This is a genomic window from Anaerobium acetethylicum (genome assembly GCF_900096945.1).
Lineage (GTDB): Bacteria > Bacillota > Clostridia > Lachnospirales > Lachnospiraceae > Anaerobium > Anaerobium acetethylicum.
In genome coordinates this window covers 57,672-155,081 of sequence record NZ_FMKA01000006.1, presented here as the reverse complement: position 1 = coordinate 155,081, position 97,410 = coordinate 57,672, and the positions used below count along the sequence as shown (strand labels likewise).

93 protein-coding genes and 7 pseudogenes (1 of these 100 cut by a window edge) are annotated in these 97,410 nt (G+C 38.3%); 4 read left to right on the top strand and 96 right to left on the bottom strand.

What is annotated here, in order from left to right; genetic code table 11:
• Positions 1–2: 2 nt before the first annotated feature.
• From BJR36_RS07805 to BJR36_RS07755, 10 genes are all read right to left on the bottom strand, one after another.
• The gene (locus BJR36_RS07805; protein WP_091232368.1) at positions 3–1,562 is read right to left on the bottom strand and encodes an IS1096 element passenger TnpR family protein; all 1,560 of its coding nucleotides are present in this window, start codon (positions 1,560–1,562) and stop codon (positions 3–5) included.
• Between the two features lie 359 nt (positions 1,563–1,921).
• Positions 1,922–2,701 (bottom strand): ATP-binding protein, encoded by a 780-nt coding sequence (locus tag BJR36_RS07800; protein WP_091232365.1) that lies wholly within the window; start codon positions 2,699–2,701, stop codon positions 1,922–1,924.
• A gap of 12 nt (positions 2,702–2,713) precedes the next feature.
• A complete protein-coding gene (gene istA, locus BJR36_RS07795) occupies positions 2,714–4,273 on the bottom strand; it encodes an IS21 family transposase (RefSeq protein WP_091232364.1) in 1,560 nt (519 codons plus the stop codon).
• Between the two features lie 90 nt (positions 4,274–4,363).
• Positions 4,364–5,230 carry a DUF2326 domain-containing protein gene (locus tag BJR36_RS07790; RefSeq protein ID WP_139133527.1) on the bottom strand — a complete coding sequence of 289 codons (867 nt, stop codon included), beginning with the start codon at positions 5,228–5,230 and terminating at the stop codon, positions 4,364–4,366.
• Positions 5,231–5,312: 82 nt separating this feature from the next.
• Positions 5,313–5,561: a hypothetical protein gene (locus tag BJR36_RS20695; RefSeq protein WP_139133526.1), complete on the bottom strand. Its 249-nt coding sequence runs from the start codon at positions 5,559–5,561 to the stop codon at positions 5,313–5,315.
• On the bottom strand, positions 5,558–6,919 hold the full coding sequence (gene pglX / locus BJR36_RS07780; RefSeq protein WP_242875498.1) for a BREX-1 system adenine-specific DNA-methyltransferase PglX: 1,362 nt from the start codon (positions 6,917–6,919) through the stop codon (positions 5,558–5,560). Before pglX ends, BJR36_RS20695 begins: the two co-directional genes overlap by 4 nt.
• A gap of 203 nt (positions 6,920–7,122) precedes the next feature.
• On the bottom strand, positions 7,123–8,340 hold the full coding sequence (locus BJR36_RS07775; RefSeq protein WP_001291561.1) for a tyrosine-type recombinase/integrase: 1,218 nt from the start codon (positions 8,338–8,340) through the stop codon (positions 7,123–7,125).
• 81 nt (positions 8,341–8,421) lie between these two features.
• Positions 8,422–8,625, bottom strand: coding sequence for an excisionase (locus tag BJR36_RS07770; protein ID WP_000814511.1), 204 nt, complete (start codon positions 8,623–8,625; stop codon positions 8,422–8,424).
• A 460-nt stretch (positions 8,626–9,085) separates the two neighbouring features.
• A complete protein-coding gene (locus BJR36_RS07760) occupies positions 9,086–9,316 on the bottom strand; it encodes a helix-turn-helix domain-containing protein (protein ID WP_000857133.1) in 231 nt (76 codons plus the stop codon).
• Positions 9,313–9,735 carry a sigma-70 family RNA polymerase sigma factor gene (locus tag BJR36_RS07755; RefSeq protein ID WP_000804885.1) on the bottom strand — a complete coding sequence of 141 codons (423 nt, stop codon included), beginning with the start codon at positions 9,733–9,735 and terminating at the stop codon, positions 9,313–9,315. Before BJR36_RS07755 ends, BJR36_RS07760 begins: the two co-directional genes overlap by 4 nt.
• A 504-nt stretch (positions 9,736–10,239) precedes the next feature.
• Here BJR36_RS07755 and BJR36_RS07750 point away from each other — a divergent pair.
• Positions 10,240–10,593, top strand: a complete 354-nt coding sequence (locus BJR36_RS07750) for a helix-turn-helix transcriptional regulator (RefSeq protein ID WP_001227347.1) — start codon at positions 10,240–10,242, stop codon at positions 10,591–10,593.
• Between the two features lie 59 nt (positions 10,594–10,652).
• Here BJR36_RS07750 and BJR36_RS07745 read toward each other — a convergent pair whose 3' ends face one another.
• The 3 genes from BJR36_RS07745 to BJR36_RS07735 form a co-directional block, all read right to left on the bottom strand.
• Positions 10,653–10,841 (bottom strand): cysteine-rich KTR domain-containing protein, encoded by a 189-nt coding sequence (locus BJR36_RS07745; RefSeq protein WP_012962334.1) that lies wholly within the window; start codon positions 10,839–10,841, stop codon positions 10,653–10,655.
• Between the two features lie 97 nt (positions 10,842–10,938).
• A complete protein-coding gene (gene tet(M), locus BJR36_RS07740; RefSeq protein ID WP_026389858.1) occupies positions 10,939–12,858 on the bottom strand; it encodes a tetracycline resistance ribosomal protection protein Tet(M) in 1,920 nt (639 codons plus the stop codon).
• Between the two features lie 15 nt (positions 12,859–12,873).
• Complete coding sequence (locus tag BJR36_RS07735) at positions 12,874–12,951, bottom strand: tetracycline resistance determinant leader peptide (protein ID WP_078372222.1); 78 nt, start codon at positions 12,949–12,951, stop codon at positions 12,874–12,876.
• A 720-nt stretch (positions 12,952–13,671) separates the two neighbouring features.
• On the opposite strand from BJR36_RS07735, the gene BJR36_RS07725 reads away from it, so the two are divergent.
• Positions 13,672–14,979: an IS91 family transposase gene (locus tag BJR36_RS07725; RefSeq protein ID WP_091232359.1), complete on the top strand. Its 1,308-nt coding sequence runs from the start codon at positions 13,672–13,674 to the stop codon at positions 14,977–14,979.
• Positions 14,980–15,253: 274 nt separating this feature from the next.
• On the opposite strand, the pseudogene BJR36_RS07720 reads toward BJR36_RS07725, so the two are convergent.
• From BJR36_RS07720 to BJR36_RS07670, 10 genes and pseudogenes are all read right to left on the bottom strand, one after another.
• Positions 15,254–15,592 (bottom strand): annotated as a pseudogene (locus BJR36_RS07720) (GTP-binding protein); the annotation flags it as partial.
• Positions 15,576–16,835, bottom strand: coding sequence for a tetracycline efflux MFS transporter TetA(P) (gene tetA(P), locus BJR36_RS07715; protein ID WP_091232356.1), 1,260 nt, complete (start codon positions 16,833–16,835; stop codon positions 15,576–15,578). The pseudogene BJR36_RS07720 and the gene tetA(P), both read right to left, overlap by 17 nt.
• 35 nt (positions 16,836–16,870) lie before the next feature.
• Positions 16,871–18,643 (bottom strand): annotated as a pseudogene (tet, locus tag BJR36_RS07710) (TetM/TetW/TetO/TetS family tetracycline resistance ribosomal protection protein); the annotation flags it as partial.
• 15 nt (positions 18,644–18,658) lie between these two features.
• A complete protein-coding gene (locus BJR36_RS07705; RefSeq protein ID WP_078372222.1) occupies positions 18,659–18,736 on the bottom strand; it encodes a tetracycline resistance determinant leader peptide in 78 nt (25 codons plus the stop codon).
• 283 nt (positions 18,737–19,019) lie between these two features.
• The gene (locus BJR36_RS07700; protein WP_002345006.1) at positions 19,020–19,934 is read right to left on the bottom strand and encodes a conjugal transfer protein; all 915 of its coding nucleotides are present in this window, start codon (positions 19,932–19,934) and stop codon (positions 19,020–19,022) included.
• Between the two features lie 14 nt (positions 19,935–19,948).
• Complete coding sequence (locus BJR36_RS07695; protein WP_020224359.1) at positions 19,949–20,950, bottom strand: bifunctional lytic transglycosylase/C40 family peptidase; 1,002 nt, start codon at positions 20,948–20,950, stop codon at positions 19,949–19,951.
• Between the two features lie 222 nt (positions 20,951–21,172).
• Positions 21,173–21,727 (bottom strand): annotated as a pseudogene (locus tag BJR36_RS07685) (ATP-binding protein); the annotation flags it as partial.
• Positions 21,728–21,766: 39 nt separating this feature from the next.
• Entirely contained in the window at positions 21,767–22,150 is a 384-nt protein-coding gene (locus BJR36_RS07680; protein ID WP_001234287.1) for a YdcP family protein, read from the bottom strand.
• A gap of 18 nt (positions 22,151–22,168) precedes the next feature.
• Complete coding sequence (locus BJR36_RS07675) at positions 22,169–22,483, bottom strand: YdcP family protein (RefSeq protein WP_000420680.1); 315 nt, start codon at positions 22,481–22,483, stop codon at positions 22,169–22,171.
• A 496-nt stretch (positions 22,484–22,979) separates the two neighbouring features.
• Positions 22,980–23,372 (bottom strand): pyridoxamine 5'-phosphate oxidase family protein, encoded by a 393-nt coding sequence (locus BJR36_RS07670; protein WP_000084746.1) that lies wholly within the window; start codon positions 23,370–23,372, stop codon positions 22,980–22,982.
• 122 nt (positions 23,373–23,494) lie between these two features.
• Here BJR36_RS07670 and BJR36_RS07665 point away from each other — a divergent pair, with 122 nt between their 5' ends.
• Positions 23,495–23,833 carry a winged helix-turn-helix transcriptional regulator gene (locus BJR36_RS07665; protein ID WP_091232354.1) on the top strand — a complete coding sequence of 113 codons (339 nt, stop codon included), beginning with the start codon at positions 23,495–23,497 and terminating at the stop codon, positions 23,831–23,833.
• A 74-nt stretch (positions 23,834–23,907) separates the two neighbouring features.
• Here BJR36_RS07665 and BJR36_RS07660 read toward each other — a convergent pair.
• The 15 genes and pseudogenes from BJR36_RS07660 to BJR36_RS07590 form a co-directional block, all read right to left on the bottom strand.
• Positions 23,908–24,066, bottom strand: a pseudogene (locus tag BJR36_RS07660) (serine dehydratase subunit alpha family protein); the annotation flags it as partial.
• An 18-nt stretch (positions 24,067–24,084) separates the two neighbouring features.
• Positions 24,085–24,300, bottom strand: a pseudogene (locus BJR36_RS21025) (transaldolase family protein); the annotation flags it as partial.
• A gap of 185 nt (positions 24,301–24,485) precedes the next feature.
• A complete protein-coding gene (locus BJR36_RS07650) occupies positions 24,486–25,748 on the bottom strand; it encodes an IS1380-like element ISEnca1 family transposase (RefSeq protein WP_031587700.1) in 1,263 nt (420 codons plus the stop codon).
• Between the two features lie 523 nt (positions 25,749–26,271).
• Positions 26,272–27,174: an Eco57I restriction-modification methylase domain-containing protein gene (locus tag BJR36_RS07645; RefSeq protein WP_242875492.1), complete on the bottom strand. Its 903-nt coding sequence runs from the start codon at positions 27,172–27,174 to the stop codon at positions 26,272–26,274.
• 465 nt (positions 27,175–27,639) lie between these two features.
• A complete protein-coding gene (locus BJR36_RS07640) occupies positions 27,640–28,449 on the bottom strand; it encodes an ANT(9) family aminoglycoside nucleotidyltransferase Spw (RefSeq protein ID WP_002294509.1) in 810 nt (269 codons plus the stop codon).
• A gap of 131 nt (positions 28,450–28,580) precedes the next feature.
• Positions 28,581–29,108, bottom strand: a complete 528-nt coding sequence (locus tag BJR36_RS07635; RefSeq protein ID WP_002294507.1) for a phosphoribosyltransferase family protein — start codon at positions 29,106–29,108, stop codon at positions 28,581–28,583.
• Between the two features lie 43 nt (positions 29,109–29,151).
• Complete coding sequence (locus BJR36_RS07630) at positions 29,152–30,015, bottom strand: aminoglycoside nucleotidyltransferase ANT(6)-Ia (protein WP_002294505.1); 864 nt, start codon at positions 30,013–30,015, stop codon at positions 29,152–29,154.
• Positions 30,016–30,047: 32 nt separating this feature from the next.
• On the bottom strand, positions 30,048–30,782 hold the full coding sequence (locus tag BJR36_RS07625) for a class I SAM-dependent methyltransferase (RefSeq protein WP_000662263.1): 735 nt from the start codon (positions 30,780–30,782) through the stop codon (positions 30,048–30,050).
• The gene (locus BJR36_RS07620) at positions 30,763–31,632 is read right to left on the bottom strand and encodes a nucleotidyltransferase domain-containing protein (protein WP_000228166.1); all 870 of its coding nucleotides are present in this window, start codon (positions 31,630–31,632) and stop codon (positions 30,763–30,765) included. The genes BJR36_RS07625 and BJR36_RS07620 overlap by 20 nt, the downstream gene beginning before the upstream one ends.
• Positions 31,633–31,734: 102 nt before the next feature.
• On the bottom strand, positions 31,735–31,980 hold the full coding sequence (locus BJR36_RS07615; protein WP_000567889.1) for a single-stranded DNA-binding protein: 246 nt from the start codon (positions 31,978–31,980) through the stop codon (positions 31,735–31,737).
• A gap of 72 nt (positions 31,981–32,052) precedes the next feature.
• Positions 32,053–32,976 carry a restriction endonuclease subunit S gene (locus tag BJR36_RS07610; protein ID WP_091232349.1) on the bottom strand — a complete coding sequence of 308 codons (924 nt, stop codon included), beginning with the start codon at positions 32,974–32,976 and terminating at the stop codon, positions 32,053–32,055.
• A 98-nt stretch (positions 32,977–33,074) separates the two neighbouring features.
• Positions 33,075–33,617 carry a hypothetical protein gene (locus tag BJR36_RS20250; protein ID WP_169823624.1) on the bottom strand — a complete coding sequence of 181 codons (543 nt, stop codon included), beginning with the start codon at positions 33,615–33,617 and terminating at the stop codon, positions 33,075–33,077.
• A 624-nt stretch (positions 33,618–34,241) separates the two neighbouring features.
• A complete protein-coding gene (lnu(B), locus tag BJR36_RS07600) occupies positions 34,242–35,045 on the bottom strand; it encodes a lincosamide nucleotidyltransferase Lnu(B) (RefSeq protein ID WP_073285199.1) in 804 nt (267 codons plus the stop codon).
• Between the two features lie 53 nt (positions 35,046–35,098).
• Positions 35,099–36,583 (bottom strand): ABC-F type ribosomal protection protein Lsa(E), encoded by a 1,485-nt coding sequence (lsa(E), locus tag BJR36_RS07595; RefSeq protein ID WP_002294513.1) that lies wholly within the window; start codon positions 36,581–36,583, stop codon positions 35,099–35,101.
• A 442-nt stretch (positions 36,584–37,025) separates the two neighbouring features.
• Positions 37,026–37,610: a recombinase zinc beta ribbon domain-containing protein gene (locus BJR36_RS07590; protein ID WP_002294511.1), complete on the bottom strand. Its 585-nt coding sequence runs from the start codon at positions 37,608–37,610 to the stop codon at positions 37,026–37,028.
• Positions 37,611–37,671: 61 nt separating this feature from the next.
• On the opposite strand from BJR36_RS07590, the gene BJR36_RS07585 reads away from it, so the two are divergent.
• On the top strand, positions 37,672–38,130 hold the full coding sequence (locus BJR36_RS07585; RefSeq protein WP_002325145.1) for a hypothetical protein: 459 nt from the start codon (positions 37,672–37,674) through the stop codon (positions 38,128–38,130).
• A gap of 50 nt (positions 38,131–38,180) precedes the next feature.
• Here the strand turns inward: BJR36_RS07585 and BJR36_RS07580 are convergent.
• The 58 genes and pseudogenes from BJR36_RS07580 to BJR36_RS07310 all read right to left on the bottom strand — a co-directional run.
• Positions 38,181–38,399 (bottom strand): annotated as a pseudogene (locus tag BJR36_RS07580) (hypothetical protein); the annotation flags it as partial.
• Positions 38,400–39,197: 798 nt separating this feature from the next.
• Positions 39,198–39,857, bottom strand: a complete 660-nt coding sequence (catA, locus tag BJR36_RS07575; protein ID WP_073285202.1) for a type A chloramphenicol O-acetyltransferase — start codon at positions 39,855–39,857, stop codon at positions 39,198–39,200.
• Between the two features lie 291 nt (positions 39,858–40,148).
• On the bottom strand, positions 40,149–40,667 hold the full coding sequence (locus tag BJR36_RS07570; protein WP_073285207.1) for a GrpB family protein: 519 nt from the start codon (positions 40,665–40,667) through the stop codon (positions 40,149–40,151).
• A 22-nt stretch (positions 40,668–40,689) separates the two neighbouring features.
• Complete coding sequence (locus BJR36_RS07565) at positions 40,690–41,271, bottom strand: nitroreductase family protein (protein WP_073285210.1); 582 nt, start codon at positions 41,269–41,271, stop codon at positions 40,690–40,692.
• A gap of 48 nt (positions 41,272–41,319) precedes the next feature.
• Positions 41,320–41,844, bottom strand: coding sequence for a DinB family protein (locus BJR36_RS07560; RefSeq protein ID WP_031577803.1), 525 nt, complete (start codon positions 41,842–41,844; stop codon positions 41,320–41,322).
• Between the two features lie 131 nt (positions 41,845–41,975).
• Entirely contained in the window at positions 41,976–43,439 is a 1,464-nt protein-coding gene (gene msr(D), locus BJR36_RS07555; RefSeq protein WP_073285213.1) for an ABC-F type ribosomal protection protein Msr(D), read from the bottom strand.
• Between the two features lie 120 nt (positions 43,440–43,559).
• A complete protein-coding gene (gene mef(A), locus BJR36_RS07550) occupies positions 43,560–44,777 on the bottom strand; it encodes a macrolide efflux MFS transporter Mef(A) (protein WP_091232347.1) in 1,218 nt (405 codons plus the stop codon).
• A 425-nt stretch (positions 44,778–45,202) separates the two neighbouring features.
• Complete coding sequence (locus BJR36_RS07545; RefSeq protein WP_091232344.1) at positions 45,203–46,783, bottom strand: recombinase family protein; 1,581 nt, start codon at positions 46,781–46,783, stop codon at positions 45,203–45,205.
• Complete coding sequence (locus tag BJR36_RS07540) at positions 46,780–47,199, bottom strand: serine integrase family protein (protein WP_014271468.1); 420 nt, start codon at positions 47,197–47,199, stop codon at positions 46,780–46,782. Before BJR36_RS07540 ends, BJR36_RS07545 begins: the two co-directional genes overlap by 4 nt.
• A gap of 4 nt (positions 47,200–47,203) precedes the next feature.
• A complete protein-coding gene (locus BJR36_RS07535) occupies positions 47,204–48,415 on the bottom strand; it encodes a recombinase family protein (protein WP_091232341.1) in 1,212 nt (403 codons plus the stop codon).
• A complete protein-coding gene (locus BJR36_RS07530; protein WP_091232338.1) occupies positions 48,408–48,851 on the bottom strand; it encodes a competence protein CoiA family protein in 444 nt (147 codons plus the stop codon). The genes BJR36_RS07535 and BJR36_RS07530 overlap by 8 nt, the downstream gene beginning before the upstream one ends.
• A gap of 28 nt (positions 48,852–48,879) precedes the next feature.
• Positions 48,880–49,086, bottom strand: a complete 207-nt coding sequence (locus BJR36_RS07525) for a YdbC family protein (RefSeq protein ID WP_091232335.1) — start codon at positions 49,084–49,086, stop codon at positions 48,880–48,882.
• Between the two features lie 11 nt (positions 49,087–49,097).
• The gene (locus tag BJR36_RS07520; protein ID WP_169823623.1) at positions 49,098–50,522 is read right to left on the bottom strand and encodes a type I restriction endonuclease subunit R; all 1,425 of its coding nucleotides are present in this window, start codon (positions 50,520–50,522) and stop codon (positions 49,098–49,100) included.
• A 137-nt stretch (positions 50,523–50,659) separates the two neighbouring features.
• Positions 50,660–51,346, bottom strand: coding sequence for a SpoVG family protein (locus tag BJR36_RS07515; RefSeq protein ID WP_091232329.1), 687 nt, complete (start codon positions 51,344–51,346; stop codon positions 50,660–50,662).
• A gap of 43 nt (positions 51,347–51,389) precedes the next feature.
• On the bottom strand, positions 51,390–51,770 hold the full coding sequence (locus BJR36_RS07510; protein WP_091232327.1) for a hypothetical protein: 381 nt from the start codon (positions 51,768–51,770) through the stop codon (positions 51,390–51,392).
• An 8-nt stretch (positions 51,771–51,778) separates the two neighbouring features.
• Entirely contained in the window at positions 51,779–52,348 is a 570-nt protein-coding gene (locus tag BJR36_RS07505; protein ID WP_242875491.1) for a class D sortase, read from the bottom strand.
• Between the two features lie 92 nt (positions 52,349–52,440).
• Positions 52,441–59,886, bottom strand: coding sequence for a helicase-related protein (locus BJR36_RS21235; RefSeq protein WP_091232321.1), 7,446 nt, complete (start codon positions 59,884–59,886; stop codon positions 52,441–52,443).
• Positions 59,887–59,905: 19 nt separating this feature from the next.
• Positions 59,906–60,268, bottom strand: coding sequence for a hypothetical protein (locus tag BJR36_RS07495; RefSeq protein WP_091232317.1), 363 nt, complete (start codon positions 60,266–60,268; stop codon positions 59,906–59,908).
• A 15-nt stretch (positions 60,269–60,283) separates the two neighbouring features.
• The gene (locus tag BJR36_RS07490) at positions 60,284–60,478 is read right to left on the bottom strand and encodes a DpnD/PcfM family protein (RefSeq protein ID WP_091232313.1); all 195 of its coding nucleotides are present in this window, start codon (positions 60,476–60,478) and stop codon (positions 60,284–60,286) included.
• Complete coding sequence (locus BJR36_RS07485) at positions 60,479–61,393, bottom strand: hypothetical protein (RefSeq protein ID WP_091232310.1); 915 nt, start codon at positions 61,391–61,393, stop codon at positions 60,479–60,481.
• A gap of 60 nt (positions 61,394–61,453) precedes the next feature.
• Positions 61,454–63,325: a C40 family peptidase gene (locus BJR36_RS07480; RefSeq protein WP_091232390.1), complete on the bottom strand. Its 1,872-nt coding sequence runs from the start codon at positions 63,323–63,325 to the stop codon at positions 61,454–61,456.
• Between the two features lie 92 nt (positions 63,326–63,417).
• Entirely contained in the window at positions 63,418–65,814 is a 2,397-nt protein-coding gene (locus BJR36_RS07475) for a VirB4-like conjugal transfer ATPase, CD1110 family (protein ID WP_091232307.1), read from the bottom strand.
• Between the two features lie 103 nt (positions 65,815–65,917).
• The gene (locus BJR36_RS07470; RefSeq protein ID WP_091232303.1) at positions 65,918–66,457 is read right to left on the bottom strand and encodes a PrgI family protein; all 540 of its coding nucleotides are present in this window, start codon (positions 66,455–66,457) and stop codon (positions 65,918–65,920) included.
• Between the two features lie 6 nt (positions 66,458–66,463).
• Positions 66,464–66,859, bottom strand: coding sequence for a DUF4313 domain-containing protein (locus BJR36_RS07465; RefSeq protein ID WP_091232301.1), 396 nt, complete (start codon positions 66,857–66,859; stop codon positions 66,464–66,466).
• 12 nt (positions 66,860–66,871) lie between these two features.
• Entirely contained in the window at positions 66,872–67,714 is an 843-nt protein-coding gene (locus tag BJR36_RS07460; protein WP_091232298.1) for a VirB6/TrbL-like conjugal transfer protein, CD1112 family, read from the bottom strand.
• A 70-nt stretch (positions 67,715–67,784) separates the two neighbouring features.
• On the bottom strand, positions 67,785–68,171 hold the full coding sequence (locus BJR36_RS07455; RefSeq protein ID WP_330387851.1) for a hypothetical protein: 387 nt from the start codon (positions 68,169–68,171) through the stop codon (positions 67,785–67,787).
• A gap of 208 nt (positions 68,172–68,379) precedes the next feature.
• On the bottom strand, positions 68,380–70,542 hold the full coding sequence (locus BJR36_RS07450; RefSeq protein ID WP_091232295.1) for a VirD4-like conjugal transfer protein, CD1115 family: 2,163 nt from the start codon (positions 70,540–70,542) through the stop codon (positions 68,380–68,382).
• 5 nt (positions 70,543–70,547) lie between these two features.
• A complete protein-coding gene (locus BJR36_RS07445) occupies positions 70,548–71,705 on the bottom strand; it encodes a PcfB family protein (protein WP_091232292.1) in 1,158 nt (385 codons plus the stop codon).
• 12 nt (positions 71,706–71,717) lie between these two features.
• The gene (locus tag BJR36_RS07440) at positions 71,718–72,200 is read right to left on the bottom strand and encodes a hypothetical protein (protein WP_242875490.1); all 483 of its coding nucleotides are present in this window, start codon (positions 72,198–72,200) and stop codon (positions 71,718–71,720) included.
• Between the two features lie 9 nt (positions 72,201–72,209).
• On the bottom strand, positions 72,210–73,394 hold the full coding sequence (locus BJR36_RS07435; protein WP_091232288.1) for a hypothetical protein: 1,185 nt from the start codon (positions 73,392–73,394) through the stop codon (positions 72,210–72,212).
• 30 nt (positions 73,395–73,424) lie between these two features.
• Positions 73,425–74,876 carry a relaxase/mobilization nuclease domain-containing protein gene (locus BJR36_RS07430; protein ID WP_330387850.1) on the bottom strand — a complete coding sequence of 484 codons (1,452 nt, stop codon included), beginning with the start codon at positions 74,874–74,876 and terminating at the stop codon, positions 73,425–73,427.
• The gene (locus BJR36_RS07425; RefSeq protein ID WP_091232285.1) at positions 74,866–75,195 is read right to left on the bottom strand and encodes a plasmid mobilization protein; all 330 of its coding nucleotides are present in this window, start codon (positions 75,193–75,195) and stop codon (positions 74,866–74,868) included. Before BJR36_RS07425 ends, BJR36_RS07430 begins: the two co-directional genes overlap by 11 nt.
• Before the next feature lie 4 nt (positions 75,196–75,199).
• Positions 75,200–75,745, bottom strand: a complete 546-nt coding sequence (locus tag BJR36_RS07420) for a hypothetical protein (protein WP_091232283.1) — start codon at positions 75,743–75,745, stop codon at positions 75,200–75,202.
• Positions 75,746–76,085: 340 nt separating this feature from the next.
• Positions 76,086–77,057, bottom strand: a complete 972-nt coding sequence (locus BJR36_RS07415; protein WP_091232280.1) for a DUF3991 and TOPRIM domain-containing protein — start codon at positions 77,055–77,057, stop codon at positions 76,086–76,088.
• A gap of 5 nt (positions 77,058–77,062) precedes the next feature.
• Entirely contained in the window at positions 77,063–77,614 is a 552-nt protein-coding gene (locus BJR36_RS07410) for a JAB domain-containing protein (RefSeq protein WP_091232277.1), read from the bottom strand.
• Complete coding sequence (locus BJR36_RS20870) at positions 77,586–77,714, bottom strand: hypothetical protein (protein ID WP_278276582.1); 129 nt, start codon at positions 77,712–77,714, stop codon at positions 77,586–77,588. Before BJR36_RS20870 ends, BJR36_RS07410 begins: the two co-directional genes overlap by 29 nt.
• Before the next feature lie 10 nt (positions 77,715–77,724).
• The gene (locus BJR36_RS07405; RefSeq protein WP_091232274.1) at positions 77,725–78,720 is read right to left on the bottom strand and encodes a DUF5688 family protein; all 996 of its coding nucleotides are present in this window, start codon (positions 78,718–78,720) and stop codon (positions 77,725–77,727) included.
• A 12-nt stretch (positions 78,721–78,732) separates the two neighbouring features.
• Positions 78,733–78,915: a hypothetical protein gene (locus BJR36_RS07400; protein ID WP_091232271.1), complete on the bottom strand. Its 183-nt coding sequence runs from the start codon at positions 78,913–78,915 to the stop codon at positions 78,733–78,735.
• A gap of 78 nt (positions 78,916–78,993) precedes the next feature.
• Positions 78,994–84,369, bottom strand: coding sequence for a SpaA isopeptide-forming pilin-related protein (locus tag BJR36_RS07395; RefSeq protein ID WP_091232268.1), 5,376 nt, complete (start codon positions 84,367–84,369; stop codon positions 78,994–78,996).
• Between the two features lie 89 nt (positions 84,370–84,458).
• Positions 84,459–85,178 carry a hypothetical protein gene (locus BJR36_RS07390; protein WP_091232382.1) on the bottom strand — a complete coding sequence of 240 codons (720 nt, stop codon included), beginning with the start codon at positions 85,176–85,178 and terminating at the stop codon, positions 84,459–84,461.
• 239 nt (positions 85,179–85,417) lie between these two features.
• The gene (locus BJR36_RS20245; RefSeq protein WP_169823622.1) at positions 85,418–85,594 is read right to left on the bottom strand and encodes a hypothetical protein; all 177 of its coding nucleotides are present in this window, start codon (positions 85,592–85,594) and stop codon (positions 85,418–85,420) included.
• Between the two features lie 12 nt (positions 85,595–85,606).
• Entirely contained in the window at positions 85,607–86,044 is a 438-nt protein-coding gene (locus BJR36_RS07385; RefSeq protein ID WP_091232265.1) for a hypothetical protein, read from the bottom strand.
• Positions 86,045–86,055: 11 nt separating this feature from the next.
• Positions 86,056–87,030, bottom strand: a complete 975-nt coding sequence (locus BJR36_RS07380; protein ID WP_330387848.1) for a ParM/StbA family protein — start codon at positions 87,028–87,030, stop codon at positions 86,056–86,058.
• Positions 86,996–87,280 (bottom strand): hypothetical protein, encoded by a 285-nt coding sequence (locus tag BJR36_RS07375; protein ID WP_091232262.1) that lies wholly within the window; start codon positions 87,278–87,280, stop codon positions 86,996–86,998. The genes BJR36_RS07380 and BJR36_RS07375 overlap by 35 nt, the downstream gene beginning before the upstream one ends.
• A complete protein-coding gene (locus BJR36_RS20240) occupies positions 87,258–87,413 on the bottom strand; it encodes a hypothetical protein (RefSeq protein WP_169823621.1) in 156 nt (51 codons plus the stop codon). The genes BJR36_RS07375 and BJR36_RS20240 overlap by 23 nt, the downstream gene beginning before the upstream one ends.
• Before the next feature lie 488 nt (positions 87,414–87,901).
• Positions 87,902–88,183, bottom strand: a complete 282-nt coding sequence (locus BJR36_RS07370; RefSeq protein WP_169823620.1) for a DUF6462 family protein — start codon at positions 88,181–88,183, stop codon at positions 87,902–87,904.
• Positions 88,184–88,185: 2 nt separating this feature from the next.
• Positions 88,186–88,650, bottom strand: coding sequence for a DUF6462 family protein (locus BJR36_RS07365; protein ID WP_091232260.1), 465 nt, complete (start codon positions 88,648–88,650; stop codon positions 88,186–88,188).
• Positions 88,640–88,879: a DUF6462 family protein gene (locus BJR36_RS07360; RefSeq protein WP_091232258.1), complete on the bottom strand. Its 240-nt coding sequence runs from the start codon at positions 88,877–88,879 to the stop codon at positions 88,640–88,642. The genes BJR36_RS07365 and BJR36_RS07360 overlap by 11 nt, the downstream gene beginning before the upstream one ends.
• 237 nt (positions 88,880–89,116) lie before the next feature.
• Positions 89,117–90,616: pseudogene (gene lysS / locus BJR36_RS07355) on the bottom strand (lysine--tRNA ligase); the annotation flags it as partial.
• A 14-nt stretch (positions 90,617–90,630) separates the two neighbouring features.
• A complete protein-coding gene (gene greA, locus BJR36_RS07350; RefSeq protein WP_091232253.1) occupies positions 90,631–91,113 on the bottom strand; it encodes a transcription elongation factor GreA in 483 nt (160 codons plus the stop codon).
• A 100-nt stretch (positions 91,114–91,213) separates the two neighbouring features.
• On the bottom strand, positions 91,214–92,185 hold the full coding sequence (dusB, locus tag BJR36_RS07345) for a tRNA dihydrouridine synthase DusB (protein ID WP_091232251.1): 972 nt from the start codon (positions 92,183–92,185) through the stop codon (positions 91,214–91,216).
• A 100-nt stretch (positions 92,186–92,285) separates the two neighbouring features.
• Positions 92,286–93,059: a type III pantothenate kinase gene (locus BJR36_RS07340; protein WP_091232249.1), complete on the bottom strand. Its 774-nt coding sequence runs from the start codon at positions 93,057–93,059 to the stop codon at positions 92,286–92,288.
• Between the two features lie 2 nt (positions 93,060–93,061).
• Positions 93,062–93,412 carry a DUF6145 family protein gene (locus BJR36_RS07335; protein WP_091232375.1) on the bottom strand — a complete coding sequence of 117 codons (351 nt, stop codon included), beginning with the start codon at positions 93,410–93,412 and terminating at the stop codon, positions 93,062–93,064.
• A 182-nt stretch (positions 93,413–93,594) separates the two neighbouring features.
• The gene (locus tag BJR36_RS07330; protein WP_091232247.1) at positions 93,595–94,650 is read right to left on the bottom strand and encodes a biotin--[acetyl-CoA-carboxylase] ligase; all 1,056 of its coding nucleotides are present in this window, start codon (positions 94,648–94,650) and stop codon (positions 93,595–93,597) included.
• A 13-nt stretch (positions 94,651–94,663) separates the two neighbouring features.
• Positions 94,664–95,005: a DUF6637 family protein gene (locus BJR36_RS07325; RefSeq protein WP_091232244.1), complete on the bottom strand. Its 342-nt coding sequence runs from the start codon at positions 95,003–95,005 to the stop codon at positions 94,664–94,666.
• Positions 94,995–95,951 carry an ornithine carbamoyltransferase gene (argF, locus tag BJR36_RS07320; protein ID WP_091232242.1) on the bottom strand — a complete coding sequence of 319 codons (957 nt, stop codon included), beginning with the start codon at positions 95,949–95,951 and terminating at the stop codon, positions 94,995–94,997. Before argF ends, BJR36_RS07325 begins: the two co-directional genes overlap by 11 nt.
• 151 nt (positions 95,952–96,102) lie before the next feature.
• Positions 96,103–96,987 (bottom strand): SPFH domain-containing protein, encoded by an 885-nt coding sequence (locus BJR36_RS07315; protein WP_408605713.1) that lies wholly within the window; start codon positions 96,985–96,987, stop codon positions 96,103–96,105.
• 59 nt (positions 96,988–97,046) lie between these two features.
• A protein-coding gene (locus BJR36_RS07310; RefSeq protein WP_091232239.1) for an NfeD family protein crosses the window boundary here: on the bottom strand, positions 97,047–97,410 show its 3' portion. Its footprint extends 83 nt past the window's final position; only the last 364 of its 447 coding nucleotides appear in the window; its start codon lies off the right edge, out of view; it ends in the stop codon at positions 97,047–97,049.

Here is a 97,410-nt window from a genome sequence, read left to right as displayed (position 1 = left end):
TTCTATAAAATATTTGGAGGATTTGTCTTTCTTCCAGTCCAACCCATACCTCTAGCCCATTCTTTCATAGATTCTTTTTCTTCTAAATCTTCTCCGTGAAGAACTTCAAGCATATTACAATATCCATAAATTCCACCAATATCATCGCATACTGGCAGTGCATCTGCATCCACGCATACTGGTCGGTGTTCTTCCATTGGTTCTATTGGGTTTCCAGATGCTTTATACTTCTCCTTTGTCTCATAACATGCCGTCGCAGTTATTTTTACATTCCAATCGTCACCATAATCGTACCAGTAACGGATTGCATTTAGAATAGGTGATGTGACTGGAGCAAGACATATCTCTTCCTTTTCTGAATTTTTCAGTATTAGTCTATTAGAAAAATCCCAAGAATCAAAGTTTTGTATCATTCCTGGCATAAGTAAAATGTCATAGATTGGAAGTCTTTCTATTAGTTCATCAAAGCCACCTTCAAAAGTAATGCTGTCTGCAAGCTCTGTAATTGTCACCTCTGTAATTGGCGCAATGCGTTTTATCATATTTGCTTTTGCGTCCTTATCTCCTGTTTTTTCAGTAAGCTCTCTGCATTCATCCATCCATTCTCCGAATGATTTTCTTATTTCTAAGGTAGGCTGCCACTCATATAACTCTTTTACATCCTTCTGACACCTATAGAAATATTCTCTAGTTCCTCCATAATAATATGGTCCGGTATATTTTTTCCTCATCCAGTTTTTCACACTAATCCCAGCTTTATAATCATCATCCCAATAAATATCTTCATAATCTTCACATGGAAAACGGAAATACATGCCTGCAAGTTTAGCCCAATCTGTAAGTTTCCCTGATTTAATCATCATATTATAATCATCTTCATATGGATGAAAACTGTGCAAATGACTATTCTGCCATCCGAAAGCTCTGTTTATTGCATAATGAAGTGCATGTAGAGTAATATCTCCCGGAACAATGATATCTCTTGATATATTGTTCGTCATTTTTCCATATTGTACAAGTATGCCTAATTCATTTGTTCCCAATGCCTTGTCTTCCATGTCCAATTCTAAATGAAGTCTTATGGCATAAGGGATAGGACGATCTTCTGCCAACTGTCTGGTACGTTCCTTTAATATATCTAATTTATCCATTCGATTATTCTCCATTTCTTTATCTGGATTCATATGTTGATTAGTATTTTGATTAAGCTTCTTTATTTGTGAACTTTCAGCTACATGCATTCGTTCACGATACACTTCACTTCGCACAGCTTCATCACTTCGATTGTCTCCGCCATATTGTCCTCTGCTATATGGAAGATACGATTGAACATTCTTTTCAGATATAAAAAGCTGTTTTGCAATCTCAGCAACAGATAATCCCCTTGCATATAGAGAACCTATCTGAACACTTGTATTGCTGTTCCATAAACCTTCAGTAATAAGGACACGACGTACCTTGATAGGATATGTGCCTAACTTCTTTGCTGTTTCTTTTACAGAAGAAGTTTCTTGATATAATTGAATAATCTTATGATATAGATTGTCATTTATCTCTTCCATGTGCAACGTCCTTTCATTAATATTGAGTAAATTATATATTTTATAACTTTTCGTGTCAACCTTACCTTTTCAAATTAAAAACAGAGGGAACTTTACTTAAGCATTACTATATTAAGAAGTTCCCACTTTTTTACTCTATCTCATAATCTTTGCCATCATCGGCATCTCGTGTTGAATAATTGAGGCACATTTACAACTTTCCATATAAATCATTAATACTTACAGCCAAAGAAACGGTGCTCATCTCCATGCTCTCTATCAAATTCAGCTACAATTGCATATTCCGCGAAATCTGCGCATCCGTTCCAAAGGAACGGAGCGCTATTCCGCTTGAAACTGAGCGGAGCTCAGCTGATTGATTAGTTACTGTTGTTTACACGTCTGTCACGACCTGGAAAATCAAGTCGATATGCCTTTGATGTCATCCTGCTTAGGCAGGCATCTGCATATGTATTTTCACCGAAGAGCATGTACCAATTCGCTACAGGTATTTGCGAAATAATTACTGTTGATTTTCTACAATCTCTTGATTCAATAATCTCAAAGAGATCACGACATTTAGACATATCAAGATCCATAAGTCCAAAGTCATCGATTACTAGTAGGTCATATGCTGCCATCTTATTGGAATACTCATAATAAGCGCTTTCCAAACGAGCATGCTCAGCTTCCTGCAGAAGATAATTCGCACGGATATATTTCACAGTCCGCATTTGATGCAATGCAGTAATGCATAAGGCACAGGCAAGATATGTTTTACCAGCACCGGCTCCGCCAGTCATCAATAGATTATTTGGTTCATCAATCCAATTACAATCAGCTAGAAGTTCAATAACACGCGTGTTAAGCTGTCTCTCTGGTTCGTATAACGATTGATCCAGATCTGCTGAAGGATATTTCAGTGTTGCTTGTTTTAATAATCGGTTGAACTTCTTATTTTCACGCTGTGACCATTCAAAGTTTACGATATCCGAGAACCTTGTTTCAAATGATTCAAGACCAGTGTTTGGATTCAGCAGTTGGTTTTCAAGTTCCTCAGCCATACCGGACATACGAAGCTTGTATAGTTTATCCAGTAGCAGATTTTGATCTTTAGTGAGTTTATCATTGTAACTGTATTCTTTTAGTCTATATGCCATTATTTTTCACCTTTACTTGTAGTAGTCCTTTCCTCGTATGTTTTCATGTGTAGGAAGTGTTCCGGAGGATTTCTCCGGAAGCTCTTTTGCATCCATCTTTTTCAAGATCTGCTTAAAGGTATAATACCTACATGAATTCATTTCAATACACTTTCTTGCGGCTTCTTCTGCAATGCCCTGTGGCAAGGATTTTAGACGATGTAAAATACCAGCACATGCATTGTAAGCCTGTTCTTCGTGCTTGGAAGATTTGAGGACTCGTTCTATCAACTCTGACATAGATGGACCGATTGCTGATGCCCAGCGGCGGTAATAATTCCCGTCTTTAGAGTTAACTTCTTTATAGTAAAGGTGCTCTGGACGCATATGTTCGTCCGCTGTAATGTACAGCGGAAACTCACGATAAGTTCGTTTATGAGTACAGATTAATCGATTGTATTGATCGCAGATTCTGATTTCCGATGGTCTTGCTTTCAGAATTGCGGGCTTTCCACAATAAGAGTACAATACGGAGTAGTAGTGGCCGTCATACTCGATGTGGTAATTATTAGGAACTTTTGCAACAGCTTTATAGTCACAAGTTGTGTAGCATCCGCCTGGCAGTGGTTTCATACACGGTTTGTCATATTTCTCGAAGGCATCTTGTCTGGTAAGAAAAGCTTGTTTTTGAAAAGGTCTTACATTGAGGGCTGCTACTATTTTTTTAATTGTAGCATTCAATTCATCATACGATGTATAGATGTTTTCTTTTAACTTTTCTACCAGATGCGTTTCAAGGTACCGTACATGATTTTCAACTGTAGGTTTCCCTTTGGGTTTTCTTGCAGGCGGTGGAAGTATAATCGTTCCATAAAAATCTTCCAAATCTGAAAAACTGGATTGTAGAATTAACTCATCCTTGGTGTGCTTTGTTACAGCAGTCCGGAGATTATCTGGAACAAAATATTTTGTAACACCACCATAGAAAGATACGGCATGTGTACAGCCTTCAATGAATGAAGGAAGCTTTTCATTAGGAAATGCTTCGGCATACATAAGGCTACTTACACCAAGTGTAGTTAAAAACAAATGGACTTTTTGAATCTCACCTGTTTCTACATCGGTAATAAGTTCAGGTTGGTCGCCAACCCAGTCAATATACATCTTTTCACCGGGCCTGCGATTCACAGGCATAGAAGCGTGTTCACCACTATAATTCGCATCTATAAATTTGTTGTAATACTCATAAAACTGTGACTTTTCGTATCCGTCTGGATTCTTTTCCTTGTAATCCAACCAACAGAAAGAGATATTCACTTTACTGCTTGGGGAATGAATACGGTCATAATAATACTGACAATCCGGTAAAGGAATATCCTTTCGCTGCAGATTCGTCTGCGGATAGAATAAGGACTCAACCTCTTTTGGTGGCATCATCCGCAGATCTTCAATAGAAAACCCACCGGATTCATAGCGGCTCATAATCAGTGCTACTGTACCTGAGCCAATCTTGTAACGATCCATTACGGATCTTGTTGGGCACTTATTCAGACGCATCTGAATGGTGCCAATGATAGTGTTGTAGTCTTGCATAAATAAGTCTCCTTTCGCAATTAATTATTAACTACGAAATGACTATAACACTTTGTTATATTTATTGTTCAGACTGAACCGGAAACATGTTCAGAAACAATCGGAATCAATGTTCAGCTGATAGCGGAATACGCGTTCAGTTGAAGCGGAATTTGCAGCTACAATCATCTTCTTCTTTCGAAAATCTTCTAAATCCGTTTCTTCCACTTCGGACTTATTTATTGTGATAAAATACTGCCCCTTCTCAGCGTCTTTCAAATAGTTATCTACATAATTAACAACTTTAGCCTTTGCCCCTGGATTAGGCTTACAATAAGAACCATCGTGAATTAACAAATCACACCCTGTATTATTATCAATTCGATTAAGAAACAGGGCTAGGTCAAACATGTTTATTTTCATATATAAACGACCATGTGAATTCTCATCAGCAATTTGGCAGCAAATTTTTATACGTCCAGTACTTGATCTCTTCTTTACGTCATTCTCGTAGCTGTAATTTAGAACTCCATCTTCACCATATGCAGCTTGAACAAGGTTTTGGAAATGCGTTTCAATATTTTCAATATTTTCACTATACTGATTATATTCGGCTTCATACTCAATAGTCTTTTCAAGAATTTCTTTACCTTTTTCATTTGATTGTTTGGTCAAATCATTAATTTCATTATATTTTTCAATTTTCATTTTCACATCAGCTAATCTCAAATATTCTATATTAAGTTGTTCGTTAATATTATGTATATCGTCAACAATCTGAGTATTCTGGAAGATCCTTGTACTAAGTGTTATTATTTCTTTAATTTCTTGTTTTTGCATCTGTAAATGCTCTGCTTCTTTCTCTAGTTCTTTGATACGTTCCTTAAAATAATCCCCTCTATTTTCAAGCATAAAGCCAAAAAAGCTTTCCATCTGTTCATAATTTTGCGATAAATCTTCCGGAAAATAATTAAGCAATGCTTTTTTATGATGATAGATTTCGTATCAAGCAATAATGCAATTCTTGATAATACAACTTTCTTTTCCATTTCATCACCCCCTATATCTTCCCAAGAATATCAAGTTTCTTTCCGTCCTGTCCCGTCTGTACTTTCTCATAGTTTACTTTTACACCATCATCTAAATCAATGTCAATCCGGCTAAGTGCGAGATGGGCTATTTTTTCATCATATTCTTTTGTTTCTTTTAATTGCTTAACTAGCTTTTCTTTTCTCTTCTCTGCTTGAGCAACTTCTTTAGAATTAGATGAATTATCAACCATTTCCTGCATTCGTTCTATTTCATTCATATAAATTTTTTGCATTTTATGCAAATAATCAACACAACAATTCCTGTTGTATCCTCAGTATAGCGGTGCATATAAACAAGCGCCTTAAAACCATCATTTTTACCACTATCATAAAGCCAATAAATCGGACGCTTTTGATATGTTTTCAAATGATCCTTGTAGAAGTCCTTCAGAAAGTAATTTCGGATAATTTCTCTTGAGGTATTTCCTTTATTGCCAAGAGCACTTGCAATAAAAGCAAGATTATCTTCCAAGGTTTCTTTTCCATAGACCATCTTTACAAATTCAACAAATAATCCCAGTATGTCATCCTCAAAGTACTCTTCGTCAGAAATAGGAATAACATTATCTTTATCTGGAACAAAATCACCATATTTGCCATCGTCCCATTCACCTCCTGCATATATGAGTCCTTCAACATTAAGTGAATATCGCCCAAACATACAACCTACTGCATAAGATATAAAACTCTTTATATCCTTTTGTAAGTCAGCTTGATAAATTGTTATATCTTTATCTTCTACTTCTGGACCTAATTCGTTCTGCAAGCCATAAATATCAATAAATATACGATTTATTTCTTCTTCGTTTTTTTTGAGTTGACAAAAGCGTTTTTCACATTCTCTTTTCCACTTTTCAAATGCATTTTTTAAATTTGATGAATCTATAAATGGGTGTTTTGTAAATTCCCAGGATGATTCGAAAGCATTCCAATCCATTTTAGAAATCACTTCACTATTAGCAACTAAATCAATTGTGTCAGAAATATATTTCTCTGATAATATGATCGGAAGCTTGGATATATCTCCTTGATTATAATTCAACCCTTCGTTAAAAAAACCTAAGTATTTTTGTGCAAGCTTAGAATTTAAGAACCCAACTATATAATATAAAACTGCTCTTTCTGCAAAAATAGCCATTCCAGCATTCGAAAACAAAAAACCTTTTGGAAATAATCTGACAGAAAATGAACTACTTGATATTGCAGACCAAGTAGCACCATTTCTAAAATAGTAATCTCTATTTTGTGGCCTGGCTCCCTTTTTTCCAGCCTTATTAATATGGTTAATCACGTAAATCCCATCATCCTTCCAGTTAACTACCTCGTCATTGTTCCCGTACCATTTTCTAAATTCTCCACCATTATTATATGGAAACCATACACTTTTTTCTTTCATAATCACATTATTTAAACATAAGTTTTCAGTTGAACATTCAAACCATTTTCTTACAAATAAATCTACATCACCTGTTTGTAATCCAACTTTAGGGCTACACATGTCAGCTAGAGATTTACCATCTTGAAATGAATTTACAGCAGCTTTGCTTGCCCAAAAGGAAAGTGGACTTCCTGTAATAAAACAAAATTCTTCTATATTTTTTAGATAAACAAAGTATAAATTTCTAATTATCTTTTTATATTTTCTTAAATGCTCGTAAAGCCTTATTCTATGTGCTTTCGAGTATTTTTACTGTAGGAAGATACTTCACGTTTCTTTGCATATTTCCTCATGTCTTAGCTGTCAGAAGTGGTAAATAAGTAGTAAATTCATTTGTACTACTAAGCAACAAGACGCTCCTGTTGCTTCTCTTTATTCAAGCGTTTCATTTCTGCCATTGCAGAATCGAATGTTGCATGTGCGTAATAGTTCAGCGTCATGGCTATATTAGCATGTCCCATAATGTACTGTAATGCCTTTGGATTCATTCCTGCATTTGCATAGTTGGTACAGAATGTATGTCGCAAACTATGTGGAGTGATGTGTGGCAATTTATCCTCGTTATACTTATTGTATTTCTTAACAAGACCTTTCATCATGCCGTTGTAATCACTTGCCACTTTTGGATAGTTCTTTCTATTAAGAAAGAGGAAATCACTATATCCATCAATCTCAACACGCTTATCATTCTTTCGATTCGCTAACACTCGCTTAAATGCTTGATAGGCTTCTTCAACCATAGGAACTTGACGTTCGCCACTTTTGGTCTTTGGTGTTTCAATGTAGTACCCAATTTCAGTATCTCTCAATAGCTGATGGTCTATATTGACAAGACGATTCTCAAAATCTAAATCTGGAAGTGTCAAACCACCAAACTCTGAAATACGAAGACCTGTTTTTAAGAGTATCAGAATTTCATCATAATTTTTGCTGTAGGTTTTATCAGCTTTTGCAAAGGCTAACAGTTTTTCTTCCTGTTCTTCTGTTAGTACGGTCTTAGGGACAGTATCATCATCAAGAACTGCTTTCAGTTGAAAGTCAAATGGATTCTTCCGAACACAATCATCTTGTATAGCAATATAGAATGAAGCCTTTAAAGAACGTTTGTAGTTATTGATGGTTTGATAAGCATAACCATTTTCACTCATTCTAATAGCCCATTCTTTAGCGTCTGATGGCTTAATACTGTCAATACTTCTTACACCTAACTTGTCTTTCTTCAAAATATCCATAAGATATTTGCGTCCAGTTTCAGTGTTTTTTCTAACCTTTGGTCTTTGAGCGTTCTGTTTTGCGTAAAGCTGGCAGAGTGTCATTTTCTTTCCTACAACATCAATACCATCATGAATGTCTTTCTGTAACTCTGCGATTTTCTCTCTAAGTGAGATACAATCACGCTTTCCTGCTGGTACTCGGTCTGTAGCCACAAGTTTCCACGAGTAAACAAATTGCGGTTCTCCAAATGAATCTATATATTTGTATAAGTATCTTCCGTCTTTTCGTTGGCTCTCTCCAGTCTTTAAGATTCGACCTTTATTGTCACGTCTTTTTTCTGACATGGCATTTGCTCCTTTCCTTTATGGAAAGAGCCTTGATACGACTTAATACTATTTTATCATATACAAGACCCTTTGGCGACGCTAGATTGCGTCCAATGTATCTATAATTTTTTCAAATTGTTTTCGTTTAATCTGAATACGATTGCCATTCATAATCAGCCAATTTGCATTTTTATTTTCCTCTGCCAAGCGTCGTAGCTTGTTTTCGCCAATACGAAAATATTTTGACGCTTCTTCAATGGTTAGGGTATAACGTTCCCAAATAGGAATGTCAGTCTGCTTCATAAAATCCTCCTTTCCAAATCACTTATTTGGATTTCATAAAAGTTGTTTTACCAGCAATCGAACAGCTTTAGCAAAGCTCACGGGAGTTCCACCCCTGCATGGTTCTCATGTAGCCATACTCATTGCCTGCGACGGTTTTATCACGCTCGGACTATTGACTGTATGGGAGTATCATTATCACGATAAGAATGTCGTTGCAGGCAATCCTGCTAAAGATTGCTTCTCGGATCACTAACATGAATCGCTCGCTATCTTTATAAGATAGGTCATGGCGGTTAGTTCCGTTGGCTCTTTTCTTATCGAAACGTATTCGATTACTTTTATTCAGTTTTCAAAGAACAATGGCTCGTTAGCCTATCAAAACACATTGAAAGCTCAATATGCTTTGGTGGAATAACAAACCTCCCTGTTCGGGAAGCGTGGAATGGTTTAGCACGCTTCCACGAAAGGAGAGAGGATATTACTTAATTTCAAATGACAAAATCTTTGTAATCAGTCTGGTTTCCATTCTTCCACGTAAGACTTCATCAACGACCATACTTTGATTGCCATATTCATCTTTCATAAGTCGTAGGGAACGCTTCGTTATGTACCCTCTGTAATGATGTAGAATCTGGTTAATCGCTTCGGTATCGCCATCTGTTGCCTTTACAATGAGAGGAAAGGGAATCATAGGATATTGTGTTTTCATTCTTCAAATTCCTCCATAAACTTTTTAATTAAGGCTAGTCCACTGGTTCTATGCCGATAGACAGTAGAACGGTTCAATTTCAACAGGTCTGCAATTTCTGAATCGCTCATGTCCATAAAGTAAAACAGCAGTAGAATTTCACGTTTCTTGTCTGGCAACTCACGTAATGCTTCACTCAACAAATCATTTTCAACGCCTACTGATAACCCATTGAGTGTAAAAATCTGAAAGTCAGTTGAATAGTTATCTGTTGTCGCAAACTGGCTAACAAGATAATCGCCAACATCCGAAAAGGACACCTCACGCTTTGCAATCCTTGAAAGATAAAGCATATAATTCTTTCGCTCGTCTTCCATAGCACGTTTACAGATATAGTCAAACTGATTTTCTATTGTGGTCTGAAAAGAAGATGGTTTCATGTTTCTCACCCCCTTTCTGTCTAGGAAAGGAAGTGAGCCTTGCTCGTTTATCTCCTTTCACTCTTAGTCCCAATGTGAAAGGGGGATTTGTTGCATTACTGATAAATAAACTTTGTAAAAAAGTTCTGAATAGCCAAAAAAGCATATAAACAGATTTATTTCTCTGTTTACATGCTTCTGTTATTCTATCTATATGATTTATAAAACCACATTGGTGGACGTACTTATCTATTGCAGATAGACGACTTTTTTTGACAAGAACCCAATGTAAGGAAATTTATTGTATATGATGTACTTCATGGCGACGTTGACCTCCAACAAACCGCCATTTGGAAGTAATATACAATATTTTAACAGCGTAAATAGCACTACCATATAACGGTTTTTTTTATTGGCGTTTAGTAGTGCTTTTTATTAAATATAAACCTATAAACCATATAACACGTTTTTCTATACCTGTTTTTAATTCAGTAGGAACAATAAAATGTATAGAGGTGGTCTACTATGCGTAAAAAAGAAGATAAATATGATTTTAGAGCCTTTGGTTTAGCCATTAAAGAAGCTCGATTGAAACGAGGTTTAACTCGTGAACAAGTGGGAGCATTGATTGAAATTGACCCACGGTACTTAACTAATATTGAAAATAAAGGGCAACACCCCAGCATACAAGTTCTTTATGACCTTGTATCGTTACTTCATGTTTCCGTTGATGAATTTTTCTTACCTGCTAATAACTTGGTAAAAAGCACCCGACGATTACAGATAGAGAAATACATGGATAGCTTTACAGACAAAGAACTATCCTTAATGGAATCTTTAGCCAGCGGTATCAACGAAGCAAGAAACATCGAAGACTAATTAAAAGAATCCATACATAACGGAAAGAGCCGATAAAATGAGATTGTATTAATCTCATTTTATCGGCTCTGCGTCTTTGCGTCTGGCTCTGTAATCACAGTTACTTTGAACTGCTTTATTTCAATTAAATTTTCTTGTCTGCATTTCGGACAATAGAGGGGGAATTTTTTTAATTCAGTATCTTCCCTTATCTTTAATCGTGTTTTATTTCCACATACAGGACACAATATCCACTTGTAGTTTATAATAACTATCTCCTCCTTTACACTTTAATTCAAATCTTTATTAAAAAATATTTCATCTTATTTAACAAGAAACCATATTTATATAACAACATAAAATACACTAAGTTATTTTATTGAACATATATCGTACTTTATCTATCCGACTATTTGGACGACGGGGCTGGCAAACAGGTTCACCGGTAGTAACATGGTACCCTTTTAACTCTGTTAAACAAACACTACGTCCATTTGTAAAGAAAGTTAAATCACTACGATATTCTTGAATACACCGAGCAGGGATTTCTCCACTAAGAATGACCTCATTATTTTTCAATTGAGTGTCTACGATGTTCGCACAATATTTAGGAGCATCGTTGTATGCTCGTGAAAGATATTCCTGTGGCGCATAAATTTTAAAACTAAGATATGGCTCTAACAATTCTGTTCCAGCTTTTTTTAAGACTTGTTCCAATACAATAGGAGCAAGCATCCGAAAATCTGCTGGGGTACTAACAGGGCTATAGTATAAGCCATACTTAAAACAGATTTTACAGTCCGTCACATTCCAACCATACAATCCTTGTTCACAGCCATAGCGTATCCCCTCCATAACTGCATTTTGAAACGATTGATTTAAGTATCCAAGAGAAACCGAGCTCTCATACTGTACTCCGCTCCCTAATGGAAGCTGTGCTACAGATAGACCAATGGAAGCCCAGAAAGGATTCGGTGGAACTTCGATGTGAATGGTATACTCTGCTTTTTTTAACGGTCTTTCCATATAAATGACTGTAGGCTCTTTTATTTCTATCTCCACATGATACTTTTCTTGCAGCAGAGCACAAGTCACTTCCATTTGTACTTTCCCTAAGAAAGAAAGTATGATTTCATGTGTCGCAGAATCCACATAATATCGCAGAAGCGGGTCACTGTCGGAGATTTCTAAAAGTGCATCAAGTAACATTTCCCTTTGTTGAGGTTTGCTCGGTTCAACAGTCGTTTGCAGCAGAGGGAGGGGATTTTCAATTCTCTCTCTCTGTGGCAATAGCTTTGTATCTCCAAGAACACTATTTAACTTCAAAAACTCATTCTGCAAAATAACAATTTCCCCGGAATAAGCCTTATCGATTTTACATAATTCACCATTTATTGAAGTATACATTTCTGTAATTTTTATTTTTTCCTTTTCCGATATTCTAACCGAATCTCGCAAATGCAGTACGCCACTATAAAGACGTATATATGCAAGACGCTGTCTTTTTTCCGAATACTCAATTTTGAAAACTTTTCCGCAAAGTTCAGACTGACCTCGATGTGTTGATGAATAAAATTTATTCGTAATCACTTCTATAAGGTTATCAATCCCTATATTGTTTTTTGCACTTCCGTGATAAACAGGGAACAGGGAACAATTATGAAATCTTATGCTTTCCTCTTGTTCGAGTTCTAATGCTTCCAATAATTTCCCAGACGTATATTTCTCCAAAAGGTAATCATTTCCTTCTATTACCATATCCCATTGTTCAGATTCGGTAAAGTTCATTACACGCATATTAGGATGCAGTTCTACCTTCTGTTTGATTACAATTTCCGCAGAAAGTTTCTCTTTAATATCCTGATAAACCGTTGATAAATCAATTCCATTTTGGTCAATCTTATTGATAAAAAAGATTGTGGGAATACCTATTTTCCTAAGTGCATGAAACAATATACGAGTTTGTGCTTGTACGCCATCTTTTGCAGAAATCAGTAGAATTGCCCCATCTAATACTGATAATGAACGATATACTTCTGCTAAAAAATCCATATGTCCTGGCGTGTCTATGATGTTCATCTTAGTATTTTTCCACTGAAAAGAGGTTATCGCCGTCTGAATTGTAATTCCTCTCTGACGTTCTAAAAGCGTATTATCCGTTTTCGTTGTACCTCTGTCCACGCTTCCTAATTCTGTAATCGCTCCACTGTTATATAATAAGCTTTCTGTTAAGGTAGTTTTTCCCGCATCAACATGAGCTAAAACTCCAATATTAATAATTTTCATGTGATTTTCCTCCATTCAAAAGCCCAAAAGGGCATAAAAATCCCAGTGATAAATACTCTTATCACTGGGATTTTTATGCATAACCATAGGCATACAAAGCATACAGATATTCTCCGGATACTTTAGAATCACATGATAAAGGTATTCTTAAACTGGGTACAAAAAACTAAGCCCTCCTAAAAAAGGACATCCAATTATTTGTTCCCACTATCAAATTGACAGTTTATTTAAGAATACCTTGCCGCATATTTATTAACTCCTTTTAAATAGATACTTAAATAATAGCACGTAAGAGCATATTTGTAAAGGAATCTCCAATTTTTTCATATATTATATGATTAATTTTATAATAAATTTTTTCATAGGATCTTATCATAAGATATGAGAAAATATAAAACCAATCTATAAGTTTAATTTTTTTTACAGTTTTTTTACAAAGTCTTCAAAAACCTCTTCAGGTGTTTTGAATCCTAAACACTTCATTGGTCGAGTGTTAATCTTCTTGACCACCTTATCAAGTTGTTTTTGAGTAATCAAGGACCAGTCTGTTTTTTTAGGAAAGTATCTGCGTATCATACCTATCCGATTTTCAATACTTCCTTTTTCCCAACTATGGTATGGATTACAGAAATACGCTTTTTTTATTATTCTTTTTGCTCCGCGAAGCGGAGTCCAGCTAGCATTCGGTTGAGCTGCGAACGGGCTTGTCCCGTGAGTCCGCTCGAACCGGTTGTTAGGTGGCGCCAGTCCACATTTTCCATTATTTTCTTCGCAATTGCAAGCAAATCATCGTTTTCCTGCGTATGTATAGGTATGGGAACTTACATTCCCCATCGGGAAGGGATAATCCAGACCATAGTCCGCAATTCTCTAACCCAGTACCAAGCCTACGCAAGTCCATCGCAAACTATCCTTGACCGCCTTGAGCATTTTGCTGAATGTGCCGATTGGACCAAGGGTGTTGCTCGAATACGTTGCCATGATTGTGGACATTCGTACTTCAGGCCATTTTCGTGCAAGGTTTTCCACCTTTGTCCCTCGTGCGACCAAAAACGAACCTTACTCTATGCTGAATACCTGGCCGAGGATTTGCTTCTTGATCTACCGCATCGACAATTTGTTTTTACGATTCCAAAAATTCTCCGTCCCTATTTTAAATCTGATAAGCACCTGTTTGGCGAAGTGTCCAGGCTAGCATTCTCCTTACTTTCTGATTTTTTCTCCCTGGCAGCCGGTCAAGAACTACTATGTGCCTGTGTTGTCAGCTACCAGTCGTTTGGTGAATTCGCTCGATTCCACCCGCACTGGCATGTTCTGGTTCTGGAAGGTGGTTTCACCAAGCACGACCGTTTTGTATATATGCCAATCGGGGCCGACGAAGGGATGCTCAAGGTCTGGCAAGCAGCGATTTTGGCTTTGTTTCTGCGCAAACAGTTGATCGATAAAGCTCGTGCAAACATGTTCAAGGACTGGAAGCATTCCGGCTTTAGTATCGAGAGCGATACCAGGTTATTCAGCAAGACCGATCGAGAAGCCTTGGGGCAATATGTTGTCCGAGGGGCTACCTGTGCAGAAAAAATCCAGTATGATCCAGTTTCTGACACTGTAATTTGGACAGCCAGCCCAAAGGGCTTCTACAAAGGAAAAACAGAGACCTTCAAAGGCTTTGAATTCGTCGACCAGCTTGTGGCCCATTTACCACCAAGGCGGGTTCAATTAGTCCGTCGTTATGGGGTATATGCCGGAAAAGTCCGTAAGCAGTGGCAAGAGCGCCCCAATATTTATAGCCTGGCTCCAGAAAGTTGGCAAAAAGGTCATCCAAGCGTGTCTAAAATTGTCCAAGCAAAAGCGCCAGAGAAGCCAGAGAATGAGGAAGCGATGCAAGTCCCTGATGCATGGTCTAAACTGCGTAAACAAAGTTGGGCAAGGTTGTTACAAAAAGTCTACGAGGTCGATCCGTTTATCTGCCCAAAATGCCAGGGGTCAATGTCGGTTGTGGCGATAATCGAGGATCCCAAGGAGCTTGCCAAGATTATTAACTGGGCAAAGCAGCAGGAACGGGAGCAGCCAGTGGCCGTCTGTGCTCGTTCACCTCCTGAGCTTGCTTTGGTGTCGGTATAATACCCAAGAACGAAGTTTATGCGGAACAGGATAACACCTCGAAATCGGAGTTTATATGGCTTCGTGGGGAAGTTATATGTGTTAGCTTTCTCGCATTGGCGCGTATCAGGGGTTGACGGCAGAAATAGACTGGAATTACACTTCTTGGAGTCGGCGTTGCCGGAAAATTCTGATTGGATTAGTTGTTCGGGGTGCGAAAACAGTCGTAGTTCGGGGAAAAAACCGAATTTTGACCCGAAACCGCAAAAAACCCGAAATGACAGTTCCTATCAGTTAATATTCTTGTTTGAGACTGAATCCCCTCTACTCCTGATATAACTATTATTGCACCATCTAAAACACTTAATGAGCGTTCAACTTCTGAAATAAAATCTACATGTCCTGGAGTATCAACAATATTTACTTTAACATCATTCCAAGTGAAAGATATGGTTGAAGATTTAATAGTAATTCCTCTCTTACGTTCAAGCTCCATTGAGTCTGTCTGTGTGTTACCTAAATCAACCCTTCCAACAGATTTTATAGCTCCACTATAATATAATAAATTCTCTGTTATCGTTGTTTTTCCAGCATCCACATGTGCAACGATTCCTATATTAATTATTTTCTTCATAATCGCCACCTCCAACTCTATTAGACGCCTTCTTATCCATTATCATAGAAACAATATATAGAACCAATACTGGTGTCACTAATAACGAAGTACATGCTATACCAATACTTACTGAAATATTCGTAGCTATAATTCCTATAATTGGCCCACCTAAAATTTGACCTAAGGCATTTATTTGTCCATTTATAGAAAGCACAGTAGCTCTAGCCTTATCATCTATATGTCCATTTAGCCATGCACTGAATATAGGTTTATTTATAGTTCTAAAGGTATTTGTTGCTAAATACGCTATTAACATTAAGCTAAAGTTTTTTGTGATAGCAAATATAAACATAAATAATATATAAAATATATTTATACCTATCAAAAGCTTTCCATTATTATTTTTATCATCATCAAGTCTATTTGACATAAAATTCATAACTATTGCACTTAACACCATTCCTGCAATTCCAAAAATCCCAAACCAAGTGACTGGGTTAAGATTCCAAAGCTTAGGAAGCACAGTATCTTGCAGAAAATGTGCATTAGAAAGTCTGTCATATCCTTCGCTCGACAATCCATAAAACAAAGTCACAGAAAGTAAAATCATAATTATAGATTTACTTTTTATAAACTTAAGACCAGACTTAAAAGTATATCCCATCTTCTTGAATGTATTTAAATCCTCTGGAGCAGATGGTTTAAAATTATTTTCTGGCATATATACCCCTAAAAATAATGCAAGAATTATAAATAAAACTCCACTAACTATAATAGGCAATCTTACAGAAAAATTAGCTATTACAGTGCTTAATACTATTCCAATAACTGATCCTATCTGTCCTACTTGTGCCCCCTTCATATAAATTTGATCCAAATCTTTACTCCTCTCTTCTTCTGCAATCCATGCTTCAAGAGATCCGCTGATGAAAGTAGAACCCACTCCCCATACTATCTGTGCTGCAAGTACGAAAATAAAACTAGAAATAGAGCCCTCTAAAATAAGTCCTAACCCTGTTAAAACTGCACCTATAACAATAGATAGTTTACGACTATATACATCCGCAACTATACCTGTAGGAATTTCAAATATGAAACATGCTGTCTCTAAAGTAGTTCCAACAAGTATAAGCTGAAGTGGATTTAAATGAACATTTTCAATGTGATACACTATCATAACTGTCGCTATCAACGAAAAACACATTGCAGTAATAGCTGAAAATAATAAATAAATTTTATATGCTGAAAGTTTATTAACCATTAATAATCACCATCCTAGTATTTCTTAAAAAATTTGTCTTTCTTTTCTTGAATACACCGAGCAGGGATTTCTCCACTAAGAATGACCTCATTATTTTTCAATTGAGTGTCTACGATGTTCGCACAATATTTAGGAGCATCGTTGTATGCTCGTGAAAGATATTCCTGTGGCGCATAAATTTTAAAACTAAGATATGGCTCTAACAATTCTGTTCCAGCTTTTTTTAAGACTTGTTCCAATACAATAGGAGCAAGCATCCGAAAATCTGCTGGGGTACTAACAGGGCTATAGTATAAGCCATACTTAAAACAGATTTTACAGTCCGTCACATTCCAACCATACAATCCTTGTTCACAGCCATAGCGTATCCCCTCCATAACTGCATTTTGAAACGATTGATTTAAGTATCCAAGAGAAACCGAGCTCTCATACTGTACTCCGCTCCCTAATGGAAGCTGTGCTACAGATAGACCAATGGAAGCCCAGAAAGGATTCGGTGGAACTTCGATGTGAATGGTATACTCTGCTTTTTTTAACGGTCTTTCCATATAAATGACTGTAGGCTCTTTTATTTCTATCTCCACATGATACTTTTCTTGCAGCAGAGCACAAGTCACTTCCATTTGTACTTTCCCTAAGAAAGAAAGTATGATTTCATGTGTCGCAGAATCCACATAATATCGCAGAAGCGGGTCACTGTCGGAGATTTCTAAAAGTGCATCAAGTAACATTTCCCTTTGTTGAGGTTTGCTCGGTTCAACAGTCGTTTGCAGCAGAGGGAGGGGATTTTCAATTCTCTCTCTCTGTGGCAATAGCTTTGTATCTCCAAGAACACTATTTAACTTCAAAAACTCATTCTGCAAAATAACAATTTCCCCGGAATAAGCCTTATCGATTTTACATAATTCACCATTTATTGAAGTATACATTTCTGTAATTTTTATTTTTTCCTTTTCCGATATTCTAACCGAATCTCGCAAATGCAGTACGCCACTATAAAGACGTATATATGCAAGACGCTGTCTTTTTTCCGAATACTCAATTTTGAAAACTTTTCCGCAAAGTTCAGACTGACCTCGATGTGTTGATGAATAAAATTTATTCGTAATCACTTCTATAAGGTTATCAATCCCTATATTGTTTTTTGCACTTCCGTGATAAACAGGGAACAGGGAACAATTATGAAATCTTATGCTTTCCTCTTGTTCGAGTTCTAATGCTTCCAATAATTTCCCAGACGTATATTTCTCCAAAAGGTAATCATTTCCTTCTATTACCATATCCCATTGTTCAGATTCGGTAAAGTTCATTACACGCATATTAGGATGCAGTTCTACCTTCTGTTTGATTACAATTTCCGCAGAAAGTTTCTCTTTAATATCCTGATAAACCGTTGATAAATCAATTCCATTTTGGTCAATCTTATTGATAAAAAAGATTGTGGGAATACCTATTTTCCTAAGTGCATGAAACAATATACGAGTTTGTGCTTGTACGCCATCTTTTGCAGAAATCAGTAGAATTGCCCCATCTAATACTGATAATGAACGATATACTTCTGCTAAAAAATCCATATGTCCTGGCGTGTCTATGATGTTCATCTTAGTATTTTTCCACTGAAAAGAGGTTATCGCCGTCTGAATTNTAATTCCTCTCTGACGTTCTAAAAGCGTATTATCCGTTTTCGTTGTACCTCTGTCCACGCTTCCTAATTCTGTAATCGCTCCACTGTTATATAATAAGCTTTCTGTTAAGGTAGTTTTTCCCGCATCAACATGAGCTAAAACTCCAATATTAATAATTTTCATGTGATTTTCCTCCATTCAAAAGCCCAAAAGGGCATAAAAATCCCAGTGATAAATACTCTTATCACTGGGATTTTTATGCATAACCATAGGCATACAAAGCATACAGATATTCTCCGGATACTTTAGAATCACATGATAAAGGTATTCTTAAACTGGGTACAAAAAACTAAGCCCTCCTAAAAAAGGACATCCAATTATTTGTTCCCACTATCAAATTGACAGTTTATTTAAGAATACCTTGCCGCATATTTATTAACTCCTTTTAAATAGATACTTAAATAATAGCACGTAAGAGCATATTTGTAAAGGAATCTCCAATTTTTTATCAAAGAGAGTACGTGATTACAAAATAGCTGTAATAATGTACCAATATTTGTTATTCTATAATCTTCCAATTACTCCCGTTCTTTTCAAGTACCAAATCAAATTGAGATACCTGCGTTGCTTTGGTCTGCTGGTCGATATACTCCACTGTCAGCGATACCGTGACTTGATTATCCTTACGATTGTAAATAGGATTTACCAGTTCTTGAAAGATGTACTCTTTTCCGATTGGTTTTAATATCCCGTCATTCACATAGTAGGAAAGTTCACTGGCTGTCGCTGTAGGATAGAGCTTGAAGAACGTCGTTAAAAACTCATTGATTTCATTGGTTGTAATGGAATCAACCGTACCCTCACTTTCAATAGCTTTTGGTTTATAGTCTGATTTCTTTGGTATGCTAGTAATGGTCGGATTCTTAATGAGGACCATATTTCCAGTACTGTCTACATAGACACTCACTATATAAGCAGAGTGGACGGTCTTTGTATTTTCCCCCTCTGTAATGAGTTGGTCTACACTGTAGGTTACATCAAATTGATTGTCGCCATCTGCTTCTACCGTCCATATCTGAAATCCTTTTACAGAAGACGATACAGGAATATCTTTACGAACTGTATCGACATTCAGAGCTTGAAGTTCCTCTGTCAGATATGCTTTCAGGTTTTCTATGCGATTATCAATGGACTTGTCGTTTAGTTCCCATGAATAGTAGACTTTCGCAAAGTTCTCTACAAAATTTTCCACATGATGAGTATCGACATATTCCTTTTCTATGATGGTGGTTTCATGAATGGTATGGGTATCAATGGCTGTAAAGTGCTTGAATATCGCAAAGCTGAAACTAAGTCCTAAAAGTACCCATAGGACAATCACAACCTTTTTACGAGGATTGACCTTATAGACACGAGGTTTCTTTTCCTTTGGTGTCTGTTTTTCTGTATTCTGATTTTTTCCGAATTTCATCATTGAATCGTCCTTTCTTATTGTTTGATTCGTCCTGCTCCCACTAAATGCTGTTGCCAGTAAGAGCTTGTTAAGTCGGCATAACCGATAGGGTCGCCTGCATGAAACATACGGTTATCGCCTAAATAAATCCCGATATGAGTAATATAAGAGCCAGCGTTATAGGTAGAATGAAAGAAAACCAAATCGCCGGCTTTTGCTTCCAATAATGGGATATGCCGGGTTACATCATATTGCTGTTGTGCTGTTCGTGGTAAGTTGATTCCAGCTTTTCCATACGTCCATTGTGTCAGTCCGCTACAATCAAAAGAGGTAGTCGGGGAAGCTCCGCCATAGACATACTTCCAGCCTTCAAATTTCAGAGCTTCGTCCATGATGGCTTGTACTGTATCATCATTAAACTCTGTTGTGACAAGATACTGCGTTACCAGTTGCACATAAAACATATTCCCGTAATTGTATCGCCAGCCCCCATTGATAGGTATGGCTATGGGATTGGGGTAAGACACTTTTTCGTCACCCGAATACTCTTTTGAGAAACTTTGAGCCAGTTCAAAGGTATATTTATTCCCACGATTAGCCACATATCCTAAGAAACCACCACCATAATTGTAGGACTGGATAACCGATTCTAAATCTACACCAAGCCTTTCGCTACTGGCTAATAACTCACTGAAATACTTCACACCTTGCTTAATGGATTCTTCTGTACTCAATGAATTAGGTGGAAGACCGAGGGATTCCGAGGACTGCATAACATCTTCTGCTGTACCACCCGATTCCACCTGTATAATCGCAAGAAGTATATTGACGTATTCTTCAATTCCATATTCTTTGGCAACTTTTTCTACCATAGGCTTATGAGCCAGCACTTCTGCGGAAACATCCACACCGCCATAGTGAATGTTGGAAAAACCGCCATCTTGTTCATCTGAAAATAAAATGGCGACAAACAGAAGCAGTGAGAAGACCATCAAGAATAATCCCGAACCACCAATCACTAAAGTTTTCAGCTTCATGGTTTCTTACTGCCTTTCTTAATGGTGGCGGTTTTGATTGGTGGTCTACTTTTTGTATTTTGTAGTGGTACTCTTTGAACAGTAGACTGACGTTCTTTTGTGATTGAACGTTGTGAAGCTCTATCTGTTGGTGCACTTGAAGTTACTGGCTTTTGAACCGTTCTTTCTTGAACTGTATTACTTTGACGTTCCGTTTTTAAACTTGAAGAATCGGACTTAACTGTAGGAATCCTTTAACTCTTTATCCGTCAGCTCACAGTACAAGCCACTTTCTAATTTCTTTTCCAAGTGTAGGAGCTGGTCTTGATATTTCCCCAGAGTGATTTCCACTTGTATCTGTATTAAGCCATTTTTAAGGCGATAATAGATTTTAGGGAAGTAGGTTATCTTTTCTTTGGTACGACTGGGGGAATCCTTGAAGAAGCCATCTGTTTTGACCTGTTCTGATTCATACCACTTATTTTCAAGAACCATCTTCGCCAGCTTTTGACGGTGGTAGAGTTGTTTAATCGTATCATAGCGATACCGTTTGAATAGAAACGCCACCAGCAAGCAGACAAGAATTGCGACACTGAAACTGATACTTAAATACGGAATGTCAATCTTATCTGCTTGTGATAGGTTAAAGTCCTGCCAGTTGACCTGCTGGATTGTCTTCACATGAAACAGTCCGACAACAAGCAGTAAAATAGGCAGTAAGGACGCTACTGTAAAATGAAAGACTAAATCTTTGTCACTCGGACGAATCCTTTTACCACGAAAGACACGCTGTTTCATGTTTGATTTTCTCCTTTCTCTCTAATGGAAGATACGTGGCTATTTGTCCGTAGCAGGTTCTTTCTTAGGTGGCTGTTGATTTCTAAAGGAATTAGAATCCTTTGTCAGCACAATATCGTCTGCCTTGATGTACCAGTCAACATCTGCTCCTTGAAAGGTAGCAGTAGCGACAGTATCCGCAATGGGATTGATAAGTTCCACCCGTGCGTTATATTCAAACTCTTTCAAAGGCACGCTGGCAGGAATACTTACTTGAATCATGCGTCCTTGCCCTTTGGATTTTAAGTCATAGGTACGTTCTTTGATTTCCTCTGAAACCGTACCGTCTTCATTTTGGATTCTCACTTCACGACGTAGAGCAGAGAATTTTAATTCTCCAAAAGTCGTGTCTTTATCTAATACGATACCATTTGCTAATCTCATCATTTTTCCTCTCTTTCTTTATTCTTTTACCATGTCGTCAGCATGTAAAAGGTAATTTGTAAAACCACGAGTGCCGATTTTATAGCCCTCGGCGGTAATACGTGGATTGACTAACTTAACACGTTCCTCAAAGCCGAAATGTTTTTCGCCAGCTTCAGCAGGAAGTACGACCACAATATCATCTGCTCTTTGAACGTCTGAATAGAGATTATAGCTTCGAGATAAGACGGTTAGATGTCCGTTGATTCTTCGCTGTACGACTTTATCCTCGCCAGCAAATTCTAAATTGCCGAATGTTTTTTCCATCTTGGGAATCACAAATTTAAGTTCCATTGGAAATTCATCACTTGCAAAAGATTAAAACCTTTCTTTTTTTACGGAAAAAAAGAAACAAAAAAACGACCATCGCCAACTCAATAAAATAGATTTGTTGGCAATAATCGTTTATAGAAAGTAAAGGATCAGGTAGTATTTTTTAAAGAAAACCACTTTAAAAAATCTCCACCTAAGCAATCCTTGACTTTTTCTATTTTGTCCATTGGCTTTTAAATACCAAAAGCCAACTCAATAAATTAGATTTGTTTTTGTCTTTTGGTCTTTTAATTATAATGGACAAAAACACTAACTTTACATAAATATATCCGAACTTCCAGAGCAGATAAATCAAATCCATTGGTAAGCTTGACAGTTTCCATTGATGTAGATGCTGTGATCGTCACTCATAAACATCTTGATCATTATGATGATGATGCCAAAGAATTATTACCAAAAAGCATAAATATAACAATAAAAGCAGCCCATATTTCTACACTTGGGCTGCATGTTTTGATTAATTATCTAATATCTCCGGATCTCCTGTAAAGGAATATAAAACTGCCTGCATGTTTTTCAAATAAAATACGGTGAATTTCCCATCATCAGCGCTATACATATCTCTCAAAGGCGGATTTGCTTCAAGCATTGCTTCCCTTGCTTCCACGGTATCATCAATTACGGCTTCGCCGGTGAGCCGAATCCATTTTCCTTTTGCCATACCTGAGACTTCCACCTTTGAATTTGCCAATAACTGCTGATAAACTTTTTTCTGATTGGTTGTACCAAGATAGACCTTGCCATTCCTCTCCATGGCTGCACCAAACGGTCTGACCCTTGGCTGGTCTCCTTCAACGGTTGCAAAATAATAAGTTTTTGCTTCATTTAAAAAATCAACAACTTGACTCATCCTTTTTTACCTCCATAAATAAATTTTTCTTTACTTTTCTTTGAGACTACTTTAGTATACTTATATGATTAGTATAATTCAAGTACTAAAAATTAATTTACTAAGTAAGGTGGAGTTAACCTATGAAAAATGATATCAAAGACTGTCCAGCTTCCTATGCAATCAGTATTTTGGATGGGAAATGGAAAATTCCCATTATATGGTTTGTCGCCAGAGAGAAAGTCATACGTTTTAATGATCTCAGACGGAAAATAGACGGTATATCCAATATCATGCTGAGCAAAAGTCTGCAGGAATTAGAAAAAGACCATATTGTCATGAGAAAACAGTATAATGAAATACCTCCCAGAGTGGAATATTCACTAACCGAGACCGGCAATGAATTATATCCTGTTCTGGAGCTTCTGGGCGCATGGGGGAAACAGGCTATAAATAAGAAAATCCATACAGAAATATCATAACTGAAACATAAATCTGTTGGTAATCACCTTAATCCTATCCTTCCAAACCAAATATCACAATACCGAACGCATTCAAGCTCTTCCAACACTTCTATTCCTTTTAATGCATCACCGCCCAGGGCTCCAAGGATTGCAGCTGCCTCTATCCCTTTTAAGCCTCCTGAATTTGGGACTGTTACACCCTGCATGTTTTTTACTATATTTCCACTGCAGCGCATTTCGATGTAATCAGGTCAGCTTTATTTCACATATTAAAAATCTGCCATAGAAACTTTTCCATATATATCCTCCCAGTCATTTTCAAAATCATCAACCGCTTTCTGGATTGCCGGCATTTTTAATACATCCAGTAAAATTTCAGGTGTTATTGTTGCGGCTTGCGCGCCTGCGGCAAAGGAATCATTGACCTGGCTTATGTTTTTAAAACTTGCTGCAAGTATTTTTGTTGGATAATTATACTTATAACCTAAATTCCACGTGCATTTTTTATTAGCTTAAAAGAACACTATTTCACGAAGAATTTAAACTGATACTCCCACATTGTAACATTATTTACCACCACCTTTCAATCTTTTTCAATGGAGTAAAGATACTTATTAAACCCTGCAAGTTATCCACAGAGCAACACTCGATTTTCAAGATGATATCTTTATTATACCAGACATTTTTCATACACTTCCTTGTACGGATAGTTTTCTGACAAATTCATAATTACAGTTCTTGCGGTTTTAATGATTTTGGCTGCAAGAAATACATACTTCAAACGAAAGGTCTTTATTTGCTGTCTGTATTCTGAAGGCTCTAAGGAATCAATCTTGAACAACAAAAACAGGTTATATGAAAGCATCATCATTTGAAACACCGCTTCATTTGCCCAAAATGATTTAAGTAAAAGATGACCCACCGCCATGTCGTATTTGGCTTCTTTAATATAGTTCTCAGCATTGCCACGTTTTTCATAGGATATAACTACTTTTTCAGAAAGCAATGTAGTGTTTGTCACAAAGAAAAAGTATTCGTACTCAGAGCCTTCTAAAAGTGATATTTGTGCTCTTTCTTTTTCTGGTTTCAGTACGCGAGACACAACAAACCTTCTGTCTTTCTCCCAGTTATCTAATTTTGTAAACAGTTCTGTAGTTTCTCTGCCTTCTTCACCTTTAACGAATACAACCGATGAATTCGTTGCTTGGGATGCAAGCGTAGAATAACTTTTGGCTTTAATTAAATATTTGCAACCAAGAGATTCTATCGTTTCAATAATTTTTTCATCAAAGTAGCCACTATCCATTCGAAATAAAATCTCTAAATCATCTGTTTTGATGTTGGCTACTATTTCTTTGATCATTTCAGATGCACCGTTAGCTGTGTAAGTATTGCCACTTCTTACAAATCCGGTGACGTAGGCTTTTAATTCGTCGCAAAATGCAAACTGGATATTGTAGCATCGGTTTCCTAGTTTCTTGGGATTATATCCTTTTGATGCACCTTCTTGATGACCTTCTACGTTGATTACACTACTATCAATATCAATCGTAATGGATGTCAATTTACTTTTAGTGAGCAGTTTTTTAAAGACTTTAAAATTAATGTCTCTAAACATTTGTGTTGTCTTAAAGGTGAAGTTTCCTAAAAATCGTGACACTGTTTCAGGTTCTTTTACGGAAATATCAAATTCATTAACGAGTGGATCATTTTGAAGGAGCTTTAGACGTTCTAGCTTGTCTATACCAATAAAGTGACCACAGATCATCGTCTTTATATGATTCATCTTGATTTTATTTGTGGAGTCATTATCAAATACGAGGTCATCTTCAACTAGATCAAAAATCTCATTACTTTTTGCGTTCTCAAGGAGAAGAAAAAGACCTGCATTTGATGTTAGATTCTTAGCTGTGAAATCAATTTTATTAATCATAATTTAAACCCCTTTTTCTGCTTTTGTTACTATTATTGTACCATATCTCGACTCATAAAAGCTGATAATTCAACACATTTTTGAGCATTTTTCTTTCACCCAATGGGTGAAAGCTGAATTTTGAAGGAACGTATATTTATCAATGCTTTGAGAGTGGTTTATAAAGTACTGACGTAGAATCTCAGTTCCATATTTTTACCTATCCTTTCTTTTTTATGGTTGAATGAATCTCGTTTGTTTGATGGTCTTTCACGGTGGGGAGCGACCTTTATTCTCTTGTTTTTCTATTTTCGTAGTATCACGTCCTTTCAAATCGGGTAAAAAAATAGACACCTCATTTTTGAAGTGTCCACCTTTTGCCTATTCAATTTTTATTGGAAGTATCTTTGTTTCTTCACTTTTCAAGGGTAAATCGTCGTATCAAAGCTCATTCATAAGTAGTAAATTAGTAGTAAATTGATTGGTTTCGACCTTGATAAAGTGTGATAAGTCCAGTGTTTATACGGATAACTAGATTTTCATACTATTTTTCATTATAAAAATAATTACAACTTTTGTCCTTAAGTGCTTCTATAACTTTCTGTCTCTGTACTTCCATTCCACCTTTAAATTCAGATAATTTAATGTATAATCCATTTTTGCATTCTTTTCCATTTTTTAAAACAAAGGAGCAAATAGGTACTGTCGCTTCCTCAAATGCAGAATACTCCATTTGAACAAGCGTTATAATTGATTTTTGCTCAATAATATACGTTCTTAATTGCTCATAAGTCTTGATAAACATCCACACAAATGGGGTCATAAATGCAGAATATCCATTCTTTGTACAGTAGTCAAAATTCCTATACATAAACACAGAAAACAGATCGCCACTATATGCTTTATATTTTTCAATAACAACTTTTTTCAGCTCCCCTTCTAACTTGTTCATGTATGGTGGATTTGTAGATACAACACAATATTTTCTCGCCATAATATCAGCTTGTTTTGCTACTTTTTGCATTGTAGGCATAACTTCACTATACCAGTTATTACTTTCCATAGTAATCTGACCTGATACGTTACAATTATCTATGTATTCCTTAAATTCAACATAATCATTTCCCTCAACAGAAATCAAACTTCCAACTTCTTTAGCATTTTTATATGTCTTGATTAAATATTCGCCTATTTTATTGAACTCGTTATCATTGGTAACCCCTTCACAATAGAACTGGCTTATCGCATTTGTTTCTATAATCGCAGTTACATTCGGCTGAATTTTTCTTGTTAAGAATCTTCTGTCATAACTTCTTGCTTTCATCATAACAGCAAAATATGCAAGCTGATATGCACGGTTATCAATATCTAAACCAAATAGATTATTTTCAATAATCGCTTGTGCCGCATCCCTATCCACATATCCACACTCTCTATATATTTCCATAAGTACGTCAAAAGCATATACCAGAATATGACCACTTCCCATACAAGGATCTATGTTCATGCAGATTTTGATACAAAAATAAAAAGCCCTCTCCTGGGCAGAACCCCGGAAAAGGCTTGAAATCAATGCGTTTAGAGAAGTCCTCAGACTTGTCAAACGCATTAGATTGCTAACGGATTGAGTTTTTCGATTGGCACGCTACTGAATAAATCTAACTTGAATACCCTTACATTCATTCAGTCAAAATAATTAAAAAGTATAGGTAAAATTAAAAGGTTCAGTGTAGATATGTTTCCTCTAACACCATGGCTCGAGTTGATGGCATTGATGTCTTAAGCTGATTTTTAACCCTTTCGTTCGCGGGAACGTATCAACGGTATTTTGATTATTTTTTAAGAAACTGATATATGGGGGAACATATCGAAGCAATCAATAATGCACATTAACAACTAGTCTTTGTTATATTTAAACTATTCGAAAAGGTAATTGGATATTAAGGGAAGACTCTATAGACTTTTTCATATGATTAACGAGTTCAGCCACCTCAGATTCCATTCCTTCCCACTTGTCAACACACTCTCCTAAATAAGCCTCTCTCGCTTTGTTGAGTAAAGTAGCATGCTCATCGGGTAATTGAGGTATCGCCCATTCAGCTGCCAGATCTTTTGAGCGAATTTCACCAGTAGATGCTGTCAGCCACATTCTGGCTAAAGTTAAAATCACATTGCGTTCGTCACCGTTAATGCTAGCTATCAACCCGGGCAACGATTCTTTAATTGCTTTTCGAATATCTGTCATTGGCACAGGCTCAATTACTTCTGTTGCCTTTGGTCCCAAAAGGTTAATACTATTTTTTCTTAGTTGTGCTAAAAGTATTGCTAAATCCGGATCATAAGTCGACTCAGGAATTTCTCCCTTTTCAAACTGCTCTCTTAGCCACTCGCCATACATAAATTCATATTTGGGGGGGAAATGCCAAGGGACAATATCCTTTTGATTTATGACCGTAACTTCAAGAGGCCTCATATCTTTTATGTTTCCTATTTTCCCAGATATAAGCATTAACCTATTTGTAAGATTCCTTCGAGTTTTTTCAGATAAACTTTGATTTGTTATTACCAAAATATCTACATCGCTATTCATACGTAAACCACCCATTACTGCCGAACCATACAAATACACCCCAATTAACATATTATCAAGTAGTTCCGCTATAGTTTTTAATGCTTGAATTGCTTCTTTCGGAATTTTTTTGTTACTTAAATCTATACTCAACTTCGATCTCCTTTCGTCTGAAAACTGTTTTTTAACGCCTCTTAAAATTTATAAAAAAAGAGTAAACATCTTTCGTTGTATTGTAAATTAACGCCATCCAAAATTTTGATTCAAGATTTTCTTTCGGTTTATTATATGTTTGAGCCAATATAAGCTACAAAACTGCTGTCTATCCATTTTTGAGTAACCTCATTTATATCAATCCCAATAGTAGCCAACCCAATAATGCTGCAATCCAATTTCTCTAACAAAGCTATTAAAGCCTTCATTTGAGAACCTGTCTCTATCCAATCATCTACAATCAAAACTCTTTTGTTCCTCACAATAGAACTCTTAGATATTTCAAAGCTTTTATCTTGACCTGAATAGTCGGTAAAATGTGTCGAAATAATCTCTTCTTTTGCGTATGGCAGCTTATCACCTTTTCTTACTCCAATAAACCCCACTCCAAGTTCTTTGGCTATGGCAGTGCCTAGTATCCATCCAATTGCTTCTGGGGCAGCCACATAATCTACTTTATTTTGAAAATCCAATGATAGTACTTTTACAATTTTATCAAAAACGGTTTTATGTGTAAAAATAGTTAGTAAATCATATTTTCCAATTGAGTTACGAGGTAATATACCTCTAATTTCATTTATAACATCAGTACTTTCCATACATTTACACCCCTTGCTTATGGTTAATAATCTTTGCTAATCTTTAAAAATAGTCATTTTCAACATATTTTTTATACATGTCCTCGGTATATCTTGTTATGTTCTTACCATACTCTGGATAATCAAACCCCAGTAGTTCTGCTACCTCTTTGGACACTTCCCTGAACAATTGGTGGCATATAAATAATGACTTCCAAATATTTTCATAGGAATCCATGCGATATGTAGATAATAATCTATTCCATAGATCTTCATCAATGTATTTGTTAATATACTTATAATTTTTCCCAACACTTAATGAAAATTCTGTCTTTATCCCAACCTTCCACGACATCATCCTAAGTAGTTCAAACCGTAGAATCTGGTTCAGATGATCGATTGCAAACAGTATCTCTTTGCGGCACAATCCTTTAATAACATAAGGTGTTACATTCCAAAATTCATTGCAGCAATCATCATACTCCCTTGCGCTTGGCTTTCTTACATGATAATCTATATCAGTCGGAACTATGTCCCTTTTAATTCTACAATCTTTATCAATTAGAACCTTTATTAATTTATCGCCCTTTAGGTAATTATCTAACTCTTCCAAGGGCAATAAGGTAAGATCAATTTTATTGTAATCATCAAATAGCATAAGATAGGAAAATCCCTTTTCTTCAGGTGGGAATAATTCCATATCCTCCGGCTTTTGCATCATTATTATATTCCCAAATTGATTAAGCCAGTCATCATTAGATATAAACGGTTCTATATCACTTACAAAATATGTAATATCATAATCCTGAAATTCATCTTTAGGTATATTAATATTTGCGCGTGACCCCTCAAGGGTCACAATTCGAATACGTTCATCCTGTTCTGCTAAAGAAAGTACTAAATCCATCATTTCTTTTTCTGATCTCATTTACATACTCCTCGTTTATTTTTTCTATATTATTACATCTTCTTTTTTGCCGATACAATCAGCATCATTGGGCGTCGCATTTCATCCGCCATCCCCGGAATATCCATCATGTTCTCTGGCGGCTGTGGCTCCACAATCTGATTTATTATAAAACTATTTGAAAGCAGTGTATTTAGATATGTGGTCAGTGTTCTATGATATTTTGTAACCTTTTCTTCCAAAAACATAGCTGTCCGTTTGCCCTCATAATAATAATTGTCCACCGGGAAATGCAGTATTTCTCCTTTTTCGTTATAATACCAGTCTTGTGTTCCATGAGCAGTAAAAACAGGATGTTCAACTGTAAAAACTAAATTGCCACCAGCCTTCAGCATCCTATATATCTTTTTTATTAAATTCTCATAGTCTGCTACATAATGAAACGCAAGCGAACTTAGTATTACATCAAAGCTCTCCTCTGGGAAATCCACATCTTCTATGGCACAGCATTCATATTCAATCTGTGGAAAATGGGTTTTTCCTTTTGCTACTTCGAGCATTTTATGAGAAATATCAACACCTACTACAGAGGAAGCACCGTTTTCCATCGCATATATACAGTGCCATCCATAGCCGCATCCTAAATCAAGCACACGCTTACCCTTAAAATCAGGTAGCATCTTTTTCAAAGTCTCCCATTCTCCCGCACCAGCCAGTCCTTTCTGCGAGCGACTCATTTGACTGTATTTTTGAAAAAATATATTATCATCATATTTGTTTTCTTTCATCTGAACTCTCCTCGTTTAAAAAGTTATTTATCTCCGATACAATTTCATTCACTTCATTATAAAGCTTCTCGGTCATGTCGTAGCATTCAAAAAGTGAGATACCGAGTACTTCAAAAATATGATTTACCTTCTCGGTATATTTTTCAGGTTTATGTTCAAAAGTTTCAAGCAGTTTTATAGCTTTCTTTTCGTTGATACAATAAGCATTATTACATGCAAATAACACTTGATTTAAACATGAAACTATACGAAAAACATGACCCGCAATATAATATTTATCGTCTGTTCCCGAATTTGCTTTTACAAACATTAAAGAGAACCCTGCTTCAAACATAAAAAAGTTAACTAAACTTTTCTGCAAAGCATTGGGATAAGTTTCTGCCTGTTTTTTTAATTCGCATAAGCTTTCATTCTTAGCATATAGTATTTTGCTAATCGCTAATTCTCCTCGATACATTGCACTAATATAACCATGGGGATGCCCAGTCTGATAATTGGCAGTAACAATTCCGTGCTCTGTATCTTTCATTATTTGTTCCACACGTTTAATATCACGTAAAATTAAATCCACATGATACCCGTTTATGACTAACCATCCGCCGCCATTAATCCAATCACCCCATGCTCCGGGAGGTACAACAAGGTTATTTCTATGCTCATCATCCAGCTTTGTAGCGAATTGATTAATAGTATTTATGTCAAATGATTCTGAATTGTAATAGATGCCGATATCTATATCCGAATCCTCTGTATGGGTGCCCCTTGCACGTGAACCACCTAAAACAATACCTTCTATATAAGACAGAGAGGATAATTTCTCTGCTACTGATTTAATAATATTATCTACCATCAAGCATGCTCCTTTTATCGATTCACTGCTGTAAAAATTCCAAGCCAAATCTTTTGCTTCTACTCAACATATTTATAATTTTTTTAATTTCACAAAAGATAGTTAAAACTTATCAATTGTCTTTTTATACCTCTGCTGATTAGATGAAGTCTTTTCAATAGCCTTTAAATTACCATTCATTTTGCTAACATGGTTTAAAAATAACGTTCCAAGCAGAAGTCGATCCTTTCTGGGTATCCTATTCCACACATATCCCTTGAATAAATCTTTAACAAGAAAAACTTCGCCATCATTTAGATTTTCAGTTTCTCTAATAGCTTCTTCCAATAGCTCATTTACATCAATCATGTTGTCCACTCCTTATTAATAATAATATCAACAACATTGTTGATATTATTATACGTATATTCACAGTCAAAGTCAATCCGTAAATAAGAAAAGCCACCAATCAAGGAAGTAAACGCCACTCTGTTTTAGGTAATCAATATTCTTGCAGTCCACGAGCTTTATCCGTGGAATCTTATCCCTTGCGCTAATACACCAAGTATCAGTAGAATATGCAGCACCACCTACATAGAATTTTACATCAGCATTTCCACCTGTATTTAAGAAACAATTTCTACCTTCAACAAGTGCTTCTTTCCATTCAAGAATTGCTTCACCGCTTGTGAAAAACGGATAGTCCCCATTAATATCTTTAGCTTCTCCAACCTTTATACTAGATTTTCCATTTTCTATTAACAGGTCAGAAATTTTTCCATTTGTATTCTTTTTATAGAATAGGTGCATGTAAATATCATGTGCTTGCTGTTGAAGTGTGTCATTAATTCTATTGTTAATCCCAATCTTTTTATCAATAGAGACTAAGATGGATGCAACTTTATCTTGTTCATTTCGTTCACATACAGGTATTACTAGCTCCTTTAAGTCTGGAATATTTAAGTTGCTTACTATTGATCCAGTGACATCTACTTTTCTAATTTGTTTTTGTACGTATTGGGACATTAATGCATATAGTAAATAGTGTGGATTTACCTTTTCAGTCTTAACTTTTAGCAAAACTAGTCTTTGACCTAAGCAACATTTTAAACCTTTTGGCATGATTGCAACTGTCCCCATTGGTGCCTCACGCGAAATAATAATATCGTTTGCTTCTGGTTTTGCTCTTTTAGTTCTATTCAAATATGTCTCTTCATCAACATATGATGATTTGGAGAAGTCAAAATGTGCTCCATTTAAATTGTAGTTTCTAATTACTCTTATTCCACTATCTAACCACCTCGGAGTAGAATGTGGACAATCAATTATCTCATCACAAAGTGATTCTAATTTGAAAAAATCCATTTAAGCCTCCTCCCTTTTTAGTAAGTAATATATCTTTTTCCATTTTGCAGAAGGCTTTTTGCAAATTTTATCTTCAGATGCAAATGCACAAACATTATTTATATAGCTGGAGCCACAAATATCTGGATTTGTATGTCTACACCCATACGTTTGTTTTGCATTATCATCATCATTTCTTTTACAGATACCACAGAGTAAAATGCCTTCTCAGAATGATGGATGTAACCAGAAGCAGCCTTATACACAGAATCAAATCTCTTGTCAAATTTCGCTAGCTGCTTACGTAGGTAGGCATCTGTCATAAGATTCCCATCCTTAGCTTTCATTCTGTTAATTTGTTTCTCCCCGCTATACACACTTCGGATAATCTCAGTTTGATTTTCCGCTGCATAAAGTGCATATGTCCGTAAACAGTTGTCAATCTGTACTCGTAATAGTATCCCTGCACACGTCAAGTTTCGCTTCTCTATCATAATTGCAAACCCATCGATGAGCCTAATACATTTATCTAAAATACTAATCATGTAGAAATCATCTTCACATAGGGTTTGCCCAATTACCTCTGCAGTTAGTTTTACCGCCTGTTTGCGAACATTTTCTAAATGGTGTTTAATCTTGAAAATCCACTCTTGATAATTCACATTTTCACCATCCTTTAATCATTGAACTCAAGTCCAAAATAAGTAAATTTCAGCTAAAATATAATAAAAGATATAAAAATAACCGGTTGCTCCCGGCCTCGCACATTTGCACACCCTTTTTGCACATTGCATACCCCTATGCACAGTACCTTTGGGCTTTATTAAATTGTATCATTTTCTGAATGATTCTCTCTATGTTCATGCAGATTTTGATACAATAATAAAAAGCCCTCTCCTGGGATTAACCCCGGAAAAGGCTTCAAATCAGTGCGTTTACAGAATCCATCAGACTTTCTAAACACATTAGATTGCTAACATATTGAGTTTTTTCGATTGGCACGTTACTGAATAAATCTAACTTGAATACCCTTACATTCATTCAGTCAAAATAATTAAAAAGTATAGGGAAAATTAAAAGGTTCACAGTCGATATGTTTCCTCTAACACCATGGATTGAGAGGACAGAATGAATGTCATTTGTGTATGTCCGTTCTCGGAAACATATCCACGACACTTTTTGCACTATCGGTAGACGGGAACATATCCATAGGCTTCGCTGTTTTTTGAAAAACTGAGGTATGCTGTTAATTTTCAGTACCCAATACTGTGAATAACGTTACTCTCCTATTCACTAATGTAATTCAACAATCTTTCTAAAATGTCATGTGTAACTTTTAAGTTGTATTGTTCAATAAGGTGACTTTGCAAATCCATAACTAATAGCAAAGAATTTTTATAGGCTTCAAATAATTCTACCTTATCTAATCGAGCAGTGGTCTTTGCAAATTTTTTATAATTTTCAAGGCTAATTTCTTTTTCAAGGTTTTTACTCATGTTTAGCCAATTATCAGCATTTTTTTCTGCCATACGTATAAGTTGTAGTGTATTTTTTTGAAGTTGTGATAAGAGTTCTAATGAACGAGCATATTCTCCTCTTTTTAGAACGTTGATTCCCATCAACCATAGATTAGAGAAATTACACAACAAAAAATTAGCATTTTCTTCAGTAAGTCTATTTGGTCTTGCACCACTTATCTCTGATAAATAATTTTCTAATTGCCCTGTTTCATCGTAAATAAGCATAGCCTTCGTATCAGGAATATAACCTGAATCTTTAAACGAGGGGATTATGTTCATATCTATTTCAGAAAGGAAATGAAATTCCCCACGTATAAGATTATCAAAAATAACTACCTCTGTTCCGTACTCATTTTTATAAAGCATCAAGTACGGAGCTACGTCAAACAACCAGTTGGATGAATCAAAGTTCGAGGTTATACTATCTTTCAAAAATATATAGAACTCTATATCAGAGTATTGGTCACCTTCTCCTTTGGTAAACGATCCATACATCATACAAGCTGTAATTCGTTCATCTGACTCAGTAAGATTCTTAACGTTTGCAATTAATTCTTTTTGTTTTAACATTTCTTCACCCTTTCATGTAAATATCTTTTAGTTATTGTGGCAACTCAAAATCTCTACAAACCTAAATTAATATTTTTCGTACAAATGTTATTGCAAAAAGCATCATCATGCTCCACAAACAATAGTGTAGGACAATATTCCAAAATCATTTTTTCAATTTGGATACGTGAAAAAATATCAATATAGTTCAATGGCTCATCCCATATATACAAATGTGCACTTTCACAAAGGCTTTTAGCAATTAGTACTTTCTTTTTCTGACCAGCACTAAAATCCACCATGTTCTTATCAAACTGCTCTCTATTAAAATCCAGTTTACGAAGAATCGTTTTAAATAGAGTTTCATCGATCTTATTATTATAGGCAAATTCAGATAGATTACCTTTTAAATATGAAGTATCTTGCGAAATATAAGAAATTTTTAGTCCACTTGCTAGCATAAAATTTCCGGTAAATTTAATATCATCTCCATTAATCAATTTTAGGATACTAGACTTACCACTCCCATTTTTTCCGATAATGGCAACTCTATCACCAATATTGACTCTGAAATTAAGATTACTGCATACTTCTTTATCTCCATAAGACAATGATAAATCATTCGCTTCTATTAAGCACTCTTTGTGAAATTCAAGTGGTGAAATTTTTAAGTCATCATATTGTTCAATGTTGTGGAGCAATTCTGATTTTTGTAAAACGGCTTCCTGATGTCTTGACTCAATATTTTTGGCACGTTTCATCGCTTTTGCAGCCTTATGTCCAACATAACCCTTATCCAGTTTTGAACCAGAATTTGTTGTTCCATATTTACTTTTTTCTACTTTATTTGACCAGTTTGAACTACGTTTTGCTGCATAAGACAACCTTCCTATTTCTTTAAGGAGTTTCTTGTTTTCTGCCAGTTCAAAATTATCTTGTAACGTTTTGTTCTCCCACCAAGAAGTAAAATTTCCCTTTTGGATTTCGATATTCGTTTTATTGATAGATAGTATATGGTCAACACATTGATCAAGTAAGCTTCTATCATGAGATACCAAAATAAACCCCTTCTTGCGTTTCAAATAGTTTTGCACTACATTACGTGCATCGATGTCAAGATGGTTTGTAGGTTCATCAATAAGCAGGAAACAACTCGCTGTAAGGAATAAAGCTGCAAGAAGGACCTTTGTTTGCTCACCATTTGACAATGTATTAAACGGACGATATAAAGCATCTTCTTGAACATCAAGCAATGATATTTCACGAAAAATCTCCCAATCCATACATTCCGTACAAATACTCTTCATTACTTCAATTGTATATAGACTCTTATCTTCCACATCATAAGGAAAATACTCAAACTTAACTGTAGAACTTATATTGCCGGAATACGCATATTTGCCAAGCAGTAAATTTAAGAAAGTAGTTTTACCGCGTCCGTTTCTTCCAATAAAACCGAGTTTCCAATCTGTATCTATCTGAAAACTTACATTTTCAAAAATATTGTCATAACTTCCTTCATATGAAAAAGTTAGATTTGAAACATTTATTAAGGACATATATTTCTTCCTCCTTTACATTATAAAAATTTTATAAGCAAAGTCGGTTTTCGGCATTAATTACTCTATAATGTTATCCAACTCTGCAAGGATTTTGTCATGAATGACATAGTATCATTGTCTATCACGTTTATCTTCCTTTCTTTTACAAATATTAAAAGCCGCAAGAAAGTAAATTCTTACGGCTCAAAAACAAATACTATTATTACCTTTTGTTATACATAACATAAGGTTACTGTAATGTATTATTGAGTGTAGAATACTTAACTTTCTTGCAATTTGCATAACAAAACAAACGGTTCTATAGCCGTTTCTTTAAATATCTTATTATGCATCATATAATTAGCAAGAAAAGTTATACATTCTTCCACCTCCAAGTCGTTTTATTATATCATATTATCTTTAAAAATCCAATATAATTCTTCTGTTCTCTTTCTAAAGATTACCCTTCTACATCAATCTCGACTCCTGATTTGAATTCAACGGCGAACTTATCATGAAATACCGTAACTTTTTCTATAAGCCTCCTTACTAACTGCTCATCATATTCCTCTAACTCACAGGATTGTTCATTAAAGAAATCAGTCATTTCAGCGATTCGTTGCCTTTTTCCTTCACGCTCTGCATTTTCAACAAGTGCATTTTGCTTCAATTCTCGAAGGTGGTAGATTTCATCAGCCACATCTTCATAGTCATTCTTGGATTTTGCTTGGATAAGAAGCTGTTGTTGTAATTCTTCCAATTTGCTATCAATATCATTGGTGGCATTATCATTTTCTTCATTAAGTATAGTAGCTATGTTTTTCTGCAACGCCTGGAGGAAGGGTTCTTTGTTAGCCAAAAGTTCGTTAATAGCCTTGACCACTGCTGTCTGCAATGTTTCCTCGTTTATGGTAGGGGCAGTACATTCAGATCCTTTTTCCTCCAAACGGCTGACGCATCTCCAAACAATAGACTTGTAACCTCGGTTATTCCAGTGTACCCGGCGGTAAATATCACCGCACTGGCGAGCAAACTGCAACTGCAACTATGCAGGCACTTAATCTTAAAAGAACTACTTTCTATAAACTGGTGAAGGAAGTGATTGTATGATGACGATGTGTCCACGATGTTTAGAGCTATACAGTGAAATTTGGTCGAAGCCTTGTTGTAAATGCGCCGATAAGACCATTCCTGTTGATATTGAACTCATCAATGTCGTTCAGATGCTGCTCACTAGAGGCTTCGATGTATCTTATGCCACTTGTTACCCAGATAAAGAACAAGGTGAGATCGAAGCTATGGAAATTGAGATTCACTTTAGGGAATTGTATCCGCAGGCTCTCTTTGATGGTCTCCCACCTGACTGGATTGTAATTGACGAATACCCAGTTCTTGGCGGTAAGGTTCTTGATGAACCTGTTGATATCCTTACATGTGCAATCGAATATCGATTTGAAGAGAGCATCCATATTCAAAAGGATATCGCTATAAGCAATCTGGAAACATGGCTCGAAGAGAAAGACCCGCAATCTTGTAGGGCTATCCTTACATTGGCCGGCTTCTGAAAAAGCAAGACCCTCTCAACAGTAATGATCTGCTGAAAGGGTACTTTACTTTAATCTATGACCTTGAAGTGCCTTAATGCGTCTTTAATAGCTTCTACTTTATATTCTGGTGCTGGTTTATATGGGCGTTTTAGTTCTTCAACTGCGTTTGGTGCGTCGTACATCGGCAGGCCTAAGTTTCTTTTGACCTCTGCAATGTTTGCAGTGTGAACTTTGAAGCCGTACTTTTCTTCGATATACTCCTGAATAAGCCTGTAGGTGATACGATCTGGCTGGATTTTTCGGTCGTCTGCGTACTCCATTTTTACACTGATAAAATCGTCTGCACTTTTGTGGGACAATAAAACACACGTCTCAACGTGGCCCGAGTTGCCCCAAATGATGTCTACCTCCGAAATTTTGATACCATACGTAAGTGGAAACAGGTCAACCGTTTTTTAGCGTTTTTGAGGTATGAGGGAACATATCAACGGTTTTAAGGTTTTAGGGAACATATCCACTAATTAAAATGATGATACATATTATGATCGAAATTAATCTGCTCAGGAGAAGGAACAAGATACCCATCCGCAACTCAAAGCATATCACCGGCAATTAGTGGGTAAGAATAATCCTACTGATTTTATCAAATGGGATTCCTACCTTTTTTATCGCTTTCTATATTTGAGTAAGTTGACCAGGATATCCTGAGTAAACTAGAACTGCAGTTTCATCAACCCAAACTAATGCAGGATAAATATCACCAAAATGAAAAATTAAATTCGTAATTGTCATAACAGCCCTCTCCAATTCCTGCAATTTGACCCCGGCCAGTAAATTCATATGCTTTGGTATAAAAATACAAAGAAAAAGGATTAGATTTCTCTAATCCTTTGAAATGATTTTTATAAGGAATATATTACTCCACTAAGCTCAGACTCCTTCCAATCGGTCTTCGCTGTCACTCGTCTTCTCGGGAAGTCCTTGCATAGGTGGAACATCTGCTTCTTCGGTCGCTTTGCTTCCTCACGAGCTTCACAACTTTTTCGATCTTTGTTTATAGCTCCCAAGCACAAGCAATTTTTATATTATTTTTCTCCTAACCATGTCTCATAATTTGACGCTAATTCCTGTGCCTCATTAAAAAATCTGCTTGTATGGTAACCGTCGCAAACCGCATGATGCACCTGTACAGACATAGGTAATAAAATTTTATTATCCTGCTGAAAATACTTACCCAAAGTAAAAATAGGGATTAGATATGTTGCATCATTGTATATATTCAGGTTGAATCCGGTAAAATTCACCCAAGGAATGCTGGACACATTAATTGTATTAGCAGGTTCACCTGTCTTAGGCATGAAATTCAAAACGTCGCTATAGTTTCTAATATCCTCAAGGTAATTATAGTAAAAACGTGGGAAGTTCTCGTCATACTCTGTCCAAATACTTGAAAAAGTTTCGTTATCCTTATGAAAGACAGTATAACTTGGGTTCATACTATCCCAGTATCCTAACTTACCTTTTTGATCAAAACAGGTGCGGAACTCCTTGTGACGGTTAACCACAGTTGTGATGATATAAATAAGCGTAGGGTACAGTTTCAGGCCCTTAAGTTTAATTTCACGCAGTAAACCAGTTATCTCTATATTTGCAGTCATACTGTAAGTGCACCTAACCGCATTTAAATAATGCTCAAAGTATGGCTTTCTATTCCAATCCTCAATATCTATCAAATTAAATTTCATAAATTAGCCTCCTAAAATTTTATTCTTTAATTTTAGAAGGCTAATTTAACTGCCATCATCATCTTGCAACCTCCTGCTATCCAAGCATCTATATTATAAGCAAGTCCATTATACCACATAGAATTATGTAAATCAAATAGGTTCATAGAATATAAAACAAATACACTTGCTACTACAAATATATCCTTTGTTAATTCGTGTTATTCTACCAATACGAATCAGCATGATATGTAATAGTTAGTTATACGGATTATCCTCAACTGCTTCTTGCAATCCTTTGAGAATAACCTCCTAACAGACAGTTTGCCACCATCGCAAAGCATCCTTTTCTAGTTGCTTTACAAATGCATCCTTACCAGCGCAGTAGCCTTCAATATCCTCCGGGAATCGATTAGCCAGCTCCATCTTTAATTCACCATACTCTAAAGCGATGTCAGGATGTGTACGCAGAAAATCCCTTACTGCTATATGCCTATTAATATCTTTGTGATTGCTTTGCTCAAAAATATGAATCTGGTGTGTTCTATTATCGCCACCCTTGCGGAAATATCTCCGTCCTTCAATACCAAACTCACCCATACACTCATATCCAATGGCTACAAATTCCTCATTATACTTATCAACTAAACTAATATTTGTCACTACGGGCATTATATCAATGATTGATTTAGCATGTAACCCTTTAACTGCTGTACTGCCAATATGGTAAATATCCACCAATACGTCCTTCAAAATACCACTTATCTTCTGTGATTCATTTTCATACTCTACTTCCCAAAAGGGGTCATACGGAACTACTCGTATAAACAATATTAAACCTCCAATCTCGTTCTCAACGAATAATATTTACGACATTTTTACGAGGGGCAGCCTGTTTCGGCTCCTCTGCAGCATAACCCATAACGACAGATCCGTAAACAATATGATTTACGGGAACATCAAGATCTGACAAAAGCTCACGGATTAAGGGCATGTGTGTGAGTCCTGGCAGCTGATTTAGCCAGCAGGAACCAATACCGAGTGAGTGTGCTGCCAGCATCATATTCCCGATGGCTAATGCTGAATCCGGCATAGAGTTTCCGTTGTCCTTTAAGTTAGAAACAATAATAAAGGTGGGGGCATGATACAGGAAATTTGAACTCTCGTCTTTCGCTTTTTCAACAAGGCTCACAACATAAGGATGCGTTTCTGCTACAACAGGTATAGATATAAGGGTTAGGCGAATAGCCTCATTCACTTTTGCAAGTACACTGGTTTTTTGAATGGCTGTAAACTTCCAGCTCTGTGTTCCCATCCCGTTAGGCGCATAGCTTCCCGCTGTTAGAATGGTATTTAAATCCTCCTCCGATAGCTGAGTCTCTCTAAAAGTTCGTATGCTTCTTCTTGTTAATATGTTTTCTATTATACTATTCATTGGTAGTCTCCTTCTTTAAAAAAATTATTCTCGTATTTATCGCTATCTCTATTTTTTACAAGCTGCATATAGAAATCGTCCATAACCTATTTCGGCTACATTTTTCATCAATTCTCCATTTAACCATAATGCAGTATCAGCAAAGCTTCTACCCTCAAGTGGCCATTTTGCATACTGCTGTGATTGATATTCTGCATCCGACATATTGATTAATTTTTCAACCCATTTATCATGAAGAGTTTTTATTTCTTCTTTTGCTTTTTCAACACTTCCAGGCCAAGTAATGTCTTCCTTTTTCAAGGTACCATCTCCAAAATTGTAATCTAACGTAGTGCGCCACCAATATATAATATGCCACATAATCCATGCAATACTGGACGGTCCAATCTCGTAACTTTCGATTTCAGGCCAATCTATACTCCATCCATCGTCTTGCCTTCGTATCTGCAGACCCATGGGACTGAATGTCCAAAGTGCCTCTGTCTCCTTTAGATTCTCTGTGTGATAAAGATAAAGTTGCCAGCACATGTCTATCTGAAATAGTATATTCTCTTTTATTTCGATATCTCTCATTGATTTTAATACTCCTTATTAAAATTATTTTAGTATACATTAATTCTTGCCAAAGAAAAAAAGTCTTTATACTTTTTAACAATGGAGCCGCCAGCCAGTATAGACTACATTGACCGGCGACTACCTTAAATTTAATGTTTCAGATTTATTTTCTTATCGCTAATTTCATAAACCACATCAGCCACATTATCGAGTAGCCGTTTGTCATGTGTGATAAACACTATAGTTCCAGCATACTCCTTCATTAATATTTCCAAAGCCTCTAAGCTTGGTATGTCAAGGAAGTTGCTCGGTTCATCCATTAGCAGGATGTTATATCTACCCATAAGCATTTTAGCCAGCAACAATTTAATAATTTCTCCGCCGCTTAAAGCAGATAAGCTTTTTCCAATATCGTTTTGTTTAAGCCCCATTGATGCTAGAACTGAACGAATTTCTGAAACATTGTAATCACAATCCTCCTGCATAAACTCTAGGACTTTCTGATTACCGTTGTACTTGTAACTATTTTGTGCAAAGTAACCTATTTTTGCCTTAGGTGAAATAGAAATTCCATCTTCATGGTTTAACATCATTTGGATTAAAGTTGTTTTTCCTGTTCCATTGCCACCAGTTAGCGCCACTTTTGCTCCTAGGGGAATATGAAAAGATGCTTTTTCAAACAGTATCTTATCCCCAAATATTTTAGTAATTTCCGTACCGACAATAGGATATGGATTGTAGAGTGCCAATGCATCACTTTGCCTGAAACGAATCCTGCGAATGTCTTCTGGAGCTTCTACATTTCCTAAGGCCGCAATCCTATGGTCTAGGGATTTAGCGGCATTATGCAACTTTTTTTCCTTACTTCCTATTGATTTTTGATGAGCTAAACGTCCTCCGCCTTCAGTGTTTTGTTTTTTTGAAGCACCTTTTGCCTTCTGTTCTATTTTACGAGCCTGTTTTCGCTTTTCCTCCGCAGCCCTTTCCAATCGGCCACGTTCCGCAACAAATTGTTCGTATTCTGCTGCCTGGCTCTTGCGTTCTTCCTCTTTCTGGCGAAGAAAATCAGAATAGTTTCCCCAATACTCAGTGATTTTTCCATCTTTCAGTTCCCATATTTTATCTACTACCTCATCAAGAAAATATCGGTCATGGCTAATAACTAACAGTGCACCTGTAAAATATTTTAGCTGTCCAATTAGAAAATCAATTCCTTCACGGTCTAAATGACTGGTAGGTTCATCGGCTAAAATACCATGTACTTGTGCTGATAAAGCCTGTGCTATTTTAAGTCTTGTTTCTTCACCACCGCTCATGGTCTGTATATCTAATTGCTCAACACCCAGCTTGCCTACAAGTGCAAAATCTTTTTCCTCCTGCAAACTTACTTCGTCCAACTGAGGGATATAAGCAAGTTCACCCAGACGATTCATTTTACATCCTGCTGGAGTTAATTCCCCTAAAAGCACCCTGAGTAAAGTGCTTTTCCCTGCACCATTTGCTCCTACTAAACCAATACGGTCATAATCATATACTTCTAATTCATCTATATCTAAAACATCTCGCCCTGTGAATTCCACACGAATGTCTTTAGCTTTTAATATCAATTCCATCTTATTTCCTCCTGTCTATAATCGCATGCTTTCATTTGCTTGTACGCAGGGAAAACCCTGCGATTTTAGCAGGAAGAATTACATGAAAATAAGATACATAAATATCCCTCCAATATTATTTTATTTTAAATCTAATTTTCTAACCTCTGTTATCATGGGGCACACTATAGCAATGCCAATAATTAAAATACCTGATAGTAAAAACCAATGATTTACACCAATTCTATCAGCAAAGAATCCAGAAAGAATTAATCCAATTGGCATAGCAAATGACATAATACTTCCGGTCAAAGAAAATACACGTCCTAAATATTCAGGCTTAATCTTCTCCTGAAAAAGAGCTGTTTGCACACCGCTATAAAATGGCACCGAAAGCCCCATTACTGCACAGCAAGCTACAAATATAACAAATCCACTTGGAGGAAGTAATCCTGAAACGGCTAAACTGGCTCCCATTATAAAGAATGAACCTGTTATTAGTAATACACGCTTTTCAAAGTTCCCCAACCTTCCTAATAGTAGACCGCCTACTAGCATTCCAGATGCAAAAGCGATTTCGGTAATGGAAATATGCACAGGTGTTCCATTAAAGTATTCCATGCTAATTAAAGGAAATAGTGCATTAATTGGCATATACACAAACGTATATAGCGTTCCTAAGAGTAATAAGGCAAATAAGCCTTTGTTTTGTCTCAATTCGACAATTCCTTCTTTCATTTCTCTTATGAAATTTGGTTTCAAATTTTTCACTGGATCGTCCAGCTTGGGAATACTTACAATTGCTACCGTAATAGATGCAATCACGGCGCCCAATACATCGATGGCAATAATTGCATTCAATTCCCAAACGGAGTATAACAATGCTGCAGCCGCCGGACTAATAATATAGCTTATTGACTGCAAAGACTGACTATAACCTGCGCATTTCGTAAGCTGTTCTTCTGGTACTAAAAGTGGCGTAACCGCATTGAGAGCTGGAGAATGAAAAGCCGTTCCAATGCTGCGGATAAATAATACTACCATAACCATCCATACAGGTAATTCCATATACAATGCTACAATAGCTAGCATTGCCCCAGCTGCTGCGATAATTAAATCAGCACCTATCATTATCTTTTTCCTGTCATGACGATCCACTAATACACCAATGGCTGGTCCAAAGACCGCATAGGGTAAAAAACCTACTAGTGAAGCCATAGACAAGACCATTGCAGATCCTGTTTTTTCTGTAAGGTAAAAAATAATCGCCATTTGCAGGATGGCACTAGTGATTAAAGAAACCGCCTGCCCTGCCCATATAGTATAAAACTTAAGTTTCCAATTTATATATTTTTCCATCTTTATTATCTCCTGCATATTATTTTTGCTTGAATTTCTATTTTAAATAGTATTCTAGGCAATAAAAAATGCAGGCCATAATCCACAATGTGGCTTTGGTCTGCATAACATACAATATGGAAACATTCTTTAAAAAGACATAGTTAAATAAAACTATAGTAAAATAGTTTAAATCTCACCTTAACTAATGAATGCTCAATATCGTATAAATAAGCACAACAAAAAAGCCTATCATCGGGATAGATTCTGCCTTTTTTATTGCCAGCTTATCTTAAACGCATTGATGCTGTCATAGTTTCGGTTCCTCCTAAACTCTTATTTGTGTCAGCGATTATTATAACATAACGAATTGATATAATCAACATTTAAAAGTGGAAAAACCGCCAAAGGGTGTTGGTTCCCTCTATTGGCGGCGGCTCAATATTCTATATCTCTTTGTCTATTTGTATTTCAATTCCGGACTTAAATTCAACTATAATGTGGTCGTCGTAAACCGTTATCTTTTCCAGGAGAGTCCTCACATAATCTTCTTCATAATCAATCAGCTCACAAGGCAGGTCGTTAAGAAAACGCATCAACTCATCAATTCGCTTTTTCAGATCCTGTCGGGATGCCTGCTCATTTTGAAGGGCCTGCTTCTCATCACGCAGCCTTCTAATCTCCATACCAAGCTCATCACCGGTATTCTTAGAATTAACGGTTGCCAATAGCTCCTGCTGCATTGACTTCATCTGTTCATCAATCGCTGCAATCTGATTTGAAGTGACTTCCTCCAGACTACTCTCGATATTCTCTCGCAAAAGATGAAGGATTGCTTTCTTTTCCCGGAACGCTTCGTTTATGGCCTTGATAACTACCTCATGGAGAAATTCTTCATGAACAGTCCTTGCGGTACAATCTGGACCATCTTTTTCTACCCTGCTGACGCAGCGCCAAACGGTGGACTTACACCCACGATTGTTCCATTTAATTCTGCGGAAGATGTCACCGCAGTGAGCGCAGAACACTATTCCAGATAAAGCGTAGCGGCCACTATAGATTCGTTTGCGCTTTGTGGTGCCTTTGGTAAGGTTTGCGCGTCTTGCGATTTCCTCCTGTACCTTTAGGAAGATATCCTTTGGAATAATAGCTTCATGACTGTCCTCTACATAATATTTAGGAACCTGACCCTTATTAGCTTCACGCTTCTTTTCAAGAATATCCACCGTATAGGTCTTCTGAAGCAAAGCGTCTCCGATGTACTTCTCGTTTGTAAGTATCTGCTTTATATTGCTTTCATGCCATTTTGCATTACCGGCACCGTTCAGAATTCCATCGGCTTCAAGCGACCTTTTTATCTGTAAGAAGCTCTTACCGCTAAGGTACTCTCTATAGATGCGCTTAACGACTTCAGCTTGCTCTGGATCAATGATGAGGTGCCCGTCTGCATCTTTGGTATATCCCAAGAACCAGTTGTGATTGACCTGAACTTTTCCTTGTTGGTATCGGAACTGCAAACCCAGACGAACGTTAGCCGATAATGACTCACTTTCTTGCTGTGCAAGAGAAGCCATAATTGTCATTAGAACTTCACCTTTAGCATCGAGCGTATTGATATTTTCTTTTTCGAAGTAAACGCCGATGTTCTTATTCTTAAGGGCTCTGGTATAATTCAGACAATCAACCGTATTCCTTGCAAATCGGCTGATGGACTTGGTAATAACCATATCTATCTTGCCTTCGTTACAGTCATTAATCATGCGCTGGAATTCATCACGCTTTTTCGTATTCATTCCAGAAATGCCGTCATCGGCATATATCCCGGCCAGCACCCAATCCGGGTGACTATTGATAAACGAAGTGTAATGCTCAATCTGTGTTTCATAGCTGGTTTCCTGCTCATCACTATCAGTGGAAACACGGCAATAAGCAGCTACTCGTGTTTTCTGGACTTTATCGGTTGTTTTCTGTGTACCGATTGTTTTCTTTGCAGGAATAACCGTAACATTGCTGGCTAAGGAAATCATACATCCACCTCGCTTTCTATCAAGCTGTAGACGTATTCTGCCTGTGTAAAAGGATCATCATATTTTATTTGAACCTTTGGCATCTTAAAACCTGTAGCAATCTTGCTCACTTTGGCTGGCTTATCATCAAATACTCTTCCAAGCTTAGCCTGTCGTTTTACACGCTCGGCTTCTGCCGCGACAAAGGTCTCATTATCAATAATCGCCGGGTAATAGTCGTCTCCGAGGTAATGCTTATTTTGCATCATCTTCTTTGCACCTGTGTGGTAAAGCTTAAGTCCGGCGGCTTCTGCTGCTGGCACGTAGGCAAGGCCAGAGAGGTATGCTTTATAGATCTTCTTTACTTGCTTTGCTTTTTCTTCATCAATCACCGCTTTACCATTTTCGATTCTGTATCCGTATGGGACATGACTCATATTCTCACAACCTTTCCTTAAGGGTTAAACCGCACTTTAGTGCGAAGCCTATTTCACTTCTGGTGTAAACAGTAATGTGGTCAACATGTGCCTCAAAGGCAACTGCATCAAATTCTGCAAGTCCTGCACTATTGTTTACATACTTTAAGAGCCTGCTTACTGCTTTCGAATTCTCAAGCTCACCATTTACCGAGCGGTACAAGGCTTCCTTTTCATTTCTCAACTCCTCAGCTTCAGCTAAAAGTTCACTATTCTGTTTGGCATATAGTGCAGGCTCGATGTACTGCTTTGAAAGAAGGTTTGTAAGAACCTGCCTTCGGTCAAAGTTCTGTTCCAAAGCCGTCTCAAGCTCGTTAATTCGAGTAAGTGCATTAGCTTGGTCAATGCTTTTAAGGCTATTAAGGAACGGTTGTAAAAGAACCTTTTTGCTAAAAATCAGCTTGTTCACCATATTTACAAAGGCGACCTCAAAATCCGTCTCGTTGATAAAAAGCTGGCCGCACTTATTTTTGTCCTTCAGGTGAGTGTTGCAGGTGTAAGCATAGTATTTAGCCTTACAAGCGGTATGTGTTCTTCTTTTCCAAGTAGCACCGCATTCAGCGCATATTATTTTTCCTGAGAATGGGTATCGGCTCAGGTACTTCTCATCATCCGCCACAATATTCTTTTCTTTAGCACGCTGGACAATAATCGCCTGTGCCGCTTCAAAGTCCTCGGTGCTAATTATTGCGTCATGATGACCTTTGACATAGTACTGCGGCTTTTCACCCCGATTGGTATGCCTGTTAAACTGCGAATCAGTGAATGTTTTCTGAAAGAGCACATCACCCGTATATTTCTCATTTTTCAGGATTTCTTTAACTACCGTTGAGCTCCATTTGCCGCCTCGCTTTGTCAGTGCCTTTTTCTCTCTAAGTGCTTTTGCTATTTTATAGCTGCCTTTTCCAGAAAGGCATTCTGCAAAAATAAACCTTACAATCTCTGCTTCTGCTTCATCGATAACCATCTTGCCACTTACGTTCTTATAACCGTATGGCGGATATCCAATTTTGAAGGTGCCGTTTTGGAACCTTTTCTGAATGGCCCATGACTCATTCTCAGCAATGGAAACTGATTCACTTTCTGCAAGGCTACTGAAAATTGTAAGAAGTAGTTCGCTTTCCATATCACCGGTGTTGATGTTCTCCTTCTCGAAATAAACAAACACCTTAATCATTCGTTGTTTTTACTCTATACCTGTGTAAATTAAATGCGCTAAATACTTCTTTTTGTCCGTCATTTGTTATTTCAACCATCGTATTCCATGATGTCAGCTTATTTAAACTCGCTAATGATAATGGTGGAAATACAGCGATCAACTCATATTCATTATTCTTTGCAACTAGATGAAGAGGAACTCCACCGTTAATAACACATATTTTATCGCTATCTGTTTCTATTCTTCCTTCGCCTCCAGTATATCCTGGGCAAAGCATCTGTTGAGGAGTTCTATTATGTATAGATTTGTGAGCAAAATAATCATCTCTGTCTGTACACTTTCTAACATTTATATCTTCAAAACAATATGGACATATATACGTTCGTCCACTATACGCATCTTCTGCGTATATTTTCTTTCCGTTTCCATCTATTCCATAAGCTATTGATGCCATTTGCTCACCTCCTCCATCTTAGTTTTTTCTACATCAATTTTTTAAGTGATTCATATTCTTCTTCTGACAAAGTTACGCCTTTACCCATCTTCTCATGCTCTGGTGACCAATCTCTAATGTCATACTTTGGAGCTGCCCCATTCCAGCTAATGAGATTAAGTTCTTTTCTCCAGCCTTTTGTGTTTTCTGATAAAACACCTAGTTCTTCTACTATTTCATATTTGAAATCTGCCATTTCACTTCTCCTTATTTTCGCATTTCCCTATAAATAACTTCAGCTAATGCACCCATGATTGCATTGTATTTATTTCTATCCTCAAATAAAGAGGTATATGTATCTTGTGATTCTGTATAACTCTCCAATGCTGCATCATCGAATGCTTTAGGGAAAATACTTTCTGTAAATATCTGTGGATCAGATGACTTTGCCATACTAGATAATCTTTGATCATTCATCAGCTTATCACGAAGTGCAGTCAATAATACTTTATCGCCATCCGTAAAATTGCCCTTGAATTTCTCATTGATTTTATCAATGATTTCATCCAATGGTTCTTTCTCATCAAATCCCATTGCACCTTTTTGTTTTGCTGGCTCATATACACCTTTTTGTTCGCTAAGCATTATTGCTCCGTCATATGTCTTTTGGAGTTTGTAGTATTCAAGCTTCAATTTTCCTTCCAAATCAATCATATCCACCTTTTCAACTGGTAATAAATTGATTAGGTAGGAACAGAAAACAAATTCTTTATGTAAGTCTTTGTCAAACATTCTTACTATCTGTGATATGTATCCATACCACTTAATTAAGCTTCGTAACTGACGTCTGAATTGGTAACGCTCATCAGGAGTTTTCTTGTTATATCTTCCCGCAACTGGTAAAAGCACACTTGTCATTCGTCCCATTGCTCTGGAATCTTGCTTATCATATCTAAAATACTCTTTTGCAAATGCCTCTATATCATCTTCTGAATATATTCCGTATCCACGGAGTTCTTTCTGCGTCTGATATATAAGGTCAACATTAACTTCTTGCTGCAAATAGGTTTCTTGATAAAATGGTTGGAATGCCTCTAAAATATCTTCTTTTGTATTAACAAAATCGAGAACAAATGTGTCAACTTTTCCAGCACAAGTACGATTTAATCTTGATAATGTCTGTACAGCTTTCACACTCTTTAACTTTTTGTCAACTATCATTGTATGAAGCAGTGGTTCATCAAAACCGGTTTGATACTTTTCAGCTACAATCAACACATTGAAGTTATCATGAAACTCTGCCTTAGTCTGTGATTCTGAAATATGAGTACCATCCTTACGAACATTCAACTTAGGTTCTGTATATTCTTCATCACCATCATGTACTACACCTGAAAAAGCAGTAAGAATATCAACATTCTCATACTTCTTCTCTCGTATATATCTCTTCACTTCATGATAGTATCGTACTGCTGCCAATCTGGAAGAAGTGATAACCATCATCTTTCCTCTTCCACCAATTTTTGTACTTGTAGTATCAAGAAAAGTTTCCACAATAATCTCTGCTTTTTGGCTAATATTGTATGGGTGTAATTCTTGATACTTACGAATAATCTTTGCTGCTCTACTTGAAGGAACATCAGGATTGTCCTCCGTTGTTTTAGCAATCTTAAAGCAGGTATTGTAAGTCATGTAGTTCTGAAGCACATCCAATATAAATCCTTCTTGTAAGTGCTTTTTTCTTTGTTACTTCTGGTGTTGTATCCATCTTTCATTCCTCCAATCATAGTGCGGGGACAAGCAATGGCCTGTCCCCTAATGTTTATTGTTTATCGAAAGGGTGTTGCTTCCTTCTCTGGTGCTCGTTCAGGTACTTGTGATGCTCGTTCCTGTGCCTGTGTTTGTGTCTGCTCCTTTGCCTTATCATATTCGTTGATAATCTGGCTATAAAGCTTCTCACGAAACTCCTTTGTAACCGGATAGCACACATCCTGATAAATGGCTTTCCCCTGCTCATCCACTTGTTTGGTCTTATAAGCTGGCATTGCAACAAACAACTTATCTTTCCCCTGTAAGATACTCACATTGTTGACAATAAAGCTGTCATCAAAATAAATACGGGCTAGTCCACGAACACTGCTTCCTTCTTTTTCATAAGGAGTAACGGATACAGAAAACTCAGGCATTTCTATCTCGGACTTCTCTGATGAATCCTGTCCTTTTCCTTTGGTAATCTCCTGATAGTATGCTTCCAAGATATTTCCATAGAGTTCCTCACGAAATTCTGCTGTTACTGGATTGCATACATCTTTATAGATTGCCCCACCATCCTCATCACGCTCATTAGAACGATAACGAGGCATAGATACAAACAACTGCTCCTTGTTTTTATTCTCAAGGATTGCAATGTTGGTAATCTTAAATGAATCACCAAACACAACAGTTGCAAAGCCACGGATATTACTTTCTTTTCCTTCTTTTTGTTTCACTTCATTTACTTTAATTGAATATTTCATATAGTACCTCACTTTCTGTCTGCTTCTTGCCGACAAATATAAGTTAATTAGTTACATTTGCAATCTCGATATAGCACTCTAGCTTCTCGATTGCATCTATTGGCATTCTGCCATTCAGCCAGTTTGCCAAAGTTATTAAAATCCCGTCCTGCTCATAGTACATCCATGTTTCAGAAGCAATTTCTCCTTCGCAAACTACAGTTACATCAAAGTCTGGCATAAACATGTTTTCTTCTTCATCAAAAGTACATGCCACCCCTTCTCTGACATGGATACCAAGACTTGGTATCACAACATACCATCCGCTGATCCAGAACTCTAGATCAGCATCAATCTCAGCAATATCATCATCTGTGTCTGAAAAATCCATTTCAGCAATCACCTCTTCAATATCGCCGAGTCGGTACATCTTCTTTTCTTCCATATCCTCACCTACTCTCTCAAAACACATTTCACAACGAAACGCATCGTGCCCTTATTCGCACAGGTAAAAAGAGTTAATTCTGTTTCTTCTCCCTGTACTTTTATGGAATTGTCATAAGGATTGGTCACAAAGCTGTCTGCCACTTCATAGGTGTAGATAATACCTCCTCTATCAAGTAGTGTGACTTCACTACCAATACACACTTCGTTTAAATTCGTGAAATATTCCCCATATCTGCTACCATTATGACCAGCAATGACGCAATTTCCTGATACTCCAATCCCTGCTGTTTCAGTCAAATGACCTACTGCAATATTCAAATTGCTAGAAGTTGCTCCCTCTACTACGGGATATTTAATGCCTAATTCTTTAATTTCAAGAATGGCAATAACATCGCCTTCCGCAAATAAGGATGCATCCGTTTCACTAAGGGTGGTTTGCTCTTCCTTTTCATCTGCTGTCTCTTCATCCTGTTCTTCCTCTACTGCCTGCGTAAAATCCTCTAGCAGCCTTTCTGTTTCATTTGATCCTTTGTTGTGGTAATAAAAAGGAACTGCCATAAAAGCAATTCCCACCACAATGCATATTCCCGCTATCAGTTTTCTTCTGTCCAACTTGCATCACATCCTCTCTTAGTTACAAAATACCCATCTTTTGACAGGGCATCACATTATCTTATTCTGTTATCCGTCAGGTAAGGTACATCTCTTTCCGCAACACCGATGTTCTTCTCTTCCTCCTCAGACTGGTCTACTCTGCCTAAATCTGCATCCACACTCTTTGCATTTTCTAGGTCAAGTTCTGCATTGAGTTCAAACTGTCTAGCTAATTTCACCTGCAATTCTTCCTCATGAGCAAATGGTTTCTCATATTCCTCTTTGGAAGAAGCTAAATCATTCTCATACTGTTCAATCTTCTTATCAAGGAAATCCTCATTCTCCGATATTCCAGCAAAGGTATTCTCAAGCTTCACCATATTTCCTACAGGACTGGTGGACAGTTCCATCTTATACTCGGTTTTTCCTCTTAGAATCAGATAATTCACTCCTAAGAAGTTTTTCTCTACTAAGAGTTCAAAACCATGAAAAGCACCAATTGCCGTTGTTTCTCCAGTCTTACATTTACTGATGGTTTCCAGAAGATTTGTCCCACCATCCACACGCTCTGTAAAAGTGATCTTGCCAACAACAAGCGAAAAATCAGGATTATTGATAAGCTCTGCATCTCTGGCTTTAATATCTTCTTTCACACAGGCAAGTTTTTCATTAGCTGCCTTAATCAGTTTTGGATAACGAATCATGAAGTTATCCTGCAATCCATACCTCTGATTATCATAAGATGCCTTTAATAGTTTCAATCTCTGCACATCATTATCAAGCTGCATCTTCTCTTTAATAAGCGGATTGCCTGTAGCAACTGCCTTAATCTCTGCATAGGAGAGTGTTGCTTCATCAATATCCTCACAACTTCGGCTGATAGCTTTACTGGTCATTACTTGACTAATAAATCGCTGTTTATTCTCCACCAGACTCCAGTTATACGCATCAAAAGTTCCCTTCGTGACATAGCGGTAAACGGCTATCTCATCATTCTCATTTCCCTGTCTGATTCCCCTTCCTTCTCGCTGTTCGATACTAGAAGGCTTCCAAGGACAGTCCACATGATGCAGAGCTACAAGATGAGTCTGTACATTTACACCAGTTCCACATTTGTCAGTCGAACCAATCAGTACTTTCTTTTTGCCTGCTCGCATTTCTTTAAACAAGACATCTCTCTGTGCGTCAGTCTTTGCATCATGAATAAAAGCTATTTCTTCCTCTGGTATTCCATACTGGATAAGGGACTGTTTCAAATAATCATAAACAGTAAAGTCCTTCTCTGCTGAAGGCGTTCCAATGTCCGAAAAAATAAGCTGACAACCAATACGGCCATCAGCTTTCGCTTTTTCATATTCTACAAATACATTCTCTGCAACCTTATTCAGCTTGCCATCAGGATTGTTCGGTGCATCCTTATCTAACAGCCTTGCATCCGTTCCAAGAAGTCTCGCTTCATGAGTAATCTTTAAGAAGTTATCTTCCGATGGATCTACTCCGCCATTACGAATCCTCTCTGCTCTTACCACAAAATCTTCCATCACCTGTTTTACATACCAGTCTGGTTCACTTTCTACAATCATTGCCTTGCCACCTCGAAGTGCTGGCACATCAAGGTCAAGCATATCCGATGTCTGCACATCTGCTACTTCCCTGAAAATATTCATCAGTTCTGGCAAATTGGTAAACTTATTAAATCTGCTCTTAAAACGGAAACCACTTCCCTCAACGGTTAATTCTAGTGCTGTTGTTACCTCACCAAAGTTCGCCGCCCAAGAATCAAAGTGATAGATTCCCATCTGCTCTAATGCTTCTTTCTGCAAATACAACTGCATAACATACATTTCACACATGGTATTACTAATTGGTGTACCCGTAGCAAATACAATACCTCTGCCCTGGTTAATCTCGCTTAGATACTGACACTTTAACTGCATATCCGTAGACTTCTTTGCACCTGTAGAACTAATACCAGATACATTGTTCATCTTAGAAAATATCGCAAGGTTCTTAAAATTATGCGCTTCGTCAACCATAATGGAATCTACACCTAGCTCTTCAAAGGTAATCAAATCATCTTTTCTGCTTTCATCAGTTAAGGTTTTCAGCTGTTCCTCTAACTTCTTTCTGGCTGACTCCATCTGCTTAACAGTCCACCTTTCGCCATTTTGCGACTTCATTTCATCAATGGCATAGGTGATTTCATCAATCTTCTGATTCAGCATTCGCTCCTTACGTTCCGCAGAAATAGGAATCTTTTCAAACTGCGAGTGGGACATGATAATACAGTCATAATCCCCAGTTGCAATACGGGATACAAACTGTTTTCTCCTGCTCTTTTCAAAGTCTCGTTCCCTTGCAACCAAGATATTCGCAGAAGGATAAAGTCTTAGAAACTCAGAAGCTGTCTGTCCAATCAAAGGTTTTGGTACAACCATAATGGTCTTATTCGCAAGTCCTAGTCTTTTCTGCTCCATACAGGCTGCCATCATTTCAAAGGACTTTCCAGCTCCTACGCAGTGTGCCAACAGAGTATTTCCACCAAGAAGTATTCTAGCTATGGCATTTCTCTGATGTGGCTTTAAATCAATCTCAGGATTCATCCCCGGAAACTGTAAATGACTGCCATCATATTCACGAAGTCTGCTGTTGTTGAAAGTCTCGTTGTAATACTCCACATACTTCGCTCTGCGTTCTGGATCTGAGAATAACCAGTCTTTGAACTTCTCCTTAATCTGGGACTGCTTTTCTCTAGCAAGCATTGTCTCATTCTTATTAACCACATAATGATACTTGCCATCCCCATCATCCACTCTGTCCCTAACTGTTACAATCTTTAGATTCAAGGTATCCTCAAAAATAGAATAAGCATCCATGCGGCTTGTACCATAGGTCTTCGTAGCTGCCACAGAACGCTTATCCATCGTTTTGTTTTCAATAAACCATTCCATACTCATTTTATTTAAGTGTACCTGAATGCCTGAATTGTACCACTCCGTTCTGACTGCCCTTGCTCTTCTTGGCGTATTAACCAGTTCATAAATAAACTGCTCGTAATCCGTAGGTTCCACCCAAGTAGAACCAATTCTTACATCAATATCGCTCGCTTCAATATCTACGGGCTGAACCTTTTCAAGTGCAGCCACATTCACGGCAAAGGATGGATTATCACTAACTGCTGCCTTTGCTACACGAAACTTATCTCTTACATTCCCAGACAGGTATTCATCTGATGTTTCCCATCCTGCATTTGGATTGTTCTCATTGAAGCTGGCAGGGTTTAAAAAGATTACTCCCTCTAATTCCTGTACAAGTGCAGCTCTCTTAAATTCTGATGTCTGTTCATCCGAGAACTCTACTTCTGGAAATGGAACATCCATATCCTCTGTCACATTCTGTCTCATTTCTTCGATATCTGGTTCATAGATACTGAGCATATAGGGAAGATTTACTCCACCAAACTCATTTACTGAGATATTGAGAGCTTCCACAGCTGTCTCCACTCGATCAATCACAGTTTTTGCCTTAATCGTCTGCTTATAAAACATATCCGCTTTCTTGACCTCCCCATCTTCATTTACCTCTTCTAAAGAGCAAAGCAAAGGATAATCACTATCATCACGAAATGCTGTTTTATTTGCTTTCGATGTTACATAGCCATACTTCTCCACGAAATTATCATATTTCTTATTTAGTGTTCTTTGGCTGTTTGCAAGTTCCTCATCGCTGCATCCTTCCATCTGCAAATCAATCAGTTCTCTTGTTACCTGTCTGATTTCATCTAACAGTCTGATTCTCTCCTCCGCTGAATCTGAAACATTTTGTCTTACCATCTCGGAATTTTCTCTGTAATAGAGCTTTCCTTCAAAGAATGTGTAAGTGAAATTTCTTACATCAGGATTTGCTGGGATGGTATCTTCCGATACTTCCTCTGCATCGACTGCCCTATCGAAATCTGTCATTTCTGCTTTGATATTGCTGATTGCCTGATTAAGCGCTGCATAAAGATTGAAGTCCTCATCGTCATTTACACAGACTGTATATCTGCTGTCCTGCCCATAAATTCTAGTATCATACTCCATACGACCTAATATCATTTCTGGATGTTCTGTGAAATAGCTGTTTACTGCAATGCCATTCTCGGTATAACCTAAATGCACCCAGTCAGGTTCAATGTCAATCTTTCGTTCTCTCTTTTGAAGAAACAGAATATCGGAAGTTACTTCTGTACCAGCACTATCCTTAAATGCAGTATTCGGAAGTCTTACTGCACCCACTAGTTCTGCTCGTTCTGCAAGATACTTTCGGATGGTAGGATTGCTTTTATCAAGCGTTCCCTTTGTGGTAATTACTGCAACCACTCCACCCGGTCTTACCTGATCTAATGCTTTTGCGATAAAGTAATCATGGATACGGAAGTTGTACTTATTGTACTTTGGATCAAATACCTTATAATCACCAAAAGGCACATTTCCTATGACTGCATCAAAGAAGTTATCTGGATAATTCGTTTTTTCAAAACCTGTAATACTGATGTTGGCTTTCTGATATAACTGCCCTGCAATTCTTCCTGAAATGCTATCTAGCTCCACTCCATATAAGTTACTTCTTTGTAATGGTGTCGGAATTGTCCCAAAGAAATTACCAATACCCATAGATGGCTCTAATACATTGCCACCTCGAAAGCCAAACTGTACCAATGCCTGACTCATGCAGCTTGCCACTTCTGGTGCTGTATAAAATGCATTATTAACAGTTGCTCTGGCTGCTGTGTATTCATCCTCGGAAAGTAATTCCTTTAACTCTGCAAATTCCTTTTTCCAGTTCTCGTTTTTCTCGTCAAATACTTGAGATAAACCGCCCCATCCGACATAATTTGACAAAGTTTTCTGCTCTTCTGTTGTAGCAAGTCTGCCCTCTGATTCCACAAGTTTTAGTGTATGAATCGCATCCACATTCCACTGATATCTGGTCTTAGCTCCACCTTTTGGTACTTCCCATAGATTGAAATGGAAGTTGTGCTTTTCTCCATCCACAGGTGTTTCAACTGGTTCTGACCTAGATACTTCAGCATTAGTAGCACCACCATGAAAACTATCACTCCAAGCTTTCTGTTTCTCCTGGTTCTCGACAAATGCTTTCTGCTTATCTAAGAAATCACGATAAATAGGCTTCATCTTTTCCTTATCACCGATAAGCATTTCAAAGTATCTTGCTTTCGCATCTTCCCCACAATAAAATGGCTGCTTCGACATATAGGATAAGACTTCATATAATTCTCGGTATCCCGTACTGTCCTTCACTCGCTCGCCATGTCGGTTCTTGTAATTTAACTGAACTTCAAATGGTTTCATGACATATTCAACCAATCCATAACGATTATTACAGTATCCTGTGCGTTCTTCCTTATCACCTAATGCTATACCCGACAAGAACTCCAAGCGATTTGGCATTAGCAAACTTGTTGAAGCTGCTAAGTCCTGTAAGAATGGATGAAACGGACTATAAATGGAACACTCTGTTACAAGTATCTCCATTGCATCCCTTTTATCCTCATCCATATCTGCAATGACCTGTGCATAATCTGTAGGAATTACTTCTAGCTTCTCAGCTTCTGCCTTCATCTCTGCACCATACTCAGCCATTGTAACCATATGATCTTCTTCTGCTAATTCCTCTGGTGTCATTTCATGGGAACTATCCGCTTCTGCCTGTACTCTGTTGCTCTCATAACTTTCTGGTTCATCAGGAATAGCAAAGGAATCAATTATTTCTACTTCCTCAGGTTCGATATCTTCCACTTCTCTAAAATCTGCATCTATAATATCTTCCCTGTCACCATCCATTGCTATTTCATCAAGAGATTGTCTCTCTGGCTGATATTCTCCTGTCATAATGAGAACACCAATCTCTTTTTCTACTGTCTTCCAAGAAATATAACCTTCTTTTTCGCCTTCCTCATCTCTCCACTGAAAACGAAGTCCCTGTGAATGGAAAGTATCATAGCCATGAAGTCCATATCCTTCTAATGGCCACCCTGCTCCGCCTTGACCATATTCCTTCTTTACCAGTCTAGCTCTTGTACCTGCATCAATCTCTGTTTCATATATCTTACAGATACGAGTTCTTCCATTCTCAAATCCCGAACCCCGAATTAAGGTCTGTTTCACATATTCCGCTGGTACTACCAATTCTTTCTTTGGTTCGATATAAGTGTACTGATATCCTCCAGCCGCTTTCTTTGTTACTTCCTGCCCCTTTCGTTCTAGTCCGAAATCCGCATCAAAAAAGGAAGCCTGATGATACTCGGCTTCCGCACTATTTCCAAATGAATTTAATTCATTCAGTTCTCTATTCAGTTCTTCATCTTCCGATGTTCTATTTAATGAAAGGTCATCACTACTTGATGAAGCACTACTTCCTCTGCCTGCATCTTCGCCTGTTCTCTGATTTTCCACATCTCCATTGTTGAGGATGGATTCTCTGGTTTGTGTTTCTGAAGATAACTCTCCATCAGCTGGTCTAGCAACTGGTTCGCTTCCTCTTCCACTTCCTTCATCTTCTCCTCTAGCATCCCGAATCGGAACAGTGTCTTGTATCTGCTTAGATTGTTCTCCTGTAGATACTTCATCGCCATTCTCCCGTATTTGCCCAGATTCTGAAGGTTCTGTTTCTCCATCTGAATGTTCGGATATAGTAGTCCGTCCACTTCGTGATACATTAACGCCATCTCTGCCATATGATAATCTCCTTTCGTTTTCAATGGTCTTCAAGTTACGATTAAAACTTTTCAGAACACTACAGGAGACATCGCATACAAGAGAACCAAGACGGTAAATCGTATCTTCATCAGTTACATTTACGATTTGACTAAAATCCTGTTCTTGCATAGATAAGTCAAATCCACATCTCGTACCTACCACATACATAACACTCTGAAATACTAACTGTTCAGAAATGCTCATATCTTCTGGTAAGCCCTTGCGTTTTGTAAAAAATTCCTTTATCACACTACCTGATAGTTGCATTAATTCGGACATTCGATCTTCGAATTCCTCTTCTATTATGCCTCTGATCTCGGTCTTTGTAAAGTGTTTTAGCGAAGTCATCATCGTGTTTCTGTCTGTTCCATCATACTGCTTAATCTGCCCTTCTGACACAAGCATATCCAGATAATCCTTTAAGAAATCTCCCTCTAATGTCCATGTCAGGTTCTTGTTTTTGCCACCCGTATCGCTAATATCAAACACATATCTCATTCGTGGATTTAATGCTCTTGAAGGGAAGATGGCAATGCCTTTACTTCCCCTCTTAACAAATCGGTCCACTAACTTCCAAGTATCATAATCAGCACATAATGTTGCTCGTGGCTTCTGGGCATAAATCATAATAATGTTATCAAATTCATAACGATACAGATTACCAGCCAGACGAAGTACAGTTTTCCATTTGTCCGCTGACTTTGTAACATCGTGAATTTCTTCTTCATAGATTGCTCTTACTTTATAATCTACGCTCATTCCATCACCTCCGTATTATTTACTGAACTTTGCTTTTGAATATTCCCTTAAATAGTTTTAATTCCTCTTTGTCCAATGCCACTTCAAATTCCAACCCCAACGCTAATTTATTGGTTCGGTCTTCTTCTTTCTTAATCTTTCTAGCAAGGCGTAAGAGAATATAGTTCTCTTTGGAAAGTCTGACACATTCCTTGAAATCAATAGCTTTGTCAGCCTGTTCCTGTCTTTTCATAATTGTAGCTACAAGTGTTTTATTCACTTCCTCTACTTCCTCTAAAGAAATAAGAACGGATGCTTTCGTAGCACCAGTTCTGTCCCATTCCTTATGAAGTTCACTCATTAAAAATTCCATTGTTTTGTCAATACTGTTAGTTTTTTTCATTGCCTTATCCTCCGCTTATCGTGTTTTCTCTTTTTGTTGTTCTATAGGTTGAAATTCTACGCCCTTCATATCATCTGCATCGAGGATTACCTTCTGCCCATAATAAAGTTCCATTGCCTTATCAATGGCATCTCCAAGTGTTTCTGCTTCTATCTTCTCCACTCTTGAAAGCTGCTCACTAATCTCTATCTCAAATACCTTTGTTGCCATCTATCTCACCATCTCTTTCTGCACAGGTGCTGCTCCAATAAAATTACTATCATACTTGCCACCTGATAGATTATTTAAGAACACTTCCTGTCTGCCAGTGCAAAAGACATCATACATTGCATTCGTAGCAGCCTCTTTCACAGAGGTTTCAAGGATTGGACTCTCTGCAATCTTCTTATAGAAGTTGAACAAATCCTCCTGACTGCTTCTGAAATCATCAATGGTTTCAATCTCTTTCACTTCACCGTACTTTTCTCTGATGATTGAAAAATCTACAAGGCTCGGTGTATTCCCAAGATATACTCCATGATCCCACTCCAAACCGATTGTCTGATTATCCTCAGTAGGTTCTTCGCCCTTTGGATACTTGGTGTACATTCCAGAACCGATTGCAACTACCATACTTCCCTGCTTTACATCCATAAGAAGTAAGTTTCTAGCAGATAGCTTCTCTAATACTCTGTAGTCCGAGCCATTGAAATTGTGAAGAATATCTCCCTGCTCAAAATGGCTGTCCACTGGTTTGTAAGTGAATTGAAACTTAGTATTGGTACTTCCATCAATTCTCAGACCAAGATTGGTTACTTTATCAAGGCAGTAAGCGTTACATACATCCTCTGCAAATACTGTCTTTACATCAATCTCATCAAATCTGCCACCAAGAAATCCTCTTAGCTGCATTTCACTAGAACAAAATCTTGCTTCCACTCTTTTATGCTCTGAAAACTCAATCTGCATCCAGTTCTTATCCTCTGACAAGGTCTTTGCCAGTGCTAATGCAATCTGACCACCCATGACCAGCGAATCCGTTTTTCTTCCAACATGAATCTGCATGAAATCATCCAACGATAAAAGATAATTCATTGTTTTTCCTTTTAAATGCTCTTTCACAAGCACAATCTCTTCTAACTTCATAAATTCCTCCATTCTACAAAAGAAGGGCGAAACTTTCTTGGCTTCACCCTTGTCCTTTGTCTACTTATTTGGTCTTGCATATAACACAGCACTTCCACTATGGAAGTCCCCATATACAACACCCTCTGCTTCGTTTTTCGCTTCAACCATCTTTCCATTTCCAGCATAAATACCAACATGACTGATATTCATATATCTGCCGTTATTTGTATAACTGTAGAAAATCAGATCGCCCGGTTGAAGTTCTGCTTCTGTTACGGACTTTCCTGCTTCGTTAAGTCCCTGTGCTTCCGCAGCTGCTGTGGTTGCACCACCATAACTGATATCCACTCCCGCAGCTCTCCATGAATAATATGCCAGTGAACTGCAATCATAATAATTGCCTGTATCTCTTAAATCCTGACTGTATGGATAACCTACTTTTGTCAGTGCATAACTTAATACTGACTTTTGCGTACTATCACTAATCGTATTTAAGATGGCATTTATCTCTGCCTGTGTCAGCGAAGAAACACTGTTTCCTCCGCCACCACCTCCACCAGAGTAGCCAATCATTGCAAGATTCTCTGGACTCATCATTTCATTAAGAAGTGCTATCTGTTCCGAAGAAAAACCATATATGGTAATCATATCCCGATAACTCTTTATTGATACATTTACACTTAGGATTGTCTCAGAACTTGTTGTTCCATCTCCATTATCATGTGATTCTGTTCTTGAACTCGTTGTATAGGAACACATGTCATCTACCACATCCTGAAGCCACCCCTTAGAAGTATCATTCATTATAGTCGCAGCATCCCCAATTCCATGCTTCACCATATACACGCACATAATGTCGTAGTAATTAGATGGATTAGCATCCGTACCTTCGTAATCCACATAGACCACTTCTCCACTGTCATATCCCGTATGGTCATTTGCCAGAGTATTCACATCACGATTGAACTCTGCAACATAAGCACTTGTAACTGTCTGGACTGTATCACCCGCTTCAAGTGGTGGTAAAAATAAAGCAAATGGTGAATTGTAAATCGTTGCAACTACTGCAATCACAGGCACACATATCAGCGCTATCAAAAGAACCAACAGCAATAGAAACGGACCAATCACTGCGATAATCTGCTTAATCACCATTGATGCTCTACGAAACACCAAATCTTTTACAAGTTTTGCAAGAGAATCCTGCTGATCATTCTGTGCTTTCATCTTATCTAAAAAGAATTTCACTTTTCTTGCACGATTACTACGCACCATATCGTCATGTTCTATCTTTGCTCCAACTACTTCTCCTGCCGCAAAACCTATTGCTGTACCAACTCCCGGCGCAACTGCTGTGCCTGCTGCCGAAGCTGCAACTTTTGTTGTAACCTTAGCCGTAATCTTAGCTGTTTTCTTTGCAGTCTCTTTTGTAGTCTCTTTAGCGACTTTTTTCGACACATCTTTTACAGTCTTTTTCGCTGCTTTCTTTGCAATCTTCTTACCTGCCTGAACCTGCTTAATCTTTCTTTGCTTTGCTGCGATTGCCTGCCTTTTAAACAATGCCGCACCTCTCGACGCAGTACCTGTTACCGGTTTCGATGCTTCATACATAATTCCAGCAGCCTGTTGTACTTCTCTACCACCTTCCATATGGTCTGTTGCAGTCTTTGCACCTACAACTCCTGCATTCCGAAGTGTAGTCTTCTTGACCTTAATGGGCTGGTTACTATTCTGTATCCCTTTACAGAATTTAGAAATACGTCCTGTTCTATCAGCCTTTGTCTTATGAATGGTGCTCTTTCGATATGACTTACTTTGCTTCTCATTAGCAACCGCACTACCCTTAATCTTGGGAGAACGGTCAACAGTGTATATATTACTACCTTTGATGGATGCACCTTTGGGAACATGGCTGTGAATCTTCGCTTTCTCTTTGGTATGAATCACCATCGGCTTATCATCAACCTTTTTGATGTTCAATGTTCTTACCTCCCTGCCAAATAAAACATGCCACCATGATTACTCCTAGTGGCATATCCTTCTTATTCTTCAATTCCTTTTGCTCTCGCAAGTGCTGCCTCTTTTGCTTTCTGTTCCGCAATCTTTTCATGGATATTGGTGTTATAAAGTTTATAGAGGTTGGTATCCTTACTGATCTGATTATCAAATGGAATAACTACTGAACCACATTTAATCAGTCCCATACCTGATGAAGTGTTTGTTACAAATCGAAGCTGTGCTTCTGATACACCAACTACTTCTGCCATCTTAGAACTGTCTGTATTTGCCTGTTTTAATAAGGCTACAAATTCTGAGTTAGCAAGCATTGTGGTAGCTGTATAGTTCTGTAATAAATCCACGACATTCTGTGTGATACCAGTACATAAACCTCCCTGCTTACGCACTTTTTTCCATAACTGCTGTAAATACTTCGCAGAATATTCTGAGTTAAGCAAAACGTGGAATTCATCAATATAAAGCCAAGTTGCCTTACCTGCTTTTCCATTCTCTACAATTCTCTGCTGAATACTCTCCATCATAACAAGCATAGTAATAGGACTAAGTTCTGCACCTAAGTCTCTGATTCCATATACAGTAAATCTGTTATCTACATCCACATTTGACTGGTGATTGAAGATATTTAAGGAACCAGATACAAATAACTCAAGTGACAATGCAATATCCTTCGCTTCATCTTCTGGTTGCTGTAACAGTAAATCATAGAAGTCTGACATAACAGGGATATACTTTTCTTTGCTTCTTGCAATGTCGATATAGAGTTTTCTTACACATCTATCAATGATTGATTTCTGTCTGGAATTTAAAGTATCTCCAATACACTGTTCACAAAGACCAAGCATAAACTCGCCCTTTTCTCTTACCCAACCCTTAGAATCGTTCTGGTCTAAGTTCCATACATCCATCGCAAGGGGATTCACATAGTTGTCTGTGTAGGTAGACATATTTACTACAGTTCCACCATAGGTCTGTGCAATATCAAAATACTCGTTCATTGGATCAATTACGATGATTTCATCATCACCCGATAAGAATACATTTCCCATCTCCATCTTACAGAAGAAGGACTTTCCAGAACCAGGTACTCCAAATACGAATCCGTTTCCGTTAATCAGTTTCTTACGATTCCCTACATTGATGTTCTTTGAAATCTGATTGATGCCGTAGTAATTACCTCCAGCATCATTTAATTCCTGCACATTAAATGGCATAAGAACAGCTAGTGACTGTGTAAGCATAGTTCTCATGGTTTCTACCTGTCTCACTCCAATTGGAAGTGTAGTATTTAGTGCTTCTCTCTGTTTCAAATAATGCACATCAATGGTACAACTGTTACGCTTTCCAATGGTTTCAATGGTTTCGCAGATGCTTTCTAATTCCTTTTTGCTCTCCGCCATAACAATAATGGTGACTCCCACATAGAACAGGCACTGGTCATTCTCACGCACATCATCCATAATTGCTTCAATTTCCTTTTTCTCTGTTCTCTTTGCATATGAGATTTCAGTAGAAAAGTCATTGTTCTTATTACGAACTCTCTGCTGTTTGATAATGTCAGATTCAATACCTAAGTATTTCTTCTGAAGTGTCTTTGTGGTCAAGTCCTTTGGAACTGGAACAACATCAATACTCGTCATAGAGTGTACTGGAAGTGACGTAATCTCATTGATGAATCGGTCTGACAAGCTGCTTGGATACTTCTTAATAAACAATGCTCTGCAGAACTTGCTCTCATCTTCAAAGTGGTCTGGGAAGAACTTAATCATGCCATTGCATAAATCATTCTTAAAATCCGCTCCTACCTTCTTTGCTTCCTTCAAATCAAAGTTGAAACTGTTCTCATCTCCTAAGTGGTAATAATCATAAAGCACCTTAATTCTTTCATTTCCAGAAAGAGGAACAATCTCTGCTCCAAGTTCTACAAATGCCTTATGAATGGTTGCTTCAAGGGTTGCAAACTGTGCCTTTGCCTCCTCGAAATTCTTTCTTTCGATCGTGACAGTCAGGTATCTTTCCTGCTCAATCCCCTGTCTGCCCTCATGAATCTTTTCTTCAATGATGTCATTGTAAATCTTACGGAAACTGTCATAACCATCATCACAGTAAGCAAGCAGAACTTTGTCTCTCAGATCAATCATGTTCTTATTCTTATTGTTGATTGTAATTTTGAAGTTACAATCCAAAGAATTAAGGAACTTACAATATCTCTCAAATACTCCAATTTGTTCATCCTCTGTTGCTGTGGTGTAGTTAATATCCTGAAAACGATAACACTTTGAATATCTATTCTTTGCCACTTCAAAGATTCCATTCTCTGCTACCGCCATAATTTCAATGGTTTCCTGTATGGATTTCGGTGCCTTGTAAAGAGGTTCACTTGCTTTCTTTAACACCTTGAATCCGTCTCCAAATAAGCCCATTCGCTCTTACCTTCCTTTCTGCTTTCGCATATAGCACCGCCGGAGTAATCCCGGCAAGTGCCAACATTACCCCGACTAAAAAGTCAGGTATTCCTTCTAGTTACTACTGCATATACTTATATGCCATGATTCCTGCTACCGCTGCTACGATAACGCCAATCAGTCCAAATAACATTCTCTTCGTCTTTTTCTTCATAGCTTCAAATTCCTCCGTATTCTTTGCCTGTTGCTTTGTGTTATTATCCTCAGTTACCTTTGCTGTATCTTTCTTAACAGCTTTCTGCTTCCCCTTTTTCTTCCTACCTGTGGAGAGTTCCTCCATGCGATATTCTGCAATCGCAAGTTCTCCCTCTGTGGACAGATAAGTAAGAGGTTTATTAGAAAACATAAACTTCAGCTTTTTTCCCATATACTCATAGAAGTCCATTCCGTTATAGGAATAGAATCCGCCAAGTGCGATTGGTGCAACACAAGGAATTGCAACATAAGCTGCTCCTGTAAGACCAATATATCGGTACAAAAGAAGTACCAATGTGCCTCCAACTGCCACACTTGCTACAGAAAAGATAAGCTGTTTTGCAGAAAGACCAAGTGCAACTGATTCCTGATAACGATCAATATCTTTGTTAATCTCAATTACCATTACTTTCTACCTCACTTTCTCTTTTACTTCTGGTGTCTTTTTTACTCCGATACTGTCTTCATACATCTTCATGCCCTCTGGACATAATTCTCGTAATTTTTCAGCATCAAACATATAAAGTGGATACTGACTAAATCCACTCTGTTTCACAAGTCCTGAAAACTCGCCCATATGATTCTCTTCAATAAACTTCTCAAGTTCTGGCATATTGTTTAAATCTACATAGGCACAGTAATCAGGGACTTGTCCATCTAAATTGACTGTCAAATCACCAAATGGTTCTGGATAACCTTCTTCATGGCTTACCAAGCCAATATAAAGACATCCATTATTCAGATAACTGTTAATATCAATCGTTACCTTTTCTGTACTTCCCCATTGTGTCTTATAATCTAATTCCATTGCCGCTCCTTTCTACAAGCCAAATGCCTTGCTTGTGAGTGACTGCGCTCCCTTAACACTTCCAACTGTCATTGCAATCGTAAATGTCATTTCACACAGATAAATGAGCGTCTGTGCCCAGTCTGCATAACTTCCTGTAAAAGATGGAAGTCCCGCACTAACAAAAGCATTACACACAATAATTGCAAGTGCCATAGTGACTGCCTCAAAGACAACAGATAAGAAATATTTGCAATAAGATACTACGGTATGACTTACTGTTCTGTTTCCACCCATTGTAGAAAACGCTATCGCTCCCATCGGCACGATAATCAGTATCTTTAAGAATCTGAAATACACTGTGTAAATAATGAAAAAGCCACAGATAATGATAATAATGGAAAGTAATGCTGCCAGAATTAACATGACTAGACTCTCTCCAAATCCTAAATTCTTAATAATATCTGCCTGTGCACTATCAATACTTAGTGTCGTTGTTGTGCCTGCTGTCAGCAGATTAACCAAATTTCCAATGGAAGTAAAAAACGCCTTCATAATCGTGACATTATTGGCAACAAACCATTCTGCCAGTCCCACTCGAATCAGCATTCTTAAGATTACTTCAAATCGCATATCCTCTTTTACATCCACACTCTCCGAACAGAAACCGATAACAAAGAACAAGACGACCAGAGATGAACCAACCGCTACAAAGATTGGTTCTATCCCTTCAATAATTGCCCAGGGACCTCCGCCCTTAAAGTTAACCGGTGACTGTCCAAGCATTGAAAATACAAGTGAAATCTGGTTGTTCCAAAAGCCGAATACCATTTCTAATAGAGACAATATTTTGTCTCCAAGTTTGAATATATCCATACTTGTAATTCACCTTCCTTCTTAATATCTGCGAGGCATGACTGCCCCGCATTTGCTTTTCCCATAATTCCTAAAAGCCAAGGAATGTTAATACAGTAGAGATACCTGCCATCATAACACCTGCTACAATTCCCTTTAATGCTGAGTTCATAGTAGAGGAATCCTGCTGCTGATATGCCTGAGCGAACTCCATTACGTTTTTTGCCAAGATAATGACACCGACTGCACCGATGACTGCGATTACAAGTGTCTTTAAGTTATCGAGTGGCTGGGTTACAGCTGATGTTCCTGTTGCTGCTGCAAAACACTGTGTGCTCATAAGGCTGACTGCCATTACACTTCCAAATACTGTTGGAATCAGTTTCTTTTTAACATTTCCATAAAATCCTTTCATTGTGTTACCTCCGTTTACTTTGTTTGATGTGTTTGCTGTTACTGCTGTGCTTTTTTTACGCATAATAAAATCTCCTTAAAAGTCTGGTGCAGAGGTCACGCCGGATATAAAAAGATGAACATCATCTATCCGGCTAAAATGACCGAATAGATAACATTCATCTACTCATATCTGCGTTGTTATTAGTTTCTATCAAAACAGGATTACTCCTGGTACCTAGGTTAATCAGGCTTTTCCTGATGCGTTACTGCGATAACCACCTCCTTCATATCTAAGCGTTCCTATACCAAACTTCCCGCATTTCTTTCACACTATAATCAGGATAAAAATACTGCATTACCAATGCTTTTGATACTTTTGCTTCAAGTGCCTGTTGCATCTCGTGTATCTGTTCATCAGAATAATGCCAATGAACGATTCGATTTGAAATCTTATCTTCCCATTCTGGAACTTCCCTTCTTGCTTTAGGTTTAGGACGAACTCTTTGATTCTCCGTCATTTCCTCTGCATACTCCAATTCGTTTCCCTGCTCCTCATTTAACTTATTCTTCTGAACTTTTTCTTCCAGACTGCTAAATCTTCGGTTCAGTTCAACCTCTCCAAGCAGCATAAATTCCTCATACTTCAAATCGTCAATATAAATATTCTCTCCCTTTTCCTTCATCTTTTCAAAATGTGCAATTGCCTTTTGAGACAGAATTTCAAAAGGTGGACCAATCAGATTCTGATTCGCTTTAACATCATGAACATAAGGCTCACCTTTTCCATCTGATGTCTGGTCGAACATTGGATGTGCGAAAGGAATATACTTATTATCAAGAATTGGATCAAAACCACGGATAAAGATAATACATTTCTTGTTATCCAGCTTTCTTACCTCATCAGGAGTAAATATCTCTCTTCCTAACACATCAAAATTCCTTGAAGAGCTTCCTTGTCTGCCTCTAGTTTCTCCACTCGACTTCTTATCAATCGTGCTTTTTCCAAGCAGTTCTGACACATATTTGTGAGTGGATTGTTCGTTTCCACCCAAATAGATAAAAGTATCACAATTGCCGGGGATTGTTTCCCAAGTATCCTTAAACAAAGCCTTTAGCTGTGCAAAGTTCTGAATGATGATAATACTTGAAATTTCCCTGCTTCGCATAGTAGAAAGCAGCGAACAGTAATCATCTGGTAATGCAACATTCGCAAATTCGTCTAACATAAAGGTGACATGGATTGGAAGTCTGCCACCACAGTTAAAATCTGCCTGATAGTACAATTCCTGAAATATCTGCGTATAAAGCATACCGATAATGAAGTTATAGGACTTATCTGAATCTGGTATTACACAAAATAGAGCTGTCTTTGTTTCCCCATCTCCATTTACACCAATGCCTATATCTGCAAGGTTTAGCTCATCCTTCGATAGCAATCGTAATACCTGCTGATTCTCAAGGAAGGCAAGTCTTGAGTTTGCACTGATAATAATGGAACGAACTGTATCTCCTGCACCACGCATACACTTGTTATACTGTTTAACTGCTGGATGATTTGCACCTAATGGTGAATTTTTTTGTAAATAGGACATTCTCTGGTCTAGCATCGACTGTTTTCCTTGTTCTACAACCTCTGCTTCCCCAATCAGTTTTAACACTGTTTCAAAATTACGCTTACTCGGTTTTTCTTCTAGCCAAACATAATAGAAAATGGACTGAAGAAATAACCCCTCTGCCTTCTCCCAAAATGGATCAGATGGTGTAGCACCTTTTGGTGTGGTATTACTGATAATATTAGTAATCAGTTTTACAACATCTGTTTCTTCTCTGATATAGGAAAATGGATTGTAACAGTCTGACTTATCCATCTCCAATAGGTTAATAACTTTCACATTGTACCCGTTCTTTTTTAACATTCCACCTGTACTTCTAAGGATTTCTCCCTTTGGATCGGTGCAGATAAAAGAACAGTTATGAGGCATCTGCATCAGATTTGGCTTTACTTCATAAAAAGTTTTACCAGCACCAGAACCACCACATATCAAAATGTTTCCATTCAGTTTCAATCTTCTGAAATCAAGTGACATTCTTACATTCTGGCTTAGAATACGATTGAAATTCTCATCCTTATCTGCAAGAACCTTATTGACTCTCTGTGGTGTCTCTAGTTTTGCTGTACCAAATTCCTTTCCCGGCATCATATTTCTTTGACTGGTGTAATACATAACAATAGCCATTGCGTATATTCCCAACACAATGGCTACTGCTTTTACTGTATATTGATTGAAGTAATTGCCATATGGTACAGCACATACTTCATTGAATCTACTTAGGAAGGCATTAAACTCTATGCCATCTTCCCATGCTCCACCTATCAGATATCCAAGATACCATGCTGCTAATGCTCCAAGTAGAAGAAAGAGAACCGATGGTTTCTTTTTACTTGTCTGCATAGGCTCTACCTCTTTCTTGTTGTGGTTGTCTTCGTAGTAGTGGACTTCGTGGTAGTCTTAGTTTCTCCCGCCTTTCCACGCTCGCCTCTAGTTTCTGTCTTAGTCTGCTCATACTTCTCACGCAAATTGGATTCCACTTTATCATAATGTGTATATAGTTCTTCCCCTCGCTTCGTCTCTACCACTCGATTCTGTGAATCGTACATCTTATAGTTCTTATTGCTGTCGATAAAGGTAAGCATTGTCTTTCCATTATGAATCTCCATAATGTTTTCCTTATTCAGCCACACGAATCTTGCGTTATCTCCCCAAGTGCCTGGTACTCTGGTTTTTACTGCATGTTCATTTTCCTCAACAATAAGATTCTTGCTGATTGTGACATCGGATAAGTTCATATTCTTAGAAGCAGAAACTGCTCTCATTCTTTCGGCAAGGCACTGATATCCTCTCACTCGATTTAAGAACGCTTCCTTGTCCATAATGACCTTATGCTCACCAGAAGCATTCTTTGTACCAAGAACACCAATGGTTTCAAGCTGCTTAATAACACTTTCTGCCTGAGAATTATCAATACTGAAATTCTCCTTTACACTGTCCACACTGATACTCTGTTTGCCCATCGCAAATAATCCAACTTTTTCAATTAGACCATCCATAACAGTACTTACTTTCACTCCATCCTCACTGTGGACCATGTCGTTTCCCATTTTTTGATTCTTAAGAAAATCCATCAACTTTCCCAGCTGCTTTTCATCCCCGTTTTTCAAGTAATCATCAAAGGTGGCAATACGTCCTGAACTGAGTTTCTGAAGGATCATATTTACTCTAGGAACTGCTTCCGTGTGGAAAATAACCTCGCTCATACCATCCTTATGATTCAAATCCGGTAATACAGAATATAGAATCCCATATTTCTTAGCCAGTTTTTGAACTTTTTTCATATCTTTGGTTTCAAACTGCAATACCTGCAAATCTCCACCCTTCATCAATAACTTTCTCATTGATGTTTTTCCTAAAGATTTCTCATAATCGAGAAGTCCCTTTAAGACATCAATTGCTTTCTGCATGGCGCTAATACCACCACTGCCTACTTTCATAGCAATCTCTACACCATCATATGCGACACGGATAATCTGTACCGCCTCTTGAATTTCTTCTGCCATCTGTCATCCCTCCTACAATACTGGTTCTCTCAATGTGCATCTCGGTTCAGATTCAACAGACTTTTTGTCTGCTTCTTCTTCCTCCTGTTCCTCTGTTTCTCTCTGACTTTCAGCAATCTTTGCCTTGATACTTTCAGAATCTGCCGTTCTTACCTCATCTTCAGATACATCAATTCCATACGCACCCAATACTTCCGAAAGTCTTGTTATCGCTTTTTGCTCCTGGATACGATACATCTCAATAGAAACTAACAAATTCTCAATCTGGCTTACCCAAGTTGGCTTCACATCATACATCACAGAATATTTCTCCATAATGCGTATGGAATCCGTTTCATCCACCGATTCTACCAGTTCATCAATCAACTTATTTGTAAGTTCTTTGTCCGAAGTCTTGAAAGCAAACTGCACGATAAATTCCTTTTCTTCATTAGAAAATGAATGTGATACCTTACATATATCATTTATGGTTTCGCTTATCATCAATAATCCCATAGTATCCTCCTAATAATCCATACTGTTTTCAAGTACAGCAATTTCAATGATTTCCTTCATCTTTTCTGCTGATACATTGTTGTTAATTAGTTCTACAAGCTGCCCCTCAGTAAGTCCTCGTTCCATACCAGTCTTTATCTGGATAAGCTGTGCTGGAACTAAATCTCCCGATGCAACAAGTTTCACAATATCCTGTCTGCTCTTTTTCTTAAAACCAAGCCTTCCGATCAGTGCAGCAACACCTGTTTCACTTTTTCTAATAATTTTCTCTACTGGAACTCTCTGCACCATTCTTCCCTGAGCATCAACTACTGGCATCTGATAATAAACTGGGATTGCATTGCTACCTGTAAACATTTCTGGAATTGGAGCTGTGATATTAGATGCAGCCTGTTTTTCCTCTTTTACAGTTGTATCCTCTGGTTCGCTGTCTGCTATCGCTTTTTTTGCGACAACTGGTGTATCTTTTTCTGGCTTATCTGCTCTTGCAAGCAGTTTATCCTCTAAAGTATCTATGCGTGTCTGCATTCTTTTCATCTCCTTTTCTTTATCCGTGATTTGTTCACGAAGTCTTGCTATCGTAGAATCTGCTTGATTTAACTTGTTCTGCTGTGAATTAAGCAACGACTCCGCATCGTTGTACTTCTGTAGCAGATTATCTCTGACTTCCTCATCTCGCTTAGTGCTTTCAAAGATTGTCAGCTTCTTATTCAGTTCATCATAGCGTTGCTCCTGATACTGAATCTTCTCAATAGATGCTGCCATTTGCTCCATCATTTCCTTTACATATGCAGGAGCATCCTCTGCTCCTACCCTGGCTGCTTTTGCCTTTTCTAACACCGACTGAAATAATTCCTTCATTTCAGCAACATTACTTTTATTTCCAACCGAGCTTTCTATTGTTGCTATGGGAACACCCTTTTGAAAGAAATCCAAAGCAACCTGCACCTGATATCCTGTCAATTCTGGATGATTTGCAACCAGTTCCACAAATTCCACATCTATTCCCTTTCTCAAATAACTAGATAACACCTTCATTTGAGATAGCTTGAAGTTCTTTTTCAAATACAAATCAATCTGATCCTTTTCAAGTCCAAAAGTCAAATCCTCTTCAACAAGAAGATACACATCATCTTCAAAACGGTTTGCATTTTTGATTTCTTTAAGTATGTTACCTCTCCTAATGTTGTCCATTCTAAAACCTCCTTCAACTAAAAAAACAGCCTAACGAATTGGCTGCTTCTGCTTAGTTCTTTCTGTTATTTTGTTCTTTGTATTATCCTCAATCATAGTTCTATCCTCGTTATCAGAAATCATATCTTTCACTATCGACTTTCCAAGATTAAGTTCTTTAAATACTACTTTCTCCTTGCTACTGACAATCGAATACTGTTCCCTGTAATACTCTTTAAGCTGCTCCACCTCTTCTAAGGAATATCCCTCTTGTTGTAACTGACTCATTAGATTTATCCACTGATTATGCTCTTCCTCAAAGAACTTATCCCCATTCAGATAACTATTTTCCGCTGTTTTTAACTCCTCTAAATCATCAGCAATCGCAAAAATCGTTTTACACTTTTCTCTAGAACGATATACTCTGCTTTTTTCTGTGGATGCCTCCTTCTTCTTACCAGTCAAATTATCAACTGTTGCTGCTAGTTCTACTACATTATGAACATTATGCCTTACTAAAAACAAATACTGCTGTTGTAACTTCTGCATTTTTTTTATGTCATTCTTATATTTCCAAGCCTGACTATAAGGTTTTTTCTTTAGTTTTCCGATTCGATATAGCTTCGCATAATATCTTTTCTGAATACCAGACATCTTTGCTCTGCGATACCGTCTCACATAGCACTTCACAATTTCTGGCTGTATCTCTTGTTTCATAGCTTGATAGAAAGCTAAATCTTCGGTGGGTATTCTTTCACGAATCCTCTCCTCCGAATAATTCTCGCCGAGTGTCTTGCATCGCTTAAAACGATTCATCCCCGGTGGCTTTACGGCAAGATATTTTCCTTGCTTCACTTCATACCCTTTATCATGAAGCAATTCTAAAAACTGTTCAAAATCACCAGCCTGCAAAATACATGCATCTAAATCTCTTACTATCATATCTGACCACACGAATTTACCATCTCGATACTCATTCCATTCATGATAGTATTCGTGCTTTTCATTCTTATCTGTTTCAATATCAATCGTAGATAAGCCAAATTCCTCACATAAGCGATTGGTTATAGGCTGTATTTCTTTAGCCCAGTCCCCTTTTTCATAACGATACTTTTTCCCATCTACAAAGCTAACACTGTTAAATACTGTATGAGAATGAATATGGTCCGTGTTATCGTGAACACAGAACACTGCCTCATACTCTTTGCCCAAGTATTCTTCCACAAATCGTCTGGTTATTTCATAAGCTTTATCAGAATCAATTTCACCTTCCTTAAAAGATAAAATAATATGATAACCCTGACGCTTATCAATCTTTCCAAACTTTCTTTTTGTTGCTTTCATTTGTTCAAAAGCATTGTCTGGCTGGCAGTTGATTCCTCCAATCAGCCTTCCATCCCGTGTTTTCTCTGGATTCATAACATACTCAAGTGCTGTCTTTAAATGTCTGCCATGAAAACCAGAACCACAGTCTTTCATATATAGTATCTTGCTAATTGCCAATCTGCTCCACCACCTTTTTAACCTCCAAATTCAGCTTTCGCATATACGCTGTTAAGCTATCTTTATCTTCCTTTGAGTAAAGTTCCGTATTGTTATTGTAAGTAATCTGGTTAATATTCACACCAATTCGATTGACCTCATTAATCAATTCCTTTAGCATCTTGCGTATTTCTGGATAATCATTTGGTTTCTGGTCAATAAGAAGTCTAAGATAAGCGGACTCAGACATACCTGCCTCTTTTGCCTTTATCGCTAACACCTTTGCTTCCTCTGGAGTCAGTCTAAGCAGCTTATCAATGCTGTGCTGTCTTCCCGCCATCTAATCACCTCGCTCTCGCACTTACTTCCTGCTTTGGAAATGCAGTCGTAATATTTTGTACTGTATCGCTAATGTCCTTCCCTTGTGACAAATTAGTAATCAATTCATCCGCAAGTTTCACCGCTAACTCTTCTACTTGTTTTCCATACTTCGTCTGATCAAATAGCTTATCAAGCACCTGTTCTTCCGATTTCAAGTTGTCATAGCGGCTCTGCATGTTTCCAAATTCAATCATATCCCTAGCATTTTGCCTTTCGGCATCAATATCCAAGATAAACTCATAATTCCATTCACATACAAGATCAATAACATCATCCATTGAATATTCTTCCCAAACAGTCTCCTCTTTTTTGTCAGCTAAGTCTCCTCTAAAATGAACACCCTCCACATGACCAAGCACATAATCATGGCCTTCAAAGTAATCAATAATAATCTCTGCCTCTTTATCTGTAAAATGAAATCCTGTCTCAAAGTTCCTTTGGAATTCTAGTAGTGATTCTACTGTAGATAATTCTACTGGTTTTGTTCCTTGTAAATCTTCTCTGTCCATCGCTACAAGTACACCTCCTTATCCGTGTTTAGTTAAAATTATCATGGCTCTCTTGCCCAGTGCTAATACCCTGAGCATGGCTAGATACGCAGATTGGATATCCATCCATTCTGCTTCCTAGTCAGGGGACAAATTCCCCTAAAACCCCTTTATATTGCCACATGGTCTCACTTTTCAAGTTCATTTTGCGCTTGTGGTCTTACTTTTTAAGTTCACCTGCCCAAAATGGTCTCACTTTTTAAGTTCACTTTCTAATAATAAATAGATATTTATTTCAAGCTTTCTTAATGTGGTCGCATATTTTAAGTTCTTTTTGGTATAGTGGTCTTACTTTTTAAGTTCACCTACCTGAAATGGTCGTACTTTTTGAGTTCACTTTCACCTTTGATGCAACAAGCCATTCATTATAATCTTTAAATCCTTCTGGTGGAGGACAATCTTCCACATCATACCCTAGACCGTAGTATTTCACTGTCAATTCATCGCTTGCTTTTCTCCCTGGTGCATCTGCATCTAAGCAAAATCTGATTGAACTTACCTTGGGATGTTCTTCCAAGAATGTTTCAAGAGGTGCATCAGACAGCATTCCAAGAGCTAGTTTATTACTCTCGTAATCACCAAACATATCAACATAGCTCATAAGGTCTATTGCAGCTTCAAAAACAATCAGCTGCGTACTGTCCTCATTAGAAACATTGAAACCATATCGCTTATCATTGCCTGCAACATCACACTTAAAAGGTTTTCCTTCTTTGTCAAAAACACCTCTCATACTGGCAAATCTAGTGACTCCCGCTTTGTCATTTCCTCGAAACACTACATTATGATAATGCCTGCTTTCGTATATCAGCCCCTGACTTACAAAATAGTCTATTACTGCCTTACCAATAGCTCGATCCCGATTCAGGTATTCATACAGATATGAATTATCAGCAGATGGTTCAGGCAAAACAAATGGCTTTCTCTCTTCTGTTTTTTGAGTGGGCACCTGATATTTTAGTTTTGGTTTTTCAGTAGCATTGGGTATTCTTCTATACCCTGCAAAATCTAATAACCAAAATACTGCTTCTTTAACATCCATACCACAGAACACTCGTAAGAAATCAATCTGAGAACCGCCATTATTCCCTTTGTCATACTGTCTCGACCAACGATACCAGTGGCTTTTATCATAGATTCTTATGGAATCCATTTCTTTTAAAGTGTAATACTTTCCAACACGCTTTACTGTATAGCCTAACTGTGAAGCAACCGCTGTAAGGTCAACACTCTTCGCCACTCGTAGTTCTCCCTCTGTATATCTGTCATCCATCCTTATCACCTGCCTCTTCCCTTTTCCGCAACTAATGGTGAGTTCATATCAAATGTTTTATAGTCTGTTGCAAGATGAATATTGGGATTCTTAATCATTCCCTTTTCCTTAAAGCTAAAAAACTCACGATTCTTGCCCCCGACAATAATATGATCCACTAACGGGATTCCCATCATTTCACATACAGAATTCATCCTGTCTGTCATCATAGTGTCCGCCTTACTTGGTGTGAGGTTTCCGGTTGGATGCGAGTGAACCAGCATAATACTTGCTGCATTTGACAATATACTTGCTTTTAGCAGCTCTCTCGGATGTGCCATTGCTTCATTCAATGCACCAATACTTGCAAAGTGTACATTGATTGGTTTTAGGTCTGAACGAAGATTTATTACACATACCACCTCTCGGTCAAATTCCGACATTAATTCCCCTAGAACTGCAACTGTCTCTGTTGGAGAAGTAAAAGGATGCTCCGAAAAAATAGGCGCATCCTTTACTAATCTTACTGATACCACATCAAGTCCGAATTCATTCTGTACTTCTGGTTTCTTCCCCATCCACATCAGCCTCCTCTCCGAACTCAACATGGATTAAAAGTTCTCCATCAGTGTCATTCATCAGAGCAATCAGTTCCTGCATTGTCATCTCCTGCTCCATAATAACCTCCTTATCTGGACTTTTCTGTAGCTGAGTAAATCAACTTAGGCTCTGCCACAATTCCATCCAAACGCTTATTTGGAGTATCTGTTGCAAGAGAAAGTTTTCTCAAATCTTTGTCATAGTGATATACCTGGTTCGACAATCTTTCCTCTAACGATACCTGATCCATATTGATTTCCGCTACCATCTGAGCAAGTTCATTTGGATCACCCATATTAGAGCTTACTGCGATGACTTCATGCACAGATGAGGGCATAATATAGAGGTCTGTTTCTAAATCTTCCGCCAATGCATGAAGCTTATCTTCATATAACATGGAGATTGCTCCATTGATACCCTGCTCATTAGAAATCACATACATAGACTGTTCTGGAGGAATTTCTCCAATCATCATTTCTGCAATTTCAAGTGGCATTCCATCCTTCATAAACATATCCTTAATTACCTCATTCATGTTTCTGATTCTTGGCGGGAAAATTCGTCTGGTATTCTCTACCGCAGCCTTAAACATTTCATCTTCACTCATGCCAAGCTGCTTTGCTAGAGAATTATGAACCACAGTACTTTGAATGCCAGAATCTTCTACCTTCACTACCCAGCGATAAATAATGGACAAATCCTGAAAGGCTCTGTTTGGTGCATCTTCAAGAAGCGCTTTATTCTGCTCAGTATTTACAAGCTGGAATACGATGTTATCCTTTGCACTTTCCATATCAAGGGAAGGGACATTATCTGGAGCTTCTCTCATGGCTTTTTCCATCATGGCTGCTGCATCAGTTAATACCAACTCAAGATTGTCTGTATCTTTGTAATGCTTATACATGTTGTTGATATAGATGGTAGGCGAAACTCTTACCCCTTCTCCCATTAATGTCAGTCCATCTACTGTATGATTCACCTTTTCTGTGGGATTTACTGCCAGCTTCATATTCTGGTACTGTTCTGGTAAAAAATCCATAAACTTCTCTTTTACTACCTCTTTAAAAATCTCATAATTCATCATAATAAAATCCTCCTAATTGTTGTTGGATGGTTCTGAACTCATCCAATTCTCTGCTAATTGACTCATTAATACTTCCGTTGGTTCTGCCACGCTCTTTGTCTTCATTGACTGAACTAGGCCAATCGGAATATCAATGCTGATACTGATTACACCTTCTGCATTACTACGAAGATAAATACTAATGTTGTCTGACATAATTAACCTCCTGACATTGAAATAGGGAGCTATAAGCAATGGCCTGTAACTCCCTGTGTGAATAGTTCCTATTTCTTTCTACGCTTCTTCCTTATCCTCTTTCTTTTTCCAAAAGAGTGCCGCTACACCAAGCGTAAGTGCAACTGCCCCGATACCTCCATAAAGCCAAGGATTGAAGTTATCGCCTGTCTGTGGTAACTTCGGTTCGGTTGGTTTGTTGCTGACAGCAAGCTTGTATTCTATTACCCCAACCTTGCCATCTCTATACTCAAAAGTTACTTCCTTTACTGTTTCATCAAGGATATAACCCTTTGGAGCCTCAACTTCAACCACATAATAAGTGATTGCCGCTTCATACTTGCCATCTTTAAATGTGCCAATAGCAAGTTCTTGTGATTCTGCATGACCGTTTTTGTCAGTGATTAAGGTTTCAATTACTTTACCATCCTTATCACGAATCTCGAACTTAGCACCAGCTAAAGCCTTGCCAGTATCCGCATTCGTTTTCTCAATGATAATCTTTCCAACAGCTGCTTCATCTTTCATAGAAACCTTCTGAATATCTGCTATCTCCGTTACTGTGAACTCAACATCTTTGGCGATTACATAACCAAATGGAGCAGTTTCTTCTCTTAAGATATACTTGCCAATAGGAAGTCTTTCGATAAGATGTGCTTTCTTTCCAGAAGTCCATTTCTCTACTACTTTTCCATCTGCATCAATTATAGAAAGTACTGCTCCTTCTAATTCATGCTCTCCTGTAATATCTGTCTTCGTGAAGTATACCTTAATTGGCTCATTTGTAAATTCAGCTTCAAATTCTAATACCTTAATAGAATCTCCCTGATAAGAGGCATTCACATCATAGGTAATGTCTGATTTCACATATCCCTTTGGTGCTTCCACTTCTTTTACATAATACTTTCCAAGTGGAAGGTCTGATACAAATGTTACCTTACCGTCTTTTCCCGTTACTGCTCTTTCAATCTCGGTGTCAGCCTTTACAATTACTTCACCATCCGCATTTACAATGTCAACTTTTGCAAACAATCCAAATGCTGCTCCGCTTAATACTTCCTTTGTTTCTGCATCTTTCTTAATAACAGTAATCTGTACCTTCTGTCTTTCATTGGTTACAGACATTCCAGCATATACGACAGCTGTATTCTGATCCACATAAGAAAGTTCTGCATCCTTTGGTGTGGAATCTAAAACAAATCCTTCAATTGTCTTGGTTTCTACCACATAGTATTTACCAAGTGGAAGGTTCTCTAAGGTTGCATATCCCTTTTCATTGGTAACAATGGTAGCCACTAATTCATCTTTCTTGTAGCTGATTGTTCCAAGCCCATCGGCACTTACCACATCTTCCTTTGCATATACTTCAAAGGTGACTCCAGCAAGACTCTTTTTAAAGTAATTGAACACGAAATCATACCAATGTTCTTTTACAAGAGTGGTATCTGTTACAAATTCTCCATCCTTGTTAAGAATGATTGTTCCAGTTGGAACTTCGTCCTTCATAACAACACACTGAATCTTCTCTGTGTCTTCTACTGTAAAAGTAGATTCCGCTGCCTTTAAATATCCGTAAGGTGCATAGTCTTCACGAAGAGTATAAGTTTTTCCTACAACAAGTCTCTTAATCACATGAGCCTCTCCTGATTTCGATGTCCAAGTATCAATGACATTACCCTTTGCATCTGTAACAGTAAGGGTTGCTCCGCTAATTTCTGCTCCACTTGCGATATCCTCTTTGGTAAATTCAAAAGTAGTTGGTGTATTTAAGAATACCGAACCATACTCTGCAATACTAACTTCCTGACCTTTGTACTGTGCATCAAAAGTCACTACTTCCTCAGAAGATACATATCCCGCTGGTGTTTCCATTTCTTTTGCATAATACTTGCCAAATAGATAATCCTTCGTGAATGAAATATGACCATTTTCATCGGATACTACTGTTTCTAGTAAAGAACCTGCACTTACAATGACTTTACCGTCCACATTCTTAATGTCTTCATCTGCATATAGTCCGAATACTGCTCCCGGAATACCTTCTTCCGTTTCAGAATCTTTCTTGTCAACAAATAATGACAATTTCTGACGCTCGTTTGTGAATGTGACAGATTCATAAATTACTGGTGTCTTATCATCCACATAAGTGAATGTGACCACCTGTGCTTCTTTGTTTAAAACATAGCCATATGGTGCTTCTACCTCTACTACTTTGTAGCTTCCCATTGGTAAATCTCCAAGTTTGGCTTTGCCATCCTCACCTGTAACAAGTGTTGCTACCAACTCGCCATTTGTATAATACTTGGTTCTTACACCATTCTCATCTAACTGATAATCATTGGTGTAAATGTCTTCCGCCGCATATACTTCAAACTTAGCTCCTGCAAGAGAACTTTCTTTGTAGATAAAGGCTTTCTCATTTTCAGACGCAAATAGTCCACCTTCATAAGAAGTAAGAACATCACCCTTTTTCTCTACTGTCAATTCTCCAAGTGCTGGTGCATCTTCATACACTGCATCAATGATTGCTTCATAAGTGTCACTATCTACTTCATATGCTGTATCAGAATCCACCACTACTTTGATATAAGTTTCGTTAATCACATAACCAAAAGGTGCAGCAATTTCTTCAATACGATAGTTGCCTAACTTCAAACTCTCAGGAAGAATCAAATCTCCATCTTCATCTGTTGAAAATGTGGTGTGTTTTACTTTGGTAGGATAAGTTGTAATCTGTTCTATATATTCTTTCTTATCCATGTTGTAAATCCTAAATGTTGCATTTGGAACTAATACAGTCTTTCCAGTTTTGGAATCCTGCTTTACCACACGAAGCTTCGCTGTAAATTCTCGATCCACGAATACACGCCATGTCTGTGGCTCTGTTGGATGGTTCTCTACAATCTTCACTTCAAATGGTTTGATTGTTTCCATGTTGTGAGGTGTTACTGTTTCCAATACAATATAAGTTCCATAAGGAATTGGCTGTGTTACAAGATGTCCCTTATCGTCCGTAAACAAAGTTGTCTCTCCATTAGAGCCAATCAGAACTTTTGTTGCATTGTCATAATCATAGCTGCCATTCTCTAATACCTTCAATGATGATTTCAGAAATGCAGTAAAGCCTGCTCCTGAAAGAAGTGGTTCTTCTGTATCATCCCCATTATCAGATACCTTGATTAACTGGAATGGCTGTTTGATAACCTGCTCCGTTGACTTTGTACTTCTTGAAACCTCTGCTACCAGATCATTCTCATAATCACAGATAACATCATGTTCCTCTTCATCTAACAGATAACCTTCTGATGGTTCAATCTCTTTTACATAGTAATTGCCAAGATAAAGGTTCTTTACCTCTGCTTCGCCTTTACTGTCTGTTGTAAGTGTTGCTATCAAGTCTCCTGCTTTGAAAATGATACCTGTTGCTCCATCTGGATGTGAAATATCATTTCTTGCATAAAGACCGTAAACTGCACCCTCTAACTTCGCATCTCCCTGTGGAACTGCTTTTCCTGTTTCCTTATCTACTTTATAGATATGAATCTTTGCAGTTGTTCTGTCATTCTTGAAAGTATGGCTGAATGTTGCTGTAGGTGTTGTGTTTGACAAGTAATTGAAATTGAAGCTATAAGTGTCTCTCTGGTTTCTCGTGTAAGCATATGGTGCTTGTGTTTCTGTGATATAGTAGCCATTTGCAATTGGAATATCTACTGTATAAGCTGCCACACCATTTTCCCCAGTAGTAACTGTCTGGAGTGCTGTGCCTTTTGTTACAATGACACTGCCTGCATAATTCTTAATATCATTTGCTGCGTATAAAGTGTATTTACCACCATCTAGCGGATTTTCTGTATCAGAATCCTTTTTCGCTACTGATACCTGGCCTTTCTGTCTGGTATTGTAAATGCTTGTTGCTTCATACTGGATATCTACTGTCTGGTCCTTATACTGAATATCTACAGTCTGAGGTGTTGTATTGATTGTGTAACCATCAATCGTACCTGTCTCTATTACCACATAAGTTCCAAGATGAAGGTCTGTCACAATGACTTTGCCATCAATGCCTGTTGTCACAGCTTCTTTGATTACATCGTCCTTGTTATAAACCTTTGTTCCATCTGCCTTGTAAATATCTGCACCAGCTGTCACTTTAAAAGTAGCACCAGGTAAATACTTTTTCTCATAAGTGAAGTTGCTGCCATTCCATCCAGAAAGTACTTCGCCTTCCTTACAGATGGTGATTGCCCCTAGCTGTTCCTTATCAGTAGCTGTCACACCTGTTGTCTGGCCTGCTTTTACAGTTAAGGTATGGACTTTATTGCTGATCACATATTTGTTTGGTGCTTTAATTTCTTTCAGATAATAGGTCCCAGCAACAAGTGCCTTTGACTTCGCATACCCATTACTATCTGTAGTTAATTCCTGCACCTTATTTGTGCATCCACTATCAGAATAGATTCCATATACTGCACCTGAAAGTAAAACACCACTTGCCACATCTTTTTTATAGATTTCTCCATATCCGATGTTTTCTGTTTTTACTTTCAGATACGCATGAAGTGGATCAGCTCTTGGAACTTCTGATACAAATTCCTGATCTCCAGCTTTGCCAGTCAGCCAGAATACACAGCTGTCGTCTACACTGACTTTGCCAGTATTAGAAGTAAATGAACCTGCTGTAGCTGTTGTATTTACTGAATTAGAATAGATTGTCATACTGTTGCCATTCTTATCAATGCTGTAACCACTGATTGAAAAATCATAACCGGATAACACACCATTACTGTCTGATAATGTCTGTTCAAATCTCTGATTACCTTCGTTCCATTTCAACTCGTAAGTTGGTGCACCACTTTGTGTAGATGCTGCAAAACTTGGAATAATCGCATTGTAAGATGCACTGATATTGTTCTTTAATGACGTGTAGTAATTATAAGAAGCTGTTGAGTCTGGTGCTGTTGCACACAGTTTACTAGCTGCCGAATCTGCACTCGCTGTCCCGAAAATACCGTTTGCAATAATCCAAACCATAGCCTGTGTTGCAATATACTCATTACACTGACCATTGCTTGGTGCTGATACATCCGTTGAACTAAAGCCATAATAAAGGCAGTAAGATAAATACTTCTCCTGCTGGGCACTTAAACTTGTACTTGCATTATCATAACTGTTCATTAACTGACCACCCGAAGCTGATAAACCGAAGTTCATGCAATACCCCGTGTGCCCATCAATCATGGCATACAAGACTTTTCCATGATTATATCCTGCTTTCAATTCGCTGACTTCACCCGATGAATTTGTAGATGCATTCCAGAATGAAATCTTTGCACTGGCACTCGCTGCAAATGCAGTTGTACCATTTGAAAACAGGGTTGTGAAAATAGTTAATATAGCAAGGAAACCTGCCATAATTCGCTTCCATTTCTGTTTCATAAAATTGTTACCTCCTTGTTTTTGAGCAAAAAAATAACAGGTTAAAGTATTTGGCTTTAACCTGTTATATATTGTTCATTTAATTGTCACTATGCTCTGTAGCACCTAAACTCATAAAAGTCTCCACTTCCATTGGTATAGACACCGACGTATTCAATCAAAAAGTATGGTCCAGACTCGCACGCTAACATTTCAGCAATATACTGAGCAATTCCATCTTCCGAACCTAGAAGTCTTCCTGATGTTGTACTTGCCGTATTTAAGTCGGTCTGCACATACACGCTGTAATAGCCTGCTCCATCATAAGGATAATATGAATTGTACTCTTCCTGCGAAATACTTCCATTTGCTAACAAGCTATCAAGATTATCAGTAAGAAGTATTTTACCAGCAGCCTTTGTCTTAGCTGTTGCCAAACTGACAACATTTGCTGGACTGTAATCTGCTTTTGCTGGCTGTACTGGAGCTTGCTGTTCTACTTTTGGTTCTTCTTTCGGTTCATCCTTTGGCTGTTCTGCCTCGTTGCTCTTATTGTCTGATTGAGTGCTATCAGTCTTTATCTTGGTACTTTCTGTATTAGAATTATCTGCTACAGTTGTTTTTTCTTCTTGCTTTGGTGGTTCTGTTTCTGTAAGCTGTTCCGTTTCTTTCTTTTCTTCCACAGTAGGCTTCTCTGTAGGTTCTTCCGTGGAGGCTGGTATTTCTGTAACACTTTCCTTCTGAGTAGCCACATTTTCTGCATTCTTACTTGAACATCCTGCAAGTATCAAAACCATTACGGATAAAATGATAATCATCATCTTTTTCATCTGCTTCACCTATCCTCTCCGTAAGTGGGATAGGCTCTGTGTTCCGTGCCTGTCCACACTTACAAATGTGAACATCTATTAAGTTGCACGGGACACTTCTAAGGTACATCCCGTATTCTGTTCATGTCTTCCTCCTTATTATACTGCACTTAGTTTACGCATTGCAAAAAAGTATTTCATCAAATGACGATACTTTTTGTATGCAGCAAAAGTCATAATCTTCATAGTCTCACCTCCTCTCAGGGTGTACCAATTCTGACAAATGCTAGAAATAATCTTGCAACTAATCCAAGCAAAAGAAGGAAGATTTTTGCCACTCCTAGCGCAAGGTTTAATATGCTTAATAAAATCCAAGCGATTCCTTTTAATATTGCTAACAATATCATGCCTAATCCGGCGAAAAATCTTCTTAACATTTGCATTCCCTCCTATTCATCCATTCCTTCAAAAGACTGTTCCATCCAACCAGTCGCTAAATCTGATACAACCACATCATCCTTAACCTTTGGGCTTTCTTCTACTGGAACTGTTATTTTTTCTGAATCTATAATCACTCTTCCAGAAACAGCAGTACCAAGAAGTCTTATTACTTCTCTTCTTGCTTCTGTCAAAACACTTTCAGTAAGTTCTGCCTTCACTTTCTCTAAATCATCTACTGTAATAAATCTTGAAGCTTTTTCTTCAGATATTGCCGTAAATTCTTCCTTTCCGAAATGATCAATATAAAACTCTATCGCATCAATAATCATTTGATTTTTTGATTTACATACATTGTTATCCAGATTGCTAAGAACTGCATTTACCTTTACGTGTTGAGGATTATTCATATTCATACGAATACTATTGAAAACAACATTATTAGCCATATGCACCTCCTCTAAGCTTTCTTTCTCATATTTCTAAGACCAATATCAGCAAGTTCCTCATATCCTCTTGCATTAGCCTTGATATCAAGAATATAAGAAATATTCTTTTCATCATAATTGCCAAAATTCTTCATAACTACTGCACCCCCACCCACAAAGATTATTGGTGTGGTTTTTAGGTTGTAGCCATATTCTCGGATGGAGTTGTATACTTTCTCTACAAAAGCTTCAATCTCGTCTTTTGCAACCTGATAGTATTCTTCATCTTTCGCATAATCTGCACCATATCGCATAAGATTCTGCAACTCGCTTTCATCAATCTCTCCATTATAGAGCCTGACACATTTCTCGTTTATTGCCCTCATGCAGGTTATCAACCCTCTTTGAATCGTAATGCAATTGGATTCATCCGGAGATTTGTTAATCACTGGCATAATATCTATTGTCCAAGAACCTATATCAACAATCAGTGTCTTTTTCTTGAAAGCAAGAATCCTATCTGCTACTGCTGCATAACACTGTGGAAATACTGCCGCATTCACAATTCTGATTGTGTAGCAAACTGTCTCATAATAGAAAGTAACTTCTTTTCTTGCTGTAAGATAATGAATGAAGTCCGCTTTTTCACTTCCAAATCTTGTGAGTGGAAGTCCAACTGCAAGGAATACATCTGCACTTGTTTTTCCTCTACGCTTTAGTTCTTTTGCAATGGATGCGTAAGTCAATAGTAAGAATGATTCATCATCTGTCTTTCTATCTTTAACTTCCTGTCTCTGAGTTCCAACCTTGTAGTACTTACCATCCAATTCCAAAACATCATCGAATACGGCTGGCTCTGTTCTTATTTCTTTTGCTCCAGTAACAAATACCTGCGATACTGTCTTCATCATTGACCAGCCATGATCAATGCCAATCACTTCTAAATTACTAATATTCATTCGTCTCTTCCTCCTAATATTTTCTTTGATTTTCCACATCTGTTTCATCTGCCTTCATCCCCATTATTTTCTTCATACATGGGAAACAGTAAGAATCGTTTTGTTTATAAGGACAATCATCACATTCACTCTTTTGCTTATTTGTAACTGTTTCTTTCTTTTCCTTATAACACTGATTGGTTATGCATCGACTATCATTCCCCCAAAAGAAATGACATTTCATACATGACTTCAAATCCTTTTCTATCTTCTTTTCTGCATCACTATCTCTGCTATTAGATTTCTCCTTGACCTTCATACGCACTATCCTCCATTTTGAAGATTAATGCATCATGAAATTCTTCTAATCTTTGGTCTGCAATACCCGCTGATTTAGCACATGAAAATAGTGGAATAATAATGATAATAGCTATAACAATAATTCCTATCATTTTGCATTCTCCTTATCTTTCATAGCTTTTGCTATGTAAGGTGTACGTTGACTGTTTCAAGTCCCTATTGCCCCGTACACTAAGGAATGTTCTCATCCCGGGAGTTACAAATGAGCCGCCTAATGCGTTCATGACGCCTTACTATTTTGCAAGTAACACTATCTCCTCTATTGCCATTTCGAGGATAAGGTTGAACCTCTCAACCTTCATGGTTTATTATCCATTCGCAATATCTGTAATCCTTTTACCGTGCTTGTGCCCTGCTTCTCGTTCTTCATTTTTCAATCCTTCGAACTACTAATGTGATAACAGTGGTCTTGAACCTTCCAGGCAGATACCCCGAACTTTTACTCTAACTTTGTAACTGATATTAAGTTGTATGTTCCTTGCTTTCGCTGGGAACATGTATATAATAACTTCAATGCAATTATCTGGATAGAAACTATACTGGTGTATTTTACTTATTTCACACCAATTATTGGTGTGTTTTATTTATGTGGACTATCTCTATCACCATCTGATTCTTGCAACTTTTTCCAGATATGCTTTGGCAGTGATCTTGATGGCTCATGAAACTGTTCCAAATATGTTTCAAAAACCTCAGTATTTACAAGTGCTGAATTGCCTACTTTGTAGATTGCACCTGCTTCACCTGCTAGTGCCATAAACCTTGTTTTTCCAATACTGTAGATGATTTCACCTTCTCTCGCATTAACATACTTTTTCATCACTTCTTTTGTATCTGTATAAGTCTTATATGAATACCCCATAGTTACTCTCCTTTCGCTGGGCCAAATAATGGATGTTTCATTGGAATTGCCTCTTCCCGAAATTGCTCCATGTATTCGTCAAAGATATCAATGTTTATAAGAACAGTCCCACCAGTTCCCTCATTTATCTTATATACAGCTCCCGCAGCCCTTGCCATTTCAATAAACCTATGATGACCAATGCTATATGTGATCGAACCCTCTCCTATTCTGACATATTTTTTCTGCACATATTTTGATGTATTGGGTACCTTATATAAATGCTTCATATAATCCTCCATCTTCTTTTGATGTATCAATGTTGTTCTCGGCAACTGATATAATGCATCCGCAGATAACGCTACTATCAATAAGACTTCATCTTCTATATGAAAAAGTTGTTGTGCATCCTCAACCCTAAGAAACCTTTTTATCTGAATATTATCCGCTGCATATGCCCTGATTGATGTCTGTAACTTATTCGCCATCCAGCTCCACCTCTTTACTTAATACTCTATATCGTTCTAGATAACGATCTAGAATCTCTGTATTTACCAGTACCATCTGATTCACTTTGTATACTGCATTTGCTTTCTTAGCTATTTCCTGAAACTTTGAGATACCCATTCCATAGACTTTGCATCCATCCTTATATCTCACAAACTTTTTTCCACTCTCTTCTGCTTCCTTATAATTAAATCTCTTATCCTGCTTCATGCTATTACACCTCTTTCCTGAAAAGGACATCATTTTCTCCATAACGCAAAAAGGACACTTTTCTAAATTTCTCTAGAAAAGTGCCCTAAAATAGTGCTTTTATTAAATTCAACTTCATTTACCAAAATTCCAGCTCATTCGAACTCATTCGGACTTGACCATCTTTTTGATGTCCTTTTGATGTCCTTTGGACATCTGAATCTCTCAAAAGCCGTATAAACACTGGCTTTATTTATCCAGACTCTTCATCGTCGGAAACAAAAGCACATCCCTGATCGCCGATGAATCCGTAAGCAGCATTACCATACGGTCAATGCCGATACCGATTCCGCCTGTTGGCGGCATTCCGTGTGATAAAGCATTCAGGAAATCTTCATCCACGCTGTTTGCTTCTTCATCGCCGGCAGCCTTAAGGGCTTCCTGTGCCTCAAAACGTCCCCTCTGGTCGATAGGGTCGTTGAGTTCGGAGAAGGCATTTGCCATCTCTCTTCTGGTGATGAATAATTCGAAACGTTCTGTAAATTCAGGATTGTCGTTCTTCCTCTTTGCAAGAGGGGAAACATCTGTAGGGTGATCCATGATGAAGGTAGGCTGGATAAGGTGTTCTTCGACATACTCTTCGAACATCAGGTTCAGGATATCGCCCTTCTTGTGCCATTTTTCGTAATGGATCTCTCTCTCGTCTGCAAGGGCTTTCGCCTCTGCTTCAGTCTCGATTGTGCTGAAGTCGATTCCTGCATATTTCTTGACGGCATCAACCATTGTAAGCCTTTCAAAAGGCTTTGAGAGGTCGATTTCCACGCCTTCGTAGGAAATAAGGGTCGTCCCAAGAACTTCCTGTGCTACGTGCCTGTAGAGCGTTTCACAGAGGTCCATCATTCCGTAGTAGTCTGTATAAGCCTGGTATAATTCCAAAAGAGTGAATTCAGGGTTATGCCTTACGGAAAGGCCTTCGTTCCTGAATACGCGTCCGATTTCATAAACTCTTTCAAGTCCGCCTACGATAAGCCTTTTCAGGTATAATTCCAGGGAGATCCTCAAATGCACATCTTCGTCGAGTGCATTGTAATAGGTATCGAAAGGTTTTGCTGCTGCTCCGCCTGCATTTGGAACGAGGATCGGAGTTTCAACTTCCATGAAGCCCTGTCCGTCAAGATAGTTACGGATCGAGCTGATGATTTTGGATCTCTTGATGAATGTATCCTTTACTTCTTTGTTCACGATCAGGTCGACATATCTCTGTCTGTATCTTGTATCTGTATCTTTTAAACCATGGAATTTTTCAGGAAGGATCTGCAGACTCTTGGAAAGCAGGGTTACTTCTGAAGCATGGATAGAAATCTCTTCAGTCTTAGTTCTAAATACGGTTCCTTTGATTCCGACGATATCGCCGATATCCATTTTTTTGAAATCAGCATAGGATTCTTCACCGATGCTGTCACGCGCTACATAAGACTGGATATTCCCTTTCAAGTCCTGGATATTGCAGAATGATGCCTTACCCATAACCCTCTTTGACATGATACGTCCTGCAAGACGTACTTCCTTATCTTCATATTCCGCGAAATTATCCTTTACATCAGCGCTGTGGTTTGTCACATCATATTTCATGATTTCGAAAGGGTTTTTTCCTGCGTCCTGTAAATCCTTTAATTTATTGCGGCGAACCTGTATTAACTGATTGATATCCTGTTCCTGTACATTTTTCTGTTCCTGGCTGTTCTTCTGCTCTGCCAAATCTCTCACTCCTCTTAGTTAGCTCTTTGTATCTCCAAAACCTTGAACTGCATAATGCCAGCCTGGGTTTCAACATCAACTACATCTCCGACAGCTGCTCCGATCAGAGCTTTTCCTACAGGGGATTCGTTTGAAATCTTGCCTGTAAGGCTGTTTGCTTCTGTGGATCCTACTATCCTGAATTCTGCATCTTCTTCGAATGTGATATCGTAAACTTTTACTTTACATCCGACACTGATCTTGTTTACGTCGACTTCGTCTTCTACGACAACTTCAACATTCTTCAGGATTTTCTCGATCTCTTCGATTCTTGCTTCGATATCACGCTGCTCGTCTTTCGCTGCATCATATTCCGCATTTTCAGATAAATCGCCCTGTTCTCTGGCTTCTTTTATCTTCTGTGCAACTTCTTTTCTCTTTACTACTTTGAGATCCTGGATTTCTTCCTCCAGTTTTTTAAGCCCTTCATACGTCAGTAAGTTCTTTTTCTCTTTCATACAATTTACACCCTTCCTGGTATCTATATTGCTATCAAACACTTTGAATTTTATTTCTAAATCTCGTTAAATTCTTCAATTACAGTCACAGTATTATACCTTATAGAACATTCACTGTCAAGCCTTCTATGAGCCTTTCAAGGTCATCCATGGTCTCGATGGAGTTGACCTGGTTCCTGAGTCTGGCGGAATTCGGATAGCCTGCCGTGTACCAGGCTACATGCTTCCTCATTTCCCTCATCCCCTGATGCTCGCCTTTATACCGGAGCTGCAGTCTGCCATGCCTGATGATCATATCCCTGACCTCTTCCAGAGTCGGCTTTGGAATTCGTTCTCCCGTATCCAGATAAGTATTGATCTGCCTGAACAGCCATGGGTTTCCTCTTACGCCTCTGCCGATCATGACTCCGTCGCATCCCGTCTCCTTCATCATCCTTTCGGCATCCAGCGGGCTTTCGATATCTCCATTTCCAACAACAGGGATCGAAACTGCTTCCTTTACCCTGCGGATGATATCCCAGTCTGCCTTTCCGGAGTAGTACTGCTCCCGTGTCCGGCCGTGTACCGCGACTGCCGCGGCTCCGCAGCCTTCTATGATTTTGGCGATCTCCACCGCATTGACTGAATCGTCGTTGAATCCCTTTCGGATCTTGACAGTCACCGGCTTCTGAATGGCTTTGACGGTCTTGGTCACGATTTCTTCCACAAGCTTCGGATTTTTCATAAGGGCGGAGCCTTCGCCGTTGTTTACGACCTTGGGCACCGGGCATCCCATATTGATGTCCAGGATATCAAAAGGCTTTTCCTCTATCCTTTTTGCCATCTCGCTTATGATATCGGAATCTGAGCCGAATAGCTGAAGAGAAACAGGCATTTCTTCCTCGTGAATTTCCATGAGCGCTTCCGTATTCTTGTTATTGAAATAAATTGCTTTCGCGCTCACCATCTCCATGCAGAGCAGGCCGCACCCCTGGTCCTTGCAAAGCAGTCTAAATGGCAGGTCTGTAACCCCTGCCATCGGTGCCAGTATCAAATTGTTCTTTAAGTTTACATTTCCAATTTTTAATTCCATTATGATTATCTTTTACTACTTTCTTCGATTGCTTTTATATGTATCCGCCGCAGCATCCCCTGCAGCTGTTCCGGACTGTATCCTGCACAGGAACCGATGGTTATCTGGTCCTGCACTTCTGATAAATGAGCCTGAGGCCCTGGAGCGTAAGCATGGGATCGTAGATATCAATGCTGTCTGTGGCGTCTGCAATGATTTTTCCGAGGCCGCCGGTGGCAACTGCCTTGATGTTCTTAATCCCGCTCTCTTCCTTCATCTTCTTTATAATATATTCAGTCTGTCCGATGCAGCCGTACACGATACCGGCCTGCATGCTGCTGATTGTTTCCTTTGCAAGAATCGAGTCTGGCTTCTTGATCTCGATTCGGGGAAGCTTCGCCGCCTCCTGGGACATTACTTTTGCGGCCGTCTGTATGCCAGGCGCTGTTGCTCCCGCTACGAATGAACCGTCTGCCAGGATCAGGTCATAGGTTGTAGCCGTTCCGAAATCGATTACGATTACTGGACCGCCATAAAGTTCGTATGCCCCTACTGCATCCACGATCCTGTCTGCGCCGGTTTCCTTCGGGTTGTCTGTAGCAACCTTAATTCCGGTTTTGGTTCCTGGCCCCACGATCAGCGGATTCTTTCCTAAATATTTGTATATTCCGTTCCTAAGAGAATACATCACTTCCGGAACAACGGATGCAATAATGATATCATGCACATCCTCAATTTTGAAGCCCTTGTACTTCATCATATCGCATATGGAAATTCCGTACTCATCAGAGGTCCTTGGCATCTTTGTAGTCATGCGAAAAGTCCCCATAAGGCGCTCTTCGTCAAACAGCCCAAGCGTTATGTTTGTATTTCCTACGTCAATTACTAATAACATCCCTATTCCTCCGTCAGCAGTTCCTCTATATTCTCTTCCAGGAAAAACACTTTATAGAAAAGCTGCAGTGCTTCAAGAAGCTCCTGCTTTTCCCGCTGCAGCTGCTTGATCTTCAGAGCGCTTCCGATTTCATCAAAGCAGAAGTCGTCTTCGTTTGCAACTACTTCAAAACAAAGCGTTCCGTCTTCGTCAAAATCAAGCGTAAGCACGCCACCTATTTCTTCTGTAAACAGCACACACATGATCTGGAGCTCTTTTTGGATCTGCTCCGGAAGTGCTGCAAAATCTTCATTCAAATAATATTTTTTATCATATGCACTGGCACCGCAGAGCACAACTTTATCCTGATACATCTTATCTATAAGGCTTCCAGATTTCTCCCGGTTTCGTACCGTTCGAATGGCAGCCTTTGCTCCTTTCTTCAACCTGCCCTGTTTTTCCACACGGCATCTTCTTAAAACATGAGATATCCACATAATACGGCATTTCCATCAACTTATCAACCTATTTATTTGTCTGCGCTTATTCTAACGCTCTATACATATCCATAAAGTCCCCGCACGGAGACCTCGCCGGCAAATACATTCTCAATGCTTCCGTCAGGCTTTTCAACGACCAGCTCGCCACGATCATTTATGCCGTGGGTCGTGCCCGTATACTCGTTTCCAGGTTCCAGTACCTTGATCTCTTTTTCCTTATTGATCAGCATGCTGTTGTATTCTTCCACCAGGCCCGAAAGATCTTCCTTTGCAATAAACAGCTGGTAGTCCGCCTCAAAATTCTTCAGAACCTTTTCTATCAGCATCCCACGGCTGACTAGTGCAGAAGCCTCGATCCTTAAGGAAGTGGCAATAGAGCTGATCTCTTCCGGAAATTGTTCCATGTTTACATTTATTCCTGTTCCGATGACGATATGATTGATGCAGTCCATCTCGGCACTCATTTCCGTGAGTATTCCGCAGACTTTCCTTCCATTCACCACGATGTCGTTTGGCCATTTTATCATGGCCTCAAGACCTGTCACTTCCCTGCAGGCTTTTGCGACGCTTACTGCCATTACCAGGGTCAGCATGGAGGCGCTTCTCGGGTGCAGGGATGGTTTTAAGATGAGGGTCATCCAGATTCCTGTTCCCGGCGGCGAAATCCACTCCCTCCCCCTTCTGCCCCTGCCCGATTCCTGCATGTCGGCGATCACGAGGGTTCCATGGCCTTCTCCGGCTTCTGCCAGCCTTTTTCCCTGGGTGTTTGTAGATTCTATACTTTCATAATAGAATATCTTTTTACCAGCCCACGCGGTGTCAAGCCTGCTTTCAAGCTCCGATTCGCTCACGAGATCCGGATAGGATGTGATCCTGTACCCCTTGTTCTGCACTGCTTCTATGTCATATCCCTCTTCCTTCAGGCTGTTTATGACCTTCCATACTGCTGTTCTCGAAACTCCGAACTTCTCGCAGATTTCCTGCCCCGATACATGGGCATCGGCATTTCTCAGGAGCTTCAGCACTCCTGTCTTTAATATTGTAGTTTTCAATTTTTCACCTCTTGCATGATAACGGGTCTGCAGGCTTCCATGGATAGCATCTTCAGGCATCGGACGGGCGCTCCTAAGCCATAAAGAAGGAGACTGCCGCTGCCGCAAAGAGCAGAAATCCGATCACCATAAAGAACACTCCAAAGAACCTGTTCTTCATATAAAAATGTTTTGCTCCGGTCATCAGATTCAGGAATGCCCCAAGGATGAATATTACAGGAAACAGTCCCCCGTACACCCCCGGTTTCAGAAATGCAGCTACCGTCATGATGATGATGATGCTTCCTAAAATCAGGTCGAATACATCCATTGCCATCCTGATCAGGGCACGCCTGTCTTTGTTGAACAGAAGCCCCTTCACCAGATAAGGATTCTGTTCCCTGTGAGCATGGGTTTTATCGCTCTTATGCTTCATCCGGCTCTTCATAATCGCCTAATGTAGCCACCATGACTGCTTTAATGGTATGCATGCGATTCTCTGCCTCATCAAATACGACAGATTTTTCAGACTCGAAGACTTCCGCTGTCACTTCTTTTCCTTTTACTGCAGGCAGGCAGTGCATAAAGATGGTGCTGTCCTTTCCTGTCTTTGCCATGAGCGCGCTGTTTATCTGGTATGGCTGAAGCAGCTTGATCCTTTCAGCTGCCAGGTCTTCTTCGCCCATTGAGCACCATACGTCCGTATAGAGAGCATCAGCGCCTTCCACTGCCTGGATGTCATCTGTCACGGTAATTGTGCTTCCGGCTTCCTTCGCATATCCTTCGCACAGCTCCACAAGCTCCTGCTTTGGCCACAGTTCCTTTGGCGCGATTATGGTGAAATTGATTCCAACCTTAGCGGAACCGATCATAAGACTGTTTGCCATGTTGTTGCGGCCGTCCCCGAGATATACGAAATTCAGTCCCTTCAGATGCCCGAACTGCTCCTTGAGCGTCAGGAAGTCCGCTAAAATCTGCGTCGGATGGTAATCATCTGTCAGTCCGTTCCATACAGGAACTCCGCTGTACTGAGCCAGCTTCTCAACGGTCTCATGCCTGAATCCACGGAATTCGATTCCGTCGAACATGCGTCCAAGAACCCTTGCCGTATCCTCAATGCTCTCCTTGTGTCCAAGCTGTATATCGTCTTTTCCGAGATATTCCGGGTGTGCCCCTTCATCGACACATCCGACTGTAAATGCGCATCTTGTCCTTGTAGACGGCTTTTCAAAAATGAGGGCTATATTTTTCCCTTTCAAGCTGCTTCCCAGTATCCCTTTTTTCTTTTTCGCCTTCAGCTCTCCAGCCAAAGTGATGAGGTATTCTATTTCCTCCGGTGTGAAATCTTTTAAAGTCAGAAAACTGCGTCCTTTTAAATTCATTACAAAAACCTCCTATTATGATTATATTCGTAAGTATCCCTTTTTTTTCTGCCTCTACAGATGAGACAAGGCTGACGCCTAAGCGTCAGCCAGATTATTTTGTATAAACAGGTTCTTAAGAACCTCTGTAACCTTGCAGTTCTGTTCCTGGTTACTGTTCGTCTTTTGAAACCTCTGCGATTGATTTTACAAGCCCTGCAATTCCCTGGATTTCCGAAGGAATGATGATCTTTGTTGCCTTTCCGTCTGCCGCCTTAGCAAACGCTTCCAGACTCTTGAGCTGGATGACGCCGTTATCCGGTGCCGCCTCTTTGATGAAACGGATACCATCTGCTGTAGCCTGCTGTATGCTGAGTATCGCCTGTGCCTCACCTTCAGCTTCCCTGATGGTTGCTTCCTTTTTCGCTTCAGCACGAAGGATTTGGGACTGCTTCTGCGCCTCTGCTTCCAGAATCACCGATTCCTTCTGGCCTTCTGCAACCAGGATTGTTGAAGTCTTCTCGCCCTCTGCACGAAGGATCGCTTCCCTTCGTTCACGTTCAGCCTTCATCTGTTTTTCCATGGCATCCTGGATTGCTGCCGGTGGAATGATGTTCTTAAGCTCGACACGGTTTACCTTGATTCCCCATGGGTCTGTTGCAACGTCAAGAGCCGACCTCATCTTTGTGTTGATCGTCTCCCTTGAAGTAAGGGTCTCATCCAGTTCAAGATCGCCGATAATATTCCTGAGGGTCGTCGCCGTCAGGTTTTCAATGGCCATGATTGGATTTTCCACTCCGTAAGCATAGAGCTTTGGATCCGTGATCTGGAAAAACACTACCGTATCGATTCTCATGGTTACATTATCCTTCGTGATAACCGGCTGCGGCGCAAAATCAACCACCTGCTCCTTTAAAATCACCCGTTTTGCAACTCTGTCGATAAATGGGACTTTAAAATGAAGCCCCACACCCCATGTTGCCTGGTAGCCGCCAAGTCTCTCTAAAACAATTGCATTTGCCTGCGGCACTATCTTTATGCAGGATGCAACAATCATCAAACCGATAATAATCAAAAATATTACTGCACCCGTTCCTATATAACCCGTATAATCTGTCATTGTTCATTCTCCTCCGTCTTCTCCTCGACGATCAGTTTCACGCCGCTGATTTTTTTTACAGTTACTTTTTTCCCCTTTGCCAATACCGTTTCATCTTTTCTGGTCCGTGCCGTCCATTCCTGGCCGTTCAGCATTACCTTGCCTTTTCCTTCCAGATTGTTGATGGCTTCCATTACGATTCCCGTCTGTCCTACAAGACTGTCTACATTTGTTGCTGTTTTGTTCTTATTCAGATATTTAACAGCGAAAGGTCTCGTAAGAAACAACAGCACAAGAGACACTCCCAAAAACAAAACAATCTGTACTCCCAGATTAGCACCTGCCGTAGCTGCTATAAACGCTGCAAGCGCTCCGCCGGCG

What these genes read in the sequence shown, in the direction of transcription:
- BJR36_RS07445 (WP_091232292.1), bottom strand. Translation starts at nt 71,705, where the DNA reads ATGGCAGAAGAAATTCAAGAGGCGGTACAGATTATCCGTGTCGCATAT.
- BJR36_RS07335 (WP_091232375.1), bottom strand. Translation starts at nt 93,412, where the DNA reads ATGTATCAGGATAAAGTTGTGCTCTGCGGTGCCAGTGCATATGATAAA.
- BJR36_RS21235 (WP_091232321.1), bottom strand. Translation starts at nt 59,886, where the DNA reads ATGAGCGTAGATTATAAAGTAAGAGCAATCTATGAAGAAGAAATTCAC.
- dusB (WP_091232251.1), bottom strand. Translation starts at nt 92,185, where the DNA reads ATGGAATTAAAAATTGGAAATGTAAACTTAAAGAACAATTTGATACTG.
- BJR36_RS07610 (WP_091232349.1), bottom strand. Translation starts at nt 32,976, where the DNA reads ATGGATTTTTTCAAATTAGAATCACTTTGTGATGAGATAATTGATTGT.
- BJR36_RS07670 (WP_000084746.1), bottom strand. Translation starts at nt 23,372, where the DNA reads ATGAGTCAAGTTGTTGATTTTTTAAATGAAGCAAAAACTTATTATTTT.
- BJR36_RS07480 (WP_091232390.1), bottom strand. Translation starts at nt 63,325, where the DNA reads ATGGTGATTCATACCAAAGAGAAAGCGAAGATTCACAGCCATGTTCCC.
- BJR36_RS07585 (WP_002325145.1), top strand. Translation starts at nt 37,672, where the DNA reads ATGATGACGATGTGTCCACGATGTTTAGAGCTATACAGTGAAATTTGG.
- BJR36_RS07775 (WP_001291561.1), bottom strand. Translation starts at nt 8,340, where the DNA reads ATGTCAGAAAAAAGACGTGACAATAAAGGTCGAATCTTAAAGACTGGA.
- BJR36_RS07470 (WP_091232303.1), bottom strand. Translation starts at nt 66,457, where the DNA reads ATGGTAATTGAGATTAACAAAGATATTGATCGTTATCAGGAATCAGTT.
- BJR36_RS07465 (WP_091232301.1), bottom strand. Translation starts at nt 66,859, where the DNA reads ATGGAATTAGATTATAAGACACAATGGGGAAGTACAGAAAAGGTAACG.
- BJR36_RS07495 (WP_091232317.1), bottom strand. Translation starts at nt 60,268, where the DNA reads ATGAAAAAAACTAACAGTATTGACAAAACAATGGAATTTTTAATGAGT.
- BJR36_RS07520 (WP_169823623.1), bottom strand. Translation starts at nt 50,522, where the DNA reads ATGACTTACAATACCTGCTTTAAGATTGCTAAAACAACGGAGGACAAT.
- BJR36_RS07805 (WP_091232368.1), bottom strand. Translation starts at nt 1,562, where the DNA reads ATGGAAGAGATAAATGACAATCTATATCATAAGATTATTCAATTATAT.
- BJR36_RS07435 (WP_091232288.1), bottom strand. Translation starts at nt 73,394, where the DNA reads ATGGACAACATTAGGAGAGGTAACATACTTAAAGAAATCAAAAATGCA.
- BJR36_RS07770 (WP_000814511.1), bottom strand. Translation starts at nt 8,625, where the DNA reads ATGAAGCAGACTGACATTCCTATTTGGGAACGTTATACCCTAACCATT.
- BJR36_RS07340 (WP_091232249.1), bottom strand. Translation starts at nt 93,059, where the DNA reads ATGTTATTAGTAATTGACGTAGGAAATACAAACATAACGCTTGGGCTG.
- BJR36_RS07620 (WP_000228166.1), bottom strand. Translation starts at nt 31,632, where the DNA reads ATGGTAGATAATATTATTAAATCAGTAGCAGAGAAATTATCCTCTCTG.
- BJR36_RS07540 (WP_014271468.1), bottom strand. Translation starts at nt 47,199, where the DNA reads ATGAGTCATGTCCCATACGGATACAGAATCGAAAATGGTAAAGCGGTG.
- BJR36_RS07635 (WP_002294507.1), bottom strand. Translation starts at nt 29,108, where the DNA reads ATGGAAAGTACTGATGTTATAAATGAAATTAGAGGTATATTACCTCGT.
- BJR36_RS07410 (WP_091232277.1), bottom strand. Translation starts at nt 77,614, where the DNA reads ATGGGGAAGAAACCAGAAGTACAGAATGAATTCGGACTTGATGTGGTA.
- BJR36_RS07800 (WP_091232365.1), bottom strand. Translation starts at nt 2,701, where the DNA reads ATGGCATATAGACTAAAAGAATACAGTTACAATGATAAACTCACTAAA.
- BJR36_RS07535 (WP_091232341.1), bottom strand. Translation starts at nt 48,415, where the DNA reads ATGATTAAGGTGTTTGTTTATTTCGAGAAGGAGAACATCAACACCGGT.
- BJR36_RS07705 (WP_078372222.1), bottom strand. Translation starts at nt 18,736, where the DNA reads ATGCCTATGGTTATGCATAAAAATCCCAGTGATAAGAGTATTTATCAC.
- BJR36_RS07490 (WP_091232313.1), bottom strand. Translation starts at nt 60,478, where the DNA reads ATGGCAACAAAGGTATTTGAGATAGAGATTAGTGAGCAGCTTTCAAGA.
- BJR36_RS07665 (WP_091232354.1), top strand. Translation starts at nt 23,495, where the DNA reads ATGAAAAATGATATCAAAGACTGTCCAGCTTCCTATGCAATCAGTATT.
- BJR36_RS07530 (WP_091232338.1), bottom strand. Translation starts at nt 48,851, where the DNA reads ATGGCATCAATAGCTTATGGAATAGATGGAAACGGAAAGAAAATATAC.
- BJR36_RS20240 (WP_169823621.1), bottom strand. Translation starts at nt 87,413, where the DNA reads ATGATAGGAATTATTGTTATAGCTATTATCATTATTATTCCACTATTT.
- BJR36_RS07370 (WP_169823620.1), bottom strand. Translation starts at nt 88,183, where the DNA reads ATGGGGTATTCATATAAGACTTATACAGATACAAAAGAAGTGATGAAA.
- BJR36_RS07565 (WP_073285210.1), bottom strand. Translation starts at nt 41,271, where the DNA reads ATGAATAGTATAATAGAAAACATATTAACAAGAAGAAGCATACGAACT.
- BJR36_RS07380 (WP_330387848.1), bottom strand. Translation starts at nt 87,030, where the DNA reads ATGAAACAGATGTGGAAAATCAAAGAAAATATTAGGAGGAAGAGACGA.
- BJR36_RS07330 (WP_091232247.1), bottom strand. Translation starts at nt 94,650, where the DNA reads ATGCCTGAAGATGCTATCCATGGAAGCCTGCAGACCCGTTATCATGCA.
- argF (WP_091232242.1), bottom strand. Translation starts at nt 95,951, where the DNA reads ATGAATTTAAAAGGACGCAGTTTTCTGACTTTAAAAGATTTCACACCG.
- BJR36_RS07485 (WP_091232310.1), bottom strand. Translation starts at nt 61,393, where the DNA reads ATGAAGTTAGAAGAGATTGTGCTTGTGAAAGAGCATTTAAAAGGAAAA.
- BJR36_RS07675 (WP_000420680.1), bottom strand. Translation starts at nt 22,483, where the DNA reads ATGGAACTTAAATTTGTGATTCCCAAGATGGAAAAAACATTCGGCAAT.
- BJR36_RS07680 (WP_001234287.1), bottom strand. Translation starts at nt 22,150, where the DNA reads ATGAGATTAGCAAATGGTATCGTATTAGATAAAGACACGACTTTTGGA.
- BJR36_RS07615 (WP_000567889.1), bottom strand. Translation starts at nt 31,980, where the DNA reads ATGATTGATGTAAATGAGCTATTGGAAGAAGCTATTAGAGAAACTGAA.
- BJR36_RS07750 (WP_001227347.1), top strand. Translation starts at nt 10,240, where the DNA reads ATGCGTAAAAAAGAAGATAAATATGATTTTAGAGCCTTTGGTTTAGCC.
- BJR36_RS07645 (WP_242875492.1), bottom strand. Translation starts at nt 27,174, where the DNA reads ATGGAAATATATAGAGAGTGTGGATATGTGGATAGGGATGCGGCACAA.
- BJR36_RS20245 (WP_169823622.1), bottom strand. Translation starts at nt 85,594, where the DNA reads ATGTTAAGAAGATTTTTCGCCGGATTAGGCATGATATTGTTAGCAATA.
- BJR36_RS07560 (WP_031577803.1), bottom strand. Translation starts at nt 41,844, where the DNA reads ATGAGAGATATCGAAATAAAAGAGAATATACTATTTCAGATAGACATG.
- BJR36_RS07395 (WP_091232268.1), bottom strand. Translation starts at nt 84,369, where the DNA reads ATGAAACAGAAATGGAAGCGAATTATGGCAGGTTTCCTTGCTATATTA.
- BJR36_RS07630 (WP_002294505.1), bottom strand. Translation starts at nt 30,015, where the DNA reads ATGAGATCAGAAAAAGAAATGATGGATTTAGTACTTTCTTTAGCAGAA.
- greA (WP_091232253.1), bottom strand. Translation starts at nt 91,113, where the DNA reads ATGAAAGAGAAAAAGAACTTACTGACGTATGAAGGGCTTAAAAAACTG.
- BJR36_RS07475 (WP_091232307.1), bottom strand. Translation starts at nt 65,814, where the DNA reads ATGGGCTTATTTGGAGACGGATTCAAGGTGTTAAAGAAAGCAAGTGAA.
- BJR36_RS20695 (WP_139133526.1), bottom strand. Translation starts at nt 5,561, where the DNA reads ATGAATGAAATAGAACGAATGCAGGAAATGGTTGATAATTCATCTAAT.
- BJR36_RS07725 (WP_091232359.1), top strand. Translation starts at nt 13,672, where the DNA reads ATGGGAACTTACATTCCCCATCGGGAAGGGATAATCCAGACCATAGTC.
- BJR36_RS07390 (WP_091232382.1), bottom strand. Translation starts at nt 85,178, where the DNA reads ATGAAAAAGATGATGATTATCATTTTATCCGTAATGGTTTTGATACTT.
- BJR36_RS07760 (WP_000857133.1), bottom strand. Translation starts at nt 9,316, where the DNA reads ATGAAAACACAATATCCTATGATTCCCTTTCCTCTCATTGTAAAGGCA.
- BJR36_RS07375 (WP_091232262.1), bottom strand. Translation starts at nt 87,280, where the DNA reads ATGAAGGTCAAGGAGAAATCTAATAGCAGAGATAGTGATGCAGAAAAG.
- BJR36_RS07360 (WP_091232258.1), bottom strand. Translation starts at nt 88,879, where the DNA reads ATGAAGCAGGATAAGAGATTTAATTATAAGGAAGCAGAAGAGAGTGGA.
- BJR36_RS07545 (WP_091232344.1), bottom strand. Translation starts at nt 46,783, where the DNA reads ATGATTTCCTTAGCCAGCAATGTTACGGTTATTCCTGCAAAGAAAACA.
- BJR36_RS07420 (WP_091232283.1), bottom strand. Translation starts at nt 75,745, where the DNA reads ATGGACAGAGAAGATTTACAAGGAACAAAACCAGTAGAATTATCTACA.
- BJR36_RS07425 (WP_091232285.1), bottom strand. Translation starts at nt 75,195, where the DNA reads ATGGCGGGAAGACAGCACAGCATTGATAAGCTGCTTAGACTGACTCCA.
- BJR36_RS07440 (WP_242875490.1), bottom strand. Translation starts at nt 72,200, where the DNA reads ATGGGATTATTGATGATAAGCGAAACCATAAATGATATATGTAAGGTA.
- istA (WP_091232364.1), bottom strand. Translation starts at nt 4,273, where the DNA reads ATGCAAGACTACAACACTATCATTGGCACCATTCAGATGCGTCTGAAT.
- catA (WP_073285202.1), bottom strand. Translation starts at nt 39,857, where the DNA reads ATGAAATTTAATTTGATAGATATTGAGGATTGGAATAGAAAGCCATAC.
- BJR36_RS07405 (WP_091232274.1), bottom strand. Translation starts at nt 78,720, where the DNA reads ATGATGAATTATGAGATTTTTAAAGAGGTAGTAAAAGAGAAGTTTATG.
- BJR36_RS07385 (WP_091232265.1), bottom strand. Translation starts at nt 86,044, where the DNA reads ATGGCTAATAATGTTGTTTTCAATAGTATTCGTATGAATATGAATAAT.
- BJR36_RS07700 (WP_002345006.1), bottom strand. Translation starts at nt 19,934, where the DNA reads ATGATGAAATTCGGAAAAAATCAGAATACAGAAAAACAGACACCAAAG.
- BJR36_RS07695 (WP_020224359.1), bottom strand. Translation starts at nt 20,950, where the DNA reads ATGAAGCTGAAAACTTTAGTGATTGGTGGTTCGGGATTATTCTTGATG.
- BJR36_RS07650 (WP_031587700.1), bottom strand. Translation starts at nt 25,748, where the DNA reads ATGATTAATAAAATTGATTTCACAGCTAAGAATCTAACATCAAATGCA.
- BJR36_RS07315 (WP_408605713.1), bottom strand. Translation starts at nt 96,987, where the DNA reads ATGATTGTTGCATCCTGCATAAAGATAGTGCCGCAGGCAAATGCAATT.
- BJR36_RS07515 (WP_091232329.1), bottom strand. Translation starts at nt 51,346, where the DNA reads ATGAAATATTCAATTAAAGTAAATGAAGTGAAACAAAAAGAAGGAAAA.
- BJR36_RS07735 (WP_078372222.1), bottom strand. Translation starts at nt 12,951, where the DNA reads ATGCCTATGGTTATGCATAAAAATCCCAGTGATAAGAGTATTTATCAC.
- BJR36_RS07525 (WP_091232335.1), bottom strand. Translation starts at nt 49,086, where the DNA reads ATGGCAGATTTCAAATATGAAATAGTAGAAGAACTAGGTGTTTTATCA.
- BJR36_RS07510 (WP_091232327.1), bottom strand. Translation starts at nt 51,770, where the DNA reads ATGGAAGAAAAGAAGATGTACCGACTCGGCGATATTGAAGAGGTGATT.
- BJR36_RS07365 (WP_091232260.1), bottom strand. Translation starts at nt 88,650, where the DNA reads ATGGCGAATAAGTTACAGACATCAATCAGGGCATATGCAGCGGATAAT.
- BJR36_RS07460 (WP_091232298.1), bottom strand. Translation starts at nt 67,714, where the DNA reads ATGGATATATTCAAACTTGGAGACAAAATATTGTCTCTATTAGAAATG.
- BJR36_RS07325 (WP_091232244.1), bottom strand. Translation starts at nt 95,005, where the DNA reads ATGAAGCATAAGAGCGATAAAACCCATGCTCACAGGGAACAGAATCCT.
- BJR36_RS07755 (WP_000804885.1), bottom strand. Translation starts at nt 9,735, where the DNA reads ATGAAACCATCTTCTTTTCAGACCACAATAGAAAATCAGTTTGACTAT.
- BJR36_RS07625 (WP_000662263.1), bottom strand. Translation starts at nt 30,782, where the DNA reads ATGAAAGAAAACAAATATGATGATAATATATTTTTTCAAAAATACAGT.
- BJR36_RS07415 (WP_091232280.1), bottom strand. Translation starts at nt 77,057, where the DNA reads ATGGATGACAGATATACAGAGGGAGAACTACGAGTGGCGAAGAGTGTT.
- BJR36_RS07455 (WP_330387851.1), bottom strand. Translation starts at nt 68,171, where the DNA reads ATGCGTAAAAAAAGCACAGCAGTAACAGCAAACACATCAAACAAAGTA.
- BJR36_RS07450 (WP_091232295.1), bottom strand. Translation starts at nt 70,542, where the DNA reads ATGCAGACAAGTAAAAAGAAACCATCGGTTCTCTTTCTTCTACTTGGA.
- BJR36_RS20870 (WP_278276582.1), bottom strand. Translation starts at nt 77,714, where the DNA reads ATGGAGCAGGAGATGACAATGCAGGAACTGATTGCTCTGATGAATGAC.
- BJR36_RS07400 (WP_091232271.1), bottom strand. Translation starts at nt 78,915, where the DNA reads ATGTCAGACAACATTAGTATTTATCTTCGTAGTAATGCAGAAGGTGTA.